Consider the following 104,432-nt stretch of genomic DNA (forward strand, 5'->3'; position numbering starts at 1 on the left):
GCCGCGGAGGTCGCCGATGCCATCACCATTCGAGTCCGCGAAACTGCGCGGATAGACCTGGTAGACGACGGAACGACGGAAGTCGGGGGCGGGGGCGGGGGCGGGGGCGGGGCCTCCCGCCGCGGGTGTTCCCGCGGCCGCGGGGGTGTGCGTGTCGTGATTCATGAGATCTCCACAAGAATGCCGGAATGGTCAGAAACAGCGTGGTCGGTGTCGTCGCGGAAGAGGACGCGGTAGCTGAGCGGATCAAGGTCCGGGGTGCACCACACATAGTCGATGCGCAGGCTCTCCCCCACCTCGTCCCAGCCGTCGATGACGCGGTGGACGGTGGCCTCCCCCTCCCTCGCGCGCGCGGAGAGGTAACTGTCGCGCCAGCCATCGGCCGCCACGAGCTCGTAGCCCTCCCCCACCGCGGAGGCCGGGTTGTTGAAGTCCCCCGCGATGATGACGGGCCCCTCGGCGCGCAGCTCCGCCAGCTGCGGGCGCAGCGCCTCCCATTCCCTGCGGAAGGCGGGCCACCAGGAGAAGTGGGAGCTCAGCACCCAGCGCCCCTGGGTGCGGATGGCGGCGGTGCGCCGGCGTCGGTGGTCCTCCCAGAGGTAGTGGCCGCCGTGACTGAGGTCGCGGCTGGCCTCGATGGGCGTGCGGCTGATGAGCGCGAGGCCTTCGTCGTACGTATCAAAGCCCCGGTGGGTGCCCACCCACACCCAGGACCAGGGGGTTTCGGGTTCCTTCGCGCGCAGGATGCGCACGAGGAGGTGGGCGGCGTTGTCCTCGCGGATGGGTCGGAAGTACGAGAACGCGAGACCCGGGGAGACCGGGGCTTTCGGGGTCTCGGGGTACTGGTTAACTTCCTGGAGGGCGATGACGTCGACGCCCTCGCGGAGGATGGTGTCAGCGATGCGGTAGAGCTTGGGGATTTGATAGCTCTCCAGCCAGGAGTGCATGTTGAGGGTCACCAGCTTCATGCTTCCCATGCTAGGGCAGCCGCCCCCGGGGAAACCCGCCCTGAGCTGCGTAAAAAAGTACAGGTTGTGGAGCGAGGTACAAGCTCTGTACATGCGTACAGGATTGGAAAAATCCGCCCGCCGGCCCCCGCGCGCGTTTTAGAGTCAAACCAGATCACTTCTCCTGCACAGCTCACAAGGGGTCGTAGCCATGATGGAAAAAATTCAGCGATTCGGGAGCGCCATGCTGGCTCCCGTGCTCATCTTCGCGATCGCTGGCCTGGCGGTGGGGCTTTCAGTCATCGCGCTCAATGAGAATTTGGTTGGCGGGCTCGCCGCCGAAGGCACCTGGTGGTTCGCCTTCTGGACAGTGTGGCAGTCCGGCGCGTGGACGATCTTCAACCAGATGGAGATCCTCTTCGTCCTGGGCCTGCCCATCGCGCTGGCGAAGAAAGCCAACGGGCGCGCCGTCCTCGAGGCCGGGATGGTGTACCTCACCTTCCAATACTTTGTGTCCTCGCTCCTCGACCTGTTCGGCCCGCACTTCGGCGTCGACTTCACCCAGGAGCCGGGCGGCGACTCCGGCCTCAAGCTCATCGCGGGCATCAAGACCCTGGACACGGGCATTATCGGCGCGATCGTCATCTCCGCCATCGTCGTGTGGATCCACAACCGCTGGTTCGACAAGAAACTCCCCGACTTCCTCGGCATCTTCCAGGGCACCCAGTACGTCTACGCCGTGGGCTTCCTCTTCATGATGCCGATGGCCCTGCTCACCTGCTACGGCTGGCCGGTCCTCCAGCACGGCATCGCGAACATGCAGACCTTCTTCGTGAGCTCGGGCGCATTCGGCGTCGCCATCTACACCACCCTGGAGCGCCTCCTCATCCCGACGGGCCTCCACCACTTCGTCTACTCGCCCTTCGTGTTCGGCCCCGCCGTCTATCCCGACGGCATCCAGCGCACGTGGATCGATAACCTCAACACCTTCTCCGACTCGACGGAGTCCCTGCGCACCCTCTTCCCGGGCGGCGGCTTCGCCCTCCACGGGAACTCCAAGGTCTTCGGCGCGATCGGCATCTGCCTCGCCTTCTACAGCACCGCAAAGGACAGCCGCAAGAAGGCCGTGCTCTCCCTGCTCATCCCGATCTGCCTCACCGCCGTGCTCATCGGCATCACCGAGCCGCTCGAGTTCACCTTCCTCTTCGCCGCCCCGCTGCTCTTCGTCATCCACGCGGTCCTCGCGGGCATCATGTCCGCCCTCATGTACATGGTGGGGCTGGCCGGCAACTTCGGCGGCGGCATGATCGACTTCCTCTTCCAAAACTGGATCCCCCTCTGGGGCAACCACCACGCCACGTACCTCGCGCAGATCGGCATCGGCCTGTGCTTCTCCGCGATCTACTTCTTCCTCTTCCGCTTCCTCATCCTCAAGCTCAACCTCAAGACCCCGGGCCGCGAGGACGACGGCGAGGAGATCCACTTCCACTCCAAGGCCGAGTACCGCGCGCGGAAGAAGGGCGAGGAGGCCGGGGCCGCTCCCGCGGACAGCTACACCCAGCGCGCCGAGGACTTCCTCCGCCTCCTCGGCGGCGCCGAGAACATCGCGAGCGTCACCAACTGCGCCACCCGCCTGCGCGTCACCGTCCACGACGAGGCCGCCGTCGAGGCCTCCGACGCCCCCTTCACCGAAGCCGGGGCCCTGGGCATCGTGCGCAAAGGCACGTCCTACCAGGTGATCGTCGGCATGGATGTCCCCCAGGTGCGCGACCGCTTCGAATCGATGGTCTCCGCCCCCACCCCCTAATTCCCGACGGCTACCCTGGGAGCATGGACCTCGTCGAGCGCGCCTGCGCCCAGGGGACCCTGGGCTCACTGAGCGACACCGAACGCACCATCCTCACCTACCTCTCCCAGCACGAGGACGAGGTCGTCGACGCCACGGTGTCCACCATCGCCCGCGCTACCTTCAGCTCCACGGCCAGCGTCATCCGGCTTGCGCAAAAGCTCGGATTCGCCGGCTTCGCGGAGCTGAAATTCTTTGTGAAGAACTCCCGGGCCCACAGCTCCTTCGACACGGTCGAGCTCCTCGACGCCGCCCGCGCCGACACCGTCACCACCATCGACGAGCTGCTGGGCGGCCCCGACATCAGCGCCCCGCTCCGCCTCATCCACGACGCCCGCATCATCTACCTCTGCGCCACCGGCTACTCCCAGCGCCTCGCCGCCAAGGAGTTCATGAAGTCGCTCATCAACTACGGCTACTTCGCGGTGCTCATCCCCTCCCGCCTGGAGCTCGACAACGGCATCACCGCCATCACCTCCGAGGACGTCCTCATCGTCCTCAGCCTCTCCGGCGCCACCCCCGGCTACGAGCCCATCCTCGCGAACCTCCGCGCCCGCTCCGTCCCCGTCATCTGCCTCGCCGCGCACACCACCGGCTACATCGCCCAAGCCAGCGACCACGTCCTCACCTACAAGGCCACCCCCATCGCCCTCGGGCCCCGCCACAAGAAGGACTTCGTCAGCCTCCTCGGCCTCTCGATCCTCCTCGACTACCTCACGCGGTCGCTGCTCGTCTACTCCTCCGCGCGCGCGGAGAGCGGAGGCGGGGCCGCGGGCGCGGGCGCGGACCCCCGCGCGGACTAGTCCAGCAGCCAGTCGTTCGGCCCGAACAGCTCGAAGTGCACCCGCGCGCGGGGAACCCCGCGCTCCTCGAGTTCCGCCCGCGCCGCCTGGAGAAAGCCGGTGCCCCCGCAGAGGTAGACGTCGGCGTCCTCGGGGAGGTCGACGTCCCGCAGGTGGAGGCGCTCCGGCGCGTACCACGTGCGCGCAGCCCCGTGGGGCAGGCGCTTCACAGCCTCCGCCCGGAGTTCACGCAGGGCGTCCGTCTCCTCGCTGTGGTCCGCGTGGAGGTCGAGCACCGCGCGCGGAGAGCCGGCGTCGGCGAGGTGTTGGAGGATGCCGGCCATCGGGGTCGCGCCGATCCCCGCGGAGACGAGCACCACCGGGGTGTCTCGTTCCTCGTCGAGGACGAGGTCGCCGGTGGGGAGGGAGATCTCGACGTCCTGGCCCTCCTCGAGCCCGTCGATGAGGGACTGCGAGACCTCCCCGTCGCGCTCTACGGCGAAGGAGAGCTCCCCGCGCCCGGGGGCGCCGATGAGCGAGTACTGGCGCAGCTGCCCGGCCCCGTCGGCCATGGTGCGGCGGACGGAGATGTACTGGCCGGGGCGGAAGTCGGCGTCAGAGGCGACGGTGAAGGCGGTGATGGTGTCGGTGAGGCGCTGCTTGCGCGTGACGCGGACCGTGCGGAAGACGTCGCCGGAGGCCACGCCCTTCTCCTCGTAGATGCCGTTCTCGAAGTCGACGAGGACGCGCTCCATCTCCCGGTACACCGCATCCCAGGCCTCGCGGACCGGCCCCTGGAAGACCTCCGGGGTGAGGATCTCCTCGATGGCGTCGAAGAGGTGCGTGTGGACGATGGGGTACTGGTCCTCGCGGATGCCCACGGAGACGTGCTTGTGCCCGATCCGCGCGAGGAGCTCCGCCGGGTCCGGGGCCTCGGGGTCCACGAGGGTCTTCGCGAACGTCGCGAACGAGGCGGCGAGGGCGCGCTGCTGGGCGCCCTGCTTCTGGTTGCCCCGGTTGAAAACGTGGGCGATGAGCTCGGGGTGGGCGGCGAACATGCGCCGGTAGAAGTTCGGTGTGATGTCGTCGATCTTCGCGCCCACGACGGGCAGGGTGTCGCGGACGATCTGTTCCTGTTCAGGAGTGAGTGGGTGAGTCATGGGACCCACCCTAACACTTTTAGCGCATCCCAGATACCGATTTAATCCCCAACGGCACCGCCTGCCCCGACGGCCCCGCCACGTCGCGGATCGTCACCGGATCCAGCGTGGCAAAGAAAGCCTCCTGCGCACGGGCCAAATGCCCGCGCAGCAAACAATCCGGGGACAGGACGCAGGAGCTGCAGTCGACGACCTCACCGTGCTCAATCTCACGCAGGAGCGCCCCCACCGACTCCCGCTCGGCCCCCTCCGCCAGGACGATGCCCCCGCCGCGGCCCTTCGTCGAGCTCACTAACCCCATCGAAGAGAGCCGCGTCACCACCTTGGCCACGTGCGCCTTGGACGCACCGAAGGTCTCTGCGATCTCGCCCGCGGTGTACTTGCGGCCCGGCTCCCCCGCCGCGAGGTACATGATGACGCGCAGTGAGAGATCAGAAAACATGGTCAACTGCATAGTTTCATTGTATGCCCCGGCCCCGCCGGCCCCTCGCGCCTTTGGTTTTTAAGGTAAGGCTGGGTTTATCATCATGGTATGACCAGAATGTCCCGCAGGCTCCTCATCCTCGCCACAGCTGCGAGCATCAGCCTCCTCGCCCCGGCTGCCCAGGCCATGCCCACCATCCCCGACAATTCCCCGCTGCTCCGCAGCGCCGCGGGGGAGGCCGTCGAGAACCCCCACATCACCGTGACGGACCTCGACGGCAACCCCGTCACCGGGCCGGTCCACCGCGGCGACGAGCTCCTCGTCCACGGCACGGGCTTCAACCCGCAGGCCAACCGCGGCGGCTTCGTGCTCCCCGTCCCACCCGGCACGCCGAACGGCGTCTGGGTGCTCTACAGCGCCTTCCCCTCCTCGTGGAAGCCCAGCGAGGGCGCCCCCGCCGCGAACCGCACCCACCCGCACTCCGCGATGGCCTGGGTCATGCCCGCCGGGACGCTCGAGTCCATCCCCAACGCCCCCATCGACATGCGCCGCTCCATCGCGCGCGAGTCCCAGCCCATGGCCGCCGACGGCTCCTTCACCGCGCGCATCACCGTCAACCCGCCAGCCACCACCCCGGGCGACCAGTGGGGCGTCTACGTCTACGCCGCGGGTGGGTCGGTCAACCCGGCGGAGGAGATCTTCGTGCCCCTCCCCTACTCCGCCGAGCCCGGACCCCACGCCCCCGCCGCCCCCACCAATGAGCTCTCCGTGCGCGCGGACTGGCTGGCCTCCGCCGTGCAGGCCACCCGCGGGACGCTCAGCGCCCGCGATGGCGCCGGCGTGAGCGACGGGCGCGCCACCTTCTCCCGCGCGGCAGACCAGGGCGACGGCATCCGCCGCTACCACGGCACCGTCACCGCCGCGGCCAAGTACAACGTCGTGGAGGTGGCCGTGCGCGACCCGTGGCTCACCCCGCTGGGGAATGGCCTCTGGAAGGTCTCCGCCGAGGTCAGCCAGGGCATCAACGTGGGCGCCGACGTCATGGCGCGCCAGGACCTCGGCGTCATCCGGGAGGACGACGCCGACCCGGTTCTCATCGGGTAGGCCGGGGGCGGGCCCCAGCGCCGGCCCGCCCCGCCCCCAAGACGCAGAAAGGCCCGGAGCTTCTCGCTCCGGGCCTGAGGTGTGGCGGCAGGGGCCCGGCTTAGGGCGCCGGGGTTGCCGTCGTCGTCACACTCTTAGTTCTGCTTGGAGAGGCGGTCCGAGATGCGCTCCTTGAGAGCCTCGAACTCGTCCCAGACCTCCTGCGGGACCTTCGGGCCCAGCTTCTTCAGCCACTCCTCGTTGTCGGGGAGGTCGCCCTGCCACTTCTCGGCCGGCGAACGCAGCGCCTCCTTGACGTCCTCGAGCGGGATGTCCAGGCCCTCGAGGTCGAGGTCCTCGGCGTTGGCGGTGTAGCCGACGAGGGTCTCGCGGGCGCCCACCTTGCCCTCGATGCGGTCAACGATCCACTTGAGGACACGGGAGTTCTCGCCGAAGCCCGGCCACAGGAAGCGGCCATCCTCGCCCTGGCGGAACCAGTTCACGAGGAAGACGGCCGGCATGCGGTCGCCGCCCTTCTTGCCCATGTCGATCCAGTGCTGGAGGTAGTCACCGACGTTGTAGCCGATGAAGGGCAGCATGGCCATCGGGTCGTGGCGCAGGGAGCCGACCTTCGCCTCAGCGGAGGCAGCGGTTTGGCCGGAGGACAGGGTGGCGCCGATGAAGGTCGCGTGGTTCCAGCTCATGGCCTGGGTGACCAGCGGCACGGCGTCGGGACGGCGGCCACCGAAGAGAATGGCGTCGACCTTGACGCCCTTCGGGTCGTCGTACTCCTTGGCAGCGACCGGGCACTGCTTGATCGGGACGCAGTAGCGGGAGTTCGGGTGGCTGGAGCGGCTCTCGCCGTCCGGGGTCCAGTCGTGGCCCTTCCAGTCGATGGCGTGCTCCGGCTTGTTCTCCATGCCTTCCCACCAGACGTCGCCGTCGTCGGTGAGCGCGACGTTGGTGAACAGGGCGTTGCCCGGCTCCATCGTCTTCATGGCGTTCGGGTTGGAGGAGTAGTTGGTGCCCGGGGCAACACCGAAGAAGCCGTTCTCCGGGTTGACGGCGTAGAGGCCGTCGTCGCGCAGCTTCAGCCAGGCGATGTCGTCGCCCACGACCTCGGCCTTCCAGCCGGGGATGCTCGGGGTGATCATCGCGAGGTTGGTCTTACCGCAAGCGGACGGGAAGGCGGCGCAGATGTGGTAGGCCTTGCCCTCCGGGGAGATGAGCTTCAGGATGAGCATGTGCTCAGCCATCCAGCCCTCTTCCTTCGCCATGACGGAAGCGATACGCAGGGCGTAGCACTTCTTCGCGAGGATGGCGTTTCCGCCGTAGCCGGAGCCGAAGGACCAGATCTCCTTGGTCTCCGGGAACTGGGTGATGTACTTGGTGTCGTTGCACGGCCAGACGACGTCCTCCTGGCCGGGCTCCAGCGGAGCGCCGACGGAGTGGAGGCAGTGGACGAAGTCGCCGGTGGGGCCAATCTTGTCGAGGGCCTCCTTGCCCATGCGGGTCATGATGCGCATGGACATGACGACGTAAGCGGAGTCGGTGAGCTGGACACCGAGCTTGGGCTCCGGGTCAGAGATCGGACCCATGCAGAAGGGCACCACGTACATGGTGCGGCCCTTCATGGAACCGCGGTAGTGCTCGGTCATCTCGGCCTTCATCTTGTCCGGGTCGGCCCAGTTGTTCGTGGGGCCGGCGCCGTCCTCATCCTTGGAGCAGATGAAGGTGCGGGACTCAACGCGGGCAACGTCGGACGGGTTGGAGCGCGCCAGGTAGCTGTTGGGGCGCTTCTCCTCGTTCAGCTTGATCAGGGTGCCGGCTTCGACCAGTTCATCGGCGAGGCGGTTCCACTCTTCATCGGAACCGTCGGCGAAAACCACGCGCTCCGGGGTAAACAGTTCCACTGCGTCGGCGATCCAACGCAGCATCTCTTCATTCTCGGTGGGAGCAGGGGTTTCCAGACCCTTGATCTCAATGCTCATGTTCTCTCCTGACGTGATGGAAAATCCTTGGAGTTCCATCACTCAGAGTAGTGATTTGGTGGGAGAGGTGCGGGGGAAAATGACGTCTGCTCCCACACAAAGCACAACAAAACACTGACAGTGACATGAGACACCCACACCTCACCCCCAAGCGGGGGCCACTTTCCCGGGCTGCTCGCTCATGGTCGCGCAGGGTTACGCCCGAGCGGAGATTCTCGACGACCATCGCGCCGCCACAGCGCTACCCCCGCCACCCCCATCGCCCTCACCAGCGCAAATCATAACGGCCGTACTGTGACCTCACTGTGAGATTTATCGCAGTGTGAGGTGATGCACGGTGTGAAGCGAAAATTGCACGCTCCCCCGGTTGCCGTGGACAATAGCGGGGATGTCTAATTTTCCTCATAACCCTCATTCTTCGGATTCTTCGGGGCCGAGCCGCCCCGCCGGCCCGCCGCGCTCCGAGTTCCGCGACGGCCTCGACTACCCGCGCCTCGGCTCGATCGGCTTCCGCCGCGGCACCCTCACGGAGAACCAGCAGGAGCGCTGGGACGAGTACTGGCCCACCCTGGGACGCGAGCTCTCCGATGAGCTCATCGACATCCCCGCGTGGTTCGGCCGCGAGGGGGCAAAGACGATCCTCGAGATCGGCTCCGGCACGGGCACGTCGACGGCCGCGATGGCCCCGCACGAGCCGGACACCAACATCATCGCCGTCGAGCTCTACCGGCCGGGGCTTGCGAAGCTCCTCACGCAGATCGTTCTCCAGGACATTCCCACCATCCGGATGGTCCGCGGCGACGGCATCGAGGTGCTCACGCGCATGATCGCGCCCGGCTCGCTCGACGGCGTGCGCATCTTCTTCCCCGACCCCTGGCCCAAGGCCCGGCACCACAAGCGGCGGATCATCCAGTCTGGCCCGCTCCACCTCATCGCGAACCGCCTCAAACCGGGCGGGGTGCTCCACGTGGCAACCGACCACGCGGAGTACGCCGAGTGGATTTCCGAGTTGGTCACCGTCGAGCCCCTCCTGGAGTACAAGGGCTGGCCGTGGCCGGAGTGCCCGCAGCTGACGGACCGCCAGCTGCTGACGAAGTTTGAACGCCGCGGCCTCACCATGGATCACTCCATCCACGAGTTCCTCTGGCAGCGCACCGACGCCCCCGACGATCGAGAGCTTTAACATGACACTTCACGACGATCACCGACAGCCGCACCTCGGCGGCCCTTCACTCCCGGAGGAGAACACGCTGCTCCTCGTGTGGGATGCCCCGAACCTCGACATGGGTTTGGGCGCGCTCCTCGGCGGGCGCCCCTCCTCCCAGCAGCGCCCCCGCTTCGACGCGGTGGGCCGCTGGCTTCTCGACGAGGCCGACGCGCTCACGGAGGACCTCGACGTCACCGTGCTGCCCGAGGCCACCGTGTTCACCAACGTCAACCCCGACGGCGCGGACATCATCCGCCCGTGGGTCGATGCGCTGCGCAACGTGGGCTTCGCCGTCTTCGCCAAGCCGAAGAGCACCGAGGATTCGGACGTCGACCCCGACATGCTCGATCACATCCGGCGCCGCCACGCGGAGGGCTGCCTGCGCGGGCTCGTCGTCGCGAGCGCCGACGGGCAGAACTTCAAGGAGACGCTGGAGGACCTCGCCGAGGAGGGCATCCCCGTCACGGTGCTAGGCTTCCACGAGCACGCGTCCTGGGCCGTGAGCAGCGACGTGATCGAGTTCATCGACCTCGAGGACATCCCCCAGGTGTTCCTCGAGCCGCTGCCGCGCATCGGGCTGGACCACCTGCCCGACGAAGGTGCCTGGCTGCAGCCGTTCCGCTCGCTCGCCGCCCTGCGCTCCTCGCACTAGGGTTCACAGATTTAGATACGGAGATCCAGGAGGAAGGGCCCCAACAATGTTCGAAAAGTGGGGATTTTTTGCCTACCGGCATCGGCGGATCATCCCGCTCATCATTCTCATCGCGGTCGTCGCGCTCTACGGATTCATGGGAACCCGGCTGGCCGACCGCATGAGCCAGGAGGGCTGGGACGACCCCGGTTCGGACTCCACCCGTGCCGCCCAGATCGAGGCCGACACCTTCGGGCGCGACAACAACGGGGACATCATCCTCCTTTTCCACGCCCCCAATGACCGCACCCTCGACGACCCCCGCACCTTCGGGGCCGCCCAGGAGCACCTGAAATCCCTCGCCGAGCTGCCGCAGGTGGACCACGTCACCAGCTACTTCGACACGCGAAACAAGCAGCTCATCACCGATGACCACACCGAGGCCTTCGCCGCCATCGGCCTCAAAGGCGACGGCGAGCAGACCCTCAAAGACTTCCGCGCCATCGAGGACAAGCTCACCACCGACCTCCCCGGCGGCACTACCATCACGGTCGCCGGCGCCACGGCCGTCGCCGATGCTCTCGACGAAGGCATGGCCGGGGACATCCACCGCGCCGAGATTTATGCCCTTCCCGCCGTCGGCATCCTCCTCATCATCGTGTTTGGCTCCGTCGTCGCGGCGTCGATGCCGCTCATCGTGGGGATCCTCTCCATCCTGGGGTCCCTCGGCGTGCTCTCGATCCTCGCGGGAGTGACGCAGGTGAACATCTTCGCGCAGTCGGTGGTGACGCTGCTGGGCCTGGGCCTGGCGATCGACTACGGGCTCTTCATGGTCTCCCGCTTCCGCGAGGAAATGGACAAGGGCGTGAGCGTGGAGCGTGCCGTCGCGACGACCGCCGCCACCGCGGGCAAGACGGTGGTCTTCTCCGCCGCGATGGTGGCCGTGGCCCTGTCCAGCCTCTTCGTCTTCCCGCAGGCCTTCCTCAAGTCCGTCGCCTATGGCGCGATCTCCGCGGTGGGCCTCGCTGCGATCCTCTCGCTCACGGTGCTGCCCTCGATCTTCGCGATGATCGGCCCGAAGATCGACCTCCTCTCCGTCCGCCGCACCTCCCGGCGCGCCCGCCGCCTCGAGGACACCTTCTGGTACCGCCTGCCCGCCTGGGCGATGCGCCACGCGAAGGCCTCCACGGTCATCGTGGCCGGCTGCCTCGTCGCCCTCGCGCTGCCCATGGTGGGCATCACCTTCGGCGGCATCAACGAGACCTACCTCCCCCCAAAGAACGACACCCGCATCGCGCAGGACGACTTCAACGAAACCTTCCCCACCTTCCGCACGGAGCCGGTGAAGCTCGTCGTGACCGGCGCCGATAACGCCCAGCTCGTGAAGATCTACCAGCAGGCCAACGAGGTCGACGGCCTCACCGGCCGCTTCGGCGCCTCCTCCTCCCAAGGGGGCACGACGGTGCTCTCCGCGGGCATCACCGACCGCTCGCACAACAAGGACGTGGTCGAGCAGCTCCGCGCCATCGACGTGCCGGAGGGCGTCCACGTGTACGTGGGCGGCACCCCGGCGCTGGAGGTCGAGTCCATCGAGGCCCTCCTGGCGAAGCTGCCGTGGATGGCGCTCTACGTAGTGGTCGCGACGTTCATCCTCATGTCGCTCGTCTTCGGCTCCGTCGTCCTCCCGGCGAAGGCGATCATCATGACGGTCCTCGGCATGGGCGCCACCCTCGGGATCCTCACGCTCATGTTCGTCGACGGCCTGGGCTCCTCGGTGCTCAACTTCACCGCCGGGCCGCTCATGAGCCCCATCCTCGTCCTGCTGCTCGCCATCATGTACGGGCTGTCCACGGACTATGAGGTGTTCCTCGTCTCCCGCATGGTGGAGGCCCGCGACCGCGGCGCCACCACCGACCAATCCATCAAGTACGGCACGGCGCACACCGGGCACATCATCACGGCGGCGGCGCTCATCATGATCGTCGTGTGCGGGGCCTTCGGCTTCTCCGAGATCGTCATGATGAAGTACATCGCCTTCGGCATGATCGCGGCCCTCTTCCTCGACGCCACCGTCATCCGCATGTTCCTCGTCCCCGCCGTCATGCACCTCCTCCGCGAGGACAACTGGTGGGCGCCCCGCTTCGTGCGCCGCGCCTACGCCCACATCGGGCACGGCGCCCTCGACACCGGCGTGCCGGCCTCCCCCGCGCGCGCGGAGGAGAGGCCGGAGGGGCCGGCGCCGGAAGCGCAGCCCTCCGCGGCCACCGCCACCGCGCCGACACCGGAACCCGCGCCCGAACCCGAACCCGAGGACTCCTGGCCGGACTGGCACGAGGAGGATGACGGCATCTACGAGGCGGAGATCGTCGCCGAGCACGAGACCACCCGCCACGGCCGCCGCTCCAGCGAGGACGGCACCCTCATCCCGTTCTCGCAGCTCATGCGCCGCCTGGAGCTCGAGCACGAACAGCGCCGCGAGTTGGAGTGACATGCGAGGATCAAAGCGCACGCTCATCATGTGGGGAGTCTCCCTCTTCGCGGTGGTCTGCATTGTTGTGGCGTTTCGGGAGCAGCTCGGATTCATCGAGGAGGGCCTCGACGTCGCCAGCCGCGCGGACACCGGGAAGTCCCTCGTGGTGGTGCTCCTGCTGGTGTTCGCGCTGCTCTCCATGGGCGAGGTCATGTACCTCCTCCTGGAAAGCGGCGCGCCGAGGATGCGTCGTCGAGACACCGCGATGCTCACCTTCGCCGCGAACTCCTGGTCCACCACCCTGCCCGGGGGGCCCGCCTTCTCCGCGATCTTCACCTTCCAGGTGCAGCGCAGCTGGGGCGCGAGCGTGGTCCTCGTGTCCTGGTTCATCGTGCTGTCCGGGGTGCTCTCGACGATGTGGCTGGCCGTGCTCGGCCTCGTTGGCGTGCTGCTCCTGGGCGCCCACCTGTCGCTGCTCTCCCTCATCGGGACGATCGTCATCATGGTGGGCGTCGCGACGATCGTCTACTGGGTGTCCCGCAACCCGGAGACCGTCACCCGCTGCGCCGTGTGGGTGGTGCGGCAGATCAACCGGCTCTCGCACGGGCCGCGGGACCGCTGGGTCCCGGCGGTGCGGCGCCAGTTCCTCCAGCTGCGCTCGGTGGTGCTGAGCCCCGGCCGCTTCGCAATCGCCGCGATGTGGTCCCTGGCCAACTGGGTCTTTGACATCCTCGGCCTCTGGGCCGCAGTGTGGGCCATCACCGGCTCCCTGCCGTGGCTCGAGCGCGAGCCCAACTCCACCACCATCGTCGGCGTGGTGCTCGCCTTCGTCACCGCGAAGATCGCCGGCTCCGCCCAGGTGACCCCGGGCGGGATCGGACCCGTCGAGGCCGCCATGGTGGGCACGCTGGTGGCCACCGGGATGACGGCGTCGGCGGCGACAGCCTCCGTCATCATCTACCGACTGGTCTCCCTCATCCTCATCACGGCGATCGGCTGGGTGATTTACCTCGCCTCCTTCGTGCCGAGGGGCCTCACCCCGGCGACCAGCCGCTCCGCCGCCAGCGATAAGCTCGACTCATGAGTAACCGCGCATCCTTCATCACGGACCTCGTGATGATTTTTGTTTTCGCCCTCCTCGCGCGCATCGCGCACAACTCCCAGGACCTGCCCCTCAGCTTCCTCGGCGTCCTCAACACCGCGTGGCCCTTCTGGTTGGGGATGCTCCTCGCCTGGGCCTACATTGCGTACCGACGCCTCACCGGCGCCGCCGTCTCCCCCGCGGGGCTCATCGCCTGGATCGCGTCCGTCATCGTGGGCCTTGCCATCTGGGGGATCAAGCACCAGGCCGTGCCGCACTGGTCCTTCATCATCGTCGCGAGTGTGACCTCCGCGATCCTCTTCCTCGGCTGGCGGGGGATCGCCCGCCTGCGCGCGCGCAAGGCCGCGGCGTAGGCCCACGCTGCACGCTCCCCGCGCGCGGAGAGCCCCCTCGGGGTACGACCTTCTGCGCCAGCCGGAAACGAAACGCGTGGTGATAACCTCATGGGCATGACTTCCCCCGCCGACGGCACCACCCCCGATAACGTCGATAACATCCCCTCCTACCTGCGGAATCCCGGGAAGCGCGACTACCTGATCCTGGCCTACATCCTCGTCGGGCTCGTGTTGAGCATGGCCTTCATCCCGCTGCGTGCGTGGTTCCTTAACCACGCGGAGATCTACGCCCTGCTCGTCGGCGGATACACCTCGGCGGTGGTGGGGGGCGCGCAGTCCACGGCGGGCGGGACCCCCGCGTGGGCGATCGTCGCGATGACCCTCGTGGGCTCCCTCTACCTCATGCCGCAGTGGTGGCTCATCGGCCGCTATTGGGGGCGCGAGTACCTCGAGCAGATGAGCTCCCAGTCGCCGAGCATGGGGCGGTGGACGCGCCGGCTGGAGAATCTCTCCACGCCCGCGCTCATGGGGGCGACGGTCCTCTCGTACATCCCCTTCCTCCCCACGCTCATCATCTGTAACTTGCTGAGCGGTATCCGCAAGATCCCGCTGTGGGCGGTGCTGCTCATCAATGCCGTGGGCACGCTGCTGCGCAACAGCATCTTCGCGTACCTGGGTGTGCGTTATGGGCAGGAAGTGCTGCAGGTGGTGAGCGTCGTGAACCGTTATGCGCTGTGGGTGACGCTAGCGCTCGTGGTCATCATGATCATCTCGATCCGACAAAAGGCCCGGCAGGCCCCCTCCGCCCGCCGTTAAGTCAAAGGAGGCCCCCTAGGGAGCAGCCTAGGGGGCTCACTGACGTTCACGCGAGGTTGGTCCCCACGATCTCCCGTGTGAGTTCCGCGCGAACGCTCGTGTTACATCCTACCGATGAAAAAGTGCATCAAAAATAGCCTGGAGTGAACCCCCGAAGGCAAAGATGGAGTTGAGCATCTCGCTGAGCTCGTCAAGGGAGGTGCTGAGTTCGAACATGGCGGTCCTTTCTGTCCTGCGGGGAGGGCACGGGCCGCCCTCCCATCCCTAAAGATTATACCTTTCTACCCCAATAATGAAGGGTTCACTCCCACTCATCTTTCCTTTCGTTTATCCTCACTACTTACACATGTCCGAGGGAAGACAGAAAGGAAATCCCCAGGTGAAGAAGTCTATCCGCATGTATGCCAGCATTCCTCTCCTCGCCGGCGTCCTCGTGTTCACGACGGCCTGCGGTGGCGGAGATGACTCGACGGAGACCACCAGCTCCTCCAGCAGCAGCTCCTCCTCCAGCTCGAAGAGCTCGACGAGCCGCTCCTCCTCCAGCAGCAGCTCCAAGGCCTCCACCTCCTCCGGTGGCGGCCAGAACTCGGGCGGCGGGCAGGAACCCCAGCCCGCCCGCGGGGGTAGCAACGGGGGTGGCGGCGGGCAGCAGGCTCCCGCCCCGGCGCCCGCCCCCGGACCGGCGCCTGAGAACCCGCCGGCCCCCGCTCCGGCACCTGAGAACCCGGGGGCACCGGCCCCCGCCCCGCAGCCGGAAGCCCCGGCGACCCCCAACAATGGCGCCTACCCCACCGATGAAAACGGCGAGGAGCCGCTCTTCCCCACCTGTGAGGTCTGGGAGAAGTCCGGCTGGCCCCGCCCGGTCTTCGGCGATGAGCACTTCGGCCCCTGGCTCGACGCCAACGGCGATGGCATCGCCTGCAACGAGTAAGGCGGGGAGCGGCTGGGCGGCGTGGGCGGCGGGGGCCGCCAGCGCCGCGGCCGCTACATCGGCATGATCGTGTGCTTCTTCGGGAGGTCGCTCTCCCGCTTGCCCTCCATCTGACGCAGCGCCCGGCGGAGGGCAAGCCGCGTGTCCCGCGGCTGGATCATGGCGTCAAGATAGCCGCGCTCGGCGGCGACGTAGGGGCTCGTCATGTTCTCGTCGTAGAAGTCCATGAAGAGCTTCTTCATGTATTCGCGCTGCTCCGGGGGCGCGGCCGCCAGCTGCTTGCCCTGGAGCATGACGACGGCCGCCGCCGAGCCCATGACCGCGATCTGCGCCGTCGGCCAGGCGAGGTTGATGTCGCCGGTGAGGTTCTTGGAGCCCATGACGGCATAGGCGCCGCCGTAGGCCTTCCGCACGATGAGCGTCACCTTCGGGACGGTGGCCTCCACCACCGAGAACGCGAGCTTCGCCCCGCGGTGGATGAGGCCCACCTTCTCCTGCTCGACGCCCGGCAGGTAGCCCGGGGTATCGACCACGAAGACGAGGGGGATGTTGTAGGCATCGCAGATGCGGATGAAGCGGGCGCCCTTGTCCGCCGCGTCCGCGTCGATGCAGCCGGCGTACTGGATCGGCTGGCTCGCGACGAAACCGACCGTCTTCCCGTCGATCCGGCCGAACGCCGTGATGAGGTTGGGGGCAAAGTTCGGCTGGATTTCCAGGATGTTCTCGTCGTCCCCGAGCTTCGGGAGGAGGTCCAGCATGTCGTAGCCGGCGTTCGTGTCGTCGGGCATGAAGGAGTCAAGCTCCGGGTCCTCGCCGATCTCCTCGTCGCTGGGGGCGTCGAAGGTGGGAACCTCATCGAAGCAGGTGAGGGGCAGGTGGTCGAGGAGCTCCCGGACCGTGTCGAAGGCCTCCTCCTCGCTGCCGACGACGAGCGAGACATTACCGTTCTGCTCCTGCTGGCGGGCGCCGCCCAGTTCGGCGGAGGTGATCTCCTCGCCGGTCACCTCCTTGATGACCGCGGGGCCCGTCACGTACATCTCCGCCTCCTCGTCGACGGCGATGACGAAGTCCGTGGTCACCGGGGCGTAGACCGCCCCGCCCGCGCACTTGCCGAGCATGATGGAGATCTGCGGGCTGCGCCCCGAGAGCGGCATCTGACGCCGCGCGATCTCCGAGTACATCGCGAGGGAGGTCACCGCGTCCTGGATGCGGGCGCCGCCGGAGTCCTGGATGCCGATCACCGGGCAGCCGATGCGGATCGCCATGTCCATGACCTCGCACACCTTCTTGCCGAAGGTCACGCCCACCGAACCACCGAAGACGGTCTTATCGTGCGCATAAATCGCGACGGGGCGGCCGTCGATCTTGCCGTAGCCGGTGACGACGCCATCCGAGTAGGGGGCGTTCTCCTCGCCGGGGGTGCGGCCGAGGGCGCCGATCTCCACGAAGGAGCCCTCGTCGAGCAGAGCGTTGATGCGCTGGCGCGGAGTGGTGCGACCGGCGGCGTCACGCTTCGCGCGCGATCGCTCCGAGCCGGGGTCTTGCGCCTTCTCCAGACGGGCGCGCAGGTCTGCGATCTTTTCCGCGGTGGTCCTCGCGGTCACACTTACACCTTCCCTCTATGAGAGGTTGTCGATTCGGCGCGTGAGATCCGCGCCGACCTTCCCAATCTCCGGTTCATCGACGACGCCCAGGTGGTCGCCGCGGAGTTGCACGATATCCAAGTCTGTCACGATAGCGGACCAGCCGCCATCGGGCGCAATCTCGGCATAATTCGGCTCGAGTTCGATCGCACCATCGTGCATCCGCTCCGCGCGGTAGAGCACCACCGGCACGTCCAGCCCCTCCCAACGGTGGAAGTCCAGCTGGTCGAGGATCCGGTTGTCCACGAAGCTGTGGTGCTGGTGCTCGAGCACCGCCGGGGAGAGCCCGTGCGCGCTCGCATCCGTGGTGGCGAGGAACTCCTGGATCATGCCGAGGACCGCGTCCTCACCGGCCGAATCCAGCAGCTCATAGGGCACCGGCATGTCGAGCCCATAGGTCTTCTTCGCGAAGGCCGCGTAGCGCTCCCAGCGGGCCCGGGTCTCCTCCGGGGTGTTGGGGATAGGCTCCTTCGGCTGCACCGTATCGAGCAGCGCGATGAGCGCGACGTCCACCTGCGGATCATCCGCCAGCTGCTTCGCCACCTCGTAGGCGAGCGCCCCGCCGAAGCTCCAGCCGCCCAGGATCACCGGGTGCCCCTCCGCGTAGGCGCGGATGTCATCGAGGTAGCCGGCGGCACGCTCCTCCAGGCTTCCCTCGCGACGCTCCATGCCGTACACCGGGACGTCCTCCGGGAGGCGACGGGTGAGCGGGCGGTAGGTGACCGTCGAGCCACCCGCGGGGTGGAACATGAAGACGGCCGGGCGGGTGGAGCCCTCCTTCCGCGCGCGGAGAACCCGCACGTTGCCGTCAACATCCGTCTCGAAGGCCTGGCGCACGAGGTCCGCGAGCGGCTCGAGGGACTCCGTCTCGCGCACCTGCTCCGCGGTGATCGTGGCGCCGGAGCGCTCACTCAGGCGGGCGGCGATCTTCTCCGCCGTCTCCTCCGTCACCTCGGGCAGGGGGCTCGTCACGCCGGGCACTGCGGCGCCCGTGATGCTCGCCCAGGTGCCGAAGACCATGCGCTCCGAGGCGTCGCGGGGGGCGACGGCTCCCGCGGCTCCCGCGGCTCCCGCGGCTCCCGCGGCTCCCGCGGCTCCCGCGGCGCTGGGGCTCTCCGCGCGCGCGGAGGGGGCGGCGGCTTCCGGCGCCTCGGGGCTCTCCGGAGCCTCCTCGCCGCGGTGGGCGACGAGGTCCTCCACGATGCGCACCACATCGGCGACGGAGGCGTCGCGCAAGGCCTGCACCTGGAGCGGCGGGATCTGGAAGTCATTTTCCACGCGGTTCTTGATGCGCATGCCCATGAGGGAGTCGAGGCCCAGGTCGATGAGCGGCAGCTCGCGCGGCAGGTCGTCCACGTCATAGCCCATGGACTCCGAGACGATCGCGCGGAGGCGCTCCTCCACGGTCTCCCCGCTCTCGGGGTCCCAGTGCCAGGCCTCGACGTCCGCGCTCTCGGCGCCCTCCGGGCTCTCCGCGCGCGCGGAGGGGGCGGCGGGGGCCGGGGTCTCGGCGGGGGCGGACGCGGAGGCGGCCGCCGCTCCGCCGAGGAAGCCGCGGCTGGTGGCCGTCGTCGCGAAGGCTTCGGCGAGGAGCTCCGCGCCGGCGCCCGCGATGTGGTGCAGGCGGATCGCCAGGCCGCCGACGGAGCGGCTCACGGTGCAGGTCAGTTCGCCATCAGCGGGCAGGCCCTTCTCCTCCACGACGTGGACGAGCTGCGCCTCGGGGTCGACGGCCACCGCCGCCGCCTCGAGCACGGCGTTCGCCGAAGGCGCCTGGTCCGCGCTGGTCGAGAACGCGACGCTGCCATCGGGCAGGGAGACGCGGGCGCCCGGGAGGCGGGCGGAGCCGGTGCTCGACGGGTGCGCGTTGGTCCAGTAGCGCTGGTGCTTCCACACCTGGTGCGGGGCGGGCAGGATCTCGCCGGGCCCGGTGAACCAGTCGAGGTGCACGGGCTGCCCGGCGGCGTACATCTTCGCCGCGAGGTCGGTGAGGGAGTCCACGGCCGGGACCTTGCGCTTGAGGGTGTAGAGCAGCTTCGCGTCGGCGCGGCCCACGCTGAAGGCGGTGTTCATCATGCCCATGAGCGCGATCGGGTTGGGCGAGATCTCCACCATCGTGTCGTGGCCGGCGACGAAGGCGGCCTCCGTGGCGGCCTGGAACTCGACGGACTGGCGGGTGCAGCGCACCCAGTAGTCCGGGCCGTGCGGGGTAGCACCGGCCGGGTAGGTCACGCCCGGATCGACGGAGCTAAAGAGCGGGATGCGCAGCGGCTGCGGGTCGATGATGGAGCACTCCGCGGCGAGCTCCCCGAGCAGCGGATCCACCGCCGAGGTGTGCCCCGCGCCCTTCACCTTGAGCATGCGGGCGAACTTGCTCTCCTCGCTGAGCTTCTCCACGAGGGCGCTCACCTCGTCCCGCGGCCCGCCCACGGTGGTCATGCCCGGGCCGGCGTACACGGCCGGTTCGATGTGCGCGAAGCGCTCCTCCTCGTTGAGGGTGCTGAGCTCCTGCGGGCTGAGTTCGACGACAGCCATCGCGCCGAGTTCATCCTCAGGCAGGCTCGCTTCCCCTTCTCCCATGAGGCGGGAGCGGTGCGCCGCGATGGTGAGCGCGTGCTCCGCGCTGAGGCCACCGCAGCCGTAGGCCGCCGCGATCTCGCCCATGGACATGCCCATGACGGCGCCCGGGTGGATGCCCAGCTGCGCGAGGTAGTCAGTGAGCGCGATCTGGATGGTCGTGATGGAGGTCTGGGCGGTCTCGGTGTTGTAGGTCTGGCCGTCGTCCTCGATGAGGGCGCAGACGGACCAGCCGGCCTCGCGGCGGACGATCTCGTCGAGCTCCTGCATGCGCGCGCGGAAGAAGGGGGACTGCTCGTAGAGCTCCTTCGCCATCTTGCGGTGCTGGGAGCCGAAGCCGGAGTACACGAACACCGGGCCGAGCGCCGCGGGCGCATCCGCGGCCTCGATGCCCATGCTCGTCTTGCCTTCCGCGACGCGACGCAGCCGGGTCACGGCCTCCTCGATGCTCGCGGCGCGCACGGCGGCGCGGGAGCGCCCGTGGTTGCGACGGGCGAGGGAGCGGGCGAGCGGGAGGAGGTCCTCCTCGTTCTTGTCCTCGAGGAAGTCGGCCAGCGCCTCGGCGGCCTGGCGACGGCGGGAGGGCAGGAGCCCGGAGACGGGCAGGATGACCTGGCCCTCGCCGAGCTGCGCCTCCGCCCGCGCGGGGGCGCTCTCGTAGCGCTCCGGCTCGAGCTCCGAGACGACGACGTGCGCGTTCGTCCCGCCGAAGCCGAAGCCGGAGACACCCGCGATCTTGTGCCCGGAGTACTCGGGCCACTCGCGCGGATCCTCCACGACCTCCAGGTGCTCGGCATCAAAGTCGATGTAGCGGTTGGGGCCGGCGAAGTGGAGGGAGGGCGGCAGGGTGTCGCCCATCATGGAGAGGACCACCTTGATGAGGCCGGCGGCGCCCGCCGCGCTCTCCGTGTGTCCGAAGTTCGTCTTCGCGGAGCCCAGCAGGGTGGGCTTGTCCGCATCCCGGCCCGCGCCGAGGACCTCGCCGAGGGCCGTCGCCTCAATGGGGTCACCGAGGATGGTGCCCGTCCCGTGGGCCTCGATGTAGTCCACCTTGCGGGGGTCGACGCCCGCATCCGCGTAAGCCCGCCGCAGCACGTCTACCTGGGCCTCCGGGTTGGGCGCGGTGAGGCCGTTGGAGTGGCCGTCCGAGTTCACCGCGCTGCCCCGGATGACCGCGAGGATGCGATCGCCGTTGCGCTGGGCCTCCGCCACCGTCTTGAGGACGAGGACGCCCGCGCCATCGCCGCGGATGAAGCCGTCGGCATCATCGGAGAAGGCGTGGATGTGGCTGCTCGGGCTGATGACGCCGAGCTCAGCGAACGCCGTGGACACGAACGGGGAGGCGAGGATGTTCACGCCGCCGGCGAGCGCCACCGAGGCCTCGCCGGAGCGCAGCGCGCGGACCGCCTGGTGCACCGCCACGAGGGAGGAGGAGCAGGCCGTGTCCACCGCCACCGAGGGGCCCCGGAAGTCATAGGCATAGCTCACGCGGTTCGCGATGACCGAGCTGGCCGTCCCGGTGAGCGCATAGGGGTGCGCCTCCGCGGGGTCGGCGCTGATGAGCATGGCGTAATCGTGGGAGGAGGCGCCGAGGAAGACGCCGACGTCCGTCCCGCGCAGCTCATTGGCCGGCAGGTGGGCGTGCTCGAGGGCCTCCCACACGAGCTCGAGGATGATCCGCTGCTGCGGATCCGTGTTCGCCGCCTCTACGGGGGAGATGCCGAAGAACTCCGCGTCGAAGGAGGAAATATCGCGAAGGTAACCGCCCCGCGTGTTGCTGTTCTCGATGCGGCGCTGCACCTCCGCATCCTGCGCGTATTCACTCCAGCGGCCCATGGGCAGCTCCCCGGTGCCGTCCTCGCCGTGGAGGAGGAGGCGCCACATGGCGTCGAGGCCCTCGTCGGCCCCCGGGAAACGCGCCGCCATACCGACGACGGCAATATCGTGCACACCCGGTTCCCCCTGGTCCTGCACGCGGAGGGCGGGCGCGGCGGGGGCGGAGCGGGTGGGCTCGCCGGAGAGCAAGCGCTGCGCGAGCGAGGCGATGGTGGGGTGCTCGTACACGATGGTCGCGTCGAGGCGGGTCCCCAGGAGGCGTTCGAGCTCGCCGGAGAGAAGCACCGCATCGCGCGAGGAGAGCCCCAGCGACTCGAGCGGGCGATCGTCCGTGACCTCCTCCGGCGGGAGGCCCGTCGTGCTAGCCACCCACTCGCGAAGCCAGATCCGCAGATCCTGCGCGCTCATGTCCATACGTGATTACATCCTCATCTGTTTTTTAGCGAATAACGTCGATTATTATCGCGCATCAGCCTGCGCATGTTACACATCGACGCACGGAGCGAACACTACAGCCCGACACCATTCCCAGGGTAATAGGGGTGTCGGGCTGTGAACATATGAATAAGACTACCTTTTCTTTCAGGCGTGAACTGGCGCTTACTCAGTGTTTTCTGGGGCCAGCTGTCCCTCGAGGTAGCGCTGGCGGGCCACCCGCCGGGCGATCTTCGCGCTGGAGGAGCGCGGGATCTCCTGGTCGTGGAGGATGAGCACTTCCGCCGGCACGATGCCGTGGCGCTGAGATACCGCCGCGGTGATTGCGGACACGGCCTCCCCGTCCCCGGACTCCTCCGCGCCGAGCGCCCGCTCCGCGAGGATCACGAGGCGCTCCACGTCCTCCCCCGGCACCGAGAAGGCAGCGACGGCCTGCGGGTTGACGTGCGGGCTCGCCTCGCCGACCGTGTGCTCGATGTCCTGCGGGTAGTGGTTGCGCCCGGCGATGACGATGAGGTCCTTGAGGCGGCCGGTGATGAACACCTCGCCGTCGAGGATCGTGCCGAGGTCGCCCGTCGCGAGCCAGCCCTCGTCGGGGGCGTCGCCCGCCGTGGAGTTCTCCGCCAGCCGCTCGCCCAGCGTGTTATGGAAGGTCGCGGTGGTCTCCTCCGCGCGCTGGTAGTAGCCCACCGCGAGGTTATCGCCGCGCAGCCACAGCTCGCCCACGCTGCCCTCCGGCAGCTCGGCGCGGGTCTCCGGGTCCACAATAACGAGCCACTGCGGGCGCACGACCTGCCCGTTCGACGTGAAGGCGGTGGCCTGCTCGGCGTCGGCGGCAACCTTCACGGCCGTCCCCTCGGCGAGCTTCTCCCGGTCAAAGTGGCAGACGACCGGGCGGTTCTCCCGCTGCGGGGTGGTGACGATGAGGGAGGCCTCCGCCAGCCCATAGGAGGGGCGCAGCGCCTCGCGGCGCAGTCCGGCCGGTGCGAAGGTCTCCTCGAAGAGCGCGAGCGCGCGCTCGGTGACCGGCTCCGAGCCGATGATGATCCCGTCCACCCCGGAGAGGTCGAGCTCCTGGCCCTCCCGCTTCCCATAGCGGGCGGCCAGCTCCAGCGCGAAGTTGGGGACCACGGAGTAGACGTCGACACCCTCCTCGCCCTCGCGGCGCGAGAGCTGTTCCAGCCAGCGGGAGGGCTGCTGGATGAAGTCGCGCGGGCCCATGAGCTCGGTCTCGATGCCGAGGATCGTCACGAAGGCGTTGAGGATGATGCCCATGTCATGGTGGAGGGGCAGCCAGGAGGAGACGCGCAGCGGGCGCTTCCCCACCCCGACGGCCTGGAACATCTGGAGGACGTTCGTGAGGATGGAGCGATTCGTGAGGACGACGCCCGCCGGGGTCCGCGTGGAGCCCGAGGTGTACTGGATGAAGGCGGGCAGGTCCACCGGGTCCGTCTGGGAGGCCACCGCGAACTCCTTGCCCTCCGGGGTCTCCAGCGGGTTCCGCCAGATCTCCGCCAGGGTGTCCGGGAGGGCGTCGATGGCGAGGATCCGGGGGCGCTCGCTGGCCGGGCGGTCAGCGAAGAAGCTGCGGACCGGCCGCGAGGAGGCGCCGGCAGTGAGCACGACGGCCGGCTGGGCGTCGGCGAGCACGGCGCGGAGGTGATCGGCGTGGCCGGGCTCGGCCGGATCGTAGAGGGGAACCGGGATGAGTCCGGCGTAGAGGGCGCCGAGGAATCCGTAGAGGTACTCCGGGGAGTTGCCCGCGAGGATGGCGGCCTTATCTCCGATCGAGCACACCTGCTGGAGGCGGGCGGCCACGGCCTTGATGCGCGTGTTCACCTCGGTGCGGGTGATGCCGCGGGACTCGCCCTCCCGGGAGGAGCTGAAGTCCCAGGCGTGGAGGCAGACCGTGTCCCCTCCGCCGGACGCCAGATCCTTCTGGTAGACCAGCTCGCACAGGCCGGCGAGAGTCAGTTGCGGGGCGAGAGCGATCTCACCCTTCTCGGTGAAAAACTGGGCCATGGCCTGTCGAAGATCCATGCCTCCCCTTCCTCGTGCGGCACGCGGGCGCGCGCCAGCGCGACTCGTGATTTTGTTCGTGATCGGAAACTATAGCGTGGGGCCCTAGACTCCGTCAATCACGCCCTTGGCCCAGTCCACGACCCACTGATTCGCCGTGGTCCCCGGCACGACGTCGGGATTGCTCGCGTACTGCGCGTGCACGCCATTGGCCTGCACGAGAGCCTGGGCCCGGGCCATCGCGTTCCCGAGGTCCCGCGGTGCATCGCAGATCGAGTCATTGGGCGCGCACAAGTCAAAGGTGCGATCCTGAAGCTCACCATAACCGCCCTCCCGGGGGCCGCGCATGGTGGCGCCTGGGACCACCGGCTGGACGAGCCCGCTCACCGGCGCCAGCGCCACCTCGGCGCCCACGCCGCCGATCTGCACGCCCGGGCTCACGCCCACGCCGGGCTCGCGTCGGCCATCCGCGATAACCGCCACACCGGCCACCCGGTCAGCGGGCACCACTCCGGTGCCATTCCCAATGCGGTTGGCAATATCGCCCACGATCACCGCGCCCTGCGAGAAGCCCGAGAGGATGTACTGGGTGGCGGGGCACTGCTCGTGCATCGAGCGGAGCTCGTTCTCCAGCGTGGCGGTTCCCTCCTGGCGGGAGTCGTCGTAGCTCATCTCCTGCTGGGCGTTGATGTTGCGGAACTGCGCCGTATAGGGCAGGGTCCACACCTTCACGTCATTCTCCGGGTAGGTCTCCTGGAGCGGCTGCGTGATGCTCAGCATGAAGGAGTTGGGGTTGGCGTGCGGGTGGATGGGGTCGTCGTCGGCCGCGGACTCCCAGGTCCCGGGGGCGGCGAGCACCTCCACGCGCGGACACCAGTCCGGCTGCTGCGGGGCAGCCTCCTCGGAGCTCCCCGGCCCCTGCTGTTCTCCCGGCTGCTGGGTGGAGCGCTGCCACTGCAGCAGCCCCGCCCCGATGATGACGAGGACGACGATAACGGCAAGGACCGTGAGGAACTTTCTCATTGTCTTAGCAGTACGCTTTCTGTGCGGTCTTTTCAATCAGGGAGGCCACATCCTCCACGCTCTTCGAGGTGCGCTGCTGCTCCACGAGCTGCCCCGCCACCGCGTTGATGAGCGTGCCCGACTGCTCCGGGTTCCCGCACACGTTCTGCGCCGAGGCGACGAGCGTGTCCTCCAGATCCTTGACGTCCAGCCCCTCCTTGGTGAGCGCGTCCAGGAACTGCCGCTCCTCCTCGGTGCGGTGCTGGGCCTCGGGGGCGTTTTGGACTTCGCGGGCGCCGCGATCCTCGCCGCCCTGGGAGGGCTCGCGGGCGGGGGCCGGGAGCGAGGAGGAGGTCGAGTCGGAGGAGGATTCCGTCGAGCTCTCCTTGGTGTTCTCCCTGGTCAGCGGGGCGACGGAGGAGGGCGCGCCCGCATTGTCGACGGTGGCGTCACCGCCGCAGGCGACGAGCCCGCCCGCCAGCGCCACTCCGCAGAGGGCCGTGAGCAGCCTGCGCATTAGTGCTTCTCCTCTTCAATCTTGCCGTTGACCTCGCGGATGATGCCGTGCTCGAAGCGCATCTCGAGGCCGCCGGCCGGGATCTCCTTCATGTCCTCCACGGGCCAGCCGTACTCGCCGCGCTCCCAGTTGTGCGTGCCCCAGGCGTCGAAGATCTGCCCGTAACGGATCACGCGCGCGCCGAGCTTCCCGGTCCAGTAGATGTTGCCGTGCTCGAACTCCTGGAAAGCGCCGCCGGGGATGAGCTTCTCCGGGCCCTTCGGGGCGCCGAGGGCGCCCACGGCCCCATCGTCGGCGAGCCAGCGCTTCATGATCTCACCGCGCATCCACTGGACGCCGTTGTCCTTCGTGCGGATGAAGGCGCCGCCCTCGAAGGGGAAGACCGTGGTGCCGCGGAGGTCATAGGCGTTGCCGTTGGGGAAGCCGAACGCGCCGTTCTCGTACTTCTCGCGGCCCCAGGCCTCCATGACGTCCTTCGGCACGGCGAAGGCGCCGGTCTGCGGGGTCCAGTAGATGGAGCCGTTCTCAAAGTGGACGTAGCGCCCCTTGCCGTTCGGGGTGCCGAGCTCCGTCGTGGTCGGGAAGCCGAGCCACGAGGTCGCCGCCCCCATGGAGGCGTAGAGGCCGTTGATCGTGCCATAGAGGGCGTGGGCGCCGGTCTCCGGCGACCAGTAGGCGGTCCCGTTGCGGAACTCCTGGGCCACGCCCCGGGCCATGGGGAACTCGTTGGTGGTGCAGGATCCCACGATGGAGAGATCCTGCTTCGCGATGTCGCCGCCGACGACGCAATCCGACCCGCGATCCTCCTGGGAGAGGCCCATGGCATCCGCCATCGCGGGCCAGGCCTGGCCGATCTCGTACTGCCAGTAATCCCAGGAGTGCACCCCGGACGGGCGGAACTGGGTGATGACGTTGACATTGGTCTTCTTGGCCGCGTTGACGAAGGTCTGGCTCGTCATCCGGGAGAGGACCTCCAGCGACATGCCGGCGAGGTTGGCCGGGCCGGTCGCGGCGGAGCCGGGGCGGCCGTAGTCATCGCGCCCGGAGCCGGAGGAGACGTACACGACGCTGTCGCCCAGAGCCTCGATGCCCAGCTTCGGATCGTGGTCAATCCAGTCCTGGGAGTAAGCGGGGCCCCACATGGCGTCGGCGTTATAGCCGCCCGCATCCTGCTGCGCCACCTTGATGGCCTCCGGCATGCCGCGGCTCGTCGTGTCGAGGTACCCGGAGAAGGATCCCACGAAGCGGAAGATCCCCGGGTTGCGCTCCGCGAGGTTCACCGCGGCCGTGCCGCCCATGGAAATGCCGACGACACTCCGGGTGCGGTTGGAGCGGAAGCCGTGGTCAAGGACCGGGATGAGCTCCTTCATGAGGAAGGACTCCCACTTGTAGTTCTTGCCATTGTCCGGGCGCTGCCAGTCCGAGTAGAAGGAGCTCTGGCCGCCCACCGGGAGGATGACGTTGACGTTGCGGTCCGCGAACTGCTGGGCGATGTTCGTCTCGATGGTCCAGCCGTTCTCATCATCGCGCGCGCGGAGGCCGTCGAGGGCCCACACCTCCGGGAAGGTGCGCTCGGGGTGGGACTGCCAGTCGCGGGCAAGGAGGATGTCCACCTGCATGAGCTGCTCCGGCATCACCTGGGACTTGATGAAGACCTTGATGAAGCGGTTGCTGATCCAGTCCACGTGGTCCACCTCCACGCCCTGGGGGAGCCCGCCGACGTCCGGGTAGGTGGTCTTCACCGGGGTGCGGACCGGGGGCTCGCCGGGGGCGTCGGGGGCGGCCGTCTGGCCGAAGAGCTGGGAGGACAGCTCTTCCGCCTGGGCGGAAACCGGGGAGAGAATACCGGCGGCCGTGGCGAGGGCCGTGGGCACGGCGGTGGCGGCGAGTGCGATCCGGAGGGAACGTCGCCGAGGGAATCGGGAGGCGGTAACGCTCATGGTTCGTGTTGTCCTTTGACGATGCGGAAAAGCGGTCGGTGAAGAGGCCCGTCACGGGGCTGCCTTCCGAAGGTTCCCCTCCTCCGGAAGGAGCGTCGGCCACGGGGGCCTCGGGGCACTGGTGTCAAGTTTAAGTACAACTTGAGAGTTTGGGGAATCGACACACCGGGCGCACAGAAAAACCCACCCCGCGCAGGGCGCGGGGTGGGCCAGGAGAGTCGTCGAGCGAAAGCCTTTAGTAGGCGTTCATCACCCTGAGGATGCGGTCACGGGTCCAGTTGAGCTGGTCATCGAACTGGGTCCAGTTGTGGAGGCCGTAGGGCGGGAAGTCCTCGGTGAAGTTGATGCCCTGGGCGCGGGCCTTGAGGGTCCACAGGCCGGTGGTGTAGCGGGCGAAGATCTCCAGCGCGGAGCCGGGGATCATGAACCGAGGTTCCATGCCCCACTCGTTGGCGCGCGGGACGCCGTTGCCGGCGGAGACGTAGACGTCGGTGTTGCGCAGGCCCTCCATGTTAAGGAAGGGGTCGTTCTCGAAGCGGCGAGGGTTGATGAGGCCGCCGTACATGGCGTTGATGTTGAATCCGCCGCCGTCAATGAGGGCGATGCCCAGCAGGGTCTGCATGCCCGGCATGGTGGTGGAGAGGTAGCCGGAGTAGGAGAGCACCTGGCGGAACTGCTCGGGGTGCTTGGCCGCGAGGTTCATCGCGGCGGTGCCGCCCATGGAGAGGCCGGCGATGGAGTTGTTGTTCGGGCTCACGCCGAAGTTCTGCTGGAGGTAGCCCGGGAGCTCCTTGGTGAGGAAGGTCTCCCACTTGTAGTTCACGGGCTCCACGGAGCTGAACTTGGCCGGGCCCTCCCAGTCAGCGTAGAAGGAGGCCGCGCCGCCGATCGGCATGACGAGGGCGATGTTGGTGCCCTTGAACTTGGCCGGGGCGTAGGAGTCCCGGGTCCAGGCGTTGTACGTGTCCTGGGCACGGAGGCCGTCGAGCAGGTAGAGGGCGGCGTTGCCACCGCGCTCAGCCGGTCGGATCTGGACGGCGATGTTCTTACCCATCGCTTCGGAGTAGACATCGCAGCGCTGTACCCAGTCGGGGACACCACCCGGGAATTCCGAATCCCAGCGGCAGCCGGGGCGCAGCCAATTCATGTTATCGGCCGCAGCCGTACCAGTGCCGGCCACCATGAGGGAAGCTGCCGCCGCAACGGCGACAACAGCGGCAGAGGCCTTCTTCACGAGCCCCCGCAGTCCAGTCTTCAAAGACATGGTTCTCCTTATATGTACAACGTCCGTCTGTAGACGACTCTCGGTTCTCAACGGGATCTATCGATCCCCATCGCTTCCGCGTTACACCCGCCCGCGCGGAGACGGGCAGACGGCTCATCACAGTGTAAACGACGACGCACCCTCTTCACATCTTTTTGTCACAGAAGCTTGGGGGAGGAGTGCAATGTTTGAGCAATAGGGCAGGTCACACCCCTCTCTGGAGGCATCCTTTTCCTGAGAGGATCCTAATGACCGAGGATCTCTCGGACCTCCTCCGGGGTGAAATAGTCCCGCGGGTCATCGGAGAAGCTTAAGGTCCGGCCCGTCGTCAGCGCGAAGCGGATGTTCGCGAAGAAGCGCCCCACGGTGAGCGGGTCGCGGTAGGTGGCGAAGAGCTCCTGGACCTCGGGCTTCTTCAGCGCCTCGCGAGCGAGGGTGGCCTGGTCGCGGTCGATCCAGTCGGGGAGGCGGGAGATGTCGGCGTCGCTCGCCGCCACCTGCCAGGGGACGGTGAGCCACTTGTCGTGGCCCACGCGCCCGCCGGGGATCCGCGGCATGCGCGCGGCCAGCGGCGTCGCGAGCCCAACGCTATCGCGCACCGCGACGTCGAGCGGCGTCTTCACCCCCGGGGTGCCGAGCACCGTCGGGTAGAGGGTGAGCGGCTCGGCCTCGGAGGGCTCGACGTCCGTCCGGCGCGCAAGCGGCATCCACGAGTAGATGACCACCGGGTCCTCGGAGAGCACGATGGGTTGGAGCTCGGCGTCGTTGTGCGCGATGGCGCCGTCGAGGACCGGCATGTAGTCCTGCATGACGGCGGCGGCGAGGAAGTCGTCGGCGTTCTTGGGCGGGTTGCCGGGGATGCGCTTGGTGTTGCAGGTCCAGAACTCGCGCTCGTTGACCACGCCGGAGGGTTCGCCGCAGGGCGGCGTCGAGCGGACCACGACGACCCCGCCCCACACGAGGACGAGGCAGAGCCCCGCCACGCCCGGCGCGCGGAGCGCGAGGCGCCGCTCCCCCATCGGGAGGATGGGCAGCACCATGACGGGCAGGAGGAGGGCGAAGAAGGGGATGAGCAGCATGCGGCCGTGCATGAAGTCGCCGCCCACGCGGATGATGTAGAGGATGTGCAGCAGCGCGCAGCCGATCATGATCGCGACGGCCGTCCGCCCCGAGGCCCAGCGCCAGCGGCCGGGGGCCGGGGCGTCGGTGCGACGCTGGCGGGCCTGCCAGACGGCGAGGGCGATGAGGAGGACCGCGGCGATCCACAGCCCATAGGGGTGGAGGAAGTCTACGAAGTATGCCCAGCCGGTGCCCCACTCGGAGTCGGAGGCGGATTTCGCCACCGCCGTGTGCGGGGTGATGAGGCCGTAGTAGCCCATGCGGAAGATCTCATAGGCGAGCGGGAGGGGGATCGCCCAGGCGAAGACCCCGGCCGCTCTCCGCACGGAGGTCTGCGCGAGCGCCAGCACCACAATGATGACGCCGCCGTAGAGGGCCAGCTCCGGGCGGACCAGCCAACTCAGGCCCGCCCACACGGCGAGGACGGGAAGGACGATCGGCCAGCGGCCGTCGGCCCACAGCACGAGGAGGAACCAGGCCACCGCGAGCCACAGGAGGCACAGCCCCCACTCGAGGCCGGAGGTGGCGAAGTCGCGGGCCGGCGGCACCGCGAGGTAGACGATGCCGCCGACGGGGGCGAAAACCCAGGTCGCGGCGCCGCGGTAGAGGTGCCCCGCGCCGAGGGCCCCGACGACGACCGCCGCGATCGTGCAGGCGAGGGCGAGACCCAGGACGATGACCTCGAGGCGCATCGGGAGGATCTCCGAGACGATCCAGATGAGGTACTGCCACAGGGTGGAGGTGTTGGCCTCCACCCGCTCCCCCGCGTTGAAGACCGGGCCGTTCCCGGCCTGGAGGTTGCGGACGGTGCGGAGGACGATGAGGCCGTCGTCGGCAATCCACCGCCGCATCCAGCCGCCCACCGCCGCGAACACAGCGAGCACGATGGCGCTGGCGAGGGTGCTGAGCAGGGCGGGGTTGAGGGCAGGGGCGTGCCACCCCCGGGGTTTAGTCATAAGAAAACATCATATCTTAGAGGGCCGGAACTACATAGACCGCGATGACAATACACACGAGCCACGCGAGCGCGAGGCTCTGGAGGACGCGGTCGGTGAGGGCGATCTCGTCGGGGGCGCCGCCCTCGCCGCGGTCGACGTCGGCGGCGTAGCGGAGGATCGCGACGGTGAAGGGGACCATCGACACCTGGTACCAGATGCCGGCCGCCCCGCCCGTCTGGCGGGAGAGCTCAAAGCCCCACAGGGCGTAGGACATGACCACGGCCGTGGCCGCCAGCGTCCACACAAAGCGCAGGTAGGTGGGGGTGTAGCCCTGGAGGGACTTGCGGATCTTCGCGCCCGTCCGCTCCGAGAGGAGCCGCTCCGAGTAGCGCTTGCCGCTCGCCATGAAGAGCGAGCCGAACGCCGCGACCAGGAGGAACCACTGGGAGAGGTTGATGTTCGCGGCCACGCCGCCGGCCATCGCGCGCAGCATGAAGCCCGAGGAGACCAGCGCGATGTCCACCACCGGCTGGTGCTTCCAGCCGAAGCAATAGCCCAGCTGGAGGACGATGTAGACGGCGACGACAATCGCGAGGCCGTGCCCCGAAGTGGCGATGTAGCTGATCCCCAGGGCCAGCGCGATGAGCACCGCCGCCATGATGTAGGCCAGGTTCACCGGGAGGACGCCGGCCGCGATGGGCCGGAAGCGCTTCGTGGGGTGCTCCCGGTCGGCCTCGACGTCGCGGGCGTCGTTGATGAGGTAGATGGAGCTCGCCGCGCAGCAGAAGACGACGAAGGCCAGGAGGATGTCGATGAGGGTGCGCGCGTGCAGCAGGGAGTCGGCACCGGCCGCCGCGGGGGCGGCCACGACCAGCACGTTCTTCACCCACTGTTTGGGGCGCAACGCCTTGATCATGCCGTCGAGGAGATTCTTCGGCGGCTTGTGCTTCCCTGAATTCACAATGCCGGAAGTGTGCGGTTCGGAACCAATATATGCTTGGCCAGTCTCGCTCACGCTACGTGCCTCTCTGCTGTCCGGATAAGTCCTGCGCCAGCGGCGCCGAGAAGTGCCCCCGCGGTGACGTCGGTCGGATAATGAACCCCCAGCACCATACGCGAGGTCATCATGATCGGCACAACCGCCAGCGGCCACGGCGTGCCGAGGATCCTCGATAGGTAGAGCATCGCGGCGGTCGTCGACGTCGCGTGCGAGGAGGGAAAGCTCAGCTGGGAGGGGGTGCCCACGCCGATGCGGATGCGCTCATCGTGGGGGCGGGGGCGCCGCACAATCCGCTTGATGACCACGGAGGCGGCGTGCGTCGTGAAGGCTGCGGCGCCGAGGCCCAGCCACTCGCGGCGGCGTCGGGTGTCGACGGCCGCCCCCACCCCGGAGAGCAGCAGCCAGCCGGCGGCATGTTCCCCGATGAGGCTGAGGGTCCGGGCGGCGGGGAGCACGCCCGGGACGTCGGCGGTGGCCTTCTGGAGGGCGACGAGGAGGTCGGCCTCCTGCTTGTCGGTGCTAGCCACGGAAGACCCCTCCCCACCGCGCGCGCGAGGTGAGCTCGGGCAGGGCGGCGCGGTAGCGTTCCCGCATCTCGTCGAAGCGCTCGGCGACCTCCTTCTGGAGGGCCGTCGTGTCCTTGAGCAGCTGCTTCGCGAGCTCCCGGTCGCGCTTGCGGAAGACGACGCCGTTGTTCCCGGCGGTGGTCACCGTGGCGGAGTCGAGCCGGGAGAGGGAGAACCAGCGGGCCTGGTCCGGGGAGAGGTTCGCCTGCGGGGTGTCCTGGTGGGCCGGGTCCGCCGGGGAGAGGCTGTGCTTGAGCCCCTTGGCCAGCCAGCCGATCTTCTTGATCTTGGCGAGGCGGCCGCCGATGTCCTTCATCGGGACGCCGGGGGCGCCGCTCGCGGCCGGCAGATCCGAGGCCGAGGGCAGCACCTGCGCGTCCGAGTAGTCCCGACGGATGGCGTTGATGCGCGGCAGCGAGGTCTCGAGGATGTCGAAGAGGCGCTCCGGGCCGGCGAGGAAGTCCCGCATGGACTCCAGCTGGATCGCCAGCGTGGAGTACTCCATGCACATGAGGTGCTTGAAGGTGGACTTCCGCAGGTTCTGGATGATGCCCTGCACGGGGCCGTCGTGGTAGAGAGCGGCGACGATGAGCCGGTTGCGGAGGTGGAAGTAGGCCTGCCAGTCGATGGCGTCGTCCTTATCCGCCCAGGCCATGTGCCAAATCGCGACGCCGGGCCACGTGACCGTCGGGTAGCCGGCCTTCGCGGCGCGCAGCGAGTACTCCGTGTCATCCCACTTGATGAACAGCGGCAGCGGCTGGCCCATCTGCTCGGCCACGACGCGCGGGAAGAGGCACATCCACCAGCCGTTGAAGTCGACGTCGATGCGGCGGTGCAGGTCGCGCGCGCTCTTCTGCGCCCAGCGCTCCGGGGAGACGCCGCGGGGGCGGGGGCCGGGGTCGGCGCTGTCGCTCAGCGGGTGCTCGGCGAAGTCGTGGTCATAGTGGACGAAGGGCGCCGGCGCCCACATGAAGGTGCGCGGGTCGACGATCTCGCCCATCGTGCGCAGCTGGGCGCGTTCCTGCAGGTTGAGCATCTGCCCGCCGAGGACGAAGGGGCGCTCCGCAAAGCGGGCGATCTGGACGGCGCGGAGGATGGACTCGGGTTCGATGGCGATGTCGTCGTCCATGAAGAGGATGAACGGCGAGTCGCCGATGTTCTCCACCGCCTCGTACATGATGCGGCTGTAGCCGCCCGAGCCGCCGAGGTTCCCCTGCCGCACCTCGTGGAAGCGCTCGCCGAAGTGGGCCGTCACCTCCGCGTAGCCGGGCTCATCCGCCGGGTGCTGGGTGCCCTGGTCGGGCATGATGACCGCCTCGATGACGGCGTCGACCTCCGGGTCGCTGGCGAGCGCCTCGAGGGCGGCGACGGCGTCCGCGGGCCGGTTGAACGTAGGAATGCCGACGGTCACCCCCGCGCGGAAGGGCCCCACCTGGGAGCCGTCGGGCAGCGTCTGGGCCGACGGCGCCTCCGCCGCGTACCACCCGCCGCTCAGCGTGAGCTCGGTCTCCGCGACGGCGTCGAACCACAGCCAGCCGCCGTCCTCGAAGTGCGTGAGCGGGACGTTCACTTGCACGGTGCCGTCCTCGGCCGGGGCGCTGGCCACGTGGACGCGGGTGCCGTCGACCTTGGAGCGGTACACCTCGATGCTGCCGCGCCCCCGCGCGCGCAGAGAAAGGAGGACCGAGTCGAGGCTGGACCAGCGCCGCCAGTAGGAGGCGGGGAAGGCGTTGAAGTAGGTCTCGAAGCTCACCTCGGTGCCGGCGGGCAGGGTCACGCTGGTGCGATCCTCCCAGCGGAGGCGCTCGGTGTTCTGCTCCGCCTCGACGAGGTACAGCATCCGCACATCATGGGGTTCTCCGCGGCGAGGCAGCAGCAGCCGCTGGAGCTGCTCCGCTGGTTCAACCTGATGGGCTTGAGGGTTCACGTTCCTAGACTCCGTCTCGCTTGGCATCAGTACTCAAAGGAGCCGTCGGGGCGGCGCGAGGCGCCCGGCCGCCGCGGCTCAGCGTGCAACTGTCGAGACTAAGCGTAGTCCCCCCGCGCGCGCGAACAAGACGTGACACTCACTGCAGCCTGGCCGTATCCTTAGCGTATTCCGTCCCCTCTGGGCCCCCTCCGGCCCGCCATTCAAGGAGCTCCCATGCCTGCTCGCACACGTCCCCGCCTCCCGGTGAGACTCATCACCCTTGTCATTCTTTCTCTTCTCACCCTGGGGGCTCTCTGCGCGCGCGGGGAAGGTGGGGCGACGGCGCACGCCGAGGAGGCGGGGGCGGGGGCGCAGGCGCGGGTGGCCGTCGAAATCGAGAACCCCGAGGGCCTCCTCAGCCCGGAGGACGAGGCGGACCTGCGCGCCCGCACCCCGAAGCTCCCCTTCCCCGAGGAGGTCACGCACGTCCTCTACCTCGCGCTTACCTCCGCCCACGACGACAACTTCAACAACGGCGTGGTCGCGTTCCTCAAGGCCCAGCACCCCGATGCGCTGAGCGCGGACCAGAAGAAGTTCGCGTACGGCTATCTCATCGTGGCGGTCGGCTCGGAGGACCGACAGCTGGGCGTCTACTGCGGCGATGACGTCTGCTCCGCGCTGAAGCTCACCCAGGACGGGCGGCAGCCCGCGGTCAACGGGGAGATGAGGGAGCCCATGGCCAGAAAGAACTGGTCGGCGGGGCTCTATCGCGGGGCGGAGGCAGCCGCGGACCTCGAGGGCGTCGGCGGGGCGTCGGGCGGGGAGTCGGACGGTAGCTCAGGCGGGGGCGGCTCGGTCTTTGGCGTGCTCGCGGGGGCGCTCGGCGGGACCGCGCTGATTGGCGGGCTCTTCGCGGCGCTCGCGGCCCGGTCGCGCCGCCGCTCGGGGGAGCAGCTGCGCCAGCAGTGGCTCGACGCCCGGCGCGCCTACGGGGAGATCGCCTCCGACCTCGAGGAGATCAACGTCCAAGCGCACTCCCTCACCTCCCCGCTCGCCAACGACGAGCTCCGCGCCGAGTGGGACTCCATCCGTGAGGAGTTCCTCGCGGTGCACGGGCACATCGACGCCCTCGACGGCGCCGGCCTCACCCCCGAGAGCTCTCCGCGCGCAGTGCGCGCCCACCGGAAGGAGATCACGCAGCTCCACGAGGCCGTGACGCGCATGTCCACCGCGCGCGCGAACATTGAGCGCCTCTCCTCGATGGAGCGGGGTTCGCGCGCCGCCCGCCGCGAGGAGCTCCACACCCTGCGCGAGCAGATTCTCGACGCCGGGGACACCTCCTCCGCTCGCGCGATCACGAGGCAGGCGGAGGCCCTCGCCGAGCGCAGCCGCGCCCTCGAGGAGGAGCTCGAGGGCGCGGACTTCATGGACCAGTTCGCCGCTCTCCTCCGCGACGCGACGGAACTCAACGAGCGCGTGCGCAAGGAGCTCGAGCGGCGCGACCACGTGGAGGCCGAGGAGGCCCGACGCCCGGGTCTCGGCGACCGCGACTGGCGCGTGGGCACCGGCTACTCCGGCTACGTCCCCTTCGCCCTCATGTACCAGTCGCACACGGACGCGGTCAGCGCGGCGAGCGCCGCTACGAGCGGCTCGAGCGGATCGGGCAGCTCCACCCCCGTGAACACGACCTTCAGCGGCGGCTTCTCCGGGGGCGGGGGCTCGAGCAGATTCTAGGCCGCGGCGACGGGGAGGAGGGCGCCGTCCTTCAGGCGCAGCTCCCGGTCCGCGTACTGGCAGAGGCTGCGATCGTGGGTGACGAGGATGGTGGCCATCTGGTAGCTGTCGGTGAGCTCGCGGAGGAGCTCCACAAGGACGCCCCCGAGTCCGTGCTGCACGACGCCGTCCTCGACACCGCCGCCGGCAAGCGCACCCTCTCCCCGGAGGTGGCGAATGCCCTCGCCCAGGAGGTCACGCACCCCGACGAGCAGCTCTCCGCGCGCGAGGTCGAGCTACTCACCCTCCTCGAGACGGGGGCGAGCAACCGGGAGATCGCCAGCACCCTGTTCATCTCCCTCGCGACCGTGAAGACCCACCTCATCCACATCTATCGGAAGCTCGGGGTGGACAACCGCACGGCCGCGGTCCGGGAGGCCCGGGCGCGGCGCCTCCTCCCCGGCCGCTAACGCGCGCAGAGCACCAACACACACGACCGCCACCGCCGCCCCCGCGAGCAGATCCGTCGCCCAGTGGACGCCGAGGTACAGGCGCGTCGCACACACGACGGCGGCGTTCACCCACGCTGCCACCACGAGGTCTCGACGCCCACCCCACCGCACCGTGAGCACGAGGGCGAGGGCCACCGCGGCGGTGGCGTGGCCGGAGGGGAGGGAGGCGGTGTGCTCCGCGACCAGGCGGAACTCCTCCGGGGGACGAGGCCGCTCGATGAGGCCCTTAAACAGGTGGGTGAGCCCGCAGGCGAGGGCCACCTCGAGCGCGGGCAGCAGCGGGCGGGGTGCGCGCCGCGCGAGGAGGACCACCGAGAGGAGCGCGGCATAGAGCGTGACGAGAAGCGGGCGGAAGAGCCAGGACCACGCGGCGACGACGGCGGAGAGGACGTGGCGGGGCTCGGCGGGGAGGGAGTCACGCCACCCGATCACGGCGTGCCAGATGGCGAGGTCCAGATCCATAGGTCCAGTAGAGCAGCGCGCGCGGGCGGAGGGCAAAAGCGGGCGCGCGGGGCGGGGCGGGGCGGGGCGGGAGATGGCGCGGGAGATGCTGGAAAAATCGCACCCCCTGCTCTTTTCCCAGCACCTCGCCCGCCCTCCCCGGCACGCCGCCCTCCCCTCGGGTGTACTTATGGTGGTTATGGAAACCACAGACTCTTTTGTGCTCGCGATTACCGCCTGCCCCACGGGCATCGCGCACACGTACATGGCGGCTGAGAATTTGGAGCAGGCCGCCCACGAGTTGGGGATGAAGCTCCGCGTGGAGACGCACGGTTCGATCGGCGTCGAGGGGACGTTCACCGACGAGGAGATCCGGGAGGCGGACGCGGTGCTCATCGCCGCGGACACCACCATCGATGCGTCGCGCTTCGCGGGGAAGCGCGTGCTCTCGACGGGCGTCGACGCCGCAATCAAGGACCCGGCCGGCTCTCTGCGCGCGGCGCTCTCCGCGCCGGTCGCCGCCGCATCGGCCGGCTCCCCGGCTGAGAAGGAGAGCGCCGGGGGTTCGTCGTCGTCAGTGGGGGCGACGCTCTACCGCGCGCTGATGAGCGGTGTCTCGCACATGGTGCCGTTCGTGGTGACGGGCGGTTTGCTGCTGGCGGTGGCGCTGTCGATCGGCGGCTCGCCGACGCCGGAGGGCCTCGCGATCCCGGAGGATTCCTTCTGGAAGGTCATCGAGCAGGTGGGCACTCTCGCGTTCAGCCTGATGGTGCCGGTGCTGTCGGCGTTCATCGCGCAGGCGATCGCGGACCGCCCGGGGCTCGCGCCCGGTTTCATCACGGGCCTCATCGCGGTGAATGGTTCGCTCTACGGCAGCGAGGCGGGCACCGGGTTCATCGGCGGCATCATCACGGGTGTGCTGGCCGGCTATGTGGCGCTGGGGATTCGCCGGATCCCGGTGAATAAGTATGTGGCGCCGATCTGGCCGATCATCGTCATCCCGATCCTCACGACGCTCATCGTCGGGCTGCTGTTCATTTATGTCATCGGGCATCCGGTGGCGGCCCTCTTCGAGGGGCTCACGCACGTGCTGGCGGGCCTGAGCGGCGGGTCGGCGATCCTGCTGGGCGCGATCATCGGCGCCATGATCGCCTTCGACATGGGCGGCCCCTTCAACAAGACGGCCTTCCTGTTCGGCGGCGGGCTCATCGCCGCCGGGAACCCGCACCCGATGGGGATGGCGGCCGCCGCGATCGCGGTTCCTCCGCTCGCGGTCGGCGTCGCGACCCTTCTGCGCCGCCACGCCTTCACCCGACCGGAGCGCGACTCCGGCATCGCCGCCCTGTTCATGGGCTGCTTCGGCATCACCGAGGGCGCCATCCCGCTCGCCGCGGCCCGCCCCCTGCAGGTCATCCCCGCGAACGTCCTGGGCGGCGCGGTGGCCGGCGGGCTCGCCGGCTGGTGGGGCGTCTCCGACCACGTCATGCACGGCGGGCCGATCGTCGCGGTCCTCGGCGCCGTCGACGGCACCGGCTGGTTCTTCCTCGCCCTCCTGTGCGGCGTCGCGGTGACGGCGGGCATCATCATCGCCTTCGCCCGGCCGCCCGCCCCCGCGCGCGCGGAGAGCCCGGAGGCCCCCTCGCTCCTCTCCGAGGAGACCGTCCTCCTCGACGTCCCCCTCACTGACCGCGACGCCGCCATCCGCGCCCTCGTCCGCCGCGCCGCCGACGCCGGCCGCGTCACCGACGTGGACGCCGTCGTGGCCGCCGCACTCGCCCGCGAGGAGAAGGGCACGACGGCTGTCGGCTCGGAGGTCGCCATCCCGCACGCCCGCTGTGCGGGGGTCGCGGAGCCGGTGATCGTCTTCGCGCGCGCGGAGAAGCCCGGCGTGGACTGGTCCGCCCCCGACTCCCACCCGGCGCGTCTCCTCTTCCTCATCGCCGTGCCGGAGGAGGCCGGGAGCCAGCACCTGAAGATTCTCGCGCAGCTGGCCCGGGGCCTCGCGCGCGGGGACCTGCGGGAGAGGCTCCTCGCGGCCGGCTCCCCGGCCGAGGCGGCGGAGATCATCCGCGGCGTGGCGGTGCCCGCATGATGGGCGCTCGGGGGACCGGAGGGGATTTCCGCCTGCGCAATGCGTGGGTGATCGCGGGCTGTTACGCGCTCAGCGCGGTGGTGGTGTTCGTGGTGGGGGTCGCGGGCGGTGCGGTGGCGCCGTCGGCCGCGAGCACGCTGGTGTTGGTGCTGGTCGCGGCCCACGGGGCGGTGATGCTCGCGCTCACGGTGGGGTTTCTGCGGTATTGGGATGTCGGGTGGTTGGAGCTCGGGGTTCGACGGCCCACCTCCCGGCTGTGGCACGTGGTGTGGCAGGTGCCCTTGGTGTTGGTGGGGCTGGTGGTGCTGCAGGAGCTGACGTTCTCCGTCTTCCACCTCGGAGGGGTCGACGACCCCACCCAGGCGACCTCCCACCTTGGCGCCGCGGGCAGCGGGACCCAGGCGGTGGCGTCGGTGCTGGGGATTGTGATTCTGGCCCCGCTCTGGGAGGAGCTCTTCTTCCGGGGCTACCTGCAGGAGGCGTTGCGTCGTCGATGGAATACGCCGGTGGCGATCATCGTGAGCGGCCTCGCGTTCGGGCTCGTCCACCTCACGCCGCTGCTCGCCATTTACCACTGTGCGCTCGGCATGGTGCTGGGATGGCTGCGGAGCTTCCACGGGAATGTGTGGGCCGGGCTGATCCTCCACATGGTGGTGAACGGCCTGGTCACGGCGGCGACGCTCGCCGCGTAGCGCCGCTCAGAGCAGCAGCACGAAGGTGCCCGCCGTGATGAGCCCGCCGCCTAGCAGCACGGTCCAACTGGCCTTCTCCCCGAGGACGATGAAGGCCAGCACGATCGTGATGACCACGGAGAACTTGTCGATGGGCGCCACCTTCGAGGCATCACCCAGCTTGAGCGCGCCGAAGTAGCACAGCCAGGAGGCGCCCGTCGCGAGCCCCGAGAGCAGCAAGAAGAGCCACGACTTCCCGCTGATGTCGGGGATCCCGCGCCACGCGCCCGTCCCCCACACGATGCCCCACGCCATGACGATGATGACGACGCAGCGGATGGCGGTCGCGAGGTTGGAGTCCACCTCCTCGATGCCGATCTTCGCAAAAATCGAGGTGAGCGCCGCGAACACGGCAGCGCCCAGCGCCAACACGACCCACATTCTGTGCCTCCCCATGCTTATCCGCGGCTGACGTCGTCGAGGTCAATCCAGAGCATCCGCTCCTGCCGCTTCTCCGCGCGCAGGGCCTCCTCGCGCCGGCGCTCCCGCAGCGGCCCGGGAGCGGCGACCGCCTCGTGGAGCGCGGGGGCGTCGAGGCCCGTGAGTGCCTCGACGCGCGACTGCTCGACGGCCTCATCGCGGGACGTTGCGCCCAGGGCGCGCAGTGCGGCGGCCACGAGGTCGGCCGGCTCGGTGGACTCGGGGCGGTCGAGGGAGGGGGCGGGGATCGGCGGATAGAGGCGCCGCACCGCGAGCGGCAGCGCGACCACGACGATGAGGGCAGCGCCCAGCACGGCGAAAACACCAGGCAGATCCGCGATCACCTGCACCACGGGGAAAAGCATCACGATGACGATCATCCCCGTGCTCCTCGCCGAGGCGCTGGGGTTCTGGTGGAGGCGCTTCCCGAGGGCCCTCATCACCAGCCAGACCAGCGCCACAATCACGACTGCCAGCACAATCTTCACACCCCACGAGGCGAGATGCGGCAGCGCCACCACGTAGAGGTAGAGGAGCACGAGAGCCACGTCGACTATCGCGCGCGAAACCGGGGAGTTGAGAGTGGACCGGCAGCGGGAACTAATCTCCGCGGCAGTCGGGGGCGCCAGGGTCGTCATGGGTGGGCTCGTCCTCCGTGTGCTTAGGTGCTTTTGACAATCGATGAGGTCATGCTATCACCCCGGATACGAAAGAGCCGGCCAGAAGCCGGCTCTACGGGAGGGGAAGGGGGTGCTAGTCAGCGTGGGCGCGGGCGCGCGGGCGCTCGTGGGCTCTCCGCGCGCGGAAATGCTGATAGATCCCGTCGCCCAGGAGGAAGATCACGAGGGTGATCCCGAACAGCGGCGCGATGAGCGAGTAGATCACGCACAGCACGATGAGCATCGGCGGGACGCGACCCCAACCGACCGGCCGGGGCAGGCTCCCCGCGCGGTAGGCGTGCCGGTTGCGGGCGAACCACATGAGCCAGCCCCACACGATCATGGCGCCAAGTCCCAGCGCCAGCAGCGCGAGCAGCAGCTGGTTCACCCAGCCGAACAGGATGCCCATGTGAGCGTTGATCAGCCACTCGGCCATCTTGGCCATGATGGGCCAGTCGGACCAGCGGACCTCGTCGACCACCGACCCGGTGGCGCCATCGACGGTGATCGTGTTCATGTCGGTCCGCCACTCCTGGCGGGCCTCCTTCACCGTCCAGGCTTCGCCCTCGCCCTCGGGCGGGGTGAGGATGAGCTTGCCGTCGAGTCCCTCCGCGCGCGCGGTGTCGAGGACGCGGTCGGCCTGCTCCCAGGCGGGGGAGGCGGGGGAGGCGCCGTCGGCGGCGGGGGCGGCCGGGGATGCCGGGGCGGAGATGGTGGTCTCCGGCTTCGGGGCGATCCAGTTGAGGTGCTCGCGGGCGGTGGCGATGTTCGCCCCCGCCACCGACGACCACGTCAGCCCGGTTGCGGTGAGGAAGAGCAGCCCCAGCGCGACGACCACCCCGACCCACGCGTGGTTCCGCATGAGGCGGCCGCGGCGGGTCGTGGAGTGGTTGCGCTTGCGCCGGCAGCGGTCCCACCAGAGCCACAGCCCGCCGATCGTCAGCGCGCCCATCCAGCTGGCCGCGGCCTCGCTGTAGAGGCGGCCAGGCTCACCGAGCCACAGCCGGCGGTGCCCCTCCGACAGCCACGCGCGGAACGGCAGGGCGTCCGAGGAGCCGTACTGGACCTCGTCGCCGCGCACGGAGCCATCGCCCGGGTCGACGAACACCGCGTGCTTATACGACTTGCTGATCAGCGAGGGGTCGTTGAAGAGGACGCGCGTGGTGTGGGCCGCGTCGCCGGCGACCTCCACCGCGTCGGCCTCATCCCCCGGGCGCGCCTTCTCCGCGGCGCGCACCTGGTCTGCGATGGGCAGCGGCGCCACGCCCTGCGCCGCCACCGGCGCGGACATCTGCTCGTGGTAGACGGCCTTCTCCAACGAGGGTGCGAGCGCGTAGAGGAAACCCGTCAGGGTTGCGACGAACAGCAAGGGCGCGATGAAGATCCCCGCGATGACGTGGATCCTGTGCATGGTCGCGCGCCAGGACGGGGCGCCGCCCCGGCGCGGGGGCTGGTCTGTTTCTGGTTGAATCTCGGAAGATTCCGGGCTGATGACACTCATGTCCCAGTGGTCGGAACGATAGTGAGAAAAGTTCCGCAATATTTATAGATTTCTTCCCTTAGGATTTGTTGCTACAGTGACCACTGATAAGTGTGTGGCACAAGTGGAAGAAGTGACATATGGGCATGATGGACAAGAAGCTCCACTCTCAACTCTCGCGGCGGTCCCTTCTCCGCGCGGGGGCGACGATCGCGGCGGCCGGCGCCGTGGGCGCGACGGGGATTGCGCGCGCGGAGGAAGCCGGGCGCCCCGTCCTCGGGACGGTGCTGGACTACGCGACGGGCGTCCCGAGCGCCGCCGCCGTGAAGCAGGCGGGCCACCTGGGCGCGGTGCGCTACGTGACGCGGCCGCTGCCGGGCAACGAGTCCTGGGTGCTGGGGAAGCCGGTCAAGCTCAAGGAGACGGCGGACTTCGCCGCGCACGGGTTGAAGGTCGCGAGCGTCTACGAGTCCAACGCGGGCGAGAAGGCCGACTGGGCGCAGGGCATGGCGGGCGCAGCCAAGCACGTCCCGCAGGCCGTCGAGCTCCACCTCGCTGCGGGCGGGCCCACGGGGCGGCCGATCTACGTCGGCATCGATGACAACCCCACCCAGGAGCAGTACACCTCGCAGATCCGTCCGTACCTCACGACGTTCGGGAAGGCCCTCGAGGCCGTGGGGCTGCAGCTCGGGGTGTACGCCAACTACCCGACAATCGAGTGGGTCCTCGCCGACGGCCTGTGCGAGTTCTTCTGGCAGCACGACTGGGGCTCCGGCGGCCGCATCCACCCGAAGGCCCAGATCCACCAGGTGGGCGGGTGGCAGACGACGGTGGACGGGGTGACCGTCGACATCAACAACGTCTACGCCGAGGACTGGGGCCAGTGGACCCCGGGCGGCGACATCGTGAGCGGGCTGCTGGGCAAGTAAGAGGCCGCGCAGCCGCCCGCAGGAGCTGGGAAAAGAGCACCCCCTGCACTTTTCCCAGCTTTTGCGCGCGGCGAACCTGCTAGCGTGTGCTCATGACTCAGAAGGGGGCCCTGAGGATTATCGGGGATATTGCGTCAGTGCAGTGGGGACTCATCACCGCTGCCCAAGCCCGCGCCCGCGGCATCGAGGGGTACACGCTCCAGCGGCTCACCGCGCGCGGAGTGCTCCATCGGGTACGGCACGGGGTGTACGCGATCGTCGGCACACCCGACGACGACGCCCGCCGCATCCGCGCCGAGTGGCTCGCCGTCGCGGGCGGGGAGGAGCCCGGGGCGCCGTGGCGGGCGGACACGGTGGCGGCGGTGGTGGGGTGGGAGTCGGCGGCGGTGATGCACAACATCGGGGCGATGCCCCTGCGCGCGGTGACGCTCTACGTCCGGCGTCGGCGGCAAAGCAGCCGGGCGGGGGTGAAGTTCCGGACGGCGCCGCTCGCGCGCGCAGAGATCTGTGACATCGACGGCCTGCCCGTCACCACCGCTCTGCGCACGCTCAGCGATCTGTGGAATCCCCGGGTCGTGCCGAGACAGTTCACCAACATGTTCCTCGACGCGGAGGCCCAGGGTCTGCTCACCGTGGAGGATCTCGGGGCGGTGTTGGGCATCGACCCCGAGCTACTGCTGTAAAAAGAGCACCCCCTGCTCTTTTCCCAGCATCAACGGCCGTGTGCGCGGGGGCTCCGGCGCGACAGCTCGCCGCCCTCTCCGCCCTCGCCGTGCTCCTCTTTGAACTTCTCCGACTTCGAGTGATTCCTCAGCGCCATCACCCCCGCGACCACCCCAAGGAGGAGCGGCAGCCAGATCTTTTCGTACTCAAACAGCCACTCCACCCACCACGGCATGGCCGGGAGGGTGGGCGCGGGGATCGTCGGAACCCAGATGTCCACCTGCGGGAGGACGGGCAGCCAGATCTCGGGCGGGGCGGGGATGTCGGGGAAGTCGGGCAGGTCAGGGAGCCAGCGCTCCAGCCACTCCAGGATGCGGCGGACAAACGGCCCGAGCAGCAGCACCGCCACCGCCCACCCGCTGCGCCGCAGCCCCGAGAGCATGGGGAAGCCCACGCGCGCGAGGGCGGATGACTGCCGACGCCGCCAATGCCGCTCCCCCAGGCTCCCCGCCGGCGGCTCCCACTCCACGGTGTCTTTGCCCTCGCGGAAGCGGACCTCGAGGAGGCGGTGGTCCCAGCTGCGCTCGACCACGCAGCCGCGCTGCCCGAGAAGGGGAGTCTCGGAGGTGAACTCGTCGAGGGGTTGCGGGGTGAGCGGGAGGCTGCGCCGGGGGACGTCGTCCATGCGCGCGATGGGCTGGCCCTCGTGGAGGACCTGGACGCGCAGGTGCGGGTTGGCGCGCCAGTGGCGGAAGCGCGCGCGGAGGGAGGCGTCGGCGGGTGGGAGGCCCGGCTCCGCGGGGGCGTCGTCCTCGCCCGGCCACTCCGGGTGGAGGGCGCGGAACTCGGCGTCGTAGCCGCACTGCAGTTCGTAGAGTCCGTGCTCGGGGTGGTGGAAGGACCACGTTTCCATCAGCGGTCCCCCAGCTTTCCGCCCAGCAGTGCGAGCCCGAGCACCGGGAAAGCGTAGAGGGCGGCGCCCTCCGGGTAGTAGAGGGCCGCGCTGAGCCAGAAGACCAGCGCCATCATGGAGGGGAAGCTCCAGGTGAAGCGGAACTGGCGGGCGTCGAGCCACCCCCATGCGAGGGCGCCCAGGAGCATCGCGGCGAGGATGGTCCAGCCCGCCGTCGCGCGCGCGAAGAAAGCGTGGCAGAGGAGGGGCAGCACAAGGACGTAGAGGGCCATCGCGGGTGGGAGCCACCATTGCCTCGGGGTGCGGTCGGCGCGGTCGGCGCTCTCGCTCGGGGATGCCATGAAAGCAATGCTAATGAACCCCCGCCCCGAAATAAACCGTGAATTGCTTTCCTTTTGAGTATGGCTATCCTTAAATCATGAGTGTGAGTCCCGATTCCCGTTCGGCACAGCAATCGCCCCTCGGCGCCGCGCCCGCCGAGGCCCCCGGCTCCCCTCCCGCGCAGGAGGAGATGAGCACGGACTGGGCGGCGCTGGGTCGGATTCTTCAGCCGGTGCGCTCGCAGATGATTCTCGCGTTCGCCCTCGTGTTTGTGAGTTCCGCGATTCGGCTGCTGCCGGTCGTCGCGATCTCGGAGATCGCCCTCCACTACGGGGAGCTCAGCACCCGGGGGGTGTACGGGTGGGTGATCGCCGCCGCGGTGGGGCTGGTTCTCGGGCAGCTCGTGTACATGATGGTGACCGGGTGGTGCCACAGAATCGAGGCGCAGTTTCGGGGGGCTCTCCGCGCGCGGGTGATTCGTCACCTGTCGCGGGTGCCGCTCGGCTGGTTCTCGTCGACAAACTCCGGCACCGTGAAGAAGACGGTCTCGGAGGATGTGGCGACCCTGCACGCCATCGTCGCGCACTCCCCGAGCGACGCCGCCTCCGCGCTGGCCCTCCCCGTCACGAGCATCGTGCTCCTGTTCTGGTATGACTGGCGCTTCGCGATCGGGATCCTGCTGTGGCTCGTGCTCGTGCTCGGGGTGTTCAAGCTGCTCAGCTCCTCCTCCATGCGCGAGGCGACGGAGCAGTACATGACCGCGCAGTCGCGGATGTCGCAGGCGCTCATCGAGCTCGTCCAGGGCATCGCGGTGGTGAAGAACTTTGGGGTCACCTCCTCGACGGGCGTCTTCTCCCGCTATGAGTCCACGCTGAAGCACTTCCTCACCTGGACGCGCCGGTGGATGCTGACCACCGGCCGCCCGCAGAGCACCATGCTCGCGCTCTTCTTCCCCACCGGGATGCTCGCGCCGGTGGTGGGGCTCGCCTGGGCACTGTCCGCGTGGGGCGGGAACGAGCCGACCCGCCTCGTGCCGCTCATCGTCATCGGGTTGGGGCTGACGACGGGGATCATCACCCTCGTCCCACTGGCCGGCCTCATCGCGCAGGGCGGGGAGGCTGCAAAACGCCTCGACGAGGTCCTGCAGTCCCCCGCCCTGGAGGTCTCCGACACCCCCGTCGCCCTCCCCGACGGCCCCCTCGACATCCGCTTCGAGAACGTGACCTTCGGTTATCACCCCGAGCACCCCGTCATCCGGGACCTCAGCGTGGAGATCCCGGCCGGCAGCGTCACGGCGCTCGTCGGCCCCTCCGGCTCGGGGAAGTCCACGCTGACGCGCCTGGTGGCGCGCTTCTACGACCCCCAGCAGGGGCGCGTCCTGCTGGGAGGCGTCGACGTCCGGGAGGCCGATGACACGGACGTGCTCGCGCACCTCGCGATCGTGGAGCAGAGCATCGGCGTCATCCACGGCACGGCGCGGGAGAACATCGCCCTCGGACTGCCCGACGCCAGCGAAGCCGACATCATCCGCGCCGCCCAGGCCGCCCGCATCCACGAGCGCATCCTCGCCCTCCCGGAGGGCTATGACACGATGCTCGGCGAGGGCGGCGCCTACCTCTCCGGCGGCGAGCGCCAGCGCATCACCCTGGCCCGTGCCTTCCTGCGCGACGCCCCGGTGCTCCTCCTCGACGAGGCCACCGCCTACGCCGACCCCCACTCCGAGCGCGACATCCAGCTCGCCCTCGCCGACCTCGCGCGCGGCCGCACCGTCCTCGTCATCGCGCACCGCCTGAGCACCGTCACGGGCGTGGACCGCATCCTCGTGATCGACGACGGCCGCATCGCCGAATCCGGCACCCACGACGAACTCCTCGCCGCCGGCGGCCTGTACTCCACCCTCTGGGAGGCCCAGCAATGATGACCTTTATCCGCACCTACGAAGCCCTCTTCACCCGCCCGACCCGGCTGCGCTCGCTCCTCGGCTGGTACACCCTCTCGGCGGTCCTCCAGGGCGTCGCCTACATCCTGTTCATCCCAGTCCTGCGGAGCCTCTTCGCCGGCGAGGGCGTGGCCCTGTGGTTCCTCCTCATGCTGCTCGTCGCCATCGGCGCGCTCGTCCTCTTCACGCTCACCATCCGCTCCTCCTACATGCTCTACCTCGATGACCTCCTCGACCTTACGGAGGCCATCGGGGACCGCACGGTCCAGCTGCCCCTCGGATGGTTCGACGACCGCAGCACCTCCCGCATCAACCAGGCGGTCCTCGCGGACATGGACATGCTGGGACGGGTGCCGCCGATCATCGCGCCGAACATCATCAACGCGACGGTGATCCCCCTCATCATCACCATCACCATGTTCTTCTTCGATTGGCGGATGGGCCTCGCCCTCGCCATCGCGATCCCGATCCTCGTCATCCTCGTCCGCTGGCTGGGCCGCGTTTCCCGCGTCGCGGCCGCCCGCGAGACCGATGCCCTCGAGGCCGTCGGCGCGCGCGTCCTCGAGTTCGCCTCCCTGCAGTCGGTTCTCCGCGCGGGCGGAGGAAGCCGCGGCACGGACACGGTGCTCGCCTCCATCGAGGAGGCCGCGACGGAAAACCAGGCCTCCCTCGACCACCGCGGCCGGCCCATCAACCTCTCCTTCATCGTCACCCACGCGGCCCTCGTCCTCGCGCTGGTCCTCGGGGTGCACGCCGCGCTCGGCGGCGAGCTGGAATGGCCGATCTTCCTCGCCCTCGCGATGTTCTGTCTCCTCCTCGCGCAGCCCCTCGCCCTCCTGCCGCCACACATTTCCGGCATGAGCGACGCCCAACGCTCCGTCGACCGCGTCGGCTCCATCCTCCACGCCCCGGTCCTCCCCGAGCCGGCCACCCCCGCCGAGCCCGAGGGCTACGACATCGCCCTCCACGACGTGAGCTTCGGGTACGACGACGCCCACCCCGTTCTCCAGCACCTCAACCTCGAGTTCCCGCAGAACAGCGTCACGGCCCTCGTCGGCCCCTCTGGCTGCGGAAAGTCAACGATCCTGTCGCTCATCGCGCGCTTCTACGACGTGGACGGCGGGGCCATCACGGTCGGCGGGCGGGACATCCGGGAGATCGGCACCGCCCGGCTCATGCGGGACACCGCGATGGTCTTCCAGGACGTCTACCTCTTCGAGGGCAGCATCGCGGAGAACGTGCGGCTCGGGCGCCCCGAGGCCACCCAGGAGGAGCTCGAGGCCGCCGCCCGGCGCGCTCGCCTCGACGAGGTCATCAAACGGCTCCCCGAGGGCTGGGACACGCCCGTCGGCGAGGGCGGCAACCAGCTCTCCGGCGGGGAGAAGCAGCGCGTGGCGATCGCGCGGGCCTTCCTCAAGGACAGCCCGATCCTCCTGCTCGACGAGGTGACCTCCTCCCTCGACGGCGCCAACGAAGCGGCCGTGAGCTCCGCGATCCGCGAACTCGCTGAGGGCCGCACCACCATCATGATCGCCCACCGGCTCTCCACGGTCACGCACGCGACGAGCATCGTCGTCTTCAGCGAGACGGGGCGCATCGAGGACCGCGGCACCCACGAGGAGCTCAGCGCCCGCTCCGGGACGTACAGCCAGTTCATCGCCGAGCAGCGCGCCGGCGCGAACTGGAAGCTGGCCTAACCCCCTAGCCGCGTCCCCGCGCGGGGGTTAGGATGAGGCCCCATGAAGACCTTCGCCCGCGGACGGGCCCTCAGGCTTGTGGGCGGCGTGGCCGGCATGGCCGCCGGGCTCCTCGCCCTCAGCGGGTGCAGCGAAGAGCACGCCGCTGACCCCCAGTGGACCGTCCTCCAACAGATCGAGGGCCCCCGCGGCGAGGACCTCCCCCTGCGCTCCGGCCGGGCCGACGCCGAGAGCGACGGCCACGGCTTTGGACGTCGGCACATCCAGGAGGACCAGGGCTACGTTCCCTCCGCCGCGGACATGCACACCGTGCTCACCCAGGCCCCCGAATGCCGGGAGGGGCTCGACCCGGCCGGCGCGGACACGACGTGCGCCGCGGAGATCGGGGGGAAGAGGCTCGTCGTTGTGGCGACGACCCGGATCGCCCCCGAGAGCGGCGACAACCGGCCCATCGGGATCATCGCCGCCTACTACGAGGGGGCGGGGTCCTAGGCGTCGAGGGTCGCGCCCCCGTCCACGCGCAGGTCGTGCATGGTGATGTGGCGCGCCGCCGGCGAGGCCAACCACAGGCACGCCGCCGCGATGTCCGCCGGCTCCGCCACCCGACCAAGCGGGATCCCCAGCCGGAAGCGCTCCGGCGCCCCCGCGATCACCCCGCGCAGCTGCTCCCGCGGCTCGCTGCCCTCCGGCCACATGCCCTGGAGCATCGGGGTGTTCGTCGAGCCCGGGGAGACCACGTTGACGCGCACGCCGTGCGGGGCGCACTCGAGGCCCAGCGTCTTCGCCCAGGAGGTGGCCGCCGCCTTCGACGCCCCATAGGCCGCCATCCCGGCGCGCGGCACCGCCGCCGAGTTGGAGGACACCACCACGATCGCCCCCTCCCCGCGCGCGACCATCTCCTGCGCCACCCGCGAGCACACCGTCACCACCCCGCCGAGGTTCACGCCGACGCACCGCTCGAGCGCCGCCGCGTCCGGGTGGAGGGCGCTGTCCTCGGCGAGGGTGCCCGCGACGTGAATGAGCCGGTCCACGGGGCCGCGCTCCCCCACCGCGCGCGCGAGGGCCTCCGCCACGCACTGCGGGTCCGTGACGTCGACCTCCGGCAGGTCCCAGGCGGTGACGCGCTCTTCCCCGGCGGCGCGGAGCTGCTCGAGGACCGCGGAGCCGACGCCACCGCGCGCCCCGGTGACCAGGTAGTGGAGGCTCATCGGGCGGCCTCCTCGTCGAGCAGGTCCTCCCACGCGGAGAGGGAGGTGTCCTCGATGAGGTCGGCGTAGTCGAGGTCGACGCCGTGACCGCGGAGGAAGCGGAGCACCTCGCTGAGGCGGACGGAGTCGAGGCCCTGGTCCATGAGTTCCTCGTCGGGGTCAATCTCCTCGGGGGAGATCTCGAGCAGTTCTGCCACGCGCGCGCGGAGAGCCGTCATGAGCATAGTGGATAGTCACCTTTCGTCTCTATGTACAATAGGTCAGCCTACCCTACGCTATGAAGGAGTATCTTTATGACCTCCACTCTCGCGAATGGCATGCCGCTCTCCTGGGCGCAGCGCTACCGCGACCTCGGACTCTGGACCGACGAGACCCACTGGGAGATGTTCTGCGCCGCGGTCGAGCGCCACTCCCGCCACTCCCGCCACTCCCGCCACTCCGGCCCCGCCTCCCCCGCCGCCCTCGACCGCTCCCGCAGCGTGAGCTGGGAGGAGCTGCGCCGGGGCGCGGAGCTCGCGAGCGCCCGCCTCGCCCGCGAGGCCGGGGTCCGCGCCGGGGACAACGTCATCGTGCAGATGCCCAATTGCGTCGCCTACCTCGAGGTGATCGCCGGGATCTGGCGCCTTGGCGCGCGGCCCGTCTTCGCCCTCCCCGCGCACGGGAGCACGGAGCTTCGCCACTTCGCAGAGCACGCCCCCGCCCGGGTGCTCGTCGGCCCGACGCGGCCGGGGCGCCGCGGCCAGCGCACCTACGACGCCCTCCGCGAGCAGATGCCGGAGCTGCAGATACTGGGTGTCGACCACAAGGCGTCGGACCCCTGGGAGGCGGAGGCCGCGGCCGGGGAGCTGCCGGAGGTGGGCGCCGCCCAGGCGACGGACCTCGCGTTCCTGCAGCTCAGCGGCGGCACGACGGGTGTTCCGAAGCTCATCCCCCGCACCCACGCGGACTACCTGTACTCGGTGCGGCAGAGCCTCACGGTGTGCGATCTTGAGCGCTCGAGCGTCTTGCTCGTCACGCTGCCGGCCTCGCACAACTTCACGATGAGCTCCCCGGGCATCCTCGGCGCGGTGCTCGTGGGCGCGCGCATCGTCTTCGCCCCGGACACGAGCCCCTTCACCATCCTCCCGCTCATCGAGGCCCACCGCGTCACCCACGCCGCGATGGTGCCGCCCGTGCTGCTCAGCCTGCTCAACGCCCCGGAGGTCGCCGAGCACGACATCTCCTCCCTGCGCACCCTATGGGTCGGCGGCGCCAAGCTCAGCGCCACCGCCGCCCGCCGCGTCACGCCGGAGCTCGGCTGCGCGCTGCAGCAGGTCTTCGGCATGGCGGAGGGCCTGGTCAACTACACGCGGCTCGATGACCCCGAGGAGATCATCACCACCACCCAGGGGCGGCCCATGTCTCCCTACGATGAGGTGCGCATTGTCGACGACGAGGACCAGGACGTCGCCCCCGGCCAGCCCGGGCATCTCCTCACCCGCGGGCCCTACACGATCCGCGGCTACCACCGCGTCCCCGAGATCAACGCCCGCTCCTTCACGGCGGACGGCTTCTACCGGACGGGGGACATCGTCGAGCAGCTGCCCAGCGGGCACCTGCGCGTGGTGGGTCGGGCGAAGGATCACATCAATCGCGGCGGGGAGAAGATCGCGCCGGAGCCCGTCGAGAATGTGCTGCTGCAGCACCCGGCGGTGCACGACGCGTCGGTCGTCGGGGTGGCGGACGAAGTGCTGGGCGAAAAGACCTGCGCCTATGTCATCCCGCGCCCCGGGCGCGCGGAGGAGCTCCAGAACACGACGGCGCTGCGGGCGTTCTGCCGGGAGCGCGGGCTCGCGAGCTTCGCGGTGCCGGACATCATCCGGGTGGTGGAGGAGTTCCCGCTCACCGGCGTGGGCAAGGTGAGCAAGAAGGACCAGCGCTAGGCCTGCCCGTCGAGGGGGATGACCATCGGGCGGCCGGTGACGGGGTCGGGCTGGATGACGCACTCGATGTCGTAGACCTCGCGGATGAGCTCCGCGGTGACGATCTCCGCGGGGTCCCCGGCCGCGAGCACCCGGCCCGCCTTCATGACGATGAGGTGGCTCGCGTAGCGGAAGGCCAGGTTGAGGTCGTGCAGCACGGCGACCAGCGTGTACTCCCCGCTCGCGTGGAGGCGGCGGCAAAGGTTGAGGACGTCGAGCTGGTGGCTGATGTCGAGGAAGGTGGTGGGCTCGTCGAGGAGCAGCAGCGGCGTCTCCTGCGCGAGCACGAGAGAGATCCACACCCGCTGGCGCTGCCCGCCCGAGAGGTCCTCCACCTTGCGGGAGGCGAGCTCCGTGATGCGGGTGGCGGCGAGCGCCCGGTCGATGGCCTCGTCGTCCTCGGCGGACCACTGGCGCAGCATCCGCTGGTGCGGGAAGCGCCCGCGGGAGACGAGGTCGCGCACGGTGATCCCCTCCGGGCTCATGGAGCTCTGCGGGAGGAGGCCGAGCCGCCGGGCGACCTCCTTGCTCGGCTGCTCGAAGATGTCCTTCCCATCGAGGATGATCTGCCCGCCCTCCGGCCGCAGCAGGCGCGCGAGCGCGCGGAGCAGCGTCGACTTCCCGCACGCGTTGGGGCCGATGATCACCGTGAGGGAACGATCCGGGATGGCGACGTCGAGACCCTCCGAGACCCGGTGGCCCTCGTAGCCGAGGGTGGCGTCGACGGCCTCGAGCGGCGTGTCCTGGAATGTGCTCATACGTGTCCTCCTAGACCGATCGTTGCCGCGCGATGAGGGCCAGCACATAGAGGCCACCCACCACGCCCGTAATGACGCCGACGGGAATCCCAATCTTCACCGGCAGAGCCTGCGCCACAAAGTCCGCGACGACGAGCAGCGCGGCGCCCATCACCCCGGAACACAGCACCTGCACCCGGGCGCCCGCGGTGAGGCGCCGCACGATCTGCGGCGCGGCCAGCGCGATGAAGGAAATCGGCCCCGCCACCGCCACCGAGAACGCCGTGAGCAGCACGCCCAGGAACATGACGAGGCGGCGGATGTTCTCCACCCGGACGCCCAGCTGGAGGGCCTGGTCATCGCCCATCTCGATGATGTCGAGCTGCCGGGCCGCCCACACGAGCAGCGGGAGAATGATGAGCCCGCCGATCGCGGCGGGGACAATCGTGTCCCACGTGCAGCCGTTGAGGGAGCCCGACAACCAGATGCGCGCCTTCACCGCGAGGTCGAAGTTCCCCTTCGCGAGGAGCATCGTGTTGAGGGCCGAGAGCATCGCGGAGACACCGATCCCCACGAGGACCAGCCGGTAGCCGCCGCTCACCCCGCGGTTGAGGGAGAGCGCATACACCACCCCGGCCGTGATGAGGCCCAGCACGACGGCGGCCGCGGCCGTCGCGAAGGCGCCCTTATTGAAGAAGATGATCTGCAGGACTGCGCCCGTCGCGGCCCCGGTGCTGAACCCGATGATCTCGGGGGAGCCCAGGGCGTTGCGGCTCAGCGATTGGAAGACGCAGCCCGCCGCGCCGAGCACCAGGCCCACCACGATCCCCGCCACGATGCGCGGCAGGCGGGCATCCCACACGACGTTGATGTTCCGGGTGCTCGTGCCCGAGCGCAGGAGCGCGTGGGCGACCTCGCTGAGGCTCAGCGGGATCGTGCCGATCTGCAGCGCCATCGCCGCGCAGCCGATGAGCACGAGGAGGCTCAGGATTCCCGTCGCGAGGGTGCGGGTCTCCACGCGCAGGCGCAGCCGCCCGCAGCGGACCCGGAGGACGTGGGGGTTCTCAGGAGCTCTGGTGATCACAGTCCCGCCACCTTTCCGCGCCGGATGAGGCCGATGAAGAAGGGCGCCCCGATGAAGGCCGACATGATGCCCGCCCCGATCTCCGAGGGTGCCACAACCACCCGGCCGGCGATATCCGCCAGGAGCAGGAGGATCGTGGCGAAGACGCCCGAGAAGGGCAGGAGCCAGCGGTGATCCGGGCCGGCCACCGTGCGCGCCACGTGGGGGGCGGCGAGGCCGACGAAGCTCACCGGGCCCATCGCCGCCGTCGCGGCCCCCGCGAGGAGGATGATGGTGAGGTTGGTGAGGCCCCACGTGAGCGGAATGTTGACGCCGAGGGCGCGGCCGAGGTCGGCGCCGAGCGTCGTCGAGTTGAGGGGGCCGGCCAAATAAACGCAGGCCAGGGCCCCGACAACGAGGGCCACCGCGGGGATGGGAAGGTAGCTCCAGTCGCGGCCCTCGATGGAGCCCGTGGCCCAGGACCTCATGCTGGAGAAGACCTCCGAGGGGCCGGCGAGGATGGCGAGCGTCGTGAAAGAACCCAGGGTGACCGAGATCCCCGCGCCCGCGAGCACGAGGCGCACCGAGTTCTGTCCGGCCTCGTGCGCCCGGCCCAGCCGGTGAACGAGGAGCGCCGCCAGCGCCGCCCCCGCGAAAGCGAACCACACGTAAACGGCGATGCTCGTGCTCCCCACGATGAACAGGCCCGTCACCACGCCCGCCGCGGCACCCGCGTTAACGCCGAGGGTGCCCGGCTCCGCGAGGGCGTTGCGCGTGAGCGACTGCATGAGGGCCCCCGCCACCCCGAGGCACGCGCCCCCGCACACCGCGATGAACGCGCGCGGGAGGCGGCTGTTCCAGATGACCAGGTGGTCATCGTTGGTGGGGTCGGCGTGAAGAAGCGCCTCCATGACCGTCCCCGGTCCGATGGTGCGCGAGCCGATGAAGAGGCTCAGCGCCGCGAGAGGCAGGATGAGGAGCACGCACACGGCGAGCAGTGCCCCTCGGTGAGCTCGGTGAGACAGCGTCGGACGAGGTGGAGAAAGGGTCATGGAGGCGGGGATGGATCCTAGGAGGCAGAGGTGGCGGACACGACGGCGTCAACGAAGTCGCGCGCGGAGTAGGGGTCCAGGCGGAAGGAGGTGAGGCCCAGCGGGTAGACGCGGTGCTCCTTGACGGCCGGGAGGTTGGCCAGCAGCGGGTCCTTCATGAACTCCTCGACCTTCTTCTCATCGGCGGAGAAGAGGAAGACGGTGTCGCCCTGGATGCCCTTGGTGAGGTTCTCGTAGGAGATGAAGGAGAAGTCCTTGCGGGCCTGCTTGGAGGTGTCCATGCCCTCCGGGGCTTCCTTCACGTCGAAGCCGAGGTCGCTGAGCAGCTGGGAGTGCGGACCAGTGAGCTTCGCGATGCCCTGCTCCTCGCCGGGGCCGTTGTAGGAGACGATGCTCGCCCCGCCCTCGGCCGGGTGGATCTTCTTCTTCTGCTCGGCGACGTACTCGTCGAACTCCTTGATGGCCTTCTCGGCGTTCTCCTCGAGGCCCAGCGCGTAGCCGAGCTCCTTCGCGAGGTCCTGCCAGGACTGCTTGGAGTAGTCGATGGCGATCGTCGGGAACTTCTCGGAGATCTGCTGGTACTGGTCAGAGACGGAGTCCGCGCCCGAGGTAGAGACGATGACCAGGTCCGGGTCCTGCGCGATGAGCGACTCCAGGTCGAACTCCAGGCCCGGGTAGAGGACCTCGACGCCCTTCTCGTCGGCCACCTTGGCCCACTGGCTGAAGAAGCCCTTGTCATCGGTGACGTCGGAGGGGTTGGTGGCGGCCGTCGCCGCGAGCGGCGCATCCATGGCGAGGAGGGTGCCGGTGGCGGAGAGCGCCGTGTTGGCGATCTTCTTCGGCTGGTGGTCGAGGGTGGTTTCCCCCAGTTCGTGCTTGATGGTGCGCGGCCACTGGCCCTGCTGCTCCGTCGCGGAGTTCTCCCCGGAGGAAGCAGAGGACGAGGAGGTGTCGCCCGAGCAGGCGGCCAGGCTGAACGCCATGACACCGGCGGCCACGGCCGCCACGAACTTGGTTGAGAATGAACGCACGTCGGCTCCTTCGATAGGGTAGCCTTTGCTACCTGAGCTGTAAGGTCTGTCTTAGGTTAAACGAGAGGCGCCTTTATGTCTAGGTAACCCTCCCCTAGCTCATGGAAATGAGGGGAGGTTAGCCTTACATATATCACTTTGGTAATACTAGTGTGGCTACTTCTCGACGAAAGGACCTCTCCGTGCCCAGGCCCCACGCCTACCCCCTGCTCAGCGCCCAGCCAGGAATCTGGTGGGATTGCCGCCTCGAAGGCGACACCTCGCAGCTCTACACCGTCGCCCGCGCCACGAGCATCACCGGGGACTGGGACCCCGCCCGCTTCCGCGAGGCCCTCCGCCGCACCCTCGAGGAATGCCCTGCCCTTGGCACCCGCTTCCTCCTCGACGAGGACGCCCTCCCCCAGCAGGTCCCGGGCGCCCACCCGCCGGCCGAGCTGGAGGAAGTGGACCTCCGCCGGGAGGCCGACCCGCGCGCCGCCGCCCTGGCCCTCGCCCGCGCCCGGCGCGACGAGCCCCTCGACCTCACCGGGGAGGAGCCGCTCTACCGGATGCTCCTCGCCCGCGTCGGGGAGGCGGAGTGGGTGTGGGTCCAGCAATACAGCCACCTCCTCGTCGACGGCTGGAGCATCGACGCCCTCGCGCGCCGCTGCGCCCACCACTACACCGCCCTCGAGCGCTGCCGCGCACCCCGCCGCTCCCCCTGGCGCTCCACCCTGCCCGAGCTCCTCGACGCGGAGCAGGCCTACCTCCACAGCGAGCAGGCCGAGGCCGACCGCTCCTGGTGGGCCGAGTCCCTCTCCTCCTTCCCGCCCCACGAGGGCCCGACGCTCCCGCCCACCGCCTACTCCCGGCACTACCGGGTGAGCCTCGACGACGCGGACACCCGGCGCCTCGATGCCCTCGCCACCGCCGCCGGCGACGGCGCCACCTGGGTCGATGCGCTCCAGGGCCTCGTCGCCGCGTGGGAGGCCCGGGCACTCGGCCCGGGCACGCCGCTCACCGTCGGGCTGCCGTGGATGCGCCGCGGCAGCCGCCTCAGCGCCCGCACCCCGCTGCCCCAGGTGGCGGTGCTCCCCGCCTGCGTGGAACTGCGCCCCGAGGACACCGTCCTCACGATCATCCGCCGCCTCGCCGCCACCGCCCAGCGCACCCGCGAGCACGGCCGCATCCGCCCGGAGGAGATCTCCCGCCTCGCGCGCGAGGGCGGGGTCCGCGCCGGCGGCGAGCCGCTCGCCCGGATCGGGCTCAACGCCAAGCTCTACGACGGCGAGCTCCACTTCGGCTCCGCGGCCGTGGGCCGGACGGAGGACATCGCGAACGGGCCGGTCAGCGAGGTGGAGTACGCGCTCTCCCGCCCCGGTGAGGGGGAAGAGGCCCGCGTCCTCATCGAGGCCCAGGCCCACCCGGAGCGCTACGGGGAGGAGGCGCTCGCGGAGCGGACCGAGTCGCTCGGGCGCTGGCTGCGTCGGGTTCTCCGCGCGCGCGAGGACGCTCCCCTCGCCCGGGTGAGCCAGCTGCCTGCCGTCGTCGAGTCCCGCCTCGAGGCGGCGGAGCGCACCCCGAGCTCCCCGCTCCTCGGGCCCGCCTCCCGCGTGCCGACGCCCGTCCTCACCGCCAATGACCTCGACACCGCCCTCGACCGCCGCGCCCGCCTCAGCCCGGACGCCCCCGCGCTCAGCGACGCCCACGAGACCCTCTCCTGCGGCGAGGTGGCCGCCCGCGTCAACCGCACCGCGCGGGCTCTCCGCGCGCGCGGGGTGCGGGAGGGGAGCATCGTGGCGGTGCAGCTTCGCCGCTCGGTGGAGTTCCCGCTGTACGCGGCGGCGATCATCCGCCTCGGCGCGGTGCTCCAACCCATCGACGCCCACACCACCCCCGCGCGCGTGGAGCAGGTGCTGGGCGACACGCAGCCGCAGCTCCTCATCGACGACGACCTCGCCGCGGAACTGCGCTCGGAGTGCGCGAGGCCGGGCCGCTGGTCCGGGGAGCCGCTGAGCGGCCACGCCCCGGCGGAGGCCCCGGTCTATGTCATTCACACGTCGGGTTCGACGGGCCGGCCGAAGGGCGTCGTGTGCCGGCGCTCGGGGCTGGCCGGGCTCATGCGGGCGCACGCGGAGCTTGGGCACGGGGCGCTCGCGGAGGCGGCCGGGGAGCCGGTCCGCGCGCTGCACACGGCCTCCTTCTCCTTCGACTCCTCCTGGGACATGCTCATGTGGCTGTGGCTCGGCGGCCACGTCCACGTGTGCACCGACGCCCAGCGCCGCGACCCCGAGGACATCATCGCCCTCGTCCGCCGGTGGAAGGCCCAGGCCATGGACGTCACGCCGACCCTCGCGGAGCAGCTCCTCGACGCCGGCCTCTGCGAGCCGGGCCAGCCGCAGCTCGGCACCTTCATGATCGGCGGGGAGGCCGCCTCCCCCGCCCTGTGGGAGCGGCTGCGCGCCTGGCAGGAGGCCGCCGCCCCCGGCGAATTCCGCCGCGCCCTCAACTACTACGGCCCCTCCGAGACGACGGTCGACGCGGTGGGGTGCAGCGTGGACAGTACGCCGGCCCCGGTCATCGGGAAGCCGATCCCCGGGGTGACCTGCCGGGTGCTCGGACCCTTCGGCCAGCGGGTGGCCCCCGGCGAAGAGGGGGAGCTTTTCATCGGTGGGGCGCTCGTCGGCGCGGGATACCTCGGCCAGCCGGAGAAGACAGCGGAGCGCTTCCTCCCCGACCCCTACGCGCCCGGGGAGACCCTCTACCGCACGGGCGACCGCGTGCGCTGGGTGGAGGCCGGGGATTCCACCCTGCTCATTGACTTCCTCGGCCGCGTTGACCAGCAGGTTCAGATCCGCGGCTACCGCGTGGAGCCGGAAGAGGTCCGCCACCGCGTGGAGGAGGTGAGCGGGCGGGTGGCGGCCGTCGTGCCGCGGAAGCAGGGTTCGACGACGAGCCTCGTCGCCTACCTCGTCCTCCCCGAGAGCGAGGAGTGGGATGCGGCCGCCCTGCGGGAGAAGCTCGCCGGGGCGCTGCCCGACTACATGGTCCCCCAGTACATGGTCCGCGTCCCGGCGCTCCCGATGACGGTCAATGGGAAGCTCAACGTCGCCGAGCTGCCCGAGCCGGAGGTGGAGGTTGCCGGCGCGGCGGCCCGCACCCCGGAGGAGGAGGCCCTCTGCGCCGCGATGGCGGGGGCGCTCGGCCTCAGCTCCTACCCGGCGGACGGGGACTTCTTCACCCTCGGCGGGGACTCCGTCAGCGCGATGGCCGTGTGCAGCCGCCTGCGCGCCGACGGCTGGCAGCTCAAGCCCCGCGACATCTTCCACCACCCGCGGCCCCAGGCCCTCGCCGGGGCGCTGCGCCGCCGGGAGGAGGCCCCCTCCCTCGCCCGCCGAGTGTGGGGAAAAGTGCACCCCCTGCCTATTTTGCAGCGTTTCGCGGCCGCGGAGGCCGCCGCCGGCGCCCTCCCCCACTACGATCACGCGGTGCTCGTGAGCCTCGCCGGCCTGCTCCCCGACCGCGCGGAGGCGGAGGAGGCCCGCGCCCGCCTCACCGACGCCTGCGCCGCGCTCCTGCGCGTCCACCCGGTCCTCTGCGCGCGGTGGGCGGAGGGCACCCTCCTCGTGCCGCGCCCGGAGGAGGCCGCCGCCCGCGCCACCGACGCCGTCTGCCTCCACGAGGCCTCCCCCGATGAGGCCCTCGACCTCGCCCGCGCGCAGCTCGACCCCCGCGAGGGCCGCTGCCTCTGCCTCGTCTACTCCCCCGCGGAGCAGCTCCTCGTCCTCTGCGCCCACCACCTCGTCATCGACGCGGTCTCCTGGCGGATCCTCCTCGACGGGCTCCGCGACGCCCTTGCCGGCCGGCCCCTCGCGGAGGAGGGCACCACGCTGCTCGAGTGGTCCGAGGCCCTCGCGCGCGCGGAGAACGGAGAGCAGGGATGGACAGGCTCGTGCCGACGCGGCGACGCCCGGCGCGCCCTCCTCCACCTGCCGCCGCTGCCCGCGGAGGGGAGTGAATCGTGGCTGCTCGGGGGCCTGTTGTGGGCGCGGGAGCGGGCGGGGCTCGCGGGCCCCGGCGCCGCGCCGATCATCCTCGAGACCCACGGCCGGCACCCGGAGTGGCTGGGCGCGGCCGGCGAGTCCGCGGACCTCAGCAGCACAGTGGGGTGGCTCACCGCGGAGAATCCCGTGGAGGTCGCCGCCCCGGAGGACCCCTCCGCCCCGGCCGCCTGGGAGTTCGCGGCGCGCGAGGCCATCCACCGCGTCACGCACCGCCCGCCGGCCGAGCACTGCCCCGGCACCCCGGTGGCCCCCTGCTTGCTGCTCAACATCCTCGCCTCCGCCCCCGAGGCCGCCTCCGCCTCCGCCCCCGCCGGCTCCCCGCTGCGCCGCCCGGGCGCCTTCGCGCAGGGCCTCGCCGTGCGCATGGGTGAGGAGGTACCGCTCAGCGCGCCGGTGGAGGTCAACGCCTTCGTGGGTGCGGAGGGCGTCGACGTCGAGTGGCTGTGGGACCCGCGCGCGGTGGACGCGGCGGGGGTCGACGCCTGGCACGGCGCCCTCGCCTCCTGGTGCGAGCAGAACGCCTCCACCCCGCGCTGGGCCGTCCCGGTGCCCTCCGAGTGCGCGGGCGTGGAGCTCAGCGCCGCGGACCTCCACCGCGCGCTCGAGGAGTACGGGGAGGTCCTCGGGGTTCTGCCGCTCAGCCCGCTGCAGCGCGGCATCCTCTTCGAGCACGCACTGAGCGGGGCGTACACCTCCGTCACCACGGTGGATCTCCGCGAGGCCGCCCCCGAGCTGCTGGCCTCCGGCCCGCTTGCCCCCGACGCCCTGCGCCGGGCCCTGCGCCGGGTGCTTCTGCGCAACCCGCAGCTCGGCGCGCGTTTCCGCAGTGACCTTGGGCCCCAGCCGGTGCAGGTCATCCCCGCCGAGCCCGGGGAGGTGCCGGTGACAGAGGAGCCGGAGGGGCGCCTAGCGGAGGTGGAGTCGGAGGAGCACGGCTACCGCTTTGACGTCGCGCGGGAGCTTCTTCTCCGCGCGCGCGTGGTGGGCGGGAGCGTGCTCGTGCTCAGCGTCCACCACCTGGTCATTGATGGGTGGTCGACGGGGCTGCTCGTCCAGGAGCTGCTCACCGCCCTCCGCGGGGAGCCCGAGGACGCGGCGGGCCCGGCGGATCCCCGGGCGGTCGTGCGCGCCTACCAGCAGGCGGTGATCGCCTCCCGGCCCACCCGGGAGGAGGTGGAGCAGCTCGTCGAGGAGCTCCAGGACGCCCCGAGCACCCTCCTCGGCGTGGAGGGCGCCAGCGGCACCCGCGGCACCCACCGCACGCGCAGCGCCCTCGAGGACCTGCGCTCCGTGCGCCGTCCCGCCCCCGAGGGGCTCGGCGCCCAGCTGTCTCGCTGCGGGCTCACGCTCGCCTCCGCGGTGGACCTCGCGTTCTGCGCCACCCTCGGCGAGTTCTGCGGCCAGACCGAGGTCGTCCACGGCACCACCGACGCCGGCCGCACCGAGGACACCGCCTCCCTCATTGGTCTCTTCTCCACCACCTACCCCGTGCGGTGCGCCCTCGACCCAGACCGGACCCTCTCCGCCCAAGCCGCCGACTTCCAGCGGGCCCAGGCCTCCCGGCGCGGCTCGCTCTCGCGGGTGGGTCTCGACGAGCTCGCGGCCGAGGGGATTCCCGTCGCGGAGCTCTTCTCCGCGCTGCTCGTCGTCGAAAACACCCCGCAGGAGGGCACCGCGGGCGTGCGCAACACGGGATTCACGCACTACCCGCTCACGGTGCTTGTTCTGCCCGGCGCGCCCGGGGAGGAGGCGCAGCTCATCGCGGAGTATGACCCGGGGGTGGTCGATGGCGCCGCCGTCCTCGAGCACCTGTGCGCCTACCTGGCGGAGCTCGGCACCCCGGGGGAGCGCCCCCTGCGCGCGCTGAGCACCACCCCCGCCCAGCCGCTGCGCGGCGAGGAGGTCGCGCTGCCCGAGGAGACCCTCGTGCAGTGGACCCTGCGGGAGCTCGAACGCTCCCCCGAGGCGACGGCCCTCCTCGACGCGACGCAGCAGCTCAGCGCCGGGGAGATGGCCCGGACCGTCCGCCGCTGGGCGCGGGTTCTCCGCGCGCGCGGGGTGGGGCGCGGCGACGTGGTGAGCGTCGAGATCCCCCGCTCCGCGGACAGCGTGCTTGCCGCGCACGCGATCTGGCTGGCCGGCGCCATCTACCAGCCGATCGACCCGGACACCCCCGAATCCCGGGCGCGCGTCCTCCGGGAGGACTCCGGCGCCCGTGTGCGGATCACCCCCGCGTTCCTCGAGGAGATGCGCGCGGGGGAGGCCGACGCCCCGCTGCCCGGCCCGCGCCCCGAGGACACCGCCTACCTCCTCCACACCTCCGGCTCGACGGGCCGCCCGAAGGGGGTGCGCGTGGGGCACCGGGCGCTGCTCAACCGCGTCGCGTGGATGCAGGCCCAGTACCCGATCGGCCCCGAGGACCGGGTGCTCCACAAGACCGACAGCGGCTTCGACGTCTCCCTCTGGGAGCTCACCTGGCCATTCATCGCGGGGGCGAGCCTCGCGGTGCTGCCGGCCGGGGAGCACCGGGATCCACTGGCCATCGCGCGGGCTCTCCGCGCGGGCGTGACGGTGTGCCACTTTGTGCCCTCCATGCTGCGGGCCTTCACCCAGCAGCTCGCGGACACCGGCGCCGAGCCCCTCCCCTCCCTCCGGCACGTCATCTGCTCCGGCGAGGCCCTCGACGCCCGCGACGTCGAGGCGCTGCGCCACCTCGCCCCCGCCGCCGCGGTCCACAATCTCTATGGGCCGACGGAGGCCGCCATCGACGTCACCTGGTACGACTGCCCCGCCGACGCCCCCGCCGGCCCGGTGCCCCTCGGCCGCCCCGTGTGGAACACCGAGCTGTGGGTGCTCGACCCGTGGGGCCGGCCGACCCCGGAGGGCGCCCCGGGCGAGCTGTATATCGGCGGGGTGCAGCTCGCGGAGGGCTATCACGAGCAGCCGGAGCGCACCGCCGAGGCCTTCCGTCGCGACCTTCTCGACGGCACCCGCCGCCTCTACCGCACGGGCGACATCGTCCTGCGCCGCGGGGATCAGCTCCACTACCTGGGCCGACGCGATGACCAGGTGAAGATCCGCGGGCAGCGCATCGAGCTCGGCGAGGTCCGCGCCCTCCTCAGCTCCTGCCCGGCGGTGGCGGACGTGACCGTCGGCCTCGTGGACGGGGAGCTCGCCGCCTGGTGGGTCCCCGCCCCCGCCGGATCCTCCCCGCTGAGCCCGCCGGAGTGGGCGCGGCAGCACTGCCCGCGCGCCGCCCTGCCCTCCTTCTGGGCGGAGATCCCCGCCCTGCCGCTCACCGCGGCAGGCAAGGTGAACCGCGCCCAGCTGCCCACCCCGACGCGCCCCGCCGCCGATCACCCCGGCGCGGAGTTCGCCGCCCCGCAGTCCGAGCTCGAGCGCGCGATCGCCCGGGCCATGGCGGAGGTGCTCGGCTGCGCGCCGGAGAGCCTCAGCTGTCTGGACAACTTCTTCGACCGGGGCGGGCACTCCCTCGCCGCGATCCAGATGTCCGGATCCCTGCGCCGGACGCTCGGCACCGAGGTGGGCGTCGGCCTCATCATGCAGCACCCGACGGTGCGGGGCCTCGCGCGCGCCCTCGAGCTCCGGGCGGAGCGCCCCCAGGACCCGAGCCTCGCCGCGGAGGCCGCCCACTCCGAGCTCCTCTGGCTCGCCGAGCCCGCCCCCGAGGCCGCCGACGGCCCCCTCGTCTGCCTCCACCCGGCGAGCGGTTTCGGCTGGCAGTACGCCCCGCTCGCGACGCACGCCCCGCGCGGCGGAGTCCTCGCGATCCAATCCCCCGATGAGCAGGGCGCCCTCGCCCAGGCGGAGACGCTCGCGGACATCGTCGAGCACGACACGGAGCTTCTCCGCGCGCACAGCCACGGCCCTTACCGGCTGCTCGGCTACTCGCTCGGCGGGCTCGTGGCGATCGGGATGGCGGAGGCTCTCCGCGCGCGCGGGGAGGAGGTGGAGTTCGTGGGGCTCATCGACACCTACCCCGCCCAGTGCCAGGACTGGGGCGAGGCCCCCGACCCGGAGGAGGTGGAGGCCGAGCGCCTCGCGATGCTCCGCGACGGGATCGCCCCCGAGCAGGCCGAGCGGATCATCGCGAACTACGCGCGCTCCTTCGCCCTCATGGCCGACGCCGCCGACGCCGCCGACGCCGCCGCCTCCCCCGCGGGCTACAGTGGGCCGGTCGACCTGTTCATCGCCCGCCGCACCCTGCCGGAGGGCTTCGACCCGCTCGGCTCCTGGGCCGAGGTCGGCGTGTGGGACGTGCGCGCCCATGAGCTGGATTGCAGCCACATGGACGTCCTCTCCCCGGAGCACGCCGGGGAGGTCGTCCCCCTCATCCTTCAGGCCCTTGACCAGGAAGGACGGTCCGCCCGTGCCTAAGCTTCTGCTTGATCTGTCCCCTTTGCGCAACCGGAATTATGCGCGCATCCTCCTCGCTCGGACGATTTCTATCGTCGGCCTGGGGATGCTGGGCGTGGCCATCCCGGTGCAGGTGCAGGACATCACGGGCTCGACGTTCTCGGTGGGCCTCGTCTCCACGGTGGAGGGGGTGGCGACGTTCATCGGGATGATCGTGGGCGGCAAGGTCGTCGATAGCACCGACCGCCGCCGCGTCATCCTCCTCTCCCGGCTGCTCGGGGCGCTGTGCTTCGCGGCCCTCGCGGCGAACTCGTGGATCGCGGATCCGCACCTCACGGTGATTCTGCTGGTCGGAGCCATCGATGGCTTCTTCGGCGCCTTCGCGACGTCGGCCCTTCTCGCGATCACCCCGGCGCTCGTCTCCGGGAAGCAGCTCGCCGCGGCGGGCGCCCTCAACATGGCGACGATCCGCCTCGGCACCGTCGCCTCCCCGGCGATCGGCGGCGTGGTCATCGCGCACGCGGGCGTGGGGGTCTGCTATGTCATCGCGACCATCCTCACCCTCGTGTGCGTCTCGGTTCTGTGGGGGCTGCCGCCGCTCGAGCCCGCGGCCGGGGAGCACAGCGGCGAGGAGGACCTCCCCTCCGCGCAGGGCTTTCGCTACATCATTGAGCACCGGCTCATCCTCGCGGTGATCCTCGTCGCCTCGCTGAGCTCCATGATGGGCGGCATCCGCGTGGTCTTCCCCGCGATCACCGCCCAGAGCTTCGGCGGCGGCCCCGAGCTCACCGGCCTCTTCTTCACGGCGGTGCCGGTGGGCGCGCTCCTCGCGACGGCCTTCTCCGGCTGGTTGGGGCACCTTCGCCGCCCGCTGCGCACCCTCCTCCTGCTGCTCGAGGCCTCCTTCCTCAGCATCATCGGCTTCGGCGTCATGGCGCTCTACTCCCTGCCGGTCGCCGCGGCGATGGGCTTCCTTGTCCTCTACGGCGTGCTGAGCTCGTGGGCCGACGTCGTCCAGTTCACCCTCCTCCAGACCGAGACCCCCGACCAGGTGCGCGGCCGCGTCAACGGCGTGTGGATGGCCCAGGAGGTCTCCGCCGAGTCCCTCGGCGCACTGGGCACGGGCGCCGTCGGCCGGGCGGTGGGCGGTGCCGCCGCCTCGGTGGTGCTCGGTACCGTCGCCTTTGTGGGCCTGCTGGGCGTTGCCGCAGGCCGATCCATCACTACGGAAGAGCCCGAAGAGCCCGAGGAGAACGCATGACCGAGATCCCGCTGTCCTACACCCCCTCCCCCGGCGAGCCGGAGCCGGCCCGCGTCTACGTCCACGTGGCCGCGGTCCACAACCACCACGCGGAGGAGCTCCACCACATGAGCCGCCTCCCCGACGGCTCCTACCACGCCTCCTTCTCCGTCCCCGACGACGTCTGCACCTCCTACCTCATCGCCCCCGTGGACGAGGACTTCCTCACCCGCTTCGACCCGCCGGGCCCCGTCGATACCCGCGCGCGCTGGCTGGCCCTCCTCGAGCGGGCGCTCCCCGGCCCGCCCGCCCTGCGCGGGGAGACCGGGCGCATCCGCGGCCCTCGCGCCCTCCCCGAGCCCGAGTGGGATGACCTCAGCCCCACCCCGGAGGAGTGGGAGCCCGTCTCCATCGACTCCCCCTCGCCCCGCCGCGTGTGGCGGGCGCGAACCGGCCCCGCACCCGAGTTCCTCCTCCTGCTCTTCGACGCCACCTTCTGGCTGCGCACCCCGCTGCCCCGGGCGCTGCGCGCGGCGGGCCTCCCGCCCCTCGAGATCCTCGCCGTGGACACGGGGGACGGGGAGGAGCGCTTCGAGGTCATGGGCCGCACCCCGGAGCTGCCCCGCTTCCTCCACGAGGACCTTCTCCCCCGCACCCCCTGGACCCCGGCGCGCACGATCGTCTGCGGCCAGTCCCTCGGCGGGCTTGCCGCGCTCTCCATCGGGGCGGGGCGCCCGCGCATCGCGGACCTCGTGCTCTCCCAGTCCGGCTCCTTCTGGTTCCCCGCCTGGGGCGGGGAGGACGGCGGGGAGCTCGCCGCCGAGCTCCGGGACCCGCAGGTCATCGCCCGCCTCCGGGAGCGGGGTGTGCGCGCCCACTTCAGCGTGGGGCTCGCGGAGGCGGATATGGTTCCGCACACGCGGGCCGTCGTCGACGCCCTCGAGGCCGCCGGGGTGCCCACCTCCCTCGAGGTGAGCCGCCACGGCCACGAGATGGCCGGCTGGATGGGGGCGCTTAGCCGCGGACTGCGGCAGCTTCTGCGCTAAGCCCCAGGGCCGCGCGGATGGGCCCGAACTTCGTGGCCGTCTCCCGCACCTCCTCCTCGGGCTCGGAGTCCGCGACGATGCCCCCGCCCACGCGCGCGGTGATCCGCTGCCCCTCGATGACGGCGCTGCGGATGGTGACGCGCCACTCCCCGTCCCCGGCGAGGTCCATCCACCCGACGGCCCCCGCGTAGAGGCCGCGCCCCGGCTCCTCCGCGCGCAGGAGCGCCATGGCCGGGTCGAGGGGGAATCCACCGACGGCCGGCGTCGGGTGGAGGGCCGCCGCGAGCTCGAGCACGGGCACCCGCTCATCGTGGAGCTCCCCGCGGATCGGGGTCCCGAGGTGCCACGTGTGCGAGGTCGAGGTGAGCGAGGGCTCCTCCGGCACGTCGAGCCGCGCGCAATAGGGTCGGAGCACCTGCTTGATGGCCTGGGTGACGTAGCGGTGCTCGTGGATGTCCTTGTGGGAGAGCTGCAGCTCGGTGGCGAGCGCCTCGTCCTGCACGGGGTCCGCGGAGCGCGGCGCCGTCCCCGCGAGCGGGAAGGACTCGATCATGCGCCCCTTCTTCTTGATGAGCACCTCCGGCGTCGACCCCACGAGCGCCCCCGCGCCCCAGCGCACCATGTGCGCGATCCCCAGTCCCGAGCCCGCGCGACACCGCTCCGCGAGGCACATCGGGTCGATCCTCCCCGCCGCCTCGCAGTGGATGGCCCGGGAGAGGACGACCTTGTCCATCTCCCCGCGGCGGATCCGCTCCCGTGCCGACGCCACCCTCGCCGCATGCTCCTCCCGGCTGGGCTCCGAGTGCAGGCCGGTGATCTCCCAGGTGGGGGCGGGTCCCTCGCCGGCGGGGCCGCGCTCTGGCGCGCCCCAGCTGAAGTGGTGGGGTTCGCTCAGCACCGCGTCCTCCTCGGGGAAGAAGGGCAGGGCGCCCACGATGCGCGTCCCCGCCCGGGCGGCCTCCTCGGGGCGGGTCCAGGTGCGGAGTTCTCCGCGCGCGCGGAGGGTGTACTCGGGGGTGGCGAAGAAGAAGGTGTCTGCGTGTGCGGAGTGTGCCGTGACCATGCTTAGCGCTCCTCAATCATGTCGAGGATGGCGGCCGTCGTGAGCACCCGCCCGCAGCGCCGGCCCACCCAATCGAGGGTCTCCTCGTGGTCCTCGCGGGTGAAGTCCGCGATGGCATCCGCCACGAGGAAGGCCTGCACGTCGGACATGAAGGCGTCGACGGCAGTCACCTTGCACCCCATGTGCCCGTACACGCCGGTGATGATGAGCTGGTCCCGCCCGGCATAGGCGAGGGTCTCTCGCAGGTCCGTGCGCTCGAACGCGGAGTAGCGCCACTTGGTGAGCACCGTGTGACCCTCCCGGGGCGCGAGGGGCTCGACGATCGCCGCGTCCTCATCCGTCCCCATGCCCTCGCCCCAGAACTCGGAGAGCAGGCCGCGGCGCAGCGGGTGTTGGGCGGGCGGCTGGGCGGAGAAGAAGACCGGGATGCCCTGGCAGTCCGCTGCGTCAATGAGAGCACGAATGTTGGGGAGCACGGCGCTCATGGGCTCTTCCGTAAGCGAGTAGGCCCGGAGGAAGTATTCCTGCATATCGTGGACCAGAATGGCCGCCCGAGCTGGGTCGATGCCCCAGGAGACCGCGGGGTCGGGGAGGGTGGTGGGGAGGGGATATGAAGGAATAGCAGGGATTGCCATTAGTATAGGTTAGCCTTTCTTCCAGATTACGCAAAAGACTAGGCTAACCTATCCCGCCCGGCTGTGTCGAGGCGCCCCCACCGTGGCGTTGTTCACACAGAGAACGGCGGGCAGCCGCAGCGCCCGCCGTCGTCCCCCCCCCGGAGCCGGGGCGCCCCTAGTGCCCCCGATCCTGGCTGAGCTCCTCCCCATCCTCGAAGTACGGGATGAGGGTGTTGTCCATGAGGCTGAGGGCGGAGGCGATCGCCATGTGCATGTCGAGGTACTGGTAGGTCCCCAGCCGCCCGCCGAAGAGCACCTTGTTCTCCCGGGCCTCGGCGGCCGCGAGCTCCCGGTAGCGGCCGAGCATCTCGCGGTCCTCAGGCGTGTTGATGGGGTAGTAGGGCTCGTCATCGTCGCCGGCGAAGCGGGAGTACTCCTTCATGATGACGGTCTTGTCCTGCGGGTAGCGGTCGGCCCGCTCGGGGTGGAAGTGGCGGAACTCGTGGATGCGGGTGTAGGGGACGTCGGCGTCGTTGTAGTTCATGACCGGGGTGCCCTGGAAGTCGCCGACGGGCAGGACCTCCGTCTCGAAGTCGAGGGTGCGCCAGCCGAGGGTGCCCTCGGAGTAGCCGAAGTAGCGGTCGAGCGGCCCGGTGTAGACGACGGGCGCCTCGGGGTTCGTCGCCCGCAGCTCCTCGCGCACCTCGAACCAATCGGTGTCCAGGCGGACCTCAATGTTCGGGTGATCGGCCATGCGCTCCAGCCATGCGGCATAGCCGTCGACGGGCAGGCCCTCGTAGGTGTCCTTGAAGTAGCGGTTGTTGAAGGTGTAGCGCACGGGCAGGCGGGTGATGTTCCCGGCGGGCAGCTCCTTGGGGTCGGTCTGCCACTGCTTGGCGGTGTAGTCGCGGATGAAGGCCTCGTAGAGCGGCCGGCCGATGAGGCTGATCGCCTTCTCCTCGAGGTTCGTGGCCGCCTTGGGGTCGAGCCCGTCGGTCTGCTCCTTGATGAGCTGCTTGGCCTCCTCCGGGGAGTAGTAGCGCCCGAAGAACTGGTTGATGAGCCCCAGGCCCATGGGGAATTGGTAGGCGGTGCCGTCGTGCATGGCGAACACGCGGTGCTGATAGTCCGTGAAGGAGGTGAAGCGGTTGACGTACTCCCACACCCGGGTGTTGGAGGTGTGGAAGAGGTGGGCGCCGTACTTGTGGATCTCGATGCCCGTCTCCGGCTCGGCCTCCGAGTAGGCGTTCCCCCCGAGGTGGTGGCGGCGCTCGATGATGAGCACCTTCTTGCCCAGGCGCTCGGCCGCCCGCTCCGCAACCGTCAGGCCAAAAAGACCAGATCCGACAACAAAAAGATCGACCTTCTTCTCATCCATGGTCCTTTAGCTTAGTGAAAACCAGCGTTCGAGCACGTCCGCCACTCCGCCCTCGTCGTTGGTGGACGTGACCTCGTCGGCGGCCTCCTTGACGGGCTCGCGGGCGTTGCCCATGGCCACGCCCCAGCCGGCCCAGCGCAGCATCTCGATGTCGTTGGGCATGTCGCCGAAGCAGAGCACCCGCTCCTGGGGGACACCGTGCATCTGCGCGAGCTCCGCCACCCCGTGTGCCTTGGAGATCCCCGGCGGCGCGACCTCGAGGATCCCCGCGTCCATGGAGTAGGTGACGTGCCCGAGCTCCGGGTCGACGGCGGCCGCCACGGCCTCGTACATCTCCTCCGCACCCAGCGCCGTGTTGCGCAGCAAGAGCTTGATCGCCGGCTCCTCGAGCGCGCGCTCCTCCCGCTGCTCCCCGAACTCGCGCGTCCCCCAGAGGTGGAAGTAGCCCGGGGTCACGACGAACATCTCCCGGGGATCGTCGTCGAAGGCATCCCCCGTCCCGGCGCGCTCGACGGCCACGTTCACCCCGCCCCGGTCCGCGAGCGCCTCCCGCGCCGCGCGGACGATCTCGGTGAGGGCCTCCGGCTGCAGCTCATGGGCCTTGACGATGCGGTGGTACTTCGAGTCATAGAGCACCGCCCCGTTCGCGCAGACGCACACTGGGCGGACGGGCAGCTGCTCGAGGACGGGCTCGATCCATCGGTGCGGCCGGCCCGTCGCGAGGGCGATCTCCACCCCGCTCTCCGCCGCCTGGGTGAGGGCCTCCTGCACGCGCGGCAGCACCCGATCCTGGGAGCTGATGATCGTCCCGTCGATATCACTTGCTACGAGCAGCGGCTTTTCTTTCACGTTCCTCACTTTACCCCCTGGACCCGCCGATTCTATGGTGGAAGGCGCATCGGGGTGCCCGCGTGTTGGGCCCCTGTTCGCCTCGTGTTGTCATCGTCGACGAAAGGATTCGCTCGTGTCGGCTCCGACTCTCGCCACCACCGTGACCGGCCCGGAGGACGCCCCCGTCCTCGTGCTGGGCCACTCCCTCGGCAGCTCCTCGGTCATGTGGGAGGACGTGGCCCAGGACCTGGGAGATCGCGTCCGCCTCATCCGCTACGACCTGCCCGGCCACGGCCGCTCCCCTCTCCTCCCCCTCGACCGGGAGGCGCGGATGCCCGACATCCTCGACGCCCTCCGCCACACCCTCGAGGAGCTCGGCGTCCGCGAGTATCACCTCGCCGGGCTCTCCTTCGGCGGGCTCACCGCGCTCGCGGCCGGCTGCGCCCAGCTGCCCGGGCTGCGCTCGATCACGGTCATGAGCTCGGGGCCGGTGAACGCCCCGCTCAGCCAGTGGCCGGAGAAGATCGCCACCGTCCGGGAGAAGGGCACCGAGTCGCTCGTCGACGACACCTTCGAGCGCTGGTTCTCCGAGGCCGCCCCCGCCACGCACCCCGAGGCCCTCGACGCCATCCGCCGCGCCTTCTGCGCCTGCGAGGACGAGGGCTACGCGCAGGTCTGCCAGGTGCTGGGCGCCACGGACCTCAGCGGGGAGGTCGGCTCCATCAGCGTTCCCACCCTCCTCATCTCCGCCGAGCACGACGGCGGCCTGCCCTGGGACAAGGCCGATGAGCTCGCGGAGGCCATCCGCGCGGGCGGCGCCCCGGTGGAGGTGCTCCGCCTCGCCGGGGTGAAGCACATGAGCGCCGTGGAGCGCCCGGCGGAGGTGGCGGAGGCGCTCGTCCGCCACGTCAGCGCCCACTGAGCCGAAACAAAAAACACAGAACACCCCCGTCCCTGCGCGTCCAGGGCGGGGGTGCTGTCTATGGACGGGGCCGTCCGGGATTAAGCCTCAGGCTGAACCTCAGGCTGCCCGGCGTCCTCCTCCCAGTTGTAGGTGCGCTCGACGGCGCGGTTCCACTCGGAGAAGAGGTGCTCGGCTTCCTCGCGCTCCATCTTCGGCTTCCAGGTGGTGTCCCCACTGGACTGCTCGCGCAGCACCTCGAGGGAATCCCAGTAGCCGATGGACAGGCCGGCCGCATAGGCGGCGCCGGCGGCCGTCGTCTCGATGTTCTTCGGGCGCACGACCTTGGTGCCCAGGATGTCCGCCTGGAACTGCATGAGCAGCTCGTTCATGGTCATGCCGCCGTCGACGCGCAGCTCGGTGATCTCCACGCCGGAGTCCGCGACCATGGCGTCGGCGACCTCGCGGGTCTGGTAGGCGGTGGCCTCCAGGACGGCGCGGGCCAGGTGCTTGCGGTTCGCGAAGCGCGTGAGGCCCACGATGACGCCGCGGGCATCCGGGCGCCAGCGCGGCGCGAAGAGGCCCGAGAACGCCGGCACGATGTACACGCCGCCGTTGTCCTTCACCTCGCGGGCGAGGTTCTCGACGCTCGCCGCGTTCGGGATGATCTGGAGGCTGTCGCGCAGCCACTGGACGAGGGAGCCGCCGATGGCCACCGAGCCCTCGAGGGCGTAGACCGGCTTCTCGCCTTCCACCTGGTAGCAGACCGTGGTGAGCAGCCCGTTATCGGACCACTTGGGGGTCGTGCCGGTGTTGAGGAGGAGGAAGAGGCCGGTGCCGTAGGTGTTCTTGGCCTCGCCGGGGCGGAAGCAGCCCTGGCCGAACATGGCGGACTGCTGGTCGCCGAGGATCGCGCGGATCGGCACCCCGCCGAGGGAGCCGCGGGCGCGGACCTTGCGGAAGTCGCCCACGGAGGGGCGGATCTCCGGGAGCATGGACATCGGAATGCCCATGGCCTTGCAGATGTCCTCATCCCACTCCAGGGTGCGGAGGTTCATGAGGCAGGTGCGGGAGGCGTTGGTGACGTCAGTGGCGTGGAGGGCTGGCTCGCCCTCGTCGCCGTCGGCGCCGCCGGTGAGGTTCCACAGGACCCAGGTGTCGATGGTGCCGAAGAGCAGGTCGCCGGCTTCGGCGCGCTCACGGGCGCCCTCGACGTTGTCGAGGATCCACTTGATCTTGGGGCCCGCCGGGTAGGAGTTGAGCAGGAGGCCCGTGGTGTCGTGCCACTTCGTGGCGCCCTCGGCGCCGCCCAGCTCCTTGCAGATACCCGTCGTGCGGGTGTCCTGCCAGACGATCGCGTTGTAGACGGGCTCGCCGGTGTTCTTGTCCCACACGATGGTGGTTTCCCGCTGGTTCGTGATACCGACGGCCGCGATGTCCTCGCGTCCCACATCGGAGTCCGCGAGGGCGGCGCCGACTGCGCGTCGCACATTGTCCCAGATTTCCTGGGGATCGTGCTCGACCCAGCCGCGCTCGGGGAAGATTTGCTCGTGCTCGAACTGGCCGACAGCAACCTGGTTGCCGTCGTGATCAAAAATGATGCAGCGAGTGGAAGTGGTGCCCTGGTCAATGGCGGCCACATACTTGGTGCTCATCGAATCATTCCTTATCGTCGTGAGGCAGTGTCCGGATAGTTCTTATAGTGCCGCAGCCACGAGGCCAACGACCACCGCCGAGAGCATCGGGCCCACGATCGGGACCCAGGCGTAGGACCAATTCGACGGCCCCTTGTCCTTGATCGGCAGGAGGAAGCTGTAGGCCAGGCGGGGGCCCAGGTCACGCACGGGGTTGATCGCATACCCGGTGGGCGTACCGAGGGACATGCCCACGGCCACCACCACGAAGGCGACCCCGAAGTAACTGAGCGGCCCCAGCGACTGCCCGTCCTTCATCACCGGACCAAAGGCGATGAAGAGCAGCAGCACCGAGGTACCAATGAACTCCGTCACCACGTTCCAGAAGTTGTTCGGATGTGCCGGAGCGGTGAAGAAGATCGTGTTGGTGTTGTGATTACCCTGCACGACTTCACCGCGCTCGTTGACGTTGTTGGCGTCAAAGAGCTGCTTGAACGCCGCCCACGCGAGCACCGCGCCGACGAACGCGCCGAGCAGCTGGCCCACGCAGTAGTACGGGACGAGGCTCCAGTCCAGGCCACCCTTGATGGCCACCATGATCGTCACCGCCGGGTTGAGGTGACCGCCGCTGGGGTCGGCGACCGAGGCGCCCACGTACACGCCCAGGCCCCACCCGAAGGTGATGAGGACCCAGCCAGTGCCCCGCGCCCCGGAGGTGCGCAGGGTGTTAAGGGCGCAGACACCATTACCCAGCAGCATCAGCAGCGCAGTGCCCAGGAACTCCCAGCCGAGAGCCTGCATCCCGGTCAGCGTGCTCATGCGTCGGCCCCGGTGGACTCGATCTTCTCGCGGGTCTCGCCGACGTTGAGGAAGATGTCGTTGACCTCGTCGTCAGTGAGAGCCTTCTCGGCCTCGAGCTCGGCCTCCACACGCTTGGTGAAGCTCTCGATCTCGGCCTTCGTGGTGGCCTCGTCCCAGCCGAGCAGCGGAGCGATGAACTCCGCGACCGGGCGAGCGGACTCCACACCGCGGTGCGCGTACTCCATGGCGACGCGCAGACGACGGTTGAGCACGTCCTCGAGGTGGAGGGCGCCCTCGTGAGTCACGGCGTAGCGGACCTCGGCCATGAGGTAGTGCTCGGCACCCGGAACCGGCTCGAGCAGGGAGGCGTCCTCCTTGGCCGGGGCGAGGACCTCGTCCATGAGGGATCCGTAGCGGCCGAGCAGGTGCTCCACCTGCTTCTCGGTGAGGCCGAGGCGCTGGGCGAGGGCCGGCACCTGGTTGGCGAGGGCGTGGTAGCCGTCGGCACCGAGGATCGGGGTGTGGTCGGTGACGGACTCGGGCACGCGCTTCGGCACATCCTGGATGGCCAGGTCCACGGCGTCCTTACCGATGACGCGGTAGGTGGTGTACTTACCGCCGGCCACGGAGATGAGGCCCGGCATGACGCGGGCAACAGCGTGGTTGCGGGAGAGGTTGGTGGTGGAGTCTGAGGAGCCCTCGAGCAGCGGGCGGAGACCGGAGTACACGCCCACGATGTCCTTGCGGGTGATCTGGCGGGAGACGCGCTGGTTCACCTGATCAAGGATGTAGTCGATGTCGGCCTTGGTCGGGGCCGGGTCGGGCAGGTTGAGGCCCTTCTTCCAGTCGGTGTCGGTGGTGCCGATGATCCAGTAGTCGCCCCACGGGATGACGAAGAGCACGGACTTCTCGGTGACGAAGCAGAGAGCGGCGTCGGCGTCGAGGGCGTCCTTCGGCACGACGATGTGCACACCCTTGGACGCGTGGACGGAGAACTTGCCCTTCTTGCCCGCCATCTTCTCGATGGAGTCGTTCCACACACCGGTCGCGTTGATGAAGACGGAGCCGTGGATGGTGGTTTCCTCGCCGGTGTCGGTGTCGCGCAGGCGGGCGCCGGTGACGCGGCCCTCTTCCACCTCGAGGTCGACGACCTGGGTGGAGGTGCGGACGGTCGCACCGTACTCGGCGGCGGTGCGCAGCACGGTCATGGTGTGGCGGGCGTCGTCGACGAGGGTGTCGAAGTAGCGGACACCGCCGACCACCGCGTCATTCTTCAGACCCGGGGCCACCTTGAGCACGCCCTTGCGGGTCATGTGCTTCTGCATGGGGACGGTCTTTGCGCCACCCATGAGGTCGTAGAGGGTGAAGCCGCAGAACATCATGACGCGCTCCCACATGTGGTGGGTGAGCGGGAAGATGAAGCGCAGCGGCTTCACGAGGTGCGGGGCCAGGGTGGACATATTCAGTTCTCGCTCACGGAGCGATTCTGCGACGAGGCGGAAATCGAACATCGCCAGGTAGCGCAGACCGCCGTGGAACATCTTGGACGAGCGGCTTGAGGTGCCTGCCGCAAAATCCCGGGTCTCGACGACCGCGACCTTCAGGCCACGGGTCGCTGCATCCAGTGCCGCACCGGCGCCGACGGAGCCGCCGCCGATGATGACGACGTCATAGTTCTCCTTGCCGAATTCTTCCCATGCCTGGGAATGCGACTGTGGGCTCAGAGCCCGGCTAGTGGTGGACGCCATGTCCTCATGCCTCCTTAAATCCCGCTATTTTTGCGGGGCTCAGCAAAGCGGTGGGCGGCACACCAACGCCGCCCCTGTAACACCCACCACGCTAATAACTGGCCGTGCACCGCGCACGTGGCTATTCGTCACACTTTTGAGAACATGGCTCCTAGAATCCGTGCCCCGCACCCCGCCCCCGAGCCCCTCGCTCAATGAGCTGGACAAAGGCCGGTGAGACGCCTTCTGACACCATTCAGAAGACCCACCGGCCTCGCATAAGTCACCCCTTATTGGGGGTGGTCGAAAGTCACCCCCATAGCCTTATTACTTTTCCTTTTCTTTTCTCTCCTCAGCTTTTCGGAGAGCCTCTTCGGCATCGGCCTCCGCGAGGAGGGAACGCAGCACCTCCGCGGCGCCCTCCTCCTCGAGGGAATGGGCCGTCCAATCCGCCGATCGCATGACATCCGAGGGGGCCGTCCCCATCGCGACGCCCACCTCCACCGAGCGCAGCAGCCCCTCGTCCGAGGCGGAGTCGCCGATCGCCATCGTCGAGCCCGGATCCACCCCCAGGCGCGGAATGAGCCGGCCCACGGCCGCCCCCTTCTCGGCCCCCGGCGCGGTCACCTGGACCGCCTCGGCGGTGTACGTCACCACGGCCTTGCTCTTCAGCACCTTCCCGATGCGCCGGGCGAGCTCCCGCGGCTCCACATCCGGCGAGGTGATCGACACGAGGCACGTCGTCCGGCCCACCATGAGCAGCTCGAGCGAGTGCGCGACCCCCACCCGCGTGAGCGCCGCCCGCACCTCGCCGACGAGCAGCGGGTCCACCTCGGTGCAGTCGGAGGAGTCGGGGTTCTTCGTGTCGCACAGAACCGCCCCGTTGGCCGCCACGATCGTGGCCTCCACGTCGAGCGCCGCGGCCGCCTCCAGCGCCACGATCGGCGCCGATTCCGTCGTGAGCACAATCCGCACCCCGCGCCGCGCGTACTCCTGGACGATCTCCTTCGTCATCTCGCTCACGCACCCGGAGGAGTCCGCGATGGTCCCCTCCACGTCGAGGCAGAGCAGCTCCGGCAGGCCGTCGAGCCGCTGCTTCGCCCGGTGGGGCAGGCGGTCGAGGATCTGCCGCGTCTGCGCCGCGAGCTTGGTGAGCGCCTCCTCCAGCCGTGAGCCGTCGTACTTCTCCCAACTCGAGGCCGCGAGCTGCGCGTAGAGCGCCGTCGTCTCCTTCTTCAGCTGCTCGGTGGCCGCGCTGATCCGCTCGGCCCCCTCCTTGACGCCGGTGCCGCCCTCGTGGGCGAGCTCATCGAGGCTGGACTTCACCCACAACAGCAGCGTCTGCAGCCGCGAGGACTCCGCCCCCTCCTCGCGCTCTTCCGCCACGAGCTCGGCAGAGGCCTCGGAGGTCTCAGAGGTCTGTGAGTTCTCGACGCTCTCCTCGGGCGTCTCCTCCCCGCCGCCGGAGCTCAGCTTCTCCCGCGCCTGGCCATAGGCGTTATAGGCCCCGCTCACCACATTCCGGGAGAGCTCCTGGACTTTTTCTCCCAGGCCGGAGAGGTCTTCGGAGAGGCGTCGCACGCGGTGGCGCTCCTCCTCGATCTTCTTGTCGGCCTCCTCGGCCTCCTCCACGGTGGGCGCGGAGCCGCCGAAGCGGGCCGGGACCCACGGCTCTCCCTTGGGGAAGGGGCCGAATTCCCGCTGGTAGTCGGCCCAGAGCCCCTCCAGGCAGGTCTGCATGCGCTGGCGGAGCTCTTCGGTTTGCTCCTGGGGGTCGCCGTGTTCGTCGGGCACCCACGGGTCGAGCACGCGCACGAGCAGCGGGAAGTGCTCCCGACCCAGGCGGCGCACCCCGCCCTTGCTCCAGAAGCGCTGGGAGCCGAACATGACGATCGGGATGATGGGCACCCCGGCCTCCCGGGCCATGCGCACCGCGCCTGAGCGCATGGACTTGATCTCCAGGCTGCGGGAGATCGTGCCCTCCGGGAAGATGCCGACGAGCTCCCCCTCCCGCGCGAGCCGGACGGCCTCGTGATAGGAGGCCGTGCCGTCGATGCGGTCCACGGAAATGTGCCCCATCGCCCGCATGATCCAGCCGACGATGGGATTGCGGAAGATGCCCGACTTACTCATGTAGCGCACGAGCCGACGCTGCGTACGCGGCGCAATGCCACCAAAGACGAAGTCGAGGTAGCCGGTGTGGTTATACACAAGGACAGCCCCACCCCGCCGAGGGATATTGTCCTCCCCCGAAAGCCGCAGCTGGGTGCCCTGAAGTCCCATGATGCGATAGCAGGTTTCCACGATTCCGCGGTAGAACACGTCCCTTGCCATGCGCAATATTATAAACGACTGAGAATTTGCGACCGGGCACTGCCAACGCGCTTCGTGCAGCACGAAGGCCCCGGCCGGAGCCGGGGCCTCGATGAGCGGGACGCGCGCCCAGGTGAGGGCGTCGAGAATGCCGCTCTAGTGCTTGTTCAGCCAGTCGATGACGGTGTCCATGGCCTGGTCGCCGGCGGGCTCGTTGAAGACCTCGTGCATCTGGCCGTGCCACTTGATGAGCTGCTTGTCCTGCGAGCTGATGGCGTTGTACCAGTCGTTGGAGAAGTAGTCGGGGACGAGGCCGTCGCGGTCGCCCGCCATGATGAGGGTCGGGGCGGTGAACTGGTCAGCGTTGATGGCGTCGTAGATGGCGCCGAAGGTGAGCTGCTGGGTCATGCCCAGGGAGACGGTCTTGTTGACCAGCGGGTCCACCTTGTACTGCGCGGAGACCGCCGGGTCGGAGGCCACGCCGCCGGTGAAGACGTTCGGCGGCTGGATGCGGTCAGAGCCCGGGAAGGAGGGCGCCCGCAGGTCCGTGCGGCCCGGGATCGCCTGGGCGGCGAGCTGGGCGTTGAAGGTGGTCAGCTGGTCGAGGGGCAGGACCTCGGAGAGGCTCGGCCACAGGTGCTTCTGGGCCTCGGTGATGTCATCCGGGGTGATGAGCTGCCCGGCCTCGCGGCGGCCCGAGAAGTTCAGCGGCGCACCGAAGCCGTTGGTCACGTAGCCATCGACGCTGCCGGGGTACTTGATGCCGTGGAACTCCGAGGCCTCGGCGCCCATGGAGTGGCCGAGCATGAAGATCTTGCCCGGGTTCTCTGCCTTAGCCTTCTCGACGAGCTGGTGGACGTCATCGACGAGGAAGTGGAAGTCATCGATGTGGCCGCGGGCCACCGGGTTGTTCACGACCGGGGCGGCGGACTTGCCGTGGCCGCGGTGGTCGAGGCGGTACACGTTGTAGCCGGCGTCGAGGAGGCGGTCGGCCACGTGGTCATAGCGGCCGGAGTGCTCCGCCGCACCGTGGACCACCACGACGGTGCCCCGGGCGTTCGGGATCTGCTGCGAGTGCCAGTAAATCTGGGTTCCCTGGCCGTCGGTGCTGGTGAAGTAGCCCTCGTGCTCCTCCACCTGGGGGCGGGCGGCGGCCGCCTGGGCGACCTCGGGGTCGGTGCCGGCGGCGGCGATCCCGGGGGCCATCATCGGGGTGATGCCCAGAGCCAGGGCGAGGGCGGCGGTCCCCAGACGGCGGTGACGGCGCTGACGCGAAGTGTGAGACATCGTGTGCGTACCTTTCCGTACCTGTGTTCTCGATAGAGCTGTCACTATCGGAAACTAGGACCAGGGCTTAAAGGTATACAAACAGGAGACCTTCTCCCCCGCTCCACAAAAGGGGCCGATTACCGGCCCCATTTCCCCGCTAGAACGGCACCCCTCTCAGCCTTTCCCCAGGCTGAGGCCCCCGAAGCTGAGCCCACCCTGAACCCACACGTCACACCAAAGCCGGGTGGGACGCTACCCCCTTCCGGTGGTAGTCAAAGGTTACTTTTTGGGCTCCAGGACCTCCTGGCCCACGAAGGGACGCAGCGCTTCCGGCACAACGACGGAACCATCGGCCTGCTGGTTGTTCTCGAGGATCGCGACGAGCCAGCGGGTGGTCGCCAGCGTGCCGTTGAGCGTGGCCACCACCTGGGGCTTGCCGTTCTCGTCCCGGTAGCGGGTCTGGAGCCGGCGGCCCTGGAAGGTGGTGCAGTTCGAGGTCGAGGTGAGCTCGCGGTAGGTGTTCTGCGTCGGGACCCACGCCTCCGTGTCGAACTTCCGGGCGGCGCTGGCGCCGAGGTCCCCGCCGGCGACGTCGATGATGCGATAGGGCACCTCGACGGCGGCGAGCATCTCCCGCTCCATGTCAAGGAGCGCCTGGTGCTGCGCGGCCGCCTCCTCGGGTTTGCAGTAGACGAACATCTCCAGCTTGTCGAACTGGTGGACGCGGAGGATTCCGCGGGTGTCCTTGCCATAGGAGCCGGCCTCGCGGCGGAAGCAGGAGGACCAGCCGGCGTACTTCCGCGGCCCCTCGGAGAGGTCGATGATCTCATCCTTGTGGTAGCCGGCGAGGGCCACCTCGCTCGTGCCGACGAGGTAGAGGTCATCGCGCTCCAGGTAGTAGATCTCCTCCGCGTGATCGCCGAGGAAGCCCGTCCCCGCCATGATCTCCGGGCGGACGAGCACCGGCGGAATCATGAGCTGGAATCCTGCGGAGGTCGCCTTCTGCGCGGCGAGCGTGAGCATCCCCAGCTGGAGCAGGGCGCCGGCGCCGGTGAGGTAGTAGAAGCGCGCGCCGCCGACCTTGGTGCCGCGCTTCATGTCGATGAGGCCGAGGGTCTCGCCGAGCTCGAGGTGGTCCTTCGGCTCAAAGTCGAACTCGGGAGGGGTGCCCACGTGCTCGAGGACGACGAAGTCATCCTCCCCGCCGGCCGGCGCCCCCTCGACAACATTGGAGAGCTTCATCTGCAGATCATTGACCTGCTCTTCCGCCGTCTTCTGCTCCTCTTCCGCCTCCTTCACGCGGGCCTTGAGCTGCTGGGAGCCCTCGAGGAGGGCGGGCCGCTCGGAGGGATCCGCCTGGCCGATCTTCTTGCCCAGGGCCTTCTGCTCCGAGCGGAGGTCGTCGGCCTTCTTAATGGCGTCACGGCGGGCGGAGTCCGCGGCCAGAAGCTGATCCACCAGCGCGGGATCCTCCCCACGGGTGCGCTGGGATTCGCGGACGGTATCAGGGTTCTCGCGCAAGAATTTCAGATCGATCACGTGCCTAAGCCTACCGTGAGGATGTCGCCCGGCCCCCGCATTCCCTACCATAGGAGGGGTCATGAGTACGAAGGCTTCGTGGCGCAGCGCCACTTCTATCCGGACTCTCCTCGTCGCCGCCGTGGCGGGCGTCGTGGCGGCGGGCAGTTATGTCTATGTCGCCCCCTCCGCCGACGGCCACCACCGCGGACTCAGCTCGGGGGATAGCTCCACCCCGTTCACCACCGCCGATGTGGGCTCCTGCCTCACGTGGGATGTGGGCGCCGACGGCAGCGTGAGCAACTTCGAGCAGGCCAACTGCCAGGGCAAACACCGCTTTGAGGTGGCCAGCCGCGAGGACCTCTCCTCCTATCCCTCCAGCGAGTTCGGGGAGGCCGCCCCCATGCCCGACCAGGAGCGCCAGGCCCAGCTGCGCGAGGAGCTCTGCCGGGCCCCGGCCCTCCAGTACGTGGAGGGGGTCTTTGACCCCGCGGGGCGCTACGCGATCGCCCCGATCCTCCCGCCCGCCGAGGCTTGGAAGAACGGTGACCGCACCATGCTCTGCGGCTTCCAATCCACCGACGCCGACGGCATCGCGCAGCTCACCACCGGCAAGGTCGCGGACCAGGATCAGTCCCGGGTGGCGCAGGCTGGCCAGTGCCTCGCGATCGCCGAGGACCAGTCCGTCCGCCCCATCGACTGCTCCCGGGATCACGCCATGGAGGTCACCTCCATCATCAACCTCCAGGAGAAGTTCCCCGATCACATCCCGAGCATGGAGGAGCAGGACGACCTCCTCAAGGACGTCTGCACGAAGGCCGCCATCGACTACATTGGCGACGACGACAAGCTCTACGCCACCAGCCTCCAGCCGTATTGGACCTCGCTCAGCGAGGAGTCCTGGAACGGCGGCTCCCGGAGCGTGAATTGTGCGCTCGTCTCCGGCGGGGACGAGGGCTTTGCCCAGCTCCGCGGCTCCGCGAAGGGCGAGTTCACCATCAACGGGGAGCCCCCGGCGCCCCAGCCGGAGCGTCCGCCGAAGCCCGAGGCCCCGGCCCCCTCGGAGGCCCCCGTCTCCCCGGCTCCTCCGGCTCCTCCGGCGCGCTAGGAGCGCTCGACGCGTTCAGCCTTCCCGGCCTCCTCCTCGAGGACGGCCGGGAGTTTCTCTGCCCAGGCGAGGGAGTCCCGGACGCCGTCGGCAAGCGAGAGCTCCGCGCTCCAACCGAGCACCTGGCGGGCTTTGTCGGTGAGCGTCGCGCAGCCGACGACGTCGCCCGGCCGCGGATCCGCGGTGGTGTAGGGCAGTTCGGTGCCGGTGGCCTCGCCGAAGGCGTTGACCAGCTCGATGACCGTCGTGCCCGTGCCGGTGCCGAGGTTAATGATGTCGAATCCGGGGCGGGAGGCGCGCGCCATGACGTCGTCGACGCGCTGCAGCGCGCAGACATGGGCGCGGGCGAGGTCCCAGACGTGGATGTAATCGCGGAGGCCGGAGCCGTCGCGGGTGGGCCAGGTGACGCCGGTGACGGTGAAGGCCGAGTGGGAGTGGTAGGCCTCGATCATCTTCCCCAGCGCGTGGGTGGGGTGGAGAATCTGCAGGCCAGTGCGCAGCTGCGGGTCCGCGCCGATGGGGTTGAAGTAGCGCAGGGCGATCGCCTTGAGGCGGCCGGTGGCGGCGGTGTCCTCGAGGATGCGCTCGAGCAGCCACTTGGAGGCGGCATAGGGGCTCTGCGGGTTCACCGGGGAGCCCTCGTGGACGAGGAGGTCCTGGCCCGGCTCGTAGAGGGAGGCGGAAGAGCTGAGGATAAAGGTCTCGACGCCGTGCCGCTCCATCGCCTGAAGGAGGACGATCGGCTTCGCCACGTTGTTCTCGTAGTAGTCGAGCGGCTGGGCCACGGACTCCGGCACGACGATCTTGGCCGCGCAGTGGACGACCGCCTCGATGTCGGGGTGCTCCGTGAACACCCGATCGAGGAGGCTGGCGTCCCCGCAATCGCCCTCATAAAAGGAATAGGGCTCCGCGAATGTGCGCAGGCCCTTGCTCAGGTCGTCGAGAATGACAGGGGTGATGCCATTGTCCACGCAGCACGAGGCAATCGTGGAGCCGATGTAGCCGGCGCCACCAGTAATGAGAACCTTCATGCTAGTCAGGTTAACGGAAATGGGCCACGACGTGCGGGGGCTCGCGGGGAGCGTCGCCCCAGGTCGGGGCTACTCGGCCCAGGCCTCCATGCTCCACTGCCCATAGGGCCGCCCCTCGGGGCGCATGACCACGCGGGTGCAGTTGGGGAGGCGGTTCTCCACGGCGAAGGCGGGGTCGATCCCGCATGCGTGCACCGCCGCCGTGCGGATGGAGGCCCCGTGGCTGACGATGAGCACGTCCCCCTCCGGGTGCGCGGCGTGAACGGACTCGAGGGCCGGGCGGTAGCGGGCGAGGACGTCCTCATAGTTCTCGCCGCCGGGCATGCGCCGGCTCGCGTCGCCGCCGAACCAGGCCCAGAGCATGGAGTTATAGAGGTCAAAGGCCTCGGGCTCACCGTGCATCTCCAGGTCACCCATGTCGATCTCGTGGACGCCGAGGAGCGGCTCGAGCGGCACGGAGTAGGGCTCCAGGCCGCGCACCTTCTCGTACTCCTCGCGCAGGAGGGTGGCCGTCTGACCAGCACGGATGGCGATGGAACAGTAGAGGCCCTCGAAGTCCCAGCCCTCCTCGGCGAAGCGCCGCCCCGCCCGGCGCGCCTGCTCCTCCCCCTGGGCGGTGAGCCACGCTCCGGGTGGGCGGGAGTCGAGGACGCTCGCGACATTGCTCGTCGTCTCTCCGTGCCTCATGAGCACGATGCGGCCAGTGGTCATCAGTGGTTTTCCTCTCCGTGGTCGGATCCGTGGTGAGCGGCGGCGTGTCCCTCGCGGGCGGCGCGGAGCCAGGCCTCGGCGCGCTCGTGGGCGGCGCTGCGAGGCGAGCTCACCTCCCCCGGGGCCCCGACCGCCGAGGGCCAGGATCCCAAGAAGCGCAGGTCAGGGGAGCGCAGGTAGAGCGCCTTGAGGGCCTCCGCGACGGGGGCATCCTCGATATGCCCCACGAGGGTGACATGAAAATGATAGGTGCCGAGCTTCTGGCGGGTGGGCCGCGACTCGATCTGCGCCATGTCCACCCCGCGCACCGCGAACTCCTGGAGGGCGGCGACGAGCGTCCCCGGCTCATTCGGCAGGCTGAAGACGACGGCCGTCCGGTCATTCCCCGTCGGGGCGGGGCACGCCCCCGCCGGCCCGACGAGCGCAAAGCGCGTCCGAGCCCCCGCGTGGTCGGCCACCCCGTCGGCCAGGACCTCGAGCCCGTGAAGCTCGGCGGCGGCGCGCGGGGCGGCCGCGGCGTCGGCCCTGCCCTCGGCGACCTCGACGGCGGCGGCCGCGTTGGAGCTCGCGGGCACGAAGTCCACCCCGGGGATGTGCTCGGCGAGCCAGCCCGTGACCTGCTGATAGGCGACGGGGTGGGTGGAGATGGTGCGGATCTGCTCGGGGCTGGTGCCGGGGCGCACCATGATGGCAAAGGCGATGTCCAGGTCCACCTCCCGATAAATCTGCACCCCCTCCCCGCTGCTCAGGGCGTCAAACGTGGGCGTGACCGGCCCGTCCACCGAGTTCTCAATCGCCACGCAGGCGTAGTCCGCCTCCCCCGCGCGCACGAGGTCAATGGCCGCCGCCGGGCTGGCGACGGGCAGGCTGCGGGCGTCGGCAACCTGGAACTGCTGAAGAAAAACCCCGAGCGCCTGCTCGGTGAACGTGCCGCGAGGGCCAAGGTAGGCGATGCGAGTCATGTCTCTACTGTATGCGCGCGTAGGGTGAGGTCCATGTCTGACGCCCGCCGCCACGTGGAGGAGTTTCTCCGCCGCGTCGACGCGATGCCCTCCGAGGAGCACGGCTTCTCCCACATCGCGGCCGACGCCGCCCGGGCGCGGGCCGATGCCCTCGACGCCCTCCCGCCTTCTCGACGCGGGCCCCTCCACGGCCAGCTCATCCCCATCAAGGACCTCTGCGATGTCGCGGGCATGCCCACGAGCTTTGGCAGCGCGGAACGCGCGATCCTCGCGCGACACACCGATCCGCTCGCCCGGCGGCTGCTGGAGGCGGGGGCCATCATCCCCGGCAAGACGCTCACCCCCGAGCTCGGCATGACCGGCTACACCGAGCCCGTGGGCCTCCCCGCCCCCGACAACCCCCGCCTGCCCGGCCGCACACCGGGTGGTTCCTCGGGCGGGGCGGCGGTCGCAGTGGCCCGGGGGCTCGTGCCCGCCGCGCACGGCACCGACGGGGGCGGCTCCCTGCGGATCCCGGCGGCCGCCTGCGGGCTCGCAAGCATCAAGACTCCGCGCGATCCAGCCGGCGGAGGCCTGGTCACGGCCGGTTTTCTTGCCCCGACGCTCAGCCGCTGCGCCGCTCTCTCCGGCCTCCGGCCCCACCCCGGCCGACGGCTCATCGGGGTGATGGACCGCCCGCTCTGGGCCGAGACCCCCGTCTCCCCCGAGGCCCGCCGCGCCCTCGCCGACGCCGCCGACGCCCTGAGCACCCGCGGCCACGAGCTCCGCCCCATCCGCCCCGAGCGCCTCGATGCCGAGCGCCTCTTCGCCGCCTTCCGCGACATCTTCTCCTCCTCCCTGCTCAGCGTGCCCACCACTCCCCACGAAAGCGAGATCGTCTCCTGGCTCCGCGAGTGCGGGCGCCGCGCCCACCGGACCAGCGCCTGCCGACTCATGGCCGAAGCCTCCGGGCCCCACGGCCGGGTGGCCCGCGCCCTGGGCGTCGACGCCCTCCTCACCCCCATGCTCGCCTTCGCTCCACCACCCCACGGCCACTTCTCCTCCCTCCCGCCGGAGCAGAACTTCCTCGAACAAACCCGCTGGTCACCCTGGGGATCCCTGGCGAACATCACCGGCATGTCCGCGCTGTGCGTCCCGTGGCGCGGCGGCGCCGGACGGCCGGGCGGGGTCGGTCTCCACCTCTGCGCGGTGAGCATGGGTGCGGGGGAGCTGCTCGCGCTCGGCCTCGAGCTCGAAGAGGAGGGCCGATGCGCAGCCGCCGACGCCTAAGGGCCGAAATCCTCCTCGTCCTCACCCTCACCTTCGGGATGTCCGGCGTGCGCTCGGTGCTCCGCCTCCTCGACGCGCTCCTGAGCCCCACGCCCCTCGAGCAGCAGCAGGTCACGCTCAACGCGCCCCAGTCCACCTCCCCGTGGCTGGACCTGGCGCTCCAGCTATGCTCCGCCGCCGTGCTCCTCGCCTGGGGCGGGCTGGCCCTCTACCTCTTAAGGCTCGACGGCCACCCCATCCCCCGGGGCCGGAAGGGGGACCTTGCAATCGGGGTGGGGCTGGCGGCGCTCATCGGGATCCCGGGCTTGGGCCTATACCTGTTCAGTCTCCACCACGGGTGGACCCGGGAGGTCATCCCCAGCGCCTTCCACTACGCCTACCTGCAGATTCCCATCCTGCTGCTGTGGTCCGCTGCGAATGCGATCGCCGAGGAGTTCGTCGTCGTCCACTGGCTCATGACAAGACTCCGCGAGTGCCGCTGGGGCACGGTGGCCGTCGTGGCAGCCTGCGCTCTTCTCCGCGGGAGCTACCACCTCTACCAGGGGATATCCGCCGGGGTGGGCAATCTCCTCATGGGGATCGTCTTCGGCACGCTCTACGCGCGTACGGGGCGAGTGTGGCCGCTCGTCATCGCGCACTTCCTCATCGACGCCGTCGCTTTCGTGGGCTACCAGGCGCTCGGCGGGCTGCCGTGGGGGTAAGGCGGCCAGGAAGCAAAAGGGTGTTACATATCACATATCGCGTGTAGAGTGTGGGGACCTATTCCTGCGATACCAGCGACCCCAGGAGGACCACATGGATCACGATGCTCCGCCTCGATGGGCTTTCTGGCGCACCGTTCGACAGGATCATCCCGATTATGTCCGGTGGTTTATCGCCGATACCGCCAGCACCCTTGGGTCCGCTCTCATCTCAGTCCCGATCTCCCTGGCGAGTCTCCACGTGACAGGAAGCCTCAGTCAAGCCGGTGTTGTCGGAGCAGTAACGGCTACTGGGGCAATGATCATGACAATTCCCTCCGGCATGATCACTGACAATTTCAACAAGAAAACACTGCTGGCATGCCACGGCATTATCCAGGCTCTGATCTGGGGCGTGTTTGCGCTTCTTCTCCTCTTTGAGCTCTTTACTTTTCCCCTTCTCCTTCTCTTCGGGGCATGCTCGGGGCTGGCCTCCGGGACTTTCGGCGGTCTCACCAACGCCGTCCTCCGCTTTGTGATTTCAGAGAATCTCTATGTCCAAGCGCAGGGGAAGAACAAGACGCGCGACAGCGTCATCTGGCTCACAGGTCTTCCCTTGGGCGGCCTCCTCTTTGGCATCGCTCCGAGCCTGCCTTTCTTTTTTCAATCGATTCTGGGGCTCGGTCCTCTCTACGCCTCGAGGTCTATCGAGCGTCCCCTTCCCAGCGCGCGCTCCGGAACACAATACTCTTTTGCCGAATTCTGGCAGGACCTCCGCTTTTCCTTGGCGTGGATCTGGCGGTACCCGATCATTAGGGCGATCTTCACCATCGAGTGTTTTTCGAACCTCGCCAACTTCTTCCTCATCGCGGCTATCGATCTATGGCTCGCCTACCTCGGCGTTGCCGGCTGGATCATCGGACTCTGCTCTGCAATGTTTACCGCAGGAATGATCCTCGGGGGCCTCATCCAGGACAAACTCATCGCTCTCTTCCCCGGCCGCAGAATTATCCGCGTCGATATGGCCTGGGAGCTCTTCTGGTATCTCTTCTTGCTCGCCTTTTCCCAGCACTGGCCGCTCATCGCAGTTGCCGCCTTCGCCACCGTGATTCCCTCGGTTGCGCGTAATTCCTATGTCGGTGGTTTCCTGTCGTTGTCAGCCCCACCAGAGAAGCTCGGCAAGTGCTCGGCAGGCGCGCAATTCGTCACCAGCTTCCTTCCGATCATGGCCTCCGCGAGCGCCGGCACCATCCTTGGTCTCATCGGCTTCCGGTGGAGCATGGTCCTCTGCACTGTGGTCTCTCTCATCGCCTTCATCCTTGCCAGCCGCACCCTGCTCAGCCAACTTCCCCTCGCGTCGGAGTTCGACACCATCCCAGTGTGCGACTAGACACCGCATCCCCGAGCCCCGTCGTTACACTACAAAGCCATGGACGATATCGCACGGGACCGCTACGGGCGCCCGATCTATGACCGCTACGGGCGCCCCGTCCGGCGGAGATCGGCGTCGACGCACGACGCCGGGAACCCCACACCCCGGCCGCAAGTCTCTGGCCGTCACCGCGCGCCTGAGCCCACCCGCGTCGAGCGGTCCGATGCCCCGCGCCAACACTTCCCCTCCCCGGAGGAACGCCGTGCCGCCCGGGCCCAGCAGCCTCAGCAGCCCCAGCGACCCCGTCAGCCCTACCAGGCACCGCAGCAGCCGTTTTCCCCACCCCACCCCCCGGCGCCCTCCTACTCCCGGCGCCCACAGGCTGCCCACCCCGCACCACCCCGGCGCCGACCCCGGCTCAGGGTGCCCCGGCCCCGCGGCTGCGGCTGCTCCCTCTCGGGGCTTCTCTCGATCCTTGTCGTCGCCATCCTGGTCCTCGGGTTGTGGGCGGACGCCTCCCTCAACCGCGTCGACGCCCTTCCCGACTCCCACGTCTCCAACACTGCGGGCACGAACTGGCTGCTCGTCGGCTCGGACTCCCGTCAGGGCATGACGGAAGAGGACATCGCCCGCCTGGGGACCGGCGGGGACATCGGCACCGGCCGCACCGACACAATCATCCTCCTCCACATCCCACGGATGGGTGGGGGCAAGCCCACCCTCGTGTCCATCCCCCGAGACTCCTATGTCTCCATCCCCGGCTATGGCTGGGACAAGATCAACGCGAGCTTCTCCTATGGCGGGCCGAAGCTCCTCGCGCAGACCGTCGAGCAAAATACGGGCCTGCGCATTGACCACTATGCGGAGATCGGCATGGGCGGCCTGGCGGGCGTCGTGGACGCCGTCAACGGGGTGGACGTCTGCGTGCAGGAAGCGATCACGGACCCGCTCGCCCAGCTCGACGTCCAGGCGGGCTGCCAAACCCTCGACGGACCGACAGCCCTCGGCTATGTGCGCACCCGGGCCACAGCACAGGGCGATCTTGACCGCGTGGCCCGGCAGCGGCAGTTCCTCGGCGCGCTGCTCAAGGCGGCCACGTCCCCGTGGACTCTCCTCAACCCCTTCCGCCTGATCCCTCTCATCTCGACGGCAACGTCCTCCTTCACCGTCGATGAAGGCGACCACGTCTGGCACCTCGCTCGCGTGGCGTGGGCCATGCGCTCCGGCCCCGAGACCCAGACCGTGCCCGTCGGCGGATTCGCCGACTATGACGTGGGATCGGTGGTTCTCTGGGATGAGGCCGGAGCCGGCGCCCTGTGGGATTCGCTGCGCTAGAGGCTCCTAGCGGATCGTCACCTCGCGCGACTTAATGTTCTGCAGCTTGCGCCGCTCCTCCGCGCTGAGCGGGGCGTCGTTGCTGAGCTCCTTCTCCAGCGCCGTGTTGAGCACCGCCATGGGCTCGGCATAGGACTCGGCCGGGACCGTGCGGTCCAGGTCAAAGACGGGAACGACGATCCCGTGGGTGCGGAAGACCCCGGCGAACTTCGTCTTCTCTCCCAGGTGGAGCTCCCCGCGCGCCGCGATCCGGGCCAGCGCGTTGAGCATGGCGTTCTCCGACTCGGTGGGGTACACCCAGCGGATGTGGGCCTTCGTGCCCGGGTCCACCCACCAGGCGGAGCCCGGAAGCTCGGGGGCGACCTGCGTGGAGGGAATGATGGCCTCGTTGGCCTGGCGGAAGCTGGCCGCCAGTTCGGGGGAGAGGCTCGCGGCCTGCCCCTCGGGGAGCCACCAGTCGAAGTCCTCGTGCTCGGTGATGTCGAGGGTGGCGTCGGCGGGGAGGAGATCGCTCAGCGCGGGCTCCTGGCCGTCGGCGATCGCAGAGCTCAGGGTGTCCCCCGGTTGGGCGTCGAGCGCCCACTGGATGCAGCGGGCGAGGTCACGCCCCGGGTTCTGGGAGCGGCTGGCCGCCTGGAGGGCGATGAGCACGTCGTTCTCACGGGCCACGCCGGCCCCCGCCCCGGGCAGGAGGGTGACGAGGGTGATGGGGCGCGGCGCCTCGACGCTGAGGGGCAGCGGTGCCGTCGCGGAGGGAACGAATTCCTGGAGGGCGATGAGGTCCGCCTCCATGGCGAAACCGCCGAACGGCCGCGGGTCCTTCGCGAGGGCGGCGCGCTCGGCGGCGCGGGCAGCGAGCTTAGCCTGGCGGCGGCTCATGCCTTCAGGCAGCTGCTCTTTCGGTGTCTTCTTCTTGGCCATGGGCACCACCATACCGGGTGCCCCGGACATGACTGTCCGCGCTGGCCGGGGCGGTTATTCGGCGGGGAAGAACTTCTCCTGCACCTCGCGGAGAGTGTTCGCGGAGTGGGTGAAGCGCTCCATCTCGTGATCGGTGATCTCCAGCTCGACGACGCGGCGGATACCGTGGCGGTTGATGATCGCCGGGGTGCCGATGTAGATGTTCTCCTGGCCGTACTCGCCCTGCAGCAGCGCGGAGCACGGCAGGGCCACGTCCTGGTTCTGGAGGATGGCGCGGGTGATGCGGGCCAGGCCCATGCCGATGCCGTAGGAGGTCGAACCCTTGGCGTCGATGATGTGGTAGGCGGCGTCGCGGGTCTCCTCGAAGATCTTCTCCAGGCGCCCCTCGAGCTCGGGATCCTTCTCCAGCTGCTTGCGCATGGAGACGCCGGCGATCGTCGCGGAGGAGAGAACCGGGAGCTCCGTGTCCCCGTGCTCACCGATGATGTACGCGTGCACCGAGGACGGCGCCATCTCGTAGAGCTCGCCCAGCATGTAGCGGAAGCGGGCGGAGTCCAGCACGGTGCCGGAACCGATGACGCGGTGGTGGTCAAGGCCCGAGTACTTCCAGGTGGCGTAGGTGAGGATGTCCACCGGGTTGGAGGCGACGACGAAGATCCCGTCGAAGCCGTTCGCCATCACTTCGTCCACGATGGACTTCGTGATCTTCATGTTCTTTTCCACCAGCTGCAGGCGGGTTTCGCCCGGCTTCTGGGCGGCACCGGCGCAGAGGACGACGATGGCGGCGTCCTCGCAGTCCTTGTAGGTGCCCTTGCTCACGCGGGTGCGGGAGCTGGACCAGACCACGCCGTGGTTGAGGTCCATGACGTTGCCCTCGAGCTTCTTCTCATCGATGTCGATAATCGCGAGGTGATCACAGGTTCCCTGGTTGACGAGGGCGTAGGCGTAGGCCACGCCCACGTCGCCCGCTCCGATGAGTACGACCTTGTTTCCGACGATGTCCTTCATTGTTCCTGCCCTTCTTCACCCTTCGGGTTCGCGCGCCGCGGTGAAGAGGTGATCACCACGCCCCGTGGTTGTCGCACCGTCCTCGCCGCGCTGACGTCCCCATTATGCCCGATTCTGTGGGAATCTGTCCACAATGCGGGCAGATTCACAAATCTTCGGGCATTGGGCAGGCGACACCCGTCGAGTGATGCGGACAATAACCCTGTGGGTTCTTTGCGAGATATTGCTGATGCTCGTCCTCCGCAAGGTAACACTGCCCGGCGAGCGGGGCCACCGCAGTCGTGACCGCCCCGTAGCCGTGCTCCGCGAGCCGCTCCCCATAGGAGTCGACGATCCGCTGCACCGCCCGCGCGTCCTCCTCCGCGTTCTCGCCCACCGTATAAATAACGGAGCGATATTGCGTTCCGACATCATTTCCCTGCCGGAATCCCTGCGTGGGGTCGTGCGATTCCAGCGCCTTTCTCACTAAATCCTCGAGGGTGATCCGCGCCGGATCATAAATAATCTGCACGACCTCCGCGTGGTTGGTTCGCCCCGTGCACACCTCCCGATACGTGGGGTGAGGCGTCTGCCCGCCGGCGTATCCCACCGCCGTGGACTCGACGCCCGGCAGGGACCAGAAGAGCTTCTCCGCGCCCCAGAAACAGCCGAGCCCCACGATGAGAACCCGCTGCTCAGGGCGCCAGGGCGCGCCGATCGGCGTGCCGAGGACCACGTGAGGCTGAGGGTGCGCGAGGACGGGCGTCGAGCCCCCACGGAGGGTCTCCTCAGCGGGGATGAGCTGCGGCTGCCCAGTGGAAAAGAGCCAACCCATGGTTTCTCCTTATTTTCGAATTTTCTTTTTCGGGTATTTGAACTTTTGGGGATGGTTGCCAAATCAACAGCAATGCCTATTATGGGGACCATCCGAATTCCGGATGAAGAACTCGCGACATCGATCGCAACAGAGAGGATTTTTCATGGCTGTCTACGAACTTCCTGAACTCGATTACGCCTACGACGCCCTGGAGCCCCACATCGCTGGGGAGATCATGGAGCTTCACCACACGAAGCACCACCAGAACTACGTTAATGGCGCCAACGCTGCATTAGAGAAGCTGGAGAAGGCTCGTGAGGACGGCACCATCGGCTCCGTCGTCACCCACCTGTCCAAGGACCTCGCCTTCAACCTCGGCGGCCACACCAACCACTCCATCTTCTGGAAGAACCTCTCCCCCAACGGCGGCGGCGAGCCCACCGGCGAGCTCGCTGAGGCCATCGCCCGCGACTTCGGCTCCTTCGAGAAGTTCAAGGAGCACTTCTCCGCGGCGGCCCTCGGCCTCCAGGGCTCCGGCTGGGCCGTGCTCGGTTATGACCACATCGCGGACCGCCTCGTCATCGAGCAGATGACTGACCAGCAGGGCAACCTCTCCGTCGACCTCACCCCGCTGCTTCTCCTCGACATGTGGGAGCACGCCTTCTACCTCCAGTACAAGAACGTCAAGGCCGACTACGTCAAGGCCGTCTGGAACGTCTTCAACTGGGATGACGTCGCCGAGCGCTACGCCAAGGCCAAGGCCTAAACGCTACTCTCTCCCTGACAGGGCTCGCTGAGCTCCGCGAGCCCACTCACCCCGCCCCGGGCATCCCGGCGGCGGGGTGTTCGCGTCTCAACGCTCCCCTGAGGTCTCGACGCCCACCCCTGCCGCCTCCGCCCCGCGCACCACCATCTCCCGGAACGCATCGACGGGCGGGGCGGGGGCCGCATCCCGGCGCCACACCATGCCAATCCCCCGGTAGACGGGCGGATCCAGCGGCCGCAAGACGATCCCCTGGGGGACCAGGAAGGGGTCATCGAGCGGCAGCAGCGCCACCCCCAAACCCGCGGTGACCAGCCCGGACACGGTGGTGAGCTCCATCGACTCGAAGACGATCCGCAGCTTCACCCCCCAGCGCTCGCTCAGCCGGTCGAGCATGATCCTCGTCCCGTAGCCGGGCAGCATCGCGATAACCGGCTCCCCCTCGATCTCCGCGAAGGCGATGGGCCCGCCCTCCGCCGCCCCGGGATGATCCTCCGGGAAGGCGAGGGCCAGCCGCTGCCGGCGCAACGGCAACCACTCGAGCGGCCCACCCGGCGCGCTCTCCTCCGGCTTCGGCCCGACGAGCGCCAAGTCCGCCTCGTCCGCGAGCACCCGCCGAACCAGCGCCTGCGCCGGCCCCTGGTGGAGGCGCACCGTGGCGTGGGGGTAGACCTGGCGATGGGCCCGGAGCAGATCCGGCACGAGCCACGTCCCCAGCGAGTGGATGAAGTCCAGCCGCACCGTGCCCCGGCCCGGATCCATGAGCCGCTGAACTCTCGCCCTGCCGGCGTCGAGCTCCCCCAGCGCCGCCTCCGCGTGGGGGAGGTAGGCGCGCCCGCGCTCGTTGAGCCGGATGCCGCGCCCGGCGCGGTCGAAGAGCTCTGCCCCGAGGCTTCTTTCCAGGGTGGCGATGCGCCGGGAGAGCGTCGGCTGCGTGATCCCCAGCTGGTCTGCCGCCTCCCCAAGGTGCTCCACCCGGGCCACGCGGAGGAAGCTGCGCAGCACCGTCTCGTCTTTCATGCATGCTCCGTATCGTTTGACGTCATTTCGGACATTTTACTAATTATTCTCCCCCTGCAACGATATCCCCATGGCTGAGCTTGACGTGCATACCACTCCCCTCCCGCCCGGCATGCGCCGCACGGATGCCCGCTACCGGCGGGCCGTCGTCGCCATGCTCACGGCGGGGCTCGCGACGTTCAACGCGGTCTATGCCACCCAGGCCCTCCTCCCGGCGCTCGTCGATGAGTTCCACGTGAGCCCCGACCGCGCCGCCCTCACCGTCTCGGTGACGACGGGCCTCCTCGCCATCAGCATCGTGCCGGCGTCGATCCTCTCGGAGCGCTTCGGGCGCGGCCGCGTCCTCATCGTCTCCGCGCTCTGCGCCACGCTGCTGTCTCTGGCGCTGCCGTGGGCACCGTCGCTCGAGGTGCTCATCGGGCTGCGCACCCTGCAGGGCGTGGCGGTGGCCGGGGTGCCGGCCGTCGCGATGGCCTGGCTCAGCGAGGAGCTTGACCCCTCCGATGTCGGCGCCGCCATGGGCATTTATGTCGCGGGCACCACGGTGGGCGGGCTGAGCGGCCGACTCATCCCCTCGGGACTCATGGAGTTCCTCGATTGGCGCTGGGCGATGTTCGGCTCCTCCTGCATCGCGGTGGCCTGCGCGCTGCTCACGGTGCTGTTCCTCCCCACCCAGCGGCGCTTCCGCCCCAAGTCCATCAACCCCCGCCACGAGTTCTGGGCCACCGCCTCCCACGTCCGCAACCCGCGCCTTCTGGTCCTCTTCCTCTCGGCATTCCTCGGCATGGGCGCCTTCGTCTCGCTCTATAACTTCGTGAGCTTCCGCATGATGCACGAGTTCGGCCTCAGCGAGGGGCTCATCGGCCTCGTCTTCCTCATGTACCTCACGGGCACGTGGTCCTCCGCGCGGGTGAGCCGCGTCGTCGAGCGCTTCTCCCGCGGCCGCGTCATGGCGGGCTCGGCGGTGCTCATGCTGCTCTCCCTCCTCCTGCTCTTCCCCACGCACCTTGCGACGACACTCCTCGCGATGGCCCTCTTCACGGCCGCCTTCTTCGCCATCCACTCCATCGCCTCGGGCTGGGTGGGCGTGCTCGCCACCTCCCACCGCGCCGAGGGCTCCAGCATGTACCTCTTCTGCTATTACGCGGGCTCCTCCATCGTGGGGTGGCTCTCGGGCTGCGTCTTCGCCGCCGTCGAGTGGCGGGGCCTCGTCCTCTGGCTGCTCCTCCTCGCGGCGCTACTCTGCGGCGCGGCGGCCCTGGCCCTGCGCGCTGAGCAGCGGGATGCCCGGCGCGCCCTCGCTTAGCCACTGGCGGACGGCGGCGGTGGCCCGGCAATCGTCCTCGTTGTAGCGGAGGAGGCGGGGGCGCTCCGCCGGCGAGGTCCGCGCCCGCCGATACGCCGCCACCGACCCCTCACCGCCGAGCTCCACCTCCGCCCATTGGTAGCCCGCCACCGGCGCCACCGTCTTGAGCCCCAGCCCCTCGGGCCCGGCGAGCTCCTCGCGCACGTACTGGAAGACGTCCACCCACTGCGAGGAGCGGATGAACTCCTCCACCTCCTGCTCCGTGGGCACGCCCGGCTGCCCGGCGAAGCGCCGCGCACTGCTGCGCAACCAGTGGTTTTCCCCGTTGTTGGAGTAGCAGTACACGCGCACGTCCTCCGGCCCTTCGCCCTCCTCGAGCAGCCTCCGCAGGTGCGCCCAAAACGCGGCGAAGGTCGCCGCCTCCGCCGCCCCGCCGAGCGGCTCCCACGTCACGAAGGGGTGGTAGCTCTCCCCGTCCCACAGGCCCCACAGGTACACCCCGTGGTCGAGGTACGCCTCCACATCAACGTCGATCTCCCGCCGCGCCCGCGGAATCGGCCGACCCTGCCGCGCCCGCAGCACCGGAATCCCCTCGCGCCACGCGGCCGCGAGCTGAGACACCTCCCCCAGGTCCGCCGCCACGAGTTTGCCCACCGTGTCAATGTGCCGACGACGCAAGCTCGCCGCCCTCTCCCCCGGGAGCACGAGGCTAATGTCGTCCATCTCCTCCAGCTCGGCGCGGCATTCCCGCTGGTAGGGGCACCACTCGCATTCTTTGACCCGGCGCGGAACCGTGGGGATGGGCGCCGCCAGCGCCGCGCTGAGCGGGGCCTGATGGGACTCGGTCCGGTGGAGGAACGCCCGCGTGGGGTCCTGCCCGATCACCCCGCCCCACGGCCCGGCGAGCCCCAGCGCGCTGAGCGCCCGGGTGGCGAGTGCCAGGCGATACCCGTCGCTCGTGTGGTGCTTGATGCGGAAGGGCTCCTCGTGGGCCTGCCCGCCCAGGCCCAGCTCCGCCGTCCGCAGGGTCGGCACGCGGCGCCCCTCTGCCGGGCGCGCCGCCCGGTGGGCACTGATCACGATGGGCACATACGTCCCGTCCGTCGCGCGGTGCAGGATGTCCACCCGCACCCGCCAGCCCGCGCCGGCGAACTCCGCACTGGTGATGAGCGGCGCCTCGCTCACGAGCGCCTCGAGCGTCGCAAGCTCCGCCTCCTCGGGGTCCGCCTCCTCGATATCGACGCGCCCCGGCACCGTCGGCAGTAAGGCCAGAGTGTGCCGCCGCGCGGCCGCCAGACGAGCGGAGCGCTCCCGCGCGAGCGCCGTGGGACGCGCCGCGGGGAAGCGTTGCTGCTGGCGCCGACGGTATTGGCAGCCGACGAGGTCTTGAGCGCGGACACACACAATTGCTGAAGTTTATTCCACTGTGCGGGTAATGTTGAATTCCATGGGAATCATGAAGAAGCTTCGGAAAGCTCGCCGCGAGGCGAAAGCAGAAATCAAGGCCGCTAAGGCGCGGGTCCGCGCCGAGGCCAAGCAATCCGCCAAATTGAAGCTCCGCCAGGACAAGCTTTTGGCCAAGCAGGAGAAGAACCTTCTCAAAGCCGAACAAAAGGGACTCAAGGCCAAGCGCAAGCACGAGCGCACCATGGCCAAGAAGGAGCTCCAGCGCCTCCGCGCCGGCAAGCTCAATAAGCAGACCGTGCGCCGCTATGCCGGGGTGGCCCGGGTGCTCACCCCGCTCCTCATTCCGGTGGTCTACCGCGTCGTGACTCTCGGGAAAGAAAAGATGAATTCCGCGCAGGCTCGGCGGCTCGGGGTGGATTCGGATCGCCTCGCCGAGTTTTCCGGTTATGGCGCACCTCTCAAAGCGCGGCTGGAGAGCATTCGGGAGACCGTGAAGAAGTCGGAGCTGCCCCAGGGCTTCCGCACTGACGTGGAGAATCGGGTCTCTGAGCTGCAGGATGCGGTGAATAATGCGGAGCACATGACCCCCGAGCAAAGAACCCGCGCCCACCAGAGCATTGCCAAGGAAATTGACGGCCTCACCGCGCAAATTCAGGAGCGTTTAAACTAAAAACGCTTGACAGAATTCTTTGGTTCGCTACTATCACTTGTGAAAGACCTGTTCGAACTGCAGAAAGGGAGCCACCCTTATGGCCCGTAAAGAAGTAATCCAGTATTTCGATGACCTGGATAATTCCCCGCTCACCAAGGATGAGGTGGAGATCGTCCACTTCAGCCTGGGGAACAAGGAATATGAGCTCGATCTTTCTTCCGCCAACGCGGAGAAGTTCCGTGAGCTCCTGCAGCCCTACCTCGAGCACGCCCGCCGCGTGAATGTTCCGCAGCGCCGTCGCCGTCGCCAGGGCAATTACGCTGGTGGCGCTGCCGCCTACGGCATCGACCCCGCTGATGTCCGCGCCTGGGCTGAGTCCAACGGCATTCCCGTGAACCAGCGCGGCAAGATCAAGACGGAGACGGTGGAGCGCTACCGCGAGGCCAAGGGCCTCGCCTAAATCCCCGATCGCCTCTGCAGATTAGAGCATTCCTTGCTCCCGCGCCGCCGCCACGGCGGAGGTGCGGGAGCGAACGCCTAATTTGTCATAAATGTGGACGAGGTGGGATTTCACCGTCGCCTCGCTGAGGAGCAGGACCTGTCCGATCTCCCGGTTCGAGGCCCCACCCGCCACCAATTGCAGAACTTCCAGCTCACGGGGGGTGAGCGAACTCCGGGGGGCCTGGCCGCGCGTCATCAGGCGATCGGCCACGCTCGGCGAGAGCGCCGAGTCCCCCTCCGCCGCCGAGCGCACCCCGGCGAGCAGCTCCTCCGGCGGGGCGTCCTTGAGAAGATAGCCGACGGCCCCCGCCTCGATAGCCCCGAGGATGTCCGCGTCCGTGTCGTAATTCGTCACCACGAGGACCTTCGGCGGGTTCTCCATGGTGGAACGGATCGCGTGGGTGGCCTGCGCCCCCGTCGTCACCCGGGTGCCCTCCGCGCCCGGCCCGAAGCGCAGGTCCATGAGGATGACGTCAATGCCTCCCGCCTGGGCGGCCGCGATGGCCGCGTCGGCCGTCGCCACCTCCCCAACGACCTCAATGTCCTCCGCACCGTCCAGTACGGCGCGGAGTCCCAAACGCACGATTTCGTGGTCGTCCGCGAGGAGCACTCTGATCATCGATCGTCCTTTCCTGGTCCTCCCCGGGCGCCTGCCCGGGCCGTGTCTCTGAGCTTAGTCAATCCTTCCCTCCGGGCGCGGGATGACGACGGAGATCGCCGTCCCCCGCCCCGGCGCCGACTCCACCTCCAGCGTCCCCCCGCACTCCTCCGCGCGGGTCCGCATGGCGCCGAGCCCCACGTGCCCCATCCCCTGCGGCCGCTCGCCCACGGCCTCGGGGTCGAATCCCTTCCCGTCGTCGGCGACGTCCAGCCGGATCTCCTCCTCCCCGTAGCTGAGGCTGATCCGGCAGCGTCGCGCCTCCGCGTGGCTCACGACGTTCGCCACCGCCCCCTGAGCGATCCGCAGCAGCGCGGCCTCCATCTTCATGGGCAGCTCGCGGTGCGTCCCCTCGACGTCGGCGCTGATGTGCAGCCCCGAGGTCTGCGAGGCGTGCTCCGCGATGCGGCTCAGCGCGGCGTCGAGCGAACGGTCCCCCAGCGCCGCAGGCTGGAGCGCCGCGATCATCGCCCTCGCCTCGGAGAGGTTGTCCGCCGCCGTCCGCCGGGCCAGCCGAATCCGCTCGAGCGCCTTCTCCTTCCCCTCCGGGCCCGCCTCGATCTCATTCTCCGCGACGTGCAGCAGCATCTGAATGCTCGACAGCCCCTGCGCAAGCGTGTCATGAATCTCGTGCGCGATGCGCTGGCGCTCCGCCACCACCCCCGCCTCGTGCTGAGTTTCCGCGAGCTCGTTGCGCGTCGCGATGAGCTGATCGATGAGCTCCGCGCGCTCATCATTGACCGCCCACAGCGCCCGCAGCGAGAAGTGAATCGCAAGGGTCACGACGGCGGACACCACGGGCCCCATCACCCCGCCCGCAGTAAGCCCCAGCGGAATTTGGGCGAGGATGGCCACGATCGTCGCGCCCACCACGGCCCCGATCCCGACGCGCCCGGGAAGCACCTCCAGGTAGAGGAAGAAGAGCGGAAAGACCAGGTAGACCCCGATGGGCGCGACGGTGAGCAGCAGCGTCCACATGAAGCTAAGGCCGGTCACCCAGACAAGCACGACGTGCAGCTGCCAGCGTCGCCACCACATGAACCCGTAGAAATAGAGGCACGCGAAGGATGCCGTGAGAAGAAGGTTGAGCACCGCCTGGCCGCTCGGCATGGTCACCGACGCCCCGAGCACCACCACGAGCAGCACCGCTGTGAGAATGTGAAGTCCGTTGCGGAGTTTGTGCTCACCGGGGCGATCTAGGACAGTGCTCATGCGGTGTACCTTAGTCGAAGTTTGTATCATCTATGACCGTGGTCGATCTCTTCGTGTATCCGGTTTCCGGTGTGCTTAAGCTGTGGCACCTGCTGCTCCATAATGCCTTGGGGATCGACAATTCTCTCTCGTGGATTCTCTCCATGATCGGCCTCGTCATTGTGGTGCGCAGCCTCATCGCGCCGACGTCCCTCATGCAGCTCAAGAGCGTGCGCATCAACGTGCTGCTGCGCCCCGAGCTGCGCGCCCTCGCCGAGGAGTACCGCGAGAAAACGGACAAGGAGTCCCTCGCCGAATACGACAAGCGCGTCAAAGACCTCCGCACCGAGCACAACTACAATGCCTGGGCCGGCTGCATCCCGGTCCTCATCCAATTCCCGGCGTTCATCGGCCTCTACCAGGTGCTCCTCCGGATGGCCCGCCCGCGCGATGGCCTCGAGACCGCCCAGCACAACTCCATTGGGCTTCTCAACTCCTCGGAGATCTCCTCCTTCCTCCAGGGCCACGTCAACGGGGTCCCGCTGCCGGCCTACATCTCCATGACGCCCGAGCAGCACGCCATGCTGGGCACCACCCGGGAGGCCGTGTACCACATGGTCTTCCCCCTCGCGATCACCGCGATCTGCTTCACGGTCTTCAATCTCGGGCTCTCCCTGTTCCGCAACATCACGACCCTCGACTGGGACTCCAAAGTCGCCCGCGTCATGAGCGTGGTGAGCGGCAGCTTCATCATCTTCATCCCCCTCATGCTCTCGCGCGCGGCGCTGCACGGTCCGGTGCCCGTCGCGATCGTCATGTACTGGTTCGCGAACAACCTCTGGACGCTCGCCCAAAACCTCATCATCCACATCTACATCGCGCGCACCATGCCCGTGACCCCGGAGATCCGCTCCCACATTCGTTCCAGGCGCCACCACTACCGCGATGAGCGCCGCGAGCACCGCCACTACAAGCGCTGGCTGCGCCGCCAGCGCCTCAAGTCCTGGGTGCTCCTCCACAAGCACCGGCAGATTCGCGCCGAGATCCGCGCAGCCAAACAGGAAAAGAAGGACACCAAGCTCGCGAAGAAGGCGGAGCGCAAAGAGCTCAAACGCCAGAAGAGCGCCTCGCGCAAGCTCATGCAGAAGGAGCAGCGCGAGCGCGCACAGATTCAGCGTCGGCAGAAGCTCATCGAGAAGCAGAAGAAGAAGCAACTCGAGCAGCAGGGGAAGTCTCCGGAGCAGGCTCCCGAGGCATCCGAGTCCCCCGAACCCGAGTACCAGCCTAAGCACCAGGCGCCGGAGCGGCCCGAGACGCCCGAGGCACCCGAGGCGCCTGAGAGCGAGGACTAGATCGAGTAGTCCGCCGGCGGGGCGGAGAGCAAATCCTTCGCGAGGTCCCGCGCCACCTGGAGGGGCTGGAGGGTCTTGGTCAGCTTGACCCCGGCGAGGCCGCCGTCGAGAAGGACGAGGATCTGCTCGGCCTGGGAGGCGCTGGGGTAGCCGTTGCGCTGCGTGAGGAGGGCGGTGAGCGTGTCGCGGCACCACCGGCGGTGTTCGTGGACGGCGGTGAGGATGTCGCGCTCGGCGTCGGTGTCGGGGAGGGGAAATTCCGAGGCCGCGTTCTGGAAGTGCGAGCCGCGATAGTTCTTCAGCGGCTCTTCCTCCATGCACTGGTCAAAGAAGGCGAGGATCTTCTGGGAGGGGTCGGCCATGAGGCGGGTGCGTTCCTCCCAGGCGGCGCGCCACTGCTCGTCGAGGGTCCGCACATAGGTCGCGACGAGCGCATCCTTGGAACCGAAGAGCGAGTACAGCGAGGCCTTCGCGACGTCCGCCTCGCGCAGGATGCGGTCGATCCCGATGACGCGGATGCCCTCCGTCGTGAAGAGGCGCGTGGCGCTCTCCAGCAGTCGGTGCCGGGGGCTGGGGCGGTCGCGGCGACGGGCCATAGTTCCCTCCTAGGATGCATTCACGTTCCGGAACCCAATATAGACAACCCTGTATGGTCATGAAAAAGCGGCCCACCGTGGTGGGCCGCCTTCCTCTGCGCGTGTTACTTCTTCATCTTGCGCTGAACGAACTGGACGATCGTCAGCAGGATAACCGCGCCGATGATGCAGGTGATGAGGCTGAAGATGATGCCACCGCCCTGGACGTCGAAGCCCAGAGCCCCAAGGAGGAAGCCGCCGATGAGACCACCGATGATACCGACGATGATGTTCGCCGGGATGCCCATGGACTCGTCGGTGTGCTTGATCTTGGAGGCGATCCAGCCGGCAATGCCGCCGATGATGATCCAAGCAATCCAGCCAAGGCTCAGCGTGTTCATTCCAAGCTCCTTTGCAGCTTGAGTGTTATACGTTTCGGAACGTCCCCCATCTTGTCACAGAAGAGCATAAATTCATACTTATTCCTCAACTTGTTATCAAGTCTCGACATAAAAGGACCCCGCCCGTTACAGGCGGGGTGAGGGGCGTCATAGCCTTAGAGGCTCTCGGGGCGCACCACAGTCATCGGGCAGGGGGCGGACTGCAGCAGGGCTCGAGACGTGGAGCCCAGCAGCATTCCCTTGAAGCCGCCACGCCCGTGGGAGCCGACGACGAGCAGCTGCGCGCCTTCCGCCTGCTCGGCCAGGGCCCGGACCGCGCGGTCCCGGGTGATGACGGTCTTGACGGGAACGTTCGGGTACTTGTCCTTGAGGGGCTGGAGGCGCTCGTCGAGCACCTTCTTCTGCTCCTCTTCCACTTCCTCCCACTTGTGCTGGGCGGCAGAGAGCCCGGCGAGGGAAGCCTGCACCTGCATGTCAATCCACGTGTGCACGGCGACGAGCTCGCAGCCACGGGCATCGGCCTCAGCGAAGGCGAACTCGGTGGCCTTCTGGGAGACCTCGGAGCCATCCACACCGACGACCACCGGGCCGTACTTGGTGTTCTCCGTGACGTTGTTGTCCTCGCGGACAACGACGACGGGGCAGGTCGCGTGGCTCACCACGGCCGCAGACACGGAGCCCAGCACCATACCGGACAGACCACCGAGGCCGCGGGAGCCCATGACGATCATGGTGACGTCGTGAGCCATATCGAGCAGCATGTCGATGGCGCTGCCCTCAGCGATGGTGTGGCCGATCTTGAGGTCGGGGGCCACCTCGTGGGCGATGGCGCGGGCCTCATCGATGGTTTCCATGGTCTCCGCCTGGAGGTCATCGAAAACTTCCTGGGGCGGCACGAGTCCCTCAGCGTAGAGGAACTGGGGGGTGGTGTAGCTGGAGGCCAAACGCAGCGGAACACCGCGCTTCATGGCGGTGTTGGCGGCCCAGCGGACAGCAGTCTTGGACGCTTCAGATCCATCAACGGCAACGACGACAATGTTTTCCTTTGCCATGGGTGTATTCCTCACCTTGCTTTCAGATACCGTGCGGTCGCTGTCTCTATGTCGGGCATATCGGACGACCGGCATCGCTCTACACCCTCAGTTTAGCGCTCAGGACCGGCCCCACCCGGGGCCTTCCAAAAAAAATTCTGTACCCCCTTTTGTCCTGCAATAGAGAAAGACCCCTCGGATGTCGAGGGGCCATTGCCCCCTTATCCGGGGGTAGGATGACGGGTATTATGCGGGGATGACGACGGGACCAGCCGCCTCCGCATTCGCCGGGTAGAGGAAGGAGAACACCTGCCAGAAGATCTGCGCGATCTGCGCGCCGATCCCGTGGGAGAAGAACTCAATGACTGGGGCCAACAAAGCATCAAGATCCATAGGGGAAAGTATATCCCGCCCGCGGGCCTTAAGGAATCCGCTTCCTGCACGCGATGGCCTCAACGCCTCCCGTGTGCGCTTCCCCGCAGGCCAGCCTCCGCTCCCCGCGCGCGAGTGGCTCGCCCGGGTCATCGAGGGCCAGCACTACCGCAACCCCATGGACGACACCGCCGCCCTCGACGCCCGCTTCTCCCGCGGCGAGGTCGTCGACTGCTTTGCTCAGCCCATTCCCCCCTGCCGCCTCATGCACCCCGGCGAGGATCTCTGGTTCTACCGCATTCCCGCCGAGGAAACCCCCGTCCCCTTCGACATCCGCATCCTCCATGAGGACGAGCGGCTCCTCGTCATCGACAAACCACCCTTCCTCGCGACGATGCCCCGCGGCCGCCACATAACCGAGACTGCCCTCGTTCGCCTTCGCCGCAGCACAGGGAACGACGATCTCATCCCCGCCCATCGCCTGGACCGTCTCACCTCCGGAGTGCTGGTCTTCATTCGCCGACCCCAGGACAGAGGCGCCTATCAGACTCTTTTCGCCAGCGGCGGAGTACATAAGCAGTATGAGGCCGTTGCACCCTGGCGAGGCGCGCTTGCAGAGGCGACCTCCGAGGAACCGATCCTGTGGTCTGACCGCATGGAGAAAACACGTGGTCGCATGGACGCACGGATTGTCGACGGAACGCCCAATGCCCGTACGCTACTTCGCGGTGTTGAGCGTCTGAACCCGGACGAGGAGGCGATGCTCCGTCATACCTATGACACAAAGGAGGAGCTTGCCCGCTATGTTCTGGAGCCGTTAACGGGGAAGACGCACCAGCTACGGCTGCACATGTGTGCTGCGGGGGTGCCCATTCTTGGCGACCCGGTGTACCCGCTTGTGAGGCCACCTGAGGAGCACAGTTCTTGGGAGCAACCGATGCAGCTTCTGTGCTCTCGTATGTCTTTTCCGGATCCCATCAATGGCGATGAGCGGGTTTTTCGCTCGAGTTATTTTGTGCCTTTAGCGGCTGAGTAAGGGCGGAATTTTGGGGGTATTCCTGTCCGGCTTTTAGGCATAAAAAAGGGGTGGTGGTGGGTCAACCCAACCAGGATCAACCCACCACCACCATCATCAAATTATAAAGTGTTGGCAGCAACCTACTCTCCCACACCCTCACGAGTGCAGTACCATCAGCGTGA

Annotated in this window: 86 protein-coding genes and 2 pseudogenes (1 of these 88 running past the window's edge); 35 read left to right on the forward strand and 53 right to left on the reverse strand. The window is 69.1% G+C overall.

The window, feature by feature from the left end; genetic code table 11:
- Both L1O03_RS09030 and L1O03_RS09035 read right to left on the reverse strand, forming a co-directional pair.
- Positions 1 to 165: the beginning of a glycoside hydrolase family 13 protein gene (locus L1O03_RS09030; protein WP_236119452.1), read on the reverse strand. 1,611 nt of this gene lie to the left of the window's left edge; 165 of the gene's 1,776 nt are visible here — the first part of the coding sequence; it begins with the start codon at positions 163 to 165; the stop codon falls past the left edge of the window.
- Positions 162 to 968: an endonuclease/exonuclease/phosphatase family protein gene (locus tag L1O03_RS09035; RefSeq protein WP_236119453.1), complete on the reverse strand. Its 807-nt coding sequence runs from the start codon at positions 966 to 968 to the stop codon at positions 162 to 164. Before L1O03_RS09035 ends, L1O03_RS09030 begins: the two co-directional genes overlap by 4 nt.
- Before the next feature lie 190 nt (positions 969 to 1,158).
- Between L1O03_RS09035 and L1O03_RS09040 the strand changes: the two genes are divergently transcribed.
- Both L1O03_RS09040 and L1O03_RS09045 read left to right on the forward strand, forming a co-directional pair.
- Positions 1,159 to 2,754: an alpha-glucoside-specific PTS transporter subunit IIBC gene (locus L1O03_RS09040; protein WP_236119454.1), complete on the forward strand. Its 1,596-nt coding sequence runs from the start codon at positions 1,159 to 1,161 to the stop codon at positions 2,752 to 2,754.
- 23 nt (positions 2,755 to 2,777) lie between these two features.
- Positions 2,778 to 3,596 carry a MurR/RpiR family transcriptional regulator gene (locus L1O03_RS09045; protein ID WP_236119455.1) on the forward strand — a complete coding sequence of 273 codons (819 nt, stop codon included), beginning with the start codon at positions 2,778 to 2,780 and terminating at the stop codon, positions 3,594 to 3,596.
- Here L1O03_RS09045 and L1O03_RS09050 read toward each other — a convergent pair.
- Both L1O03_RS09050 and L1O03_RS09055 read right to left on the reverse strand, forming a co-directional pair.
- Positions 3,593 to 4,735 carry a globin domain-containing protein gene (locus L1O03_RS09050; RefSeq protein WP_236119456.1) on the reverse strand — a complete coding sequence of 381 codons (1,143 nt, stop codon included), beginning with the start codon at positions 4,733 to 4,735 and terminating at the stop codon, positions 3,593 to 3,595. The genes L1O03_RS09045 and L1O03_RS09050 overlap by 4 nt on opposite strands.
- 19 nt (positions 4,736 to 4,754) lie before the next feature.
- Positions 4,755 to 5,189, reverse strand: a complete 435-nt coding sequence (locus L1O03_RS09055; protein ID WP_236119457.1) for an RrF2 family transcriptional regulator — start codon at positions 5,187 to 5,189, stop codon at positions 4,755 to 4,757.
- A gap of 78 nt (positions 5,190 to 5,267) precedes the next feature.
- On the opposite strand from L1O03_RS09055, the gene L1O03_RS09060 reads away from it, so the two are divergent.
- Entirely contained in the window at positions 5,268 to 6,263 is a 996-nt protein-coding gene (locus L1O03_RS09060) for an HtaA protein (RefSeq protein ID WP_236119458.1), read from the forward strand.
- A gap of 134 nt (positions 6,264 to 6,397) precedes the next feature.
- Here L1O03_RS09060 and L1O03_RS09065 read toward each other — a convergent pair whose 3' ends face one another.
- Positions 6,398 to 8,233, reverse strand: coding sequence for a phosphoenolpyruvate carboxykinase (GTP) (locus L1O03_RS09065; RefSeq protein WP_236119459.1), 1,836 nt, complete (start codon positions 8,231 to 8,233; stop codon positions 6,398 to 6,400).
- Positions 8,234 to 8,621: 388 nt separating this feature from the next.
- Between L1O03_RS09065 and trmB the strand changes: the two genes are divergently transcribed.
- The 7 genes from trmB to L1O03_RS09100 all read left to right on the forward strand — a co-directional run bounded on the left by trmB (position 8,622) and on the right by L1O03_RS09100 (position 15,725).
- Positions 8,622 to 9,416, forward strand: a complete 795-nt coding sequence (gene trmB / locus L1O03_RS09070) for a tRNA (guanosine(46)-N7)-methyltransferase TrmB (protein ID WP_236119460.1) — start codon at positions 8,622 to 8,624, stop codon at positions 9,414 to 9,416.
- A 1-nt stretch (position 9,417) separates the two neighbouring features.
- On the forward strand, positions 9,418 to 10,092 hold the full coding sequence (locus tag L1O03_RS09075) for an NYN domain-containing protein (RefSeq protein WP_236119461.1): 675 nt from the start codon (positions 9,418 to 9,420) through the stop codon (positions 10,090 to 10,092).
- Between the two features lie 46 nt (positions 10,093 to 10,138).
- On the forward strand, positions 10,139 to 12,559 hold the full coding sequence (locus L1O03_RS09080) for an MMPL family transporter (RefSeq protein ID WP_236119462.1): 2,421 nt from the start codon (positions 10,139 to 10,141) through the stop codon (positions 12,557 to 12,559).
- Between the two features lies 1 nt (position 12,560).
- A complete protein-coding gene (locus L1O03_RS09085; protein WP_236119463.1) occupies positions 12,561 to 13,625 on the forward strand; it encodes a lysylphosphatidylglycerol synthase transmembrane domain-containing protein in 1,065 nt (354 codons plus the stop codon).
- Positions 13,622 to 13,996: a DUF3054 domain-containing protein gene (locus L1O03_RS09090; RefSeq protein WP_236119464.1), complete on the forward strand. Its 375-nt coding sequence runs from the start codon at positions 13,622 to 13,624 to the stop codon at positions 13,994 to 13,996. Before L1O03_RS09085 ends, L1O03_RS09090 begins: the two co-directional genes overlap by 4 nt.
- Positions 13,997 to 14,092: 96 nt before the next feature.
- A complete protein-coding gene (locus L1O03_RS09095) occupies positions 14,093 to 14,794 on the forward strand; it encodes a DedA family protein (protein ID WP_236119465.1) in 702 nt (233 codons plus the stop codon).
- Positions 14,795 to 15,173: 379 nt separating this feature from the next.
- Positions 15,174 to 15,725 (forward strand): hypothetical protein, encoded by a 552-nt coding sequence (locus L1O03_RS09100; RefSeq protein WP_236119466.1) that lies wholly within the window; start codon positions 15,174 to 15,176, stop codon positions 15,723 to 15,725.
- Between the two features lie 53 nt (positions 15,726 to 15,778).
- Here the strand turns inward: L1O03_RS09100 and L1O03_RS09105 are convergent, their stop codons facing one another.
- The 11 genes from L1O03_RS09105 to L1O03_RS09155 form a co-directional block, all read right to left on the reverse strand.
- Positions 15,779 to 17,329, reverse strand: a complete 1,551-nt coding sequence (locus L1O03_RS09105; protein ID WP_236119467.1) for an acyl-CoA carboxylase subunit beta — start codon at positions 17,327 to 17,329, stop codon at positions 15,779 to 15,781.
- A 15-nt stretch (positions 17,330 to 17,344) separates the two neighbouring features.
- Entirely contained in the window at positions 17,345 to 22,189 is a 4,845-nt protein-coding gene (gene pks13 / locus L1O03_RS09110) for a polyketide synthase Pks13 (RefSeq protein ID WP_236119468.1), read from the reverse strand.
- Positions 22,190 to 22,381: 192 nt separating this feature from the next.
- The gene (locus tag L1O03_RS09115) at positions 22,382 to 24,256 is read right to left on the reverse strand and encodes a FadD32-like long-chain-fatty-acid--AMP ligase (RefSeq protein WP_236119469.1); all 1,875 of its coding nucleotides are present in this window, start codon (positions 24,254 to 24,256) and stop codon (positions 22,382 to 22,384) included.
- An 84-nt stretch (positions 24,257 to 24,340) separates the two neighbouring features.
- Positions 24,341 to 25,258, reverse strand: coding sequence for a cutinase family protein (locus L1O03_RS09120; RefSeq protein ID WP_236119470.1), 918 nt, complete (start codon positions 25,256 to 25,258; stop codon positions 24,341 to 24,343).
- A 4-nt stretch (positions 25,259 to 25,262) separates the two neighbouring features.
- Entirely contained in the window at positions 25,263 to 25,754 is a 492-nt protein-coding gene (locus L1O03_RS09125) for a DUF732 domain-containing protein (protein ID WP_236119471.1), read from the reverse strand.
- Positions 25,754 to 27,694, reverse strand: coding sequence for an alpha/beta hydrolase-fold protein (locus L1O03_RS09130; RefSeq protein ID WP_236119472.1), 1,941 nt, complete (start codon positions 27,692 to 27,694; stop codon positions 25,754 to 25,756). Before L1O03_RS09130 ends, L1O03_RS09125 begins: the two co-directional genes overlap by 1 nt.
- A 235-nt stretch (positions 27,695 to 27,929) precedes the next feature.
- Entirely contained in the window at positions 27,930 to 28,958 is a 1,029-nt protein-coding gene (locus L1O03_RS09135) for an alpha/beta hydrolase (protein WP_236119473.1), read from the reverse strand.
- 245 nt (positions 28,959 to 29,203) lie between these two features.
- Positions 29,204 to 31,033 (reverse strand): arabinofuranosyltransferase AftB family protein, encoded by a 1,830-nt coding sequence (locus tag L1O03_RS09140; protein ID WP_236119474.1) that lies wholly within the window; start codon positions 31,031 to 31,033, stop codon positions 29,204 to 29,206.
- Between the two features lie 16 nt (positions 31,034 to 31,049).
- Positions 31,050 to 32,030 (reverse strand): decaprenyl-phosphate phosphoribosyltransferase, encoded by a 981-nt coding sequence (locus L1O03_RS09145; protein ID WP_236119475.1) that lies wholly within the window; start codon positions 32,028 to 32,030, stop codon positions 31,050 to 31,052.
- Positions 32,027 to 32,542, reverse strand: coding sequence for a phosphatase PAP2 family protein (locus tag L1O03_RS09150; protein WP_236119476.1), 516 nt, complete (start codon positions 32,540 to 32,542; stop codon positions 32,027 to 32,029). Before L1O03_RS09150 ends, L1O03_RS09145 begins: the two co-directional genes overlap by 4 nt.
- Complete coding sequence (locus tag L1O03_RS09155; protein WP_268914230.1) at positions 32,535 to 34,535, reverse strand: glycosyltransferase; 2,001 nt, start codon at positions 34,533 to 34,535, stop codon at positions 32,535 to 32,537. The genes L1O03_RS09150 and L1O03_RS09155 overlap by 8 nt, the downstream gene beginning before the upstream one ends.
- 189 nt (positions 34,536 to 34,724) lie before the next feature.
- Here L1O03_RS09155 and L1O03_RS09160 point away from each other — a divergent pair, with 189 nt between their 5' ends.
- The gene (locus L1O03_RS09160; protein WP_236119477.1) at positions 34,725 to 36,224 is read left to right on the forward strand and encodes a DUF5129 domain-containing protein; all 1,500 of its coding nucleotides are present in this window, start codon (positions 34,725 to 34,727) and stop codon (positions 36,222 to 36,224) included.
- Here the strand turns inward: L1O03_RS09160 and L1O03_RS09165 are convergent.
- Entirely contained in the window at positions 36,221 to 36,466 is a 246-nt protein-coding gene (locus L1O03_RS09165) for a hypothetical protein (RefSeq protein ID WP_236119547.1), read from the reverse strand. The genes L1O03_RS09160 and L1O03_RS09165 overlap by 4 nt on opposite strands.
- Here L1O03_RS09165 and L1O03_RS09170 point away from each other — a divergent pair.
- A pseudogene (locus tag L1O03_RS09170) lies at positions 36,353 to 36,673 on the forward strand (response regulator transcription factor); the annotation flags it as partial. The gene L1O03_RS09165 and the pseudogene L1O03_RS09170 sit on opposite strands and share 114 nt — an antisense overlap.
- An 18-nt stretch (positions 36,674 to 36,691) precedes the next feature.
- On the opposite strand, the pseudogene L1O03_RS09175 reads toward L1O03_RS09170, so the two are convergent.
- Positions 36,692 to 37,423 (reverse strand): annotated as a pseudogene (locus L1O03_RS09175) (phosphatase PAP2 family protein); the annotation flags it as partial.
- Here L1O03_RS09175 and L1O03_RS09180 point away from each other — a divergent pair.
- The gene (locus L1O03_RS09180) at positions 37,347 to 39,248 is read left to right on the forward strand and encodes a fructose-specific PTS transporter subunit EIIC (protein WP_476695961.1); all 1,902 of its coding nucleotides are present in this window, start codon (positions 37,347 to 37,349) and stop codon (positions 39,246 to 39,248) included. The pseudogene L1O03_RS09175 and the gene L1O03_RS09180 overlap by 77 nt on opposite strands.
- The gene (locus L1O03_RS09185) at positions 39,245 to 39,940 is read left to right on the forward strand and encodes a CPBP family intramembrane glutamic endopeptidase (protein WP_236119479.1); all 696 of its coding nucleotides are present in this window, start codon (positions 39,245 to 39,247) and stop codon (positions 39,938 to 39,940) included. The genes L1O03_RS09180 and L1O03_RS09185 overlap by 4 nt, the downstream gene beginning before the upstream one ends.
- 6 nt (positions 39,941 to 39,946) lie before the next feature.
- Here L1O03_RS09185 and L1O03_RS09190 read toward each other — a convergent pair whose 3' ends face one another.
- From L1O03_RS09190 to L1O03_RS09200, 3 genes are all read right to left on the reverse strand, one after another.
- Entirely contained in the window at positions 39,947 to 40,360 is a 414-nt protein-coding gene (locus tag L1O03_RS09190) for an EamA family transporter (RefSeq protein ID WP_236119480.1), read from the reverse strand.
- 17 nt (positions 40,361 to 40,377) lie between these two features.
- Positions 40,378 to 40,947 carry a hypothetical protein gene (locus L1O03_RS09195; RefSeq protein WP_236119481.1) on the reverse strand — a complete coding sequence of 190 codons (570 nt, stop codon included), beginning with the start codon at positions 40,945 to 40,947 and terminating at the stop codon, positions 40,378 to 40,380.
- 205 nt (positions 40,948 to 41,152) lie between these two features.
- A complete protein-coding gene (locus tag L1O03_RS09200; RefSeq protein ID WP_236119482.1) occupies positions 41,153 to 42,469 on the reverse strand; it encodes a PepSY-associated TM helix domain-containing protein in 1,317 nt (438 codons plus the stop codon).
- Between the two features lie 215 nt (positions 42,470 to 42,684).
- Between L1O03_RS09200 and L1O03_RS09205 the strand changes: the two genes are divergently transcribed.
- Positions 42,685 to 43,467, forward strand: a complete 783-nt coding sequence (locus L1O03_RS09205; protein ID WP_236119483.1) for a DUF1906 domain-containing protein — start codon at positions 42,685 to 42,687, stop codon at positions 43,465 to 43,467.
- Between the two features lie 92 nt (positions 43,468 to 43,559).
- Positions 43,560 to 44,150 carry a type IV toxin-antitoxin system AbiEi family antitoxin domain-containing protein gene (locus L1O03_RS09210; protein WP_236119484.1) on the forward strand — a complete coding sequence of 197 codons (591 nt, stop codon included), beginning with the start codon at positions 43,560 to 43,562 and terminating at the stop codon, positions 44,148 to 44,150.
- 29 nt (positions 44,151 to 44,179) lie between these two features.
- Here the strand turns inward: L1O03_RS09210 and L1O03_RS09215 are convergent, their stop codons facing one another.
- Positions 44,180 to 45,043: a hypothetical protein gene (locus L1O03_RS09215; protein ID WP_236119485.1), complete on the reverse strand. Its 864-nt coding sequence runs from the start codon at positions 45,041 to 45,043 to the stop codon at positions 44,180 to 44,182.
- Positions 45,043 to 45,384, reverse strand: coding sequence for a hypothetical protein (locus L1O03_RS09220; RefSeq protein WP_236119486.1), 342 nt, complete (start codon positions 45,382 to 45,384; stop codon positions 45,043 to 45,045). The genes L1O03_RS09215 and L1O03_RS09220 overlap by 1 nt, the downstream gene beginning before the upstream one ends.
- A 77-nt stretch (positions 45,385 to 45,461) precedes the next feature.
- Here L1O03_RS09220 and L1O03_RS09225 point away from each other — a divergent pair, with 77 nt between their 5' ends.
- The 3 genes from L1O03_RS09225 to L1O03_RS09235 are packed head-to-tail and all read left to right on the forward strand — an operon-like array spanning position 45,462 to position 49,492.
- Complete coding sequence (locus L1O03_RS09225; RefSeq protein ID WP_236119487.1) at positions 45,462 to 47,282, forward strand: ABC transporter ATP-binding protein; 1,821 nt, start codon at positions 45,462 to 45,464, stop codon at positions 47,280 to 47,282.
- Positions 47,279 to 49,000: an ABC transporter ATP-binding protein gene (locus L1O03_RS09230; protein ID WP_236119488.1), complete on the forward strand. Its 1,722-nt coding sequence runs from the start codon at positions 47,279 to 47,281 to the stop codon at positions 48,998 to 49,000. Before L1O03_RS09225 ends, L1O03_RS09230 begins: the two co-directional genes overlap by 4 nt.
- Before the next feature lie 42 nt (positions 49,001 to 49,042).
- Complete coding sequence (locus L1O03_RS09235; RefSeq protein ID WP_236119489.1) at positions 49,043 to 49,492, forward strand: hypothetical protein; 450 nt, start codon at positions 49,043 to 49,045, stop codon at positions 49,490 to 49,492.
- Here L1O03_RS09235 and L1O03_RS09240 read toward each other — a convergent pair.
- Positions 49,489 to 50,208, reverse strand: coding sequence for an SDR family oxidoreductase (locus L1O03_RS09240; protein ID WP_236119490.1), 720 nt, complete (start codon positions 50,206 to 50,208; stop codon positions 49,489 to 49,491). The genes L1O03_RS09235 and L1O03_RS09240 overlap by 4 nt on opposite strands.
- A complete protein-coding gene (locus L1O03_RS09245; RefSeq protein ID WP_236119491.1) occupies positions 50,205 to 50,426 on the reverse strand; it encodes a phosphopantetheine-binding protein in 222 nt (73 codons plus the stop codon). Before L1O03_RS09245 ends, L1O03_RS09240 begins: the two co-directional genes overlap by 4 nt.
- A 75-nt stretch (positions 50,427 to 50,501) precedes the next feature.
- On the opposite strand from L1O03_RS09245, the gene L1O03_RS09250 reads away from it, so the two are divergent.
- A complete protein-coding gene (locus L1O03_RS09250) occupies positions 50,502 to 52,130 on the forward strand; it encodes a (2,3-dihydroxybenzoyl)adenylate synthase (RefSeq protein ID WP_236119492.1) in 1,629 nt (542 codons plus the stop codon).
- On the opposite strand, the gene L1O03_RS09255 is transcribed toward L1O03_RS09250, so the two are convergent.
- Genes L1O03_RS09255 through fepB form a run of 4 tightly spaced genes read right to left on the reverse strand, consistent with a single transcriptional unit; the run spans position 52,127 to position 56,052 of the window.
- Positions 52,127 to 52,927 carry an ABC transporter ATP-binding protein gene (locus L1O03_RS09255; RefSeq protein WP_236119493.1) on the reverse strand — a complete coding sequence of 267 codons (801 nt, stop codon included), beginning with the start codon at positions 52,925 to 52,927 and terminating at the stop codon, positions 52,127 to 52,129. The two genes, L1O03_RS09250 and L1O03_RS09255, sit on opposite strands and share 4 nt — an antisense overlap.
- Before the next feature lie 10 nt (positions 52,928 to 52,937).
- Positions 52,938 to 53,990 carry a FecCD family ABC transporter permease gene (locus L1O03_RS09260; protein WP_236119494.1) on the reverse strand — a complete coding sequence of 351 codons (1,053 nt, stop codon included), beginning with the start codon at positions 53,988 to 53,990 and terminating at the stop codon, positions 52,938 to 52,940.
- Positions 53,987 to 55,021, reverse strand: a complete 1,035-nt coding sequence (locus tag L1O03_RS09265; RefSeq protein WP_236119495.1) for a FecCD family ABC transporter permease — start codon at positions 55,019 to 55,021, stop codon at positions 53,987 to 53,989. The genes L1O03_RS09260 and L1O03_RS09265 overlap by 4 nt, the downstream gene beginning before the upstream one ends.
- A 17-nt stretch (positions 55,022 to 55,038) precedes the next feature.
- Positions 55,039 to 56,052, reverse strand: coding sequence for a Fe2+-enterobactin ABC transporter substrate-binding protein (fepB, locus tag L1O03_RS09270; RefSeq protein WP_236119496.1), 1,014 nt, complete (start codon positions 56,050 to 56,052; stop codon positions 55,039 to 55,041).
- 182 nt (positions 56,053 to 56,234) lie between these two features.
- On the opposite strand from fepB, the gene L1O03_RS11555 reads away from it, so the two are divergent.
- The 3 genes from L1O03_RS11555 to L1O03_RS09295 are packed head-to-tail and all read left to right on the forward strand — an operon-like array spanning position 56,235 to position 66,758.
- Positions 56,235 to 64,493 carry an amino acid adenylation domain-containing protein gene (locus L1O03_RS11555; protein WP_338026150.1) on the forward strand — a complete coding sequence of 2,753 codons (8,259 nt, stop codon included), beginning with the start codon at positions 56,235 to 56,237 and terminating at the stop codon, positions 64,491 to 64,493.
- The gene (gene entS, locus L1O03_RS09290) at positions 64,486 to 65,733 is read left to right on the forward strand and encodes an enterobactin transporter EntS (RefSeq protein WP_236119497.1); all 1,248 of its coding nucleotides are present in this window, start codon (positions 64,486 to 64,488) and stop codon (positions 65,731 to 65,733) included. The genes L1O03_RS11555 and entS overlap by 8 nt, the downstream gene beginning before the upstream one ends.
- Positions 65,730 to 66,758, forward strand: a complete 1,029-nt coding sequence (locus L1O03_RS09295) for an enterobactin/ferric enterobactin family esterase (protein ID WP_236119498.1) — start codon at positions 65,730 to 65,732, stop codon at positions 66,756 to 66,758. The genes entS and L1O03_RS09295 overlap by 4 nt, the downstream gene beginning before the upstream one ends.
- On the opposite strand, the gene L1O03_RS09300 is transcribed toward L1O03_RS09295, so the two are convergent.
- The 4 genes from L1O03_RS09300 to L1O03_RS09315 form a co-directional block, all read right to left on the reverse strand.
- Positions 66,727 to 67,821 (reverse strand): isochorismate synthase, encoded by a 1,095-nt coding sequence (locus L1O03_RS09300; RefSeq protein WP_236119499.1) that lies wholly within the window; start codon positions 67,819 to 67,821, stop codon positions 66,727 to 66,729. The genes L1O03_RS09295 and L1O03_RS09300 overlap by 32 nt on opposite strands.
- Positions 67,822 to 67,823: 2 nt before the next feature.
- A complete protein-coding gene (locus L1O03_RS09305) occupies positions 67,824 to 68,456 on the reverse strand; it encodes an isochorismatase family protein (protein ID WP_236119500.1) in 633 nt (210 codons plus the stop codon).
- 157 nt (positions 68,457 to 68,613) lie between these two features.
- Positions 68,614 to 69,816 carry a UDP-galactopyranose mutase gene (glf, locus tag L1O03_RS09310; RefSeq protein ID WP_236119501.1) on the reverse strand — a complete coding sequence of 401 codons (1,203 nt, stop codon included), beginning with the start codon at positions 69,814 to 69,816 and terminating at the stop codon, positions 68,614 to 68,616.
- A 6-nt stretch (positions 69,817 to 69,822) separates the two neighbouring features.
- Positions 69,823 to 70,665 (reverse strand): HAD family hydrolase, encoded by an 843-nt coding sequence (locus tag L1O03_RS09315; RefSeq protein WP_236119502.1) that lies wholly within the window; start codon positions 70,663 to 70,665, stop codon positions 69,823 to 69,825.
- 115 nt (positions 70,666 to 70,780) lie between these two features.
- On the opposite strand from L1O03_RS09315, the gene L1O03_RS09320 reads away from it, so the two are divergent.
- The gene (locus L1O03_RS09320) at positions 70,781 to 71,569 is read left to right on the forward strand and encodes an alpha/beta fold hydrolase (RefSeq protein WP_236119503.1); all 789 of its coding nucleotides are present in this window, start codon (positions 70,781 to 70,783) and stop codon (positions 71,567 to 71,569) included.
- 80 nt (positions 71,570 to 71,649) lie between these two features.
- On the opposite strand, the gene glpK is transcribed toward L1O03_RS09320, so the two are convergent.
- The 6 genes from glpK to serS all read right to left on the reverse strand — a co-directional run bounded on the left by glpK (position 71,650) and on the right by serS (position 80,831).
- Positions 71,650 to 73,203: a glycerol kinase GlpK gene (gene glpK, locus L1O03_RS09325; protein ID WP_236119504.1), complete on the reverse strand. Its 1,554-nt coding sequence runs from the start codon at positions 73,201 to 73,203 to the stop codon at positions 71,650 to 71,652.
- Positions 73,204 to 73,245: 42 nt separating this feature from the next.
- Entirely contained in the window at positions 73,246 to 73,992 is a 747-nt protein-coding gene (locus L1O03_RS09330) for an MIP/aquaporin family protein (protein WP_236119543.1), read from the reverse strand.
- A gap of 5 nt (positions 73,993 to 73,997) precedes the next feature.
- Entirely contained in the window at positions 73,998 to 75,731 is a 1,734-nt protein-coding gene (locus tag L1O03_RS09335) for a glycerol-3-phosphate dehydrogenase/oxidase (protein WP_236119505.1), read from the reverse strand.
- A gap of 306 nt (positions 75,732 to 76,037) precedes the next feature.
- Positions 76,038 to 78,044, reverse strand: a complete 2,007-nt coding sequence (locus L1O03_RS09340; RefSeq protein WP_236119506.1) for a 1-acyl-sn-glycerol-3-phosphate acyltransferase — start codon at positions 78,042 to 78,044, stop codon at positions 76,038 to 76,040.
- Positions 78,045 to 78,179: 135 nt separating this feature from the next.
- Positions 78,180 to 79,310, reverse strand: a complete 1,131-nt coding sequence (locus L1O03_RS09345) for an alpha/beta hydrolase (protein WP_275949263.1) — start codon at positions 79,308 to 79,310, stop codon at positions 78,180 to 78,182.
- A 261-nt stretch (positions 79,311 to 79,571) separates the two neighbouring features.
- Positions 79,572 to 80,831 (reverse strand): serine--tRNA ligase, encoded by a 1,260-nt coding sequence (gene serS / locus L1O03_RS09350; RefSeq protein ID WP_236119507.1) that lies wholly within the window; start codon positions 80,829 to 80,831, stop codon positions 79,572 to 79,574.
- Between the two features lie 61 nt (positions 80,832 to 80,892).
- On the opposite strand from serS, the gene L1O03_RS09355 reads away from it, so the two are divergent.
- On the forward strand, positions 80,893 to 81,918 hold the full coding sequence (locus L1O03_RS09355; protein WP_236119508.1) for a septum formation family protein: 1,026 nt from the start codon (positions 80,893 to 80,895) through the stop codon (positions 81,916 to 81,918).
- On the opposite strand, the gene galE is transcribed toward L1O03_RS09355, so the two are convergent.
- The 3 genes from galE to pheA all read right to left on the reverse strand — a co-directional run bounded on the left by galE (position 81,915) and on the right by pheA (position 84,622).
- Positions 81,915 to 82,949 (reverse strand): UDP-glucose 4-epimerase GalE, encoded by a 1,035-nt coding sequence (gene galE / locus L1O03_RS09360; RefSeq protein WP_236119509.1) that lies wholly within the window; start codon positions 82,947 to 82,949, stop codon positions 81,915 to 81,917. The two genes, L1O03_RS09355 and galE, sit on opposite strands and share 4 nt — an antisense overlap.
- Positions 82,950 to 83,018: 69 nt before the next feature.
- Positions 83,019 to 83,660, reverse strand: a complete 642-nt coding sequence (locus L1O03_RS09365) for a histidine phosphatase family protein (RefSeq protein ID WP_236119510.1) — start codon at positions 83,658 to 83,660, stop codon at positions 83,019 to 83,021.
- Positions 83,660 to 84,622, reverse strand: a complete 963-nt coding sequence (gene pheA / locus L1O03_RS09370; RefSeq protein ID WP_236119511.1) for a prephenate dehydratase — start codon at positions 84,620 to 84,622, stop codon at positions 83,660 to 83,662. Before pheA ends, L1O03_RS09365 begins: the two co-directional genes overlap by 1 nt.
- Positions 84,623 to 84,655: 33 nt before the next feature.
- On the opposite strand from pheA, the gene L1O03_RS09375 reads away from it, so the two are divergent.
- The 4 genes from L1O03_RS09375 to L1O03_RS09390 all read left to right on the forward strand — a co-directional run bounded on the left by L1O03_RS09375 (position 84,656) and on the right by L1O03_RS09390 (position 89,278).
- Positions 84,656 to 85,891 (forward strand): amidase family protein, encoded by a 1,236-nt coding sequence (locus L1O03_RS09375; RefSeq protein ID WP_268914233.1) that lies wholly within the window; start codon positions 84,656 to 84,658, stop codon positions 85,889 to 85,891.
- Positions 85,870 to 86,592, forward strand: coding sequence for a CPBP family intramembrane glutamic endopeptidase (locus L1O03_RS09380; protein WP_236119512.1), 723 nt, complete (start codon positions 85,870 to 85,872; stop codon positions 86,590 to 86,592). The genes L1O03_RS09375 and L1O03_RS09380 overlap by 22 nt, the downstream gene beginning before the upstream one ends.
- Positions 86,593 to 86,914: 322 nt before the next feature.
- Entirely contained in the window at positions 86,915 to 87,961 is a 1,047-nt protein-coding gene (locus tag L1O03_RS09385; protein ID WP_236119513.1) for an MFS transporter, read from the forward strand.
- 39 nt (positions 87,962 to 88,000) lie between these two features.
- Positions 88,001 to 89,278, forward strand: coding sequence for an LCP family protein (locus L1O03_RS09390; protein ID WP_236119514.1), 1,278 nt, complete (start codon positions 88,001 to 88,003; stop codon positions 89,276 to 89,278).
- 6 nt (positions 89,279 to 89,284) lie between these two features.
- Here L1O03_RS09390 and L1O03_RS09395 read toward each other — a convergent pair whose 3' ends face one another.
- The 3 genes from L1O03_RS09395 to msrA all read right to left on the reverse strand — a co-directional run bounded on the left by L1O03_RS09395 (position 89,285) and on the right by msrA (position 92,021).
- On the reverse strand, positions 89,285 to 90,199 hold the full coding sequence (locus L1O03_RS09395; RefSeq protein ID WP_236119515.1) for a DUF5926 family protein: 915 nt from the start codon (positions 90,197 to 90,199) through the stop codon (positions 89,285 to 89,287).
- Positions 90,200 to 90,253: 54 nt separating this feature from the next.
- A complete protein-coding gene (locus tag L1O03_RS09400; protein ID WP_236119516.1) occupies positions 90,254 to 91,207 on the reverse strand; it encodes an L-lactate dehydrogenase in 954 nt (317 codons plus the stop codon).
- A gap of 145 nt (positions 91,208 to 91,352) precedes the next feature.
- A complete protein-coding gene (msrA, locus tag L1O03_RS09405) occupies positions 91,353 to 92,021 on the reverse strand; it encodes a peptide-methionine (S)-S-oxide reductase MsrA (RefSeq protein WP_236119517.1) in 669 nt (222 codons plus the stop codon).
- A gap of 145 nt (positions 92,022 to 92,166) precedes the next feature.
- Here msrA and L1O03_RS09410 point away from each other — a divergent pair, with 145 nt between their 5' ends.
- Positions 92,167 to 92,769 carry a superoxide dismutase gene (locus tag L1O03_RS09410; protein WP_236119518.1) on the forward strand — a complete coding sequence of 201 codons (603 nt, stop codon included), beginning with the start codon at positions 92,167 to 92,169 and terminating at the stop codon, positions 92,767 to 92,769.
- 87 nt (positions 92,770 to 92,856) lie between these two features.
- Here L1O03_RS09410 and L1O03_RS09415 read toward each other — a convergent pair whose 3' ends face one another.
- The gene (locus tag L1O03_RS09415; protein ID WP_236119519.1) at positions 92,857 to 93,786 is read right to left on the reverse strand and encodes a LysR family transcriptional regulator; all 930 of its coding nucleotides are present in this window, start codon (positions 93,784 to 93,786) and stop codon (positions 92,857 to 92,859) included.
- A gap of 70 nt (positions 93,787 to 93,856) precedes the next feature.
- Between L1O03_RS09415 and L1O03_RS09420 the strand changes: the two genes are divergently transcribed.
- Positions 93,857 to 95,092 carry an MFS transporter gene (locus L1O03_RS09420; protein ID WP_236119520.1) on the forward strand — a complete coding sequence of 412 codons (1,236 nt, stop codon included), beginning with the start codon at positions 93,857 to 93,859 and terminating at the stop codon, positions 95,090 to 95,092.
- On the opposite strand, the gene L1O03_RS09425 is transcribed toward L1O03_RS09420, so the two are convergent.
- Positions 95,024 to 96,496, reverse strand: a complete 1,473-nt coding sequence (locus L1O03_RS09425) for a TM0106 family RecB-like putative nuclease (protein WP_236119521.1) — start codon at positions 96,494 to 96,496, stop codon at positions 95,024 to 95,026. The two genes, L1O03_RS09420 and L1O03_RS09425, sit on opposite strands and share 69 nt — an antisense overlap.
- Positions 96,497 to 96,539: 43 nt before the next feature.
- On the opposite strand from L1O03_RS09425, the gene L1O03_RS09430 reads away from it, so the two are divergent.
- Positions 96,540 to 97,169 (forward strand): DUF6474 family protein, encoded by a 630-nt coding sequence (locus L1O03_RS09430; RefSeq protein WP_236119546.1) that lies wholly within the window; start codon positions 96,540 to 96,542, stop codon positions 97,167 to 97,169.
- A 79-nt stretch (positions 97,170 to 97,248) separates the two neighbouring features.
- Positions 97,249 to 97,611 (forward strand): histone-like nucleoid-structuring protein Lsr2, encoded by a 363-nt coding sequence (locus tag L1O03_RS09435; protein WP_236119522.1) that lies wholly within the window; start codon positions 97,249 to 97,251, stop codon positions 97,609 to 97,611.
- 21 nt (positions 97,612 to 97,632) lie between these two features.
- Here the strand turns inward: L1O03_RS09435 and L1O03_RS09440 are convergent, their stop codons facing one another.
- Together L1O03_RS09440 and L1O03_RS09445 are read right to left on the reverse strand one after the other, a co-directional pair.
- Positions 97,633 to 98,271 carry a response regulator transcription factor gene (locus L1O03_RS09440; protein ID WP_236119523.1) on the reverse strand — a complete coding sequence of 213 codons (639 nt, stop codon included), beginning with the start codon at positions 98,269 to 98,271 and terminating at the stop codon, positions 97,633 to 97,635.
- 54 nt (positions 98,272 to 98,325) lie between these two features.
- Positions 98,326 to 99,522 (reverse strand): sensor histidine kinase, encoded by a 1,197-nt coding sequence (locus L1O03_RS09445; protein ID WP_236119524.1) that lies wholly within the window; start codon positions 99,520 to 99,522, stop codon positions 98,326 to 98,328.
- A 38-nt stretch (positions 99,523 to 99,560) separates the two neighbouring features.
- On the opposite strand from L1O03_RS09445, the gene yidC reads away from it, so the two are divergent.
- The gene (yidC, locus tag L1O03_RS09450; RefSeq protein ID WP_236119525.1) at positions 99,561 to 100,853 is read left to right on the forward strand and encodes a membrane protein insertase YidC; all 1,293 of its coding nucleotides are present in this window, start codon (positions 99,561 to 99,563) and stop codon (positions 100,851 to 100,853) included.
- On the opposite strand, the gene L1O03_RS09455 is transcribed toward yidC, so the two are convergent.
- From L1O03_RS09455 to L1O03_RS09470, 4 genes are all read right to left on the reverse strand, one after another.
- Positions 100,850 to 101,449, reverse strand: coding sequence for a TetR/AcrR family transcriptional regulator (locus L1O03_RS09455; protein WP_236119526.1), 600 nt, complete (start codon positions 101,447 to 101,449; stop codon positions 100,850 to 100,852). The genes yidC and L1O03_RS09455 overlap by 4 nt on opposite strands.
- Positions 101,450 to 101,553: 104 nt before the next feature.
- Positions 101,554 to 101,829: a GlsB/YeaQ/YmgE family stress response membrane protein gene (locus tag L1O03_RS09460; protein ID WP_236119527.1), complete on the reverse strand. Its 276-nt coding sequence runs from the start codon at positions 101,827 to 101,829 to the stop codon at positions 101,554 to 101,556.
- A 155-nt stretch (positions 101,830 to 101,984) separates the two neighbouring features.
- Positions 101,985 to 102,881: a universal stress protein gene (locus L1O03_RS09465; RefSeq protein WP_236119528.1), complete on the reverse strand. Its 897-nt coding sequence runs from the start codon at positions 102,879 to 102,881 to the stop codon at positions 101,985 to 101,987.
- Positions 102,882 to 103,106: 225 nt separating this feature from the next.
- Positions 103,107 to 103,253 carry a hypothetical protein gene (locus tag L1O03_RS09470; protein ID WP_236119529.1) on the reverse strand — a complete coding sequence of 49 codons (147 nt, stop codon included), beginning with the start codon at positions 103,251 to 103,253 and terminating at the stop codon, positions 103,107 to 103,109.
- A gap of 73 nt (positions 103,254 to 103,326) precedes the next feature.
- On the opposite strand from L1O03_RS09470, the gene L1O03_RS09475 reads away from it, so the two are divergent.
- On the forward strand, positions 103,327 to 104,268 hold the full coding sequence (locus L1O03_RS09475) for a pseudouridine synthase (RefSeq protein WP_236119530.1): 942 nt from the start codon (positions 103,327 to 103,329) through the stop codon (positions 104,266 to 104,268).
- Positions 104,269 to 104,432 lie beyond the last annotated feature (164 nt).

Source organism: Corynebacterium uropygiale (assembly GCF_021568315.1).
Lineage (GTDB): Bacteria > Actinomycetota > Actinomycetes > Mycobacteriales > Mycobacteriaceae > Corynebacterium > Corynebacterium uropygiale.

What these genes read in the sequence shown, in the direction of transcription:
- L1O03_RS09460 (WP_236119527.1), bottom strand. Translation starts at nt 101,829, where the DNA reads ATGAACACGCTGAGCCTTGGCTGGATTGCTTGGATCATCATCGGCGGC.
- L1O03_RS09335 (WP_236119505.1), bottom strand. Translation starts at nt 75,731, where the DNA reads ATGGCGTCCACCACTAGCCGGGCTCTGAGCCCACAGTCGCATTCCCAG.
- L1O03_RS09300 (WP_236119499.1), bottom strand. Translation starts at nt 67,821, where the DNA reads ATGGTCACGGCACACTCCGCACACGCAGACACCTTCTTCTTCGCCACC.
- L1O03_RS09205 (WP_236119483.1), top strand. Translation starts at nt 42,685, where the DNA reads ATGATGGACAAGAAGCTCCACTCTCAACTCTCGCGGCGGTCCCTTCTC.
- L1O03_RS09155 (WP_268914230.1), bottom strand. Translation starts at nt 34,535, where the DNA reads ATGCCAAGCGAGACGGAGTCTAGGAACGTGAACCCTCAAGCCCATCAG.
- trmB (WP_236119460.1), top strand. Translation starts at nt 8,622, where the DNA reads ATGTCTAATTTTCCTCATAACCCTCATTCTTCGGATTCTTCGGGGCCG.
- L1O03_RS09120 (WP_236119470.1), bottom strand. Translation starts at nt 25,258, where the DNA reads ATGAGAAAGTTCCTCACGGTCCTTGCCGTTATCGTCGTCCTCGTCATC.
- L1O03_RS09410 (WP_236119518.1), top strand. Translation starts at nt 92,167, where the DNA reads ATGGCTGTCTACGAACTTCCTGAACTCGATTACGCCTACGACGCCCTG.
- L1O03_RS09080 (WP_236119462.1), top strand. Translation starts at nt 10,139, where the DNA reads ATGTTCGAAAAGTGGGGATTTTTTGCCTACCGGCATCGGCGGATCATC.
- L1O03_RS09125 (WP_236119471.1), bottom strand. Translation starts at nt 25,754, where the DNA reads ATGCGCAGGCTGCTCACGGCCCTCTGCGGAGTGGCGCTGGCGGGCGGG.
- L1O03_RS09140 (WP_236119474.1), bottom strand. Translation starts at nt 31,033, where the DNA reads ATGACTAAACCCCGGGGGTGGCACGCCCCTGCCCTCAACCCCGCCCTG.
- L1O03_RS09160 (WP_236119477.1), top strand. Translation starts at nt 34,725, where the DNA reads ATGCCTGCTCGCACACGTCCCCGCCTCCCGGTGAGACTCATCACCCTT.
- L1O03_RS09415 (WP_236119519.1), bottom strand. Translation starts at nt 93,786, where the DNA reads ATGAAAGACGAGACGGTGCTGCGCAGCTTCCTCCGCGTGGCCCGGGTG.
- L1O03_RS09075 (WP_236119461.1), top strand. Translation starts at nt 9,418, where the DNA reads ATGACACTTCACGACGATCACCGACAGCCGCACCTCGGCGGCCCTTCA.
- L1O03_RS09035 (WP_236119453.1), bottom strand. Translation starts at nt 968, where the DNA reads ATGAAGCTGGTGACCCTCAACATGCACTCCTGGCTGGAGAGCTATCAA.
- L1O03_RS09305 (WP_236119500.1), bottom strand. Translation starts at nt 68,456, where the DNA reads ATGGCAATCCCTGCTATTCCTTCATATCCCCTCCCCACCACCCTCCCC.
- L1O03_RS09355 (WP_236119508.1), top strand. Translation starts at nt 80,893, where the DNA reads ATGAGTACGAAGGCTTCGTGGCGCAGCGCCACTTCTATCCGGACTCTC.
- L1O03_RS09265 (WP_236119495.1), bottom strand. Translation starts at nt 55,021, where the DNA reads ATGACCCTTTCTCCACCTCGTCCGACGCTGTCTCACCGAGCTCACCGA.
- L1O03_RS09430 (WP_236119546.1), top strand. Translation starts at nt 96,540, where the DNA reads ATGGGAATCATGAAGAAGCTTCGGAAAGCTCGCCGCGAGGCGAAAGCA.
- L1O03_RS09385 (WP_236119513.1), top strand. Translation starts at nt 86,915, where the DNA reads ATGATCACTGACAATTTCAACAAGAAAACACTGCTGGCATGCCACGGC.
- pks13 (WP_236119468.1), bottom strand. Translation starts at nt 22,189, where the DNA reads ATGAGCGCGCAGGATCTGCGGATCTGGCTTCGCGAGTGGGTGGCTAGC.
- L1O03_RS09470 (WP_236119529.1), bottom strand. Translation starts at nt 103,253, where the DNA reads ATGGATCTTGATGCTTTGTTGGCCCCAGTCATTGAGTTCTTCTCCCAC.
- L1O03_RS09060 (WP_236119458.1), top strand. Translation starts at nt 5,268, where the DNA reads ATGACCAGAATGTCCCGCAGGCTCCTCATCCTCGCCACAGCTGCGAGC.
- L1O03_RS09200 (WP_236119482.1), bottom strand. Translation starts at nt 42,469, where the DNA reads ATGCACAGGATCCACGTCATCGCGGGGATCTTCATCGCGCCCTTGCTG.
- glf (WP_236119501.1), bottom strand. Translation starts at nt 69,816, where the DNA reads ATGGATGAGAAGAAGGTCGATCTTTTTGTTGTCGGATCTGGTCTTTTT.
- L1O03_RS09255 (WP_236119493.1), bottom strand. Translation starts at nt 52,927, where the DNA reads ATGAGCACATTCCAGGACACGCCGCTCGAGGCCGTCGACGCCACCCTC.
- L1O03_RS09245 (WP_236119491.1), bottom strand. Translation starts at nt 50,426, where the DNA reads ATGACGGCTCTCCGCGCGCGCGTGGCAGAACTGCTCGAGATCTCCCCC.
- L1O03_RS09045 (WP_236119455.1), top strand. Translation starts at nt 2,778, where the DNA reads ATGGACCTCGTCGAGCGCGCCTGCGCCCAGGGGACCCTGGGCTCACTG.
- L1O03_RS09465 (WP_236119528.1), bottom strand. Translation starts at nt 102,881, where the DNA reads ATGGCAAAGGAAAACATTGTCGTCGTTGCCGTTGATGGATCTGAAGCG.
- L1O03_RS09210 (WP_236119484.1), top strand. Translation starts at nt 43,560, where the DNA reads ATGACTCAGAAGGGGGCCCTGAGGATTATCGGGGATATTGCGTCAGTG.
- L1O03_RS09135 (WP_236119473.1), bottom strand. Translation starts at nt 28,958, where the DNA reads ATGTCTTTGAAGACTGGACTGCGGGGGCTCGTGAAGAAGGCCTCTGCC.
- L1O03_RS09445 (WP_236119524.1), bottom strand. Translation starts at nt 99,522, where the DNA reads ATGAGCACTGTCCTAGATCGCCCCGGTGAGCACAAACTCCGCAACGGA.
- L1O03_RS09050 (WP_236119456.1), bottom strand. Translation starts at nt 4,735, where the DNA reads ATGACTCACCCACTCACTCCTGAACAGGAACAGATCGTCCGCGACACC.
- L1O03_RS09225 (WP_236119487.1), top strand. Translation starts at nt 45,462, where the DNA reads ATGAGTGTGAGTCCCGATTCCCGTTCGGCACAGCAATCGCCCCTCGGC.
- L1O03_RS09090 (WP_236119464.1), top strand. Translation starts at nt 13,622, where the DNA reads ATGAGTAACCGCGCATCCTTCATCACGGACCTCGTGATGATTTTTGTT.
- L1O03_RS09440 (WP_236119523.1), bottom strand. Translation starts at nt 98,271, where the DNA reads ATGATCAGAGTGCTCCTCGCGGACGACCACGAAATCGTGCGTTTGGGA.
- L1O03_RS09365 (WP_236119510.1), bottom strand. Translation starts at nt 83,660, where the DNA reads ATGACCACTGGCCGCATCGTGCTCATGAGGCACGGAGAGACGACGAGC.
- L1O03_RS09295 (WP_236119498.1), top strand. Translation starts at nt 65,730, where the DNA reads ATGACCGAGATCCCGCTGTCCTACACCCCCTCCCCCGGCGAGCCGGAG.
- L1O03_RS09250 (WP_236119492.1), top strand. Translation starts at nt 50,502, where the DNA reads ATGACCTCCACTCTCGCGAATGGCATGCCGCTCTCCTGGGCGCAGCGC.
- L1O03_RS09185 (WP_236119479.1), top strand. Translation starts at nt 39,245, where the DNA reads ATGATGGGCGCTCGGGGGACCGGAGGGGATTTCCGCCTGCGCAATGCG.
- L1O03_RS09040 (WP_236119454.1), top strand. Translation starts at nt 1,159, where the DNA reads ATGATGGAAAAAATTCAGCGATTCGGGAGCGCCATGCTGGCTCCCGTG.
- L1O03_RS09095 (WP_236119465.1), top strand. Translation starts at nt 14,093, where the DNA reads ATGACTTCCCCCGCCGACGGCACCACCCCCGATAACGTCGATAACATC.
- L1O03_RS09455 (WP_236119526.1), bottom strand. Translation starts at nt 101,449, where the DNA reads ATGGCCCGTCGCCGCGACCGCCCCAGCCCCCGGCACCGACTGCTGGAG.
- L1O03_RS09380 (WP_236119512.1), top strand. Translation starts at nt 85,870, where the DNA reads ATGCGCAGCCGCCGACGCCTAAGGGCCGAAATCCTCCTCGTCCTCACC.
- glpK (WP_236119504.1), bottom strand. Translation starts at nt 73,203, where the DNA reads ATGAGCACCAAGTATGTGGCCGCCATTGACCAGGGCACCACTTCCACT.
- L1O03_RS09220 (WP_236119486.1), bottom strand. Translation starts at nt 45,384, where the DNA reads ATGGCATCCCCGAGCGAGAGCGCCGACCGCGCCGACCGCACCCCGAGG.
- L1O03_RS09340 (WP_236119506.1), bottom strand. Translation starts at nt 78,044, where the DNA reads ATGGCAAGGGACGTGTTCTACCGCGGAATCGTGGAAACCTGCTATCGC.
- L1O03_RS09240 (WP_236119490.1), bottom strand. Translation starts at nt 50,208, where the DNA reads ATGAGCCTCCACTACCTGGTCACCGGGGCGCGCGGTGGCGTCGGCTCC.
- L1O03_RS09230 (WP_236119488.1), top strand. Translation starts at nt 47,279, where the DNA reads ATGATGACCTTTATCCGCACCTACGAAGCCCTCTTCACCCGCCCGACC.
- L1O03_RS09180 (WP_476695961.1), top strand. Translation starts at nt 37,347, where the DNA reads ATGGTGGTTATGGAAACCACAGACTCTTTTGTGCTCGCGATTACCGCC.
- L1O03_RS09190 (WP_236119480.1), bottom strand. Translation starts at nt 40,360, where the DNA reads ATGTGGGTCGTGTTGGCGCTGGGCGCTGCCGTGTTCGCGGCGCTCACC.
- msrA (WP_236119517.1), bottom strand. Translation starts at nt 92,021, where the DNA reads ATGGGTTGGCTCTTTTCCACTGGGCAGCCGCAGCTCATCCCCGCTGAG.
- L1O03_RS09235 (WP_236119489.1), top strand. Translation starts at nt 49,043, where the DNA reads ATGAAGACCTTCGCCCGCGGACGGGCCCTCAGGCTTGTGGGCGGCGTG.
- L1O03_RS09435 (WP_236119522.1), top strand. Translation starts at nt 97,249, where the DNA reads ATGGCCCGTAAAGAAGTAATCCAGTATTTCGATGACCTGGATAATTCC.
- L1O03_RS09390 (WP_236119514.1), top strand. Translation starts at nt 88,001, where the DNA reads ATGGACGATATCGCACGGGACCGCTACGGGCGCCCGATCTATGACCGC.
- L1O03_RS09215 (WP_236119485.1), bottom strand. Translation starts at nt 45,043, where the DNA reads ATGGAAACGTGGTCCTTCCACCACCCCGAGCACGGACTCTACGAACTG.
- L1O03_RS09130 (WP_236119472.1), bottom strand. Translation starts at nt 27,694, where the DNA reads ATGAGCGTTACCGCCTCCCGATTCCCTCGGCGACGTTCCCTCCGGATC.
- L1O03_RS09395 (WP_236119515.1), bottom strand. Translation starts at nt 90,199, where the DNA reads ATGGCCAAGAAGAAGACACCGAAAGAGCAGCTGCCTGAAGGCATGAGC.
- L1O03_RS09055 (WP_236119457.1), bottom strand. Translation starts at nt 5,189, where the DNA reads ATGCAGTTGACCATGTTTTCTGATCTCTCACTGCGCGTCATCATGTAC.
- L1O03_RS09375 (WP_268914233.1), top strand. Translation starts at nt 84,656, where the DNA reads ATGTCTGACGCCCGCCGCCACGTGGAGGAGTTTCTCCGCCGCGTCGAC.
- L1O03_RS09400 (WP_236119516.1), bottom strand. Translation starts at nt 91,207, where the DNA reads ATGAAGGACATCGTCGGAAACAAGGTCGTACTCATCGGAGCGGGCGAC.
- L1O03_RS09065 (WP_236119459.1), bottom strand. Translation starts at nt 8,233, where the DNA reads ATGAGCATTGAGATCAAGGGTCTGGAAACCCCTGCTCCCACCGAGAAT.
- galE (WP_236119509.1), bottom strand. Translation starts at nt 82,949, where the DNA reads ATGAAGGTTCTCATTACTGGTGGCGCCGGCTACATCGGCTCCACGATT.
- L1O03_RS09420 (WP_236119520.1), top strand. Translation starts at nt 93,857, where the DNA reads ATGGCTGAGCTTGACGTGCATACCACTCCCCTCCCGCCCGGCATGCGC.
- L1O03_RS09115 (WP_236119469.1), bottom strand. Translation starts at nt 24,256, where the DNA reads ATGGATCTTCGACAGGCCATGGCCCAGTTTTTCACCGAGAAGGGTGAG.
- L1O03_RS09345 (WP_275949263.1), bottom strand. Translation starts at nt 79,310, where the DNA reads ATGTCTCACACTTCGCGTCAGCGCCGTCACCGCCGTCTGGGGACCGCC.
- pheA (WP_236119511.1), bottom strand. Translation starts at nt 84,622, where the DNA reads ATGACTCGCATCGCCTACCTTGGCCCTCGCGGCACGTTCACCGAGCAG.
- L1O03_RS09085 (WP_236119463.1), top strand. Translation starts at nt 12,561, where the DNA reads ATGCGAGGATCAAAGCGCACGCTCATCATGTGGGGAGTCTCCCTCTTC.